Source organism: Acetobacter syzygii, assembly GCF_000964225.1.
Lineage (GTDB): Bacteria > Pseudomonadota > Alphaproteobacteria > Acetobacterales > Acetobacteraceae > Acetobacter > Acetobacter syzygii.
Genome location: NZ_BAMZ01000016.1, coordinates 1 through 83,529 on the forward strand (window position 1 = coordinate 1; position 83,529 = coordinate 83,529).

72 protein-coding genes and 2 tRNA genes are annotated in these 83,529 nt (G+C 50.1%); 46 read left to right on the forward strand and 28 right to left on the reverse strand.

The genetic code is table 11. The annotated features are described in order from the left end of the window. Positions 1 to 56: 56 nt before the first annotated feature. From Absy_RS07010 to Absy_RS07030, 5 genes are all read right to left on the reverse strand, one after another. Positions 57 to 992, reverse strand: coding sequence for a polyprenyl synthetase family protein (locus Absy_RS07010; protein ID WP_048854034.1), 936 nt, complete (start codon positions 990 to 992; stop codon positions 57 to 59). Between the two features lies 1 nt (position 993). Continuing rightward, on the reverse strand, positions 994 to 1,248 hold the full coding sequence (locus Absy_RS07015) for an exodeoxyribonuclease VII small subunit (protein ID WP_173957829.1): 255 nt from the start codon (positions 1,246 to 1,248) through the stop codon (positions 994 to 996). 92 nt (positions 1,249 to 1,340) lie between these two features. Continuing rightward, positions 1,341 to 1,568: a sulfurtransferase TusA family protein gene (locus tag Absy_RS07020; RefSeq protein ID WP_048854035.1), complete on the reverse strand. Its 228-nt coding sequence runs from the start codon at positions 1,566 to 1,568 to the stop codon at positions 1,341 to 1,343. A 52-nt stretch (positions 1,569 to 1,620) separates the two neighbouring features. Beyond that, positions 1,621 to 2,445 carry an RlmE family RNA methyltransferase gene (locus Absy_RS07025; protein ID WP_048854036.1) on the reverse strand — a complete coding sequence of 275 codons (825 nt, stop codon included), beginning with the start codon at positions 2,443 to 2,445 and terminating at the stop codon, positions 1,621 to 1,623. Then, positions 2,442 to 3,572 (reverse strand): Ppx/GppA phosphatase family protein, encoded by a 1,131-nt coding sequence (locus Absy_RS07030; protein ID WP_048854037.1) that lies wholly within the window; start codon positions 3,570 to 3,572, stop codon positions 2,442 to 2,444. Before Absy_RS07030 ends, Absy_RS07025 begins: the two co-directional genes overlap by 4 nt. Before the next feature lie 193 nt (positions 3,573 to 3,765). Here Absy_RS07030 and Absy_RS07035 point away from each other — a divergent pair. From Absy_RS07035 to Absy_RS07045, 3 genes are all read left to right on the forward strand, one after another. Further along, a tRNA-Gln gene (locus Absy_RS07035) sits at positions 3,766 to 3,839 on the forward strand. Between the two features lie 667 nt (positions 3,840 to 4,506). Next, positions 4,507 to 6,690 (forward strand): sensor domain-containing protein, encoded by a 2,184-nt coding sequence (locus Absy_RS07040; protein ID WP_048854038.1) that lies wholly within the window; start codon positions 4,507 to 4,509, stop codon positions 6,688 to 6,690. Between the two features lie 115 nt (positions 6,691 to 6,805). Then, positions 6,806 to 8,305: a globin-coupled sensor protein gene (locus Absy_RS07045; protein ID WP_052945721.1), complete on the forward strand. Its 1,500-nt coding sequence runs from the start codon at positions 6,806 to 6,808 to the stop codon at positions 8,303 to 8,305. 85 nt (positions 8,306 to 8,390) lie between these two features. Here the strand turns inward: Absy_RS07045 and Absy_RS07050 are convergent, their stop codons facing one another. Continuing rightward, positions 8,391 to 9,374 (reverse strand): hypothetical protein, encoded by a 984-nt coding sequence (locus tag Absy_RS07050; RefSeq protein WP_048854039.1) that lies wholly within the window; start codon positions 9,372 to 9,374, stop codon positions 8,391 to 8,393. 250 nt (positions 9,375 to 9,624) lie between these two features. Here Absy_RS07050 and aspT point away from each other — a divergent pair, with 250 nt between their 5' ends. From aspT to Absy_RS07090, 8 genes are all read left to right on the forward strand, one after another. Beyond that, the gene (gene aspT, locus Absy_RS07055) at positions 9,625 to 11,307 is read left to right on the forward strand and encodes an aspartate-alanine antiporter (protein WP_048854040.1); all 1,683 of its coding nucleotides are present in this window, start codon (positions 9,625 to 9,627) and stop codon (positions 11,305 to 11,307) included. A 35-nt stretch (positions 11,308 to 11,342) separates the two neighbouring features. After that, entirely contained in the window at positions 11,343 to 12,935 is a 1,593-nt protein-coding gene (locus Absy_RS07060; protein ID WP_048854041.1) for a bifunctional aspartate transaminase/aspartate 4-decarboxylase, read from the forward strand. Between the two features lie 71 nt (positions 12,936 to 13,006). Then, on the forward strand, positions 13,007 to 14,200 hold the full coding sequence (locus Absy_RS07065) for an asparaginase (RefSeq protein ID WP_245614769.1): 1,194 nt from the start codon (positions 13,007 to 13,009) through the stop codon (positions 14,198 to 14,200). 245 nt (positions 14,201 to 14,445) lie between these two features. Then, positions 14,446 to 17,499: a formate dehydrogenase-N subunit alpha gene (gene fdnG / locus Absy_RS07070; RefSeq protein WP_084596986.1), complete on the forward strand. Its 3,054-nt coding sequence runs from the start codon at positions 14,446 to 14,448 to the stop codon at positions 17,497 to 17,499. A 9-nt stretch (positions 17,500 to 17,508) separates the two neighbouring features. Next, complete coding sequence (gene fdxH / locus Absy_RS07075) at positions 17,509 to 18,447, forward strand: formate dehydrogenase subunit beta (RefSeq protein ID WP_048854042.1); 939 nt, start codon at positions 17,509 to 17,511, stop codon at positions 18,445 to 18,447. Then, positions 18,447 to 19,100, forward strand: a complete 654-nt coding sequence (locus tag Absy_RS07080) for a formate dehydrogenase subunit gamma (protein ID WP_048854043.1) — start codon at positions 18,447 to 18,449, stop codon at positions 19,098 to 19,100. The genes fdxH and Absy_RS07080 overlap by 1 nt, the downstream gene beginning before the upstream one ends. Next, a complete protein-coding gene (fdhE, locus tag Absy_RS07085) occupies positions 19,100 to 20,017 on the forward strand; it encodes a formate dehydrogenase accessory protein FdhE (RefSeq protein WP_048854044.1) in 918 nt (305 codons plus the stop codon). The genes Absy_RS07080 and fdhE overlap by 1 nt, the downstream gene beginning before the upstream one ends. Before the next feature lie 7 nt (positions 20,018 to 20,024). Continuing rightward, the gene (locus Absy_RS07090; RefSeq protein WP_048854045.1) at positions 20,025 to 21,290 is read left to right on the forward strand and encodes a molybdopterin molybdotransferase MoeA; all 1,266 of its coding nucleotides are present in this window, start codon (positions 20,025 to 20,027) and stop codon (positions 21,288 to 21,290) included. Here Absy_RS07090 and mobB read toward each other — a convergent pair. Then, a complete protein-coding gene (mobB, locus tag Absy_RS07095) occupies positions 21,272 to 21,811 on the reverse strand; it encodes a molybdopterin-guanine dinucleotide biosynthesis protein B (protein WP_048854046.1) in 540 nt (179 codons plus the stop codon). The two genes, Absy_RS07090 and mobB, sit on opposite strands and share 19 nt — an antisense overlap. Positions 21,812 to 21,900: 89 nt before the next feature. On the opposite strand from mobB, the gene mobA reads away from it, so the two are divergent. Next, entirely contained in the window at positions 21,901 to 22,530 is a 630-nt protein-coding gene (gene mobA / locus Absy_RS07100) for a molybdenum cofactor guanylyltransferase (RefSeq protein ID WP_048854047.1), read from the forward strand. Further along, entirely contained in the window at positions 22,520 to 23,416 is an 897-nt protein-coding gene (gene fdhD, locus Absy_RS07105) for a formate dehydrogenase accessory sulfurtransferase FdhD (protein WP_084596980.1), read from the forward strand. Before mobA ends, fdhD begins: the two co-directional genes overlap by 11 nt. On the opposite strand, the gene Absy_RS07110 is transcribed toward fdhD, so the two are convergent. The 4 genes from Absy_RS07110 to Absy_RS07125 all read right to left on the reverse strand — a co-directional run bounded on the left by Absy_RS07110 (position 23,403) and on the right by Absy_RS07125 (position 28,586). Then, on the reverse strand, positions 23,403 to 24,554 hold the full coding sequence (locus tag Absy_RS07110) for an SMP-30/gluconolactonase/LRE family protein (protein ID WP_048854104.1): 1,152 nt from the start codon (positions 24,552 to 24,554) through the stop codon (positions 23,403 to 23,405). The two genes, fdhD and Absy_RS07110, sit on opposite strands and share 14 nt — an antisense overlap. Positions 24,555 to 24,623: 69 nt before the next feature. Continuing rightward, positions 24,624 to 25,970, reverse strand: coding sequence for an amidohydrolase family protein (locus Absy_RS07115; RefSeq protein WP_371263711.1), 1,347 nt, complete (start codon positions 25,968 to 25,970; stop codon positions 24,624 to 24,626). A 34-nt stretch (positions 25,971 to 26,004) separates the two neighbouring features. After that, a complete protein-coding gene (locus Absy_RS07120; RefSeq protein WP_048854049.1) occupies positions 26,005 to 27,198 on the reverse strand; it encodes an MFS transporter in 1,194 nt (397 codons plus the stop codon). 179 nt (positions 27,199 to 27,377) lie between these two features. After that, positions 27,378 to 28,586 (reverse strand): cation:proton antiporter, encoded by a 1,209-nt coding sequence (locus tag Absy_RS07125; RefSeq protein ID WP_048854050.1) that lies wholly within the window; start codon positions 28,584 to 28,586, stop codon positions 27,378 to 27,380. Positions 28,587 to 28,790: 204 nt separating this feature from the next. Between Absy_RS07125 and hmpA the strand changes: the two genes are divergently transcribed. After that, positions 28,791 to 30,008 (forward strand): NO-inducible flavohemoprotein, encoded by a 1,218-nt coding sequence (gene hmpA, locus Absy_RS07130; protein WP_048854051.1) that lies wholly within the window; start codon positions 28,791 to 28,793, stop codon positions 30,006 to 30,008. Between the two features lie 277 nt (positions 30,009 to 30,285). After that, positions 30,286 to 30,519 (forward strand): hypothetical protein, encoded by a 234-nt coding sequence (locus Absy_RS07135; RefSeq protein ID WP_048854052.1) that lies wholly within the window; start codon positions 30,286 to 30,288, stop codon positions 30,517 to 30,519. An 82-nt stretch (positions 30,520 to 30,601) separates the two neighbouring features. Here Absy_RS07135 and Absy_RS07140 read toward each other — a convergent pair whose 3' ends face one another. Beyond that, a complete protein-coding gene (locus Absy_RS07140; protein WP_048854053.1) occupies positions 30,602 to 31,525 on the reverse strand; it encodes a LysR substrate-binding domain-containing protein in 924 nt (307 codons plus the stop codon). A gap of 124 nt (positions 31,526 to 31,649) precedes the next feature. Here Absy_RS07140 and Absy_RS07145 point away from each other — a divergent pair, with 124 nt between their 5' ends. The 9 genes from Absy_RS07145 (at position 31,650) to Absy_RS07185 (ending at position 40,428) form a co-directional block, all read left to right on the forward strand. Continuing rightward, positions 31,650 to 32,519, forward strand: coding sequence for a pirin family protein (locus tag Absy_RS07145; RefSeq protein ID WP_048854054.1), 870 nt, complete (start codon positions 31,650 to 31,652; stop codon positions 32,517 to 32,519). A gap of 52 nt (positions 32,520 to 32,571) precedes the next feature. Beyond that, positions 32,572 to 33,141, forward strand: coding sequence for an NADPH-dependent FMN reductase (locus Absy_RS07150; protein WP_048854055.1), 570 nt, complete (start codon positions 32,572 to 32,574; stop codon positions 33,139 to 33,141). A 228-nt stretch (positions 33,142 to 33,369) separates the two neighbouring features. Beyond that, the gene (locus tag Absy_RS07155; RefSeq protein WP_048854056.1) at positions 33,370 to 33,651 is read left to right on the forward strand and encodes a hypothetical protein; all 282 of its coding nucleotides are present in this window, start codon (positions 33,370 to 33,372) and stop codon (positions 33,649 to 33,651) included. Continuing rightward, entirely contained in the window at positions 33,648 to 35,093 is a 1,446-nt protein-coding gene (locus Absy_RS07160; RefSeq protein ID WP_084596982.1) for a PepSY-associated TM helix domain-containing protein, read from the forward strand. The genes Absy_RS07155 and Absy_RS07160 overlap by 4 nt, the downstream gene beginning before the upstream one ends. 398 nt (positions 35,094 to 35,491) lie before the next feature. Next, positions 35,492 to 35,767, forward strand: coding sequence for a metal-sensing transcriptional repressor (locus tag Absy_RS07165; RefSeq protein WP_048854059.1), 276 nt, complete (start codon positions 35,492 to 35,494; stop codon positions 35,765 to 35,767). Between the two features lie 16 nt (positions 35,768 to 35,783). Next, positions 35,784 to 36,893, forward strand: coding sequence for an S-(hydroxymethyl)glutathione dehydrogenase/class III alcohol dehydrogenase (locus tag Absy_RS07170; RefSeq protein ID WP_048854060.1), 1,110 nt, complete (start codon positions 35,784 to 35,786; stop codon positions 36,891 to 36,893). Between the two features lie 453 nt (positions 36,894 to 37,346). Then, positions 37,347 to 38,141: a L,D-transpeptidase gene (locus Absy_RS07175; protein WP_146802497.1), complete on the forward strand. Its 795-nt coding sequence runs from the start codon at positions 37,347 to 37,349 to the stop codon at positions 38,139 to 38,141. A 77-nt stretch (positions 38,142 to 38,218) separates the two neighbouring features. Further along, entirely contained in the window at positions 38,219 to 39,196 is a 978-nt protein-coding gene (locus Absy_RS07180) for a bifunctional enoyl-CoA hydratase/phosphate acetyltransferase (protein ID WP_048854061.1), read from the forward strand. Between the two features lie 26 nt (positions 39,197 to 39,222). Continuing rightward, positions 39,223 to 40,428: an acetate/propionate family kinase gene (locus tag Absy_RS07185; protein WP_048854062.1), complete on the forward strand. Its 1,206-nt coding sequence runs from the start codon at positions 39,223 to 39,225 to the stop codon at positions 40,426 to 40,428. Between the two features lie 6 nt (positions 40,429 to 40,434). Here Absy_RS07185 and Absy_RS07190 read toward each other — a convergent pair whose 3' ends face one another. Further along, the gene (locus tag Absy_RS07190; protein ID WP_052945723.1) at positions 40,435 to 41,403 is read right to left on the reverse strand and encodes a helix-turn-helix domain-containing protein; all 969 of its coding nucleotides are present in this window, start codon (positions 41,401 to 41,403) and stop codon (positions 40,435 to 40,437) included. A gap of 227 nt (positions 41,404 to 41,630) precedes the next feature. Here Absy_RS07190 and Absy_RS07195 point away from each other — a divergent pair, with 227 nt between their 5' ends. Genes Absy_RS07195 through Absy_RS07205 form a run of 3 tightly spaced genes read left to right on the forward strand, consistent with a single transcriptional unit; the run spans position 41,631 to position 44,779 of the window. Further along, a complete protein-coding gene (locus Absy_RS07195) occupies positions 41,631 to 42,596 on the forward strand; it encodes a thiamine pyrophosphate-dependent dehydrogenase E1 component subunit alpha (protein WP_048854065.1) in 966 nt (321 codons plus the stop codon). Between the two features lie 26 nt (positions 42,597 to 42,622). Further along, entirely contained in the window at positions 42,623 to 43,654 is a 1,032-nt protein-coding gene (locus Absy_RS07200; protein ID WP_048854066.1) for an alpha-ketoacid dehydrogenase subunit beta, read from the forward strand. Between the two features lie 3 nt (positions 43,655 to 43,657). Then, complete coding sequence (locus tag Absy_RS07205; protein ID WP_048854067.1) at positions 43,658 to 44,779, forward strand: acetoin dehydrogenase dihydrolipoyllysine-residue acetyltransferase subunit; 1,122 nt, start codon at positions 43,658 to 43,660, stop codon at positions 44,777 to 44,779. 64 nt (positions 44,780 to 44,843) lie between these two features. Here the strand turns inward: Absy_RS07205 and Absy_RS07210 are convergent, their stop codons facing one another. After that, entirely contained in the window at positions 44,844 to 46,175 is a 1,332-nt protein-coding gene (locus Absy_RS07210; RefSeq protein WP_048854068.1) for an Nramp family divalent metal transporter, read from the reverse strand. A gap of 280 nt (positions 46,176 to 46,455) precedes the next feature. Here Absy_RS07210 and Absy_RS07215 point away from each other — a divergent pair, with 280 nt between their 5' ends. Continuing rightward, positions 46,456 to 46,944, forward strand: a complete 489-nt coding sequence (locus Absy_RS07215; protein ID WP_048854069.1) for a peptide deformylase — start codon at positions 46,456 to 46,458, stop codon at positions 46,942 to 46,944. 45 nt (positions 46,945 to 46,989) lie between these two features. Here Absy_RS07215 and Absy_RS07220 read toward each other — a convergent pair whose 3' ends face one another. From Absy_RS07220 to Absy_RS07240, 5 genes are all read right to left on the reverse strand, one after another. Beyond that, on the reverse strand, positions 46,990 to 47,679 hold the full coding sequence (locus tag Absy_RS07220) for a Fe2+-dependent dioxygenase (RefSeq protein WP_048854070.1): 690 nt from the start codon (positions 47,677 to 47,679) through the stop codon (positions 46,990 to 46,992). A gap of 126 nt (positions 47,680 to 47,805) precedes the next feature. Next, positions 47,806 to 48,552 carry a tetratricopeptide repeat protein gene (locus tag Absy_RS07225; RefSeq protein ID WP_048854071.1) on the reverse strand — a complete coding sequence of 249 codons (747 nt, stop codon included), beginning with the start codon at positions 48,550 to 48,552 and terminating at the stop codon, positions 47,806 to 47,808. A 15-nt stretch (positions 48,553 to 48,567) separates the two neighbouring features. Beyond that, positions 48,568 to 50,949 carry a TonB-dependent receptor gene (locus Absy_RS07230; protein ID WP_048854072.1) on the reverse strand — a complete coding sequence of 794 codons (2,382 nt, stop codon included), beginning with the start codon at positions 50,947 to 50,949 and terminating at the stop codon, positions 48,568 to 48,570. A 282-nt stretch (positions 50,950 to 51,231) separates the two neighbouring features. Further along, positions 51,232 to 51,375: a hypothetical protein gene (locus tag Absy_RS07235; protein ID WP_158319844.1), complete on the reverse strand. Its 144-nt coding sequence runs from the start codon at positions 51,373 to 51,375 to the stop codon at positions 51,232 to 51,234. 103 nt (positions 51,376 to 51,478) lie between these two features. Further along, positions 51,479 to 51,552, reverse strand: a tRNA-Cys gene (locus tag Absy_RS07240). A 152-nt stretch (positions 51,553 to 51,704) separates the two neighbouring features. Between Absy_RS07240 and Absy_RS07245 the strand changes: the two genes are divergently transcribed. The 5 genes from Absy_RS07245 (at position 51,705) to msrA (ending at position 58,067) form a co-directional block, all read left to right on the forward strand. Next, a complete protein-coding gene (locus Absy_RS07245; protein WP_245614770.1) occupies positions 51,705 to 52,418 on the forward strand; it encodes a protein-L-isoaspartate O-methyltransferase family protein in 714 nt (237 codons plus the stop codon). A 127-nt stretch (positions 52,419 to 52,545) separates the two neighbouring features. Then, entirely contained in the window at positions 52,546 to 53,985 is a 1,440-nt protein-coding gene (locus Absy_RS07250; RefSeq protein WP_048854074.1) for a TolC family outer membrane protein, read from the forward strand. A gap of 30 nt (positions 53,986 to 54,015) precedes the next feature. Next, entirely contained in the window at positions 54,016 to 54,633 is a 618-nt protein-coding gene (locus tag Absy_RS07255) for a DUF2497 domain-containing protein (protein ID WP_048854075.1), read from the forward strand. A 131-nt stretch (positions 54,634 to 54,764) separates the two neighbouring features. Continuing rightward, positions 54,765 to 57,461 (forward strand): valine--tRNA ligase, encoded by a 2,697-nt coding sequence (locus Absy_RS07260; RefSeq protein ID WP_048854106.1) that lies wholly within the window; start codon positions 54,765 to 54,767, stop codon positions 57,459 to 57,461. Between the two features lie 66 nt (positions 57,462 to 57,527). Then, entirely contained in the window at positions 57,528 to 58,067 is a 540-nt protein-coding gene (gene msrA, locus Absy_RS07265; RefSeq protein ID WP_048854076.1) for a peptide-methionine (S)-S-oxide reductase MsrA, read from the forward strand. Here msrA and Absy_RS07270 read toward each other — a convergent pair whose 3' ends face one another. The 5 genes from Absy_RS07270 to Absy_RS07290 form a co-directional block, all read right to left on the reverse strand. After that, positions 58,068 to 59,423, reverse strand: a complete 1,356-nt coding sequence (locus Absy_RS07270; protein WP_048854077.1) for an ABC transporter ATP-binding protein — start codon at positions 59,421 to 59,423, stop codon at positions 58,068 to 58,070. It abuts the gene before it with no gap. A gap of 15 nt (positions 59,424 to 59,438) precedes the next feature. Continuing rightward, positions 59,439 to 61,097 (reverse strand): ABC transporter permease subunit, encoded by a 1,659-nt coding sequence (locus tag Absy_RS07275; protein ID WP_158319845.1) that lies wholly within the window; start codon positions 61,095 to 61,097, stop codon positions 59,439 to 59,441. A gap of 83 nt (positions 61,098 to 61,180) precedes the next feature. After that, a complete protein-coding gene (dut, locus tag Absy_RS07280; protein WP_048854079.1) occupies positions 61,181 to 61,660 on the reverse strand; it encodes a dUTP diphosphatase in 480 nt (159 codons plus the stop codon). A gap of 33 nt (positions 61,661 to 61,693) precedes the next feature. Next, positions 61,694 to 62,926, reverse strand: coding sequence for a bifunctional phosphopantothenoylcysteine decarboxylase/phosphopantothenate--cysteine ligase CoaBC (gene coaBC, locus Absy_RS07285; protein WP_048854080.1), 1,233 nt, complete (start codon positions 62,924 to 62,926; stop codon positions 61,694 to 61,696). A 6-nt stretch (positions 62,927 to 62,932) separates the two neighbouring features. Next, positions 62,933 to 63,715 (reverse strand): class I SAM-dependent methyltransferase, encoded by a 783-nt coding sequence (locus tag Absy_RS07290; RefSeq protein ID WP_048854081.1) that lies wholly within the window; start codon positions 63,713 to 63,715, stop codon positions 62,933 to 62,935. Positions 63,716 to 63,744: 29 nt separating this feature from the next. Here Absy_RS07290 and mutM point away from each other — a divergent pair, with 29 nt between their 5' ends. From mutM to gyrB, 6 genes are all read left to right on the forward strand, one after another. After that, the gene (gene mutM / locus Absy_RS07295; protein WP_048854082.1) at positions 63,745 to 64,584 is read left to right on the forward strand and encodes a bifunctional DNA-formamidopyrimidine glycosylase/DNA-(apurinic or apyrimidinic site) lyase; all 840 of its coding nucleotides are present in this window, start codon (positions 63,745 to 63,747) and stop codon (positions 64,582 to 64,584) included. A gap of 136 nt (positions 64,585 to 64,720) precedes the next feature. Next, positions 64,721 to 64,990, forward strand: coding sequence for a 30S ribosomal protein S20 (rpsT, locus tag Absy_RS07300; RefSeq protein ID WP_048854083.1), 270 nt, complete (start codon positions 64,721 to 64,723; stop codon positions 64,988 to 64,990). A 335-nt stretch (positions 64,991 to 65,325) separates the two neighbouring features. Further along, positions 65,326 to 66,762, forward strand: coding sequence for a chromosomal replication initiator protein DnaA (gene dnaA, locus Absy_RS07305; RefSeq protein WP_048854084.1), 1,437 nt, complete (start codon positions 65,326 to 65,328; stop codon positions 66,760 to 66,762). Positions 66,763 to 66,882: 120 nt separating this feature from the next. Then, positions 66,883 to 68,007 carry a DNA polymerase III subunit beta gene (gene dnaN, locus Absy_RS07310; protein ID WP_048854085.1) on the forward strand — a complete coding sequence of 375 codons (1,125 nt, stop codon included), beginning with the start codon at positions 66,883 to 66,885 and terminating at the stop codon, positions 68,005 to 68,007. Positions 68,008 to 68,075: 68 nt separating this feature from the next. Then, positions 68,076 to 69,188 (forward strand): DNA replication/repair protein RecF, encoded by a 1,113-nt coding sequence (gene recF, locus Absy_RS07315; protein ID WP_048854086.1) that lies wholly within the window; start codon positions 68,076 to 68,078, stop codon positions 69,186 to 69,188. A gap of 91 nt (positions 69,189 to 69,279) precedes the next feature. After that, positions 69,280 to 71,718: a DNA topoisomerase (ATP-hydrolyzing) subunit B gene (gene gyrB, locus Absy_RS07320; protein WP_048854087.1), complete on the forward strand. Its 2,439-nt coding sequence runs from the start codon at positions 69,280 to 69,282 to the stop codon at positions 71,716 to 71,718. An 87-nt stretch (positions 71,719 to 71,805) separates the two neighbouring features. Here gyrB and kdsA read toward each other — a convergent pair whose 3' ends face one another. The 4 genes from kdsA to tpiA form a co-directional block, all read right to left on the reverse strand. Further along, a complete protein-coding gene (kdsA, locus tag Absy_RS07325) occupies positions 71,806 to 72,642 on the reverse strand; it encodes a 3-deoxy-8-phosphooctulonate synthase (RefSeq protein ID WP_048854088.1) in 837 nt (278 codons plus the stop codon). Continuing rightward, positions 72,639 to 74,279: a CTP synthase gene (locus Absy_RS07330; protein WP_048854089.1), complete on the reverse strand. Its 1,641-nt coding sequence runs from the start codon at positions 74,277 to 74,279 to the stop codon at positions 72,639 to 72,641. Before Absy_RS07330 ends, kdsA begins: the two co-directional genes overlap by 4 nt. Positions 74,280 to 74,422: 143 nt before the next feature. Further along, positions 74,423 to 74,770, reverse strand: coding sequence for a preprotein translocase subunit SecG (gene secG, locus Absy_RS07335; protein WP_048854090.1), 348 nt, complete (start codon positions 74,768 to 74,770; stop codon positions 74,423 to 74,425). A gap of 26 nt (positions 74,771 to 74,796) precedes the next feature. Beyond that, positions 74,797 to 75,537: a triose-phosphate isomerase gene (gene tpiA, locus Absy_RS07340; protein WP_048854091.1), complete on the reverse strand. Its 741-nt coding sequence runs from the start codon at positions 75,535 to 75,537 to the stop codon at positions 74,797 to 74,799. A gap of 231 nt (positions 75,538 to 75,768) precedes the next feature. On the opposite strand from tpiA, the gene Absy_RS07345 reads away from it, so the two are divergent. From Absy_RS07345 to pdhA, 7 genes are all read left to right on the forward strand, one after another. After that, positions 75,769 to 77,685: a peptidylprolyl isomerase gene (locus Absy_RS07345; RefSeq protein WP_048854092.1), complete on the forward strand. Its 1,917-nt coding sequence runs from the start codon at positions 75,769 to 75,771 to the stop codon at positions 77,683 to 77,685. After that, complete coding sequence (gene trpE / locus Absy_RS07350) at positions 77,682 to 79,220, forward strand: anthranilate synthase component I (protein WP_048854093.1); 1,539 nt, start codon at positions 77,682 to 77,684, stop codon at positions 79,218 to 79,220. The genes Absy_RS07345 and trpE overlap by 4 nt, the downstream gene beginning before the upstream one ends. A gap of 57 nt (positions 79,221 to 79,277) precedes the next feature. After that, entirely contained in the window at positions 79,278 to 79,874 is a 597-nt protein-coding gene (locus tag Absy_RS07355) for an anthranilate synthase component II (protein WP_048854094.1), read from the forward strand. Next, positions 79,867 to 80,976: an anthranilate phosphoribosyltransferase gene (gene trpD / locus Absy_RS07360; protein WP_048854095.1), complete on the forward strand. Its 1,110-nt coding sequence runs from the start codon at positions 79,867 to 79,869 to the stop codon at positions 80,974 to 80,976. The genes Absy_RS07355 and trpD overlap by 8 nt, the downstream gene beginning before the upstream one ends. 17 nt (positions 80,977 to 80,993) lie before the next feature. Then, positions 80,994 to 81,860, forward strand: a complete 867-nt coding sequence (trpC, locus tag Absy_RS07365; protein WP_048854096.1) for an indole-3-glycerol phosphate synthase TrpC — start codon at positions 80,994 to 80,996, stop codon at positions 81,858 to 81,860. A 1-nt stretch (position 81,861) separates the two neighbouring features. After that, positions 81,862 to 82,338, forward strand: coding sequence for a cyclic pyranopterin monophosphate synthase MoaC (gene moaC, locus Absy_RS07370; RefSeq protein ID WP_048854097.1), 477 nt, complete (start codon positions 81,862 to 81,864; stop codon positions 82,336 to 82,338). 126 nt (positions 82,339 to 82,464) lie between these two features. After that, positions 82,465 to 83,475 (forward strand): pyruvate dehydrogenase (acetyl-transferring) E1 component subunit alpha, encoded by a 1,011-nt coding sequence (pdhA, locus tag Absy_RS07375; protein WP_048854098.1) that lies wholly within the window; start codon positions 82,465 to 82,467, stop codon positions 83,473 to 83,475. The last annotated feature ends 54 nt before the right edge of the window (positions 83,476 to 83,529 follow it).

Below are 83,529 nucleotides of genomic sequence, written 5' to 3' on the forward strand. Positions count from 1 at the left end.
CCGGAAAACGGCCAAGAGTGGGAATCGGGGACGGGGCGTTCTGATCAGCCATGACCTTAGTTTCTCCGTTCGATCACGTAGTAGGCAAGGTCACGCAGCCGATCGGCCTGGGCCCCAAATGGTGCGAGCTCTGCAATAGCCGCTTCCGTAACACGCGCAGCTTCATTACGTGCTCCGTCGATACCAAGAAGAGCGACAAAAGTAGATTTGCCAGATGCTTCATCTTTACCTGCGGTTTTACCCAGTTCTTCAGCTGTTGCTGTAGCATCCAGCACATCATCAGCAATCTGGAAAGCGGCACCGATATTAGCACCATATACCCTCAAACGCTTGCGAAGATCGGGAGAAGCCTGCCCCAGAATCGCCCCAGCTTCCGCTGAATAGCGAATGAGGCATCCTGTTTTCAGAGCGTGAAGATGGCGCACTTCATCAAGCGGCAAAGCACGTCCTTCACCTTCCATATCGATCATCTGTCCACCCACCATACCGGCAGCACCCGATGCGTCAGCAAAACTCTGGATCAGATCGATACGAACATCAGCGCTTGTGTGCGTCCGGGCATCAGCAAGGATTTCAAATGCCTTGGTTTGCAAAGCATCCCCTGCCAGAATGGCCGTGGCTTCATCAAACTGGCGATGCGTGGACGGTTGCCCACGGCGCAGGTCATCATCATCCATAGCGGGCAGGTCATCATGCACCAAAGAATAGGCGTGGAGCATCTCTACAGATGCAGCCACTCTGGCGGACTGTTCTTCTGGCACGCCAAATAAACTTGCCGCAGTAACAGCCAGATAACCACGCAAGCGCTTACCACCCCCCAAGGTCGCATAGCGCATGGCTTCTATCAGCCTTGCGTCTCCTCCCTTTGTAGGCGGAAGAAGCGCATCGATCGTCTGTTCGATCACACTTGCGCGTGCGCTCATATCCTGCTTGAGGAGCGCAGCATCTGCTGCGCGAATAATTGTGGTTTGTGTCGGCTCAGTCATCGACATCTCAGTCCATCGGTTTCATGTCCAACGACCCGTCGGACCGTTGCACGATCGCCTGCACGCGGGCTTCAGCTTCACTTAGCTTGGCCTCGCAATGCTGCCGCAAGGCCGCACCGCGTTCGTATGCCTTAATGGCATCTTCCAGCTTCATCTGACCACCTTCCAAACCACGCACAATTTTTTCCAACTCGGAAAGTGCGTCCTCAAAAGACAGCGAAGTGATGTTGTCCGGCATTGTGCGGGCGTCCCTATCCTTCATGAAGGGCAGCCCATAGCGCGAGAAGGTGCCGTCTGCCAAGCCTTGCATATGAATGACAGGCAGAATTCCAGCTATGATCGCAATTATACGACTTAGGAGCGTCGCTTGATCGTGAAGGAAAAAATACCATTTTCATCAGCAAAGGAGACCAGAGCATGGCCTGTTTCCCGACAGAAAACCTGAAAATCCGTAACTGAAGCACGGTCTGTAGCCAAAATACGCAAACGTGTGCCGCCGGGCAATTCCCGAAGTATACGGTTAGCTTTCAAGACGGGGAGGGGGCAACTCAGCCCCCGAACATCCAGAATAGTATCAGTCATGATCGGCTCAGCTCAACATCAAACATTAGGGGCAAGTGTTCATTCCAGCCAGCTATTCAGCTTCCTCGGAATATTGCTGATCTTTGATCGACCCTGCCGCCAATCTGCCAGACCTAAATCCGGTAGCCACAACATATAGTTCCGACGAATCCTTCCGGCTAGCAGGAGGCTTGGCGTGACGCACCATGGAAAAAGCCTGTTTGAGCGTATTAAGCATGGCTTTTTCTGATCCGCCCTGAAACACTTTTGCGACAAATCCACCACCTTCTGCCAAAATTTCAAAAGCAAAATGCAGGGCCTCATCGGTCAAACCAATAATGCGCAGATGGTCGGTGGGACCATGACCTGTGGTATTTGGTGCCATATCCGACACCACCAGATCAGCTTTACCGCCCAGCATGGAGGTAAGGGTGCTGGCCATATCCGGATCTGTAAAATCCCCTTCTATAATTTCCGCCCCTGGCACTGGATCAACTGGCAGCAAATCGACCCCAACAACCCGAGATGCTCCGCGCTTGACCAGAACCTGCGTCCAGCCTCCGGGGGCCGCCCCCAAATCCACCACGCGCATTCCGGGGCGGATAAGACCAAACTTGTCATCTAACTCAATCAGTTTAAAGGCCGCACGTGAACGCCAGCCCTGCTTGTGTGCAGCCTGCACGTATGGATCATTTAACTGGCGAGCGAGCCACTTCTGTTGAGCGGTGGTGCGACCGCGCGCTGTTCTGAGAGAAACTGTTTGCGTACGCATTCTTTGCGGAGCATCAGAATCATCTTTTGCTACCCGACCACCGGGGGTTGCACTACTTTTACGCGCGCGCCCCGGCACCCGCAGCGTGGAAGAATGACCGGATGAACGGGGTCTTTTGTCGCTCATGAACCTGTTGCCTGAATAAAACTTGGTGTGGAAAAAACCCGCCGCGCCGAATGCGAGCGCGCAGAACGGCGAGACGCATGAGAAGTTTGGCGGAGCATTCGGAGAATCATGCCATCTCGTAACCCACGATCAGCCACAATAATATCCTGCATCGGCCAAATATCATGAATAGCCTCAAAAATAGCACAGCCAGGAAGAACGAATGGCGCACGATCGGGACCGATACAGGGATGTGCTTCTATATTACCCAACCCCATATCCTGCAATTTACGCACTGCTAGCCGCGCACTACTCGCTGGCAAAAGCGAACCATCGACCGCAGCGCGAGCATATCGTGGGAGATCGAGAATAAGACTAGCAAGCGTTGTGACTGTTCCACTGGTGCCAATCAAACGCACCTGATCGCGCTTGATCTCGGACCGTATCCGGTGAACATTTTCAAATTCCAGCAAATAGTCCCGCGTATAAGCCACCATCTCACGGTAACGGGCAGGGGTCATATTATTGACCGGGCCAAACTGCTCCGCAAGGGTCACAACCCCCACGGGGAGACTAAGGTAGCCTATTAAAGATTCAGTCTGCGAGGAAGCATCGCTCCTTACCCATGCAATCTCGGTAGAGCCTCCGCCAATATCAAAGAGTAAAGCGCGCCCACGAGGCAGACCAAAACGATGATTGTGGATGAGGTTGGCGCAACTCTCAACAGCCAAACTGGCTTCCTCGCGGCCTGAAATAATGTGGATTTCAAACCCTGCTTCCGCCTGAGCGTGCTGAATGAAAGCTCGACCGTTTATCGCTCTACGGCAAGCCTCCGTTGCTACAGCGTGAAATACACCAACCTGCCGGCGCTCCAAACGCTCAGCACATATCAGCAAGGCTTCAACCGTGCGTTTCATGGCCGCATCGCTCAAACGACCAGAATGATGCAATCCCTCGCCAAGCCTGACAGTTCTTGTAAAACTATCTACAACCCTAAACCCGCCTGCCGTCTGTGCAGCAATCATCAATCGGCAGTTATTGGTACCCAGATCAAGAGCACCGAATAACTCGGCCTCACCGCCATATCCATGATGAGAAACATAACGCCTGCTGACCGAAGGGCCGGCCCAAGGGAGAGGATGATCCATCTGCCGGTCCTTTATGGAGCTAGGGTTGCACAAACACTCACTTATTTTGGGGACCACAAAGCTCTGGGACAAGATAAATCTGTATCAAAAACAAAATTCTTTTGCTTTATGGGGTTGCAAGCCCCCAAAGGCGGTGCTAGTAGAGCGTCACCGGCACAGAAGTGAGGTTTTGCACTTCAAAGCGTCGCCTTGCTGGGGGATAGTTTAGCGGTAGAACTACCGGCTCTGACCCGGTCAGCCCTGGTTCGAATCCAGGTCCCCCAGCCAAAACACTCTCATAAAACATTAAAAATGCACCTTATCAGGGTCCAGTCAAATCAGCGTTAGTAATGCCCGGCAAGTAAATTTCATTAATACGAAAGCGGAATATTTTTAATTGATTTTTTCGTGTAAATTACGCTTGTCATCCCTTCCCAATTAAAAAATCATACCGCTGGTTTTTATCTTTCGGTCATCGGATTTTTCTTAAAAACTCAATAAATTTCTATATTTTAAGCATGTAATAAATATAGTCTTATGCCAAGGCGCTTACGATCAATCAGATTATCAATAAAATACCACAATCTGGACTATTCCGATCGCCCATCACTGCGTGAAATTCTGTTAACAAATTCTCAATTTTCTTGAAATTCCCTTTAAAGTGTCCTTTGATGCTCCGCGTAGGCAAACACAAGGGTGATGAACTCATACCTGTTCTGCGTCCTGAGATGGATGCAGTTGTAGTAGGCCTAACCGCTGGTAAGGGTACATGAGTTTAAGGTTGTTATTATGCAGGATGACCATGCCTTCAATTGTTCAACACGAAGATAATGTTCGTGGGTTTGCACTTACAATACCCACTTATGACCAAAAAAATTATTTTGGTTGATATAAATCGCAATAATTTATCTTACCAAAACGCCAATGCATATTTCTGCACATTCAAGGCCTGACAATGCTTACATCTAAACCACCGATACGCCCAGATGACACGACTTTATATTTTGATATGCTTGAGCAGGCGGCAGATGGCGTTGTTATTATCAATCAATTTAACCATGTTGTTTTTTTCAACACTGCGGCAGAGCAATTATGGGGCTGTTCTTCGGCTGACGTAATTGGCAAAAATGTTAATTGCCTTGTTCCACTGGAGCAGCGCCCGCAGCACGATGGTTACATTAACCACAATCGGAACACAGGCGTTAATCGGATCGTTGGAACCTCGCGTGAGGTGGTTTTTACACGAACAAACGGTGATTATGTTGCCGCCGAAATGTCCATCTCTACTGCCATTATAGGCCCGGACAAACAACGTTACTATATGGCCTTCCTGAAGGGTGTTACCGAAGAAAGTCATCGCAGAAAAATTCTCGATCTCCAAAACCGTGTTTTCCATGAGCTATCCGGCGAAGCCTCTGAGCAGGATATTGCCGACATGCTTTGTGCGGAAGCCGAACAGCTTGTTCCCAATAGTGTTGCCGCACTTTTACAGGTAAATTCTGAACAAACTCTTGAAATTCTTTCGGGAGAAGGGCTTTCTCGTAGAAAAATTGCAATGCTTATGCGCATTACATTGAACGAGACCGATGTTGTCGCAATGTCCCTGGCACCGGAGGAGGCGCGTTCCATTGTCTGGAATACCGAATCTGGAAATGGATATGAAAGTGAATTTCTAGATTGCTGGGCTTCTGCCATTACAAACGGGGCTGGAGAGCTTATTGGGATTTTTGTCTTATATTCCCGCAATCGTGACAAAATAACCAATTGGCCGCAAAAAATTGTTCGCGGGTGTGTACCATCATGCGCGGCCATTATTGAGCGTGGCAAGACGCGCCAGCAATTAAGCAGACTTGATCGCTATGATGCCCTGACCGGTTTACTGAACCGAAATGCCGTCACAACGATTTTGCGAGATATGACTCTTCAGCCCACAAGCAACCCGTTTGCGCTGCTTGTTCTGGATGTTGATCTCTTTCAAGATATCAATAACCTTATGGGATACGATAAAGGGGATGCCCTTTTACAGACGATGGCTCAGCGTCTGACGGCTCAATGCCGTAGTAACTTCATTACGGGGCGGTTAGGCGGAGATGATTTTGTCGTCATCATCCCGAACGGCGATCATGAAATCGCAAACGCATTTGCTGACAGCCTGACGGCCGCAATGCGCGAACCTGTTGTGATTAATAATCAAGAGCTCATTATTTCGTTGAGCATTGGCATCAGCCTGTATCCTGATGATGGTCTTGAAATTGAGAACATCCTTAACCGTGCCGAAATGGCTATGCTGGAAGCCAAAAAGACGGCCCGCAAAAGCTTCCGACTTATGGGAAGCATTGTTAATGACGATGTAAGGGCACGCGTCATTATTGGTTCCGCTCTACGTAAAGCTTTGCAAGACTCAGAACTGGAACTGTTCTACCAGCCACAAATCAGCATTAAAAATAATATGCTTTATGGGGTGGAAGCGCTTTCTCGCTGGCACCACCCAACGTTAGGCACCATTCCACCTTCACGCTTCATTCCTATTGCAGAAGAAACCGCTCAGATTGAAGCCATTGGATTGTGGTCCTTGGAAAAAGCCTGTGCTCAGATTGTAGAATGGGACAAGATCGGTCTTTACGTTCCCATTGTTAGCGTTAACCTTTCTGCTGCACACTTTAGCAATCCAACCCTCACTGAGCAGATCGTCAATCTGCTCACACGTTACAACCTTTCGCCTAAACGCCTGACAATTGAAATTACGGAAGGCGGCATGATGCAACAGAATGTGGAGACCATGACCACATTGACTGCATTGCGCGAAATTGGTGTTGGTCTTTCGCTCGATGATTTTGGCACGGGCTTTTCGTCTCTATCTCGTATTTCTCATCTACCGTTAACAGAAATCAAGATAGACAGGAGCTTTATTATAAACTTTGAAAAAGATGTTAGCTCTTTGATTGTAACGGAAGCCGCCATCAATATTGGCAAAAGATTGGGTGTTCACGTTGTTACCGAAGGTGTGGAAGACACATTCCAAGAGACAAGGTTACGCTCAATGGGGTGCGATGTCATGCAGGGTTACCTGTTCGCTCGCCCCATGCCGCCAACTGATCTGTTGCAATGGGTTCAAACGAGGCCGTCTTTTGCATCGTGACGCAAAACATTAACCGGCACCCAAAACCAGTTTCTCTGAGTATTCCAAATTTTTTCTGAATAGAAGGGCATTTCTATTCAGAAAAAATATAAAAATGTAAAACCGGGAGTTCCAAATGAATAGCATTTCTACCGAAATAAGACACTCACAAAACCGTGCGCAGGATTTTGCTGATTTGGAATACCGGCGCAAATTTATGAACCTGACTGATGCTGACTGCGCCTCTATTCGCTTGATCAAAGACATTATTGATTGTGAATTACCCATTGCATTGGATGTATTTTACGAGCAGGTTCGCAAAACTCCCGAAACCAATCACTTTTTCTCTTCAGAGCCAAAAATTGCACATGCAAAACAGGCTCAGCAAAATCATTGGAAAAATATTTCGTCTGCTAATTTTGACCAGAACTATGCCGAAAAAGTACATACAATCGGTAGTGTCCACGCAAAAATTGGCTTAGAACCACGCTGGTATATTGGTGGTTATGCTATTGTTCTGGATCATCTTATCCATAGCATTGTCAATGAATGCACACCAAAACCCGGTTTATTTACAAAAAAACCCGCTATTTCCATGGAACAGATGGGCAATGCACTTGCCAGTTTGTGTAAGGCGGTCATGTTGGAAATGGATCTAACCATTTCCGTATATCTGGAAGAAGCCGAGAAAGCCCGCCAGAAATCACGCGATGAAGTCATTCAAAAAGAGCAAGCCTTTGTCGCTGATAGTTTTGGCATTATTCTGAGCGAAGTTGCTGAGCGCAATCTTTCCCAGAAAATGGATAAAGAATTGCCACCAGCATACATTCCAATGCGTGACAACCTCAACGGTGCAATCCAGTCCCTGCGTGAAACATTGGGTATTGTTAGCGACACGACTGAAACCATTGATATTACTGCTGATGAAATTAACAGCGCAGCACAAAACCTTGCTCACAGAACAGAGCAACAGGCTGTTTCTGTTGAAAAAACCGCTGCTGCTGTTGAAGAAATTACGGCAACAGTCACGTCAACTGCCGCGCGCGTTGCCGAAGCCAATACTTTTGTCAATGATTGTCAAAACATTACTGAACAGTTTGGCGTTATGATCAACCGCGCCACAGCAGCCATGTCTGAGATTGAACGTTCATCTGAAGCAATTAGTAAAATTACGAACGTTATGTCTAACATTGCCATTCAAACCAATCTTCTTGCCCTGAATACCGGTGTGGAGGCAGCACGCGCAGGTGAGGCAGGAAGTGGCTTCCGAGTTCTGGCGCAGGAAATTCGTGATCTAGCTAACCGCGCAGGCAATGCTTCCAAGGAAGTTAAAGAACTGGTCGAAACATCCCGTGGGCAAGTGCTATCGGGCGTTTCCATTATGGGCGAGGCGGGGCACGCTATTAGCACCATTATTTCCAGCGTGGCAGATATTGGTGATCACCTCAAAGCTATTGCTCAGGCAGCCTCCGAGCAGGCCACCGCTTTGCAGGAAGTAAACAATGCAGTGTCAACCATAGACCAAGGCACCCGACAGAATGCCGCTATGGTTGAAAAAACATCTGCTGCAAGCTCTGACATGGCACAACAGGCCCGCCAGCTAAAAGGACTACTTAACGAATTTACGTTGGAATAATTGATCACCCTGTGGCTGACATAAAAAACTTCCTTCCATCAATACGATGAGAAGGAGGTTTTTGATTAGATGTGTTTAAAAATACTTAATAGACCATATTCACTGCGAACTGCGGTGATACCTTTACGCCTGTATTATGGCCTGCATAATAAATTGCAGAACCAACAATAATACCCATACGAGATGTCCAGCTATACTCAACTGCTGGCGCAATCTGCCAATCTCCGCTGCTGGATGCAATGCGATTTATGCGCTTACCATGTGCATCAGAACCCCACACATGCGAACCATTTGCCCAATCCCTCGCAAGATCCATAGCCAGAACCCAAGACTGGTTTATTCCATACTCCAAAGAAAAACCGCTCTGCCCACTCATGCCTGGGCGACCCCGACCATGGAAGCCTGCAGCCGTTCCATAGCTGCTCATATCTTCTAATTGTGCAGATGTTAATGCCCGGCGGAACCATCCCCAAGTGCGCAAACGCAAGGCATGGTGGCCATTTACAACATATGTCGATTGCTCGGTAATAGCGACACGAAAAACATATGACCCGGTGCCATTACTATTTTGCTTGCTTTGTAATTTTTTATAATCTCCTGTTGGAAAATAGACACCAGCAAACAGATTGAACGCCGGAATATATTTTGCAGGATTAGGGTCAACAAAGCGCCAGACCATATCAACCGGAAAATCACCAAATTTTGGTCCAGACGAATGGCCGTGACCCTGCTCCCATCCATAATTTACAACTGTATGCGCCTGAATACTGATATGGTCTGTAATACCATATTTCCACATTGTTGAATTACTAAACGTTTGCTGGCGTGGGTGCTGTGGATGGCTCACACCATTGCTACCAAAGTAACCAATAGGTTGTGTGTAGCTATAATAAGGTTCAATACCCAAAAGACCGGCATGAGCTTCTGCCCCAGAAGGGGAAACCAGAGAACCAGTATACCATTGTCCATCCGCTGCGTGCACAAATTTGGGCGTTATAGAAAATAAAACTCCCGATATAATTAGAAAACTATGATTTATAGTCTTTTTTTTTGATTTTATATTGATCATAATTTTCTTTCATTAAACCCTAAAAATACACTCCCGTTAAGAGGAGAGGCTTATAACATTGGGATCCAAAAATTTCTATACACATCCAAATAAATATCATTGGATTATTTTATAATGAATTCGTAACAATACGAATTTGAAACTAATTGTTGTTTTTTATTTTAGCGCAATAAACGATTCACTTGACATAGCTGGTCATTATAACAAAACAGTAGGTTTTGAAAATCAGAAGAAGTGAAGTTCCTGCTGTATGGAAACAACGATTTTTGTTAAAACATTGCTCAATTCGTGCCCCGAAATCGCATTGTTTCTGGCTATTGCCATAGGTTATGGCATTGGAAAAATCCGTTTTGGTTCCTTCCAGCTTGGAGGGGTTGCCGGGTCATTGCTTGCCGCGGTTGCTATTAGCCAGATTGGTATTCACATTGATTCTGGCGTTAAAGCAGTTCTCTTCGCCCTCTTCATTTATGCCGTAGGCTTTCAGAGTGGTCCGCAGTTTTTTCGCTCTCTTGGACGGCAATCTATCCGGGAAGTGCTTATGGCTGTTGTTCTGGCCATAAGTGGCTTGCTAACAGTTGTTGCTGTAGCGCGCATTTTTTCTTTGGATAAGGGATTGGCAGCCGGTATTGCTGCTGGCGGTCTAACGCAGTCTGCGATTATTGGCACCGCCAGCTCTGCTCTGGAAAAGCTTGGCCTTCCTCTTGCGCAGGTACAGCAACTGCAAGGGAATGTTGCTGTCGGCTATGCCGTTACCTATATTTTTGGTTCGCTTGGCCCCATTATTCTCTGCGTCAACATTCTTCCGTGGCTAACCAAACGCAGTATTCGCGAGGATGCCCTAAAAGCTGAAGCGTCTCAGATGGGCGGCGTTCATATTTATGCTGAAGGCGAACAATCGGCTCTGCCTGAGTTTGTCGGACGCGTTTTTACGGTCTCTCATTCTGGCCAAAGTATTAATCAGATTGAGAATACTTCTGTCACCATAGAGCAGATCCGCCGTAATGGCAGCCCACTTAGTTTTACGCAGGAAACACAGCTTGCACAGGGCGACTTGGTGCTCCTTGTTGGGCACAGGGCAAACGTTATGGCAGCAGGGCAACTGCTTGGTCCCGAAGCCCATAATGCCGATGGTATGGACATTGTTATGGTCCAGCGGGATGTTTGCTTAAGTAACAAGACATTCGCAGGCAAAACAGTTGCCGAATGCGTGCAGCAGCTATCTCCCTCTACACGGCATGGTGTTTACCTGCTTGGCATTAACCGTGATGGCAAACCTTTGCCAATCAACGATTCACTCCAAGCAGTATTGGGGGACATCGTCTCTCTTTATGGCACCAGCAGCGACGTACAGCGCGTAGCAGCACAACTGGGACCAGTTCTTACAACAAGCGTTAAAACCGATCTGGTTTTTCATGGTTGCGGGCTGGTTCTGGGTTTGTTGATCGGTATGATCGTCATTCGTATGGGGGCGGTGCCTCTTACGTTAGGCAGTGGTGGAGGGGCTCTTTTATCTGGTCTTTTGTTTGGCTGGTACCAGAGCAAACATCGCACATCGGGCAATTTGCCTACGCCAGCCTCATCCCTTCTTGTTGATCTGGGATTATCTGGCTTTGTCGCTGTAACAGGGTTGCAAACCGGTCAACAGGCTGTCGCAACCATTATGGAGCATGGGGTTACCCTGTTCATGCTTGGTGTTGTTGTTACCCTGCTTCCCCTCATTGTGACCATGCTGTTTGGTCGGTACGTACTCCGTTACGACAATACCGCCATCTTTGCTGGTGCTCTGGCGGGTTCGCGCAGTGCCAATCCTGCCTTTGGGGAAGTGCTGAACAAGGCAGGCAACTCAGTTCCAACAACTCCATTTGCCATTACTTATGCCGTGGCAAATGTGCTGCTGACCCTGCTTGGGCCGCTGGTTGTTGCTTTTTCCTGACTTAATTTTTTGAACCACAAGAAAACGAGATAACAATGGCCATTGATTACGCAAAATTCAAAAACCTCAGTCCTTTTGAACTCAAGGACGAGCTCATTCGCTTGGCCTCAAGCCGCACAGATCGCACTATGCTGAATGCAGGCCGAGGCAACCCCAACTTTCTGGCAACCCTCCCGCGCTCTGCTTTTTTCCATTTAGGGCAATTTGCCGTAGCTGAATCCGAACTTTCCTTTTCCTACATGACGGCTGGCGTAGGCGGTCAGGCCCGCGTAGATGGGATTGAAGAACGGTTTGAGCGGTTCCTGTCCGAAAATCGTGATAAAAATGGCATCTTTTTTCTCGGGCGGGCATTAAGCTACGTGCGTGATCAGATGGGGCTTTCCGCATCGTCCTTTCTGCATGAAATGGTTGAGGGTATCCTCGGCTGCAACTACCCAACCCCACCGCGCATGTTGACCATGAGCGAGCAGATTGCTGGTCAGTATGTTCTGCGCGAAATGGTGGGCAGTGCCTTACCAGTTGAAAGCACGGATTTTTTTGCCACAGAAGGCGGCACAGCCGCCATGGCTTATATTTTCAACACCCTCAAACAAAACGGGTTGGTAAAAAAGGGAGATAAGGTTGCCATCGGGCTTCCAGTATTTTCTCCCTACATTGAAATCCCCCAGTTGGAAGAATACGGGCTAGAAGTTGTTTCCATCAATGCAGACCCGGAAATGAACTGGCAGTACCCAGCTGCTGAGCTGGAAAAGCTGAAAGATCCTGCTGTTAAAATTTTCTTCTGCGTTAATCCCAGTAACCCGCCATCTGTTAAAATGGATGATGCCTCTCTGGAATTGATTGCATCCATTGTTAAGAACGACCGTCCTGATCTGATGATTCTGACAGACGACGTCTATGGCACTTTTGCCGATGATTTCCGTTCTTTGTATGCTGCCTGTCCCGCCAATACCATTCTGGTCTATTCTTTCTCCAAATATTTTGGTGCGACTGGCTGGCGTTTGGGCGTTATTGGTGTCCACAAAGACAATATTATCGATGGATTACTACGGGCACTGCCCGACAGCGCACAAAAAGCACTTGAGCGCCGTTACTCCAGCCTGACAACCGATGCCAGCGCCCTTAAATTTATTGATCGCCTGGTTGCGGACAGCAGAGCTGTCGCGCTGAACCACACAGCCGGTCTATCTACACCACAACAAGTGCAGATGGTGCTTTTTGCCTTATTCGCTCTTATGGACGAAACCGGACATTACAAAGCATCTCTCAAAGCCGTCATTCGCCGTCGCGAAGCCGCCCTGTACCGTGAACTGGGGGTTAAACCTTCGGAAGATGCAAACGCGGTCGATTATTACACCCTGCTTGATCTGGAAACGATTTCGCGCGGACTTTACGGTAAAAAATTCGCCAAATGGATGCTCAAACGCGCCAGCACTGGAGAAATGCTGTTCCGTATAGCGGATGAAACCGGGATTGTTCTCCTCCCGGGTGAAGGTTTTGGTGTGCAAAAACCCACCGCTCGAGCTTCTTTGGCAAACCTGAGCGAATATCAGTATGCCGCAATCGGACGTTCACTGCGCAGCATGGCAGATGAATATTATAAAGAGTTTTTAAAAAGCGAAGCATAACGTTACAGGTAAAGACGGGAGATTTGAGCTATCTCCCGTCTTTATAAAAATATGCGTTTCTTCACTGATATATGGAAAAATTTTTATTCTACCATTTATACCAAACGGATGAAATTATGCGTATAAATCTATGTTTTAAACCATTTTTACAGATCAGCATAATGATCATTGTGATTTCTTTTCCATTTTATACTTTATCTGCAACACAAAACCCGTCAACCGATCCCATTACACATCTACCACGCATACTCGTACTTGCGACTGGTGGCACCATATCTGGCACAAAAAGTGCTCGTTCAGCTATTGGATACAATGCGGGAGGCGTAACAGGGCAAGAGCTAGCCGAGAGTGTGCCGGGACTGAACAAACTTGCCAAGTTTGATATAGAGCAGATCACCAACATCGGCTCGCAAGATATGAATGATGATGTGTGGATCCGCTTAGCAAAACGTATTCAATTCGCGTTTGATCAGCATCAGGCTGAGGGAGTGGTTATTACCCATGGCACGGACACAATGGAGGAAACCGCGTTTTTTCTGCAAAATGTCTTGCATACTCATAACCCGGTTGTCCTTACAGGCTCCATGCGCCCCAGCACTGCCATCAGCGCAGATGGACCAGCTAATTTGTATGAAGCGATAAAGGTTGCCGCCAGCCCCAATGCAAAAGACCGTGGGGTCATGATTGTGATGAACGACACAATCCATGGTGCTCGCTGGGCCAGCAAAACCAACACGACAGAAGTGCAGACTTTCCAGTCTGTTAATGCCTCTCCCGAAGGATATGTAGACCCAGCCTCCATCCGGTTTATAGCACCACCTTCCATATCCCGCCTCAATGAGCTGCAGATACCTGATCATGGTCCTTTTCCGCGTGTGGAAATTATTTATGGTCACAGCAACATGGATGCCGTGCAGATTGACGATGCCATACATCACGGGGCGCAAGGCATAATTTTAGCCGGTGTTGGAGATGGCAACACATCCCATACTGCTCTGGAGGGACTTGATCGCGCCGTCAAACAAGGCATCCTTGTTGTTCGCTCAACCCGCACAGGCTCAGGCTTTGTGAACCGAAATGTTGAGGTCTCAGACGATCTTCATGGTTTTATTGTTTCGTATGACCTCAACCCGCAAAAAGCCCGCATCCTGCTCCAGTTACTCATCGCTAACCACAAAACAACCCTGACAGATGTGCAGCAGGCATTTGAAGGCATGCCTGCTGTAGTCGCACACCCAAAACTTGAATCTGATCAGCCTAAGTAATCAGATAACATACCAACCGCAGTTATCTATATATTAAAAAATATAGATAACTGCGGTTACTCTTTTTAATTCCATCACTCTTTGTATTTACACGTGCATTTCTGCAACAGTTTATTCAATTCCTACAAAAATCATAAAAAAAATTGTTAAGATTTAAGGTCGTGTGATCCTGATCAATGATCAAAATAACGGAGCATATATACACATCCCGTATTACTGTTTCTTACAAAACCGGGATGGTTGAGATGGCTCTGGGCCGCAGGGAATTTTTAAAGAATGCCGGAACTTGCGTAGGAGGGGCCAGCGCTATTGCCCTTGGTTTTGCGCCGCCGCAGGCTTTTGCGCAGGAAACACGACAATACAAGCTGCTCAGAGCCAAAGAAACGCGCAACAATTGCACCTACTGTTCCGTAGGGTGCGGTTTGCTTATGTATTCTCTGGGTGATGGTGCAAAAAATGCCAAACCCAGCATTTTCCATATTGAAGGTGATCCAGACCATCCGGTCAGCCGCGGTTCTCTTTGCCCAAAAGGGGCCGGTCTGGTTGACTTTATTCACAGTGAAGGGCGTCTGCATTATCCCTCCTACCGCGCTCCGGGAAGCAAGGAATGGCAGCGAATTAGCTGGGAGGAAGCAACTGATCGCATAGCGCGTCTGTTAAAAGATGATCGTGACAAGAACTTCATAGAAAAAAACGAAAAAGGTGAGACCGTTAACCGCTGGCTTACCACAGGAATGCTTGCATCTTCCGCCGCCAGTAACGAGACGGGGCTGCTAGATTTTAAATTTGCACGCTCTATGGGCATTCTTGCACTGGATTGTCAGGCTCGCCTCTGCCATGGACCAACGGTTTCTGCTCTGGCACCGACCCTTGGCCGGGGAGCCATGACCAATAACTGGGTTGATATTAAAAATGCCAATGTCGTGCTGATAATGGGGGGAAATCCCGCAGAAGCACACCCGGTTGGCTTTAAATGGGTTATGGAAGCCAAAATCCGTAACGGTGCCAAAGTTATGGTGGTGGACCCACGATTTAACCGTAGTGCCGCAGTGGCCGATTTTTATGCGCCTATTCGGGCGGGATCAGATGGCGCTTTTTTGCTTGGCGTTATCAACTACCTGCTGACACACGATCAGATCCAGCATGAATACGTGAAGTCCTACACCAATGCACCCTTCGTCGTGCGAGAAGACTTTAGTTTTCATGATGGGTTATTCAGCGGATATGACCCTGACAAGCGGAGTTACGATAAAACATCCTGGGCGTATGAACGCGATGCGCAGGGTTATGCAGTCGTTGACCCCACACTCCAGAACCCGCGCTGCGTGATCAATCTTTTACGCCAACACGCTGCTCGCTATACGCCAGAAGTCGTTGCCCAGATCACAGGCACCCCCGAAAAAGACTTTCTACATGTATGCGAGACATTGGCAGCAACCAGCGTGCCTCACCTTACATCGACAATTCTGTTCGCACTAGGCTGGACCCACCACACCAATGGTACGCAGATCATCCGTACTGCGGCCATGATCCAGCTATTGCTGGGGAATGTTGGTATGGCAGGCGGGGGGTTAAACGCCCTGCGCGGGCACTCAAACATTCAGGGTTACACAGACCTTGGCTTGCTATCACTCCGTTTGCCGGGGTACATGAACCTTCCCAAAGACAGCCAGCAAACGCTGGATAGCTATATGCAGGCTGTTGTCCCTCCAGCCGATGAACCCGAGCAGGTTAATTACTGGCACAACACTCCCAAGTTTTTTGTCAGCTTGATGAAAACTCTCTGGGGGGAACATGCGACCCCCGCCAATAGCTGGGGTTATGACTGGTTGCCAAAATGGGATCGCAGCTACGATATGCTCGCCTATTTTGAGATGATGTATCAAGGCAAGGTCAACGGTTACATTGCGCAGGGCTTTAACCCGTTGGCTGCCATGCCAGACAAAAACCGTATGCGGGATGCGTTGTCCAAACTGCGGTTTTTGATCACCATGGATCCGCTGGATACGGAAACGTCCAATTTCTGGCAAAATGAAGGAACGTATAACGACGTTAAGCCGGAAGACATCCAGACAGAGGTCTTCCGTTTGCCAGCTTCCTGCTTTGCAGAAGAAAACGGCTCCATTGTCAATTCAGCCCGGTGGCTGCAATGGCATTTTGAGGGGGCTAGTCCGCCAGGTGAAGCGTGGAACGATGGGCACATTATTGGCACAATATTTACCAAACTCCGCGCTCTTTACGCAAAAGAAGGAGGTATTTGCCCAGATCCGGTGCTGAACATGCAGTGGAATTACAAAGAACCAGAAGATCCAACGCCTGAAGAAGTGGCCAAAGAAGCCAATGGCTACGCTTTGGCGGATATAACTGACGACAAAGGAAATATTGTGGTTCGCCGCGGGGAACTTCTGCCCGATTTTTCGGTCATGAAGGATGATGGCAGCACTGCCAGTTATTGCTGGATTTTTGCAGGGTCATGGACCGAAGCAGGGAACCAGATGGCCCGACGTGATAATACGGATACCGGGCTTGGCGCCACACCCGGATGGGCATGGGCGTGGCCTGCAAACCGCCGCATTCTGTATAACCGGGCATCGCTCGACGTGCAGGGGCGTCCATGGGATCCTAAGAGGCAAATTATCGCATGGGATGGACACCACTGGAGTGGTGCTGATGTACCGGATTACCCTGTAACATCCCCACCCAATAGTGGGATTGGGCCTTTTATTATGCATAGCGAAGGGGTGGGTCTGTTATTCGCAGGCGGCGATAAGCTGGTTGATGGGCCTTTCCCTGAACATTATGAACCCACCGAAACGCCCGTAGTAGCGTCTGCTTTGGGCAAAACTACGCTCAGGAACCCCGCTGCACGCTTTTTTGCGGATGAAAAACCTCGCATGGGTGGTCCTGAACAATATCCTTATGTTGCGACCACTTATTCGATTACAGAACTTTTCCGGCACTGGACCAAGCACTCCAGATTAAACGCCATTATGCAGCCAGAACAGTTTGTGGAAATTGGAGATAAACTGGCCGACAAACTAGGCATCCACGCCGGGGATATGGTGCGCGTATCCTCCCATCGCGGGTATATCGAGGCCAAAGCCGTTGTGACCAAAAGGCTCAAACGCCTGAATGTTATGGGTAAGGATCTCGATCAGGTGGGCGTACCTTGCCACTGGGGCTTTAAAGGAGCAACGCGCAAAGGCTACCTGGCGAACACGCTGACACCCGCCATTGGGGATGCCAACTCCCAAACGCCAGAATTTAAAGCTTTTCTTGTTAATGTAGAAAAAGTCTGAGGTGAACTGATGGGTATGCAATCACAAGACATTATCCGCCGGTCCGCCACTAATGGACTAACGCCATTACCACAGGCACGTAGTCATGAGCAGGAAGTTGCTAAACTGATTGACGTGTCCCTCTGCACAGGATGCAAAGGGTGTCAGGTTGCCTGTTCGGAATGGAACGATCTGCGTGATGATGTCGGGCATAATGTCGGGGTTTACGACAACCCGGCCAATCTTTCCCCTGAAACATGGACAGTCATCCGCTTTGATGAATATGAGGACGAAACCGGTAAGCTGGAATGGCTTTTGCGCAAGGAAGGTTGCATGCACTGCGCCGAACCCGGATGCCTGAAGGCATGCCCCAGCCCCGGTGCGATCTTGCAGTTTGCCAACGGTATTGTGGACTTTCAGTCCGAACAATGTATTGGCTGTGGCTATTGCATTGCGGGATGCCCGTTCGACGTTCCGCGTATCAGCAGCAAAGACAACCGTGCCTACAAATGCACACTCTGCGCAGATAGGGTGGCTGTTGGTCAGGAACCTGCCTGCGTAAAAACCTGCCCGACTGGTGCTATTTCCTTTGGTTCAAAAGCCGAAATGAAAGATCTTGCATCGTCCCGCATTGAGGAACTCAAGGGCAGGGGGCATGACGGTGCCGGACTTTACGACCCTCCTGGAGTTGGCGGCACCCACGTTATGTATGTTCTGACACACGCAGACCAACCCAGCCTGTACCATCGCTTGCCGGATAACCCACACATCAGCCCTGTTGTGCGGGGTTGGAAAGAGTGGCTTAAACCCGTTGGCGCATTAGGGTTTATTGCTACTTTGGCCGGCGCTTTTGTCCATTACATGGGAGTTGGCGCCAACACCACGGAAGAAGAACCTCCAGTAGATCTGCCCGCCAAAAAACTGGAAAACGCTGATCAGGATTCAGCTCAAAACGGGAGGGATGCATAATGGATAACAGCAATCTGGTCTTGCGCACCAAACTTATAGACCGCATGTTCCACTGGAGCATGGTATCCTGCTTTACACTTGTCGCACTTTCGGGACTTTCGTGGTTTTTTCCCAGCTTGAACTGGCTCGGTTATGTACTGGGGCCACCCCAGCTTGCCCGTGTTTTGCACCCATTTTTAGGCATCGCCGTTTTTGGGTTACTGATGTGTATGTTTGTGCGTTTTGTGCACCACAATCTGTTTGTGCGCACAGACCTGATCTGGTTCAAACATATTATTGATGTTCTACTGAACAAACACGGACAAAAACTCCAGATCGGCAAGTATAATGCAGGACAAAAAATTCTGTTCTGGGGCATTATGTCTCTTATCAGTTTGCTATTCGTCAGTGGATTAATGATCTGGCGCGCTTATTTTGCTGTTTTTTTCCCCATTACTGTTTTGCGTCTAGCTCTTCTGGCACACTCCGTTGCTGGTCTTGCCCTGATTCTGCTCGTTATCGGACATATATACATGGGTTTATGGGTCCGTGGTTCCATTGGAGGCATGATCAGCGGATACGTCTCCCGCACGTGGGCACGCCAACACCATGACCGTTGGTATGAGGAAGAAGTAGCCCCAACTAATCCCCTGCATTCTAAAAGGTCCGGCTAATGCACACTTGGTCTGATATTGTCCCACCAGACAAACGGACACCCGGCATTGTTGCGATCGATCCAGTTATTTTTCCCATACTGGATAAGCTTTATGAGCGTCGCATTAAAAGGCTAAACGCACAGGCTCATGCGTTAGGAGAAAATGGTGAATATTACCGTTTTCTCTCGCAAATAGTGCATTTTCAGCAACAAAACCTTGCCCTTTCACCGCTTCAACAAGATGAGATTACCGCCATTCACGCGGTAATCTCACGTGAGCAGTCCAATGAGCAGCTAGAAAACCGTCTTTTAGACATAACATGCTGGCAAACTGCTTATGCTAGGCTCATAACGCAGCTTGAAGCATTTTTACCCCAAGAAATGCTCCAACGCTTATCTGGCCTGTCAACTAAACCACAACATCTTGCGCGGCTCGTGGTCCATCTTTTACGCGCAGAGTATCAACTCGTTAATCCGGGTAGTGCTGTTGTTATTTGGGCAGCACTTTCCGCGTGTTGGGCGCAAGCTATTACGTCCCTGCAGAAAAATGCTGTTACACACCCGATCGCACAATCTGTTGTCTGCCCATGCTGTGGTGCGCCGCCTGTTGCCAGTCTGGTGCTGGATGGGGCCCGGGAAGGGCTCCGTTATTTACAATGTAGCCTGTGCGAGACCCGCTGGCATCGGGTCAGAGCCGTTTGCATCGCATGTGAAAAAACCAGTCAGATCGACCACTGGACGCTGGATGATACCAAGTCTGCCATACAGATTGAAACCTGCGGCGATTGCAAAAGTTACATTAAAACTTTCCGTCTGGATTATGATCCAACTTTGGAAGCAGTCGCGGATGATATAGGGAGTTTTACACTCGATAAAGTGGCGGAAGCAGAAGGCTTCTTGCGTATTGGCATAAACCCTTTCTCATTCCCGGCGTAATAGAACCATGGATTGTCTAGAGCATTCTTTTGATCCATCTTTAGTTGCGGAACAGAAAGCAATGCCAGAAATGGTCAGCTACGATCAGGCACAAGAACTTTTATCCGATCTGGCCAAAAAACTTTCCTTGCAAAATAAAGAAACTATCCCTCTGGCTCAGGCCTGTGGCCGTATTCTGGCGGAAGACCTGTTTGCCAATTCCCCACGCCCGGAAGCTGACATTTCTGCTATGGATGGGTATGCTTTCTGCTGTGCTGATATTACCATAACAGATAAACATACCGGCACCATTCCGCTGCAGGATTATATTGTTGCTGGAGACCAGCCTCTTCCACTCTGGAAAGGAACGGCCGCCACCATTCTAACAGGCGCACGTCTGCCTGCTGGCGCAGATTGTGTGATTGCTCGGGAACGGACACAACTCAAAGATGACCTGCTATCTCTTAATCTGGTCGATATAGCACCGGGCAAGAATATCCGGCGGTTAGGGGAAGAGTTTATCGCAGGAACTCACTTACTTAACGCCGGGCAAAAACTAGATTGGCGTCACCTTGTGCTACTGGCCAGCCAGAAAGTGCAAGAACTATCCGTTTATAAGCCGCTCACTGTTGGGATTATTGCCAATGGTGCAGAGTTTTCTCACTCTGCACAAGATTGTCGGACTGAGCTTAATACTCTTCTACTTGGCTCTATGCTGGAAAATTTGGGTATTCAAACCATTAACAGTGTTGTTCGTTCTGATAGTAAGCACGATTTAAAAAAAGCCATTTTGGATATGGTTGAACAGTCAGATATTCTCCTAACAACAGGTGGTATTTCTGTTGGGAAAACAGATCATGTTTTGCCTGTTCTAAAAAGCCTTGGTGCTAATGGTCTGTTTCGTCGTGTAAAAATTCGACCAGGCAAACCTTTTACTGTTATGCAGCTTGGCACAAAACCTGTTTTTTGTCTGCCTGGCAATACGGGAGCAGCAGCCATTTGCACTCAGTTTTTTATTATTCCGTTCTTACTGTCGGTTTTAACCAGAAAAACCCAATCTACGACTTCAGACACACTTTCTGGTATAAGCAATTTTTCCTTAATGCCACCAACAGATACAACTTGCTTTGTGCCTGTAACTCTTTTGCAAAAGGGGAATGACCGCGTGCTTTCCCTTGTGCCGTCGCAAGGAGCATCTGACATACTGTGTTTTTCCCAATCTGCGGGAATTTTACGTATTCCGGAAGGGCATCCCCTCAATGCAGGGGACTGGTGTCATGCAAGACCATTCTGATCTGTCCATAAAAATGCATGGGTTTGAATATGGTGTGCAATACCAGCCAGATCGTCAATGTGGAAAACAGGCTTCTGACTTATGTCATGGCAATATTCCAACGCATCTGTTGCAACAGACTGTATCCGCTCCATTTTTGTAAAAATGGCCTCTTTCCCTGTTATGGAGCGCCAAACTTCCATTGTGGCAGGTACTTCCGCATGGAAACCTTCTATCAAAATCAAATCTACTGGACGCATGGCTTTGATTAAGTCGTTTAAAACAGGAGGACTGGCGGCTTCATGCTGTAAAATCCAGCGCTGCGGAGTGGCCAACATAACTTCCACAGCACCATGCTGCCTGTGCAGGAAAGTATCTTTCCCCGGCTTATCCATATCGACACCATGATGAGTGTGTTTGATTGTGGAAACACAAAGACCCTGTTGACTAAAAAAGGGAATAAGCCGACTGATCAGATGCGTTTTGCCTGCTCCACTCCGACCAATGATCCCAAACACACGCTGCGCCCGATTATGCCCCATACAAAATAGCCCTAAAATATGAAACTCTTTGATTTATAAACACTCTCACTCACAATAAACAGCGTAAACGGGTAAAGGCACGGCTAATTATGCAGCATAAACACAAAGTGGCCGGGCTGGTTCTGGCGGGCGGGCAGGGAACACGGATGCACCACGCCGATAAAGCCTTTATAAATATCGGCAACCGTCCGTGTATCGACTGGGTTATAACCCGTCTTATGGAAGAATGTACTGATATTGCCATCAGCGCCAATGGTGATGCCAGTAGATTCAAAGCATGGAATTTTCCTGTAATCGCCGATACGGTACAAGGTGTAGGTCCACTCGCCGGGTTACTCCGCGGGTTGGAGTGGGCAGAAGCAAAAGGATTTGATTTGCTGGTGAGTGTACCGGTGGACACACCCTTTATTCCGGTCAATCTGGTTAGCAAACTACAGCCCGGCGCATCCTACGCAACTTATAACGGACAAAACCATCCTCTTGTTGCCTTATGGCCTGTTACACCTGCCCGGGCACTACTGGCTGCACAACTCGGTAATATAACGGATCAGAACAGAAAACAGAGCACTCGTGTCTGCACTCTAGCAGATGCACTCGGAGCAGATGCTGTTGATTTTTCAACCCTATCATCCAATGATCCATTTTTAAACATCAATACTCCCCAAGACCTGATTACTGTAAACACCTATTGGAGCAGGAATAAAAATAATGGAGAATAATAAGGAAATATTTCCCATTTCCACATCTTATCCAGCAAAACGAATGACATGGCATAATTCATCAGACAACACCCCCTGTATTAGCGAAGATACTTTAAATCTGGCTGAAGAAGTGCCCTTGGCCTTGGTCTATAACGGCCTTGATTATGCCGTAATGATGATTACCCCACATAATATTACTGATTTTGCAATCGGTTTTTCCTTGACTGAAGGCCTTGTTCAATCTCCTTCTGATATCAAGCTGCTCTCTGTTACCTCTGCGGCTGGTGGTTTACGCGCTGATATCCGTGTTGGTGCGGAAGCATTGCGTACAGTTCTGGCACGGACCCGCAGGCCCATAGCCGGTCGAACCGGTTGTGGAATCTGTGGTTCCGATATGGATAGCCTTCTCCAACGCGGCCAAAAGAGCATTACGGGATACACACCAGAATTTTCAGCTATTCGCTCTGCCGTAATGAACTTGCGGCAACACCAAACATTAAACGCAGGAATAGGAATGCTCCATGCGGCAGCATGGTGCACAGTAAATGGACAAATCACCTTCACGCGCGAAGATGTCGGCAGGCACAATGCGTTGGACAAACTTATTGGTTACGGCCTGAACAACAATTACGATTTCACAAACGGCTTTTGCTTATTAACCAGCCGTTGTTCCTACGAAATGGCAACCAAAGCTATTACTGCGGGTATGTCTGCGCTCGTCTCCCTTTCCGCACCGACAGCTCTGGCCCTGCGAACAGCGCAGCAAGCAGGTCTTGTTCTGGTCGCTCCAGTAAAATCAGACCATCTGTGTATTTTCTCGCCAACTACGCTAAATTCTGATCTGGCGACTTCCAATAATTCCGCACCCCAGCAAAATCAACATGCTCAAATTACGGAGCTGTAATTGGTATTTTAACAACAAGGAATGGAGGTTTGCGCATATCCTGCCCATCATGCAGGCGGGGAAGGCGGCTCCATTGCCCCATCACAACATACACTGCCTGCCGGTCAGCAAAAATGCCATCTGGCCATACAAACCGAGGATCAGACGCAACCATTTCATAAGTCCCATCCACATTACGGCGAAACACGGCATCATGGTCAGCGGCTGTTGTATAAATCCGGCCCCATGGGTCTGTTGTCAGGCCATCGGCCGCGCCCTTTTCCCCTTCATCTACGACAAACGTTGCAAGCTCTTGAGAATTCAGGGCAAAGTCCGCCAGCTTATCGGTTGGCAGGCTATACAGCCGACGGCTGGCTAATGGCGCATAATAAAGTCTGGAAGAATCAGGCGACAAGGTAATACCATCAGCACCACCTGCGGGGAACGTTGGGTGGTTGGGGTCATAACGCAAAACGCGGCCATCGAGTACAGTCTGGTACCCGGTATCTGGCATAACGGAACGCGTATTTTCCAGCACACGGCGCTGTTGCCCCGTGGCAATATCCAACACGACCAGAGCCGGATGCCCATCAAACGAGCTGTCAGTAATGTAAACCGTTCCTTTTTTGCCATGTGTCAGATCAATCCGTAGATCATTCATATGGCTCCCAGGTAACAAAGCATCCTTAAGCACAATATTGGCGATAATCCGCCCCGTTACAGGGTTGATCCCTACAACCTTTGCTCCTCCAGCAGGAATAGGGAGGCCTTTGATTTTACCGTCATCAATAATCCATAAATTCCCGCGTGTATCCGTTGTCATACCATGGGGGGAAACCAGTCTGGATTGCGGGGAGCCAACAGTGGAAGCTGCAAATGCTGTTGATGGAAAGGGTACGAGCTGACCATTTTTCCATTCTGCCAGAACTGGTCCTGGGTGGTCACCATCATGCTTGGGAAATGTAAGAAACAATCGCCCGTTAACAACAGCAATGCCTGACGGATCAGGGTCTGTTATGCTGGCAATAATCTGAACCGTTCCAATTTGGCCAAAGGCGGGGTCCTGATTACTGGTTATACGGGGTTCCGCTGCCTGCAGCCCCGTTGCTACTCCTCCCCATAAACAGGTTCCAAGCAAAAACGCTCTCAATACGTGCATTTTGTTCCCCCATTGGTTCATTAAAAACAGGTGCTGCGGGCGTTTTTTCACTCCAAGCAGGAATGAGCTTCAGGGGGCACTCCGTGGCTCCTGCACAGGTACGGGACCAGAAACAGCATTGCCATTCGCCCATGTTTCTACCACCTGGTCAGCATCTGCCATCGTCACAGCAGGATTACCGGCAACAACCAGCAGGTCTGCTCTTTTACCCGCCACAATAACGCCACGGTCCTGCAACCCCAGCAATTCAGCAGCGCTCTGTGTTGCAATTTGCAGCGCAGAAAGGGGAGGAATACCAGCCCGCACCATCAAAGCTAACTCGCGATGCTCAGCAACTCCCGGCACACGTAAAGGGGTTGCGCCACTATCTGTTCCAAAACCAACCTTGACCCCAGCTTTCCACAACGTTTGCAGGTTTTGTAAATTCATTGCTAAAGATGTACGGGCAAAATCCGCCTTGGCTCCATTGCTATTATTGCGTTGCCATGTTGGATTGTTGATCTGTTGTAATAATGGCGCGGATAAACCGGCTACTACAAATGGAGTTTTTACCCACGTAGGCTGCTCTGCCCATACCGTGGTTGCTTCATCCAATTGCAAAGTGGGTATATACCATATGCCGCGCTCTTTAAGGGTTTGAACCAAGGAAGACGGAACTGGCTTATCGCGCACTCCATGCGCCAGAATATCCACTCCAGCCGCAACAACATGCTCAGCATCATCAAGATCATGGATATGCGCGGCAACCCGTAAATGTTTTTTATGCGCCTCATCTACTACGGCAGCAATAATAGCCGGATCCATTTTTACAGGTAACGAATGGTCAAAGTCATCCACCCATATTTTGACCAAATCAGTGCCTTCTTCTGCCATTGTATCTACATTTTTCCGGGCATCTTCTGGCGTGCGAGGTCTAAAAAGCTGGTCGGGCGCAACATTCACTGGGGGAGCTCCGCGCGGAACACCAATACCCTGATCAACCCCGAACAGATCAGTTGGCAGCAGCCCCATGTGCGCATCCTTGCGCATGGGATCAAAAACGTGCGGAACATTGTTACCTAGAGCTGTCACAGTTGTCACACCATAGCGGCGGTACTGCGCAAGTTCGGGCAAAATGTTATCGACCGTATAAAATTGCGGACCAGTCACAACACCTTTTAACTGGCCAATATGGCTATGATCGGAAATAAGCCCCGGTAAAACAGTTTTCCCCGACCGATCCATAATCTTAGCATGTGCGGGCAATGCAACGTTTTTGCCTGTCGCTACGATAACCCCATCCTGCATAACTACGGTTCCGTCTTCTACGGGAGGAGCTCCCGTACCGTCTATGATCCGGATATGAGTCAACGCGACAGGCACAGTCTGTGCGCTTGCCAATGTTGGAATACCTAACAGAACGGTCGCTACAAACATTACTGGTTTCATTGTTGTCTCCATCATGCTGTTTTCAATCGACCAAGGCTCCAGCACGCTCGCGCCATGCCAGCCGGGCAGACATGACAAGACCACTAACCCCGGCAAGACTACCAACCAAAAACACGGATTCATCCCCAGCCCACTCAGCAAGGAGACCGGCGAAAGGACCTGTTGCGCCGTATGCAAGATCCTGAAAAGCCGCAAAACCCCCCATAGCTGTACCACGCATTTGAGGCGCAACACGCCGGACAACCTCCACCCCCATGGCAGGGAAAATCATGGAGCAGCCACACCCGGTCAAAAATGCCCCAGCGAGTGCCATATTCGCGCTGGTCGCCTGCCATAGTAACATCTGCCCACAGGTCTCCACCACCATGGAAATCCAAGCTACGCGCGCACCCCCTAATTGATCAGGGAGATGACTACATAAAATTCGTACCAGCACAAAAGCTGCGCCAAAAAACGTCAAACCCAGCGCCGCATGAGGCCAGTGCCTATGCAGGAACATAAGGGGCATAAACGCCCCAATAGCTGCAAAACCAATACCTTGAAAAAAAACGACCAATCCAAGATCTGAAATTTTGTGGAGAATACGCCCAACCGGCAATCTCTCCCCGCCATGCGGTGGCACAGCCACTACAGGAGCAGCCATGGTAAAACCAACTAATGGCGTGGCAATGCAGCCGAGTGCGACCAACACATAGCCACCATGGTCGTATAGCGTTAGCCCCACCGGGCTCCCTACGGCAAGCGAGCCATACATACCCATCCCAACAACGGACAAGACCCGACCAGAACGATTGTGCCCCATAAGGCCAATGCCCCAAGCCAGCATCCCCACAACAGCCAGACTTTCACCCAGGCCAAGGGTTAGACGCGCTATGAGCAGCATACAAAACGCAGCTACTGGGGTTGTCATCCAAGTGACAACTGCGGTTAGCAGCCCGCTAACTGTATACAGAGCCAACCCATACAGCATACACCGTTTGCCACCCTGATGATCCGCACAACGACCGGCAAAGCCGCGCGTTACAATGGTCGAAGCAAACGCAACACCAACAGCAAGTCCGGCAAGGGCATTGCCCATGTGCAACGAGGTTGCGACATATACCGAGGTTGTCGGCATAGACATGGCAACAGCAAGATAAGACAGGAAGAGGGCGACCGCGAGCCAAGCCAACCACTGTGGCGCCTTGTCCTGCTGTGCTGTGGGAATGCTGGGCATTATAAGGTACCAGCTCCTTTATTGATAATAGAGGCACACACAAGCTGCACCTTTAATCCCTGACAGGGATTGGACAACTCAGCCTGTTTGCCAAGGGTTATGCATATGACAATACTGTGATGGAAGCTTTAGCGGCAACGGGATATTCCACACCAGCACTGCCATGTAACGCATACATCCTATGCCTTGCGAGGAGCTAACAGCTTGAACAATGGCCCCGTTAAAGTTGTGGAGATAACGGCGAGAACCATCAAAGATGCAAAACCAAAGTCAGAAAGCATACCCTGACTGTGCAGAATGGTCGCAGCCACAATTTCCATCAGACCCTTGCATTGCAAAAGAGCCCCAACACCCAAAGCCTGCCGCGGTTTTAAACCTCCAGCAGGGGGGTAGATATAAACCGCTACAATTTTGGTTAAAATAGAAACCACAACCAAAGCCAGGGATGCCACAACCGACGGCCATGTCAGTGCATCACCATTGATATGCAAACCACTATGACCAAAGAACATCGGAGCCAGCCAGATCAGGGCAAATGTTCCAACCGCTTCCACCGGCAACCGCCGAACCCAGCTTGGAGGCATGATCGCACCTGCAAAATAAGCTCCGATCAACTCATGCAGACCAAGCTGCATACTGGCCCAGGACCCAGCGGCCAGGTAAACTGGTACAGCCAGCCAGATCACCCATAGTGGCGGATGGCGGAAATGCCTGGAAGCCCAATAACCAGCCGCTGCCAGCCCAACCAGCAGAAAAATGGCCAATACTTCCCAACCAGTCCAGCCATGTAAGGCCGCAGAGCCACGCGCAGCGAATTGAAGTGCCGCCAACCCAATCCACAAAGCAGCGTCGTCTACCACTGCCAATTTGAGTGCAAGTTGCCCCAAAGGTTTTTGATCCGCATCCAACTCCCGCACAACGCCGATCAGAACAGGTAAGGCGCTTACGGCAATACATAAACCAATGGAAGCTGCCGCCACCCACGGTTCTGCATCCGGTGCCTGCCACCCCTTGAGATGCAAAAAAACAGTGTAAGCCAAAAATGAACCAACCAAAAAGGGTAGCCCCAAAGCAACCGCAGCACCGCCAAAAAGACGGCCTATTGTTGGTTGAGGAAAGCTTTGACCTGTCGGCTCTCCTCCCGGGTGCTGCCACATTTCCAGCCCTGCAGTAAAAGCGAGAACAAGAACGGCAACCCACCCAATATTATTTCCATACACGGATGGAATACCCATTTCCTGCACAGGTATATGCCATACGGCTAAAGCTATACCAACAAGAATAGGCAACACAGCTATTGGCAACGCTTTTTGCATGAGTCGCCACAATACCCATGGGAAAAATACAAAAATCGTGGCGTCTGTCAGAAGCGCTGTCAACTTTACCATATTGCGTCCTTTTTATTGAAATTTATCCCTTATAACGGATTACAAGTATGATATGCAAGTTTTGCATGTCTGTGCATTATTTATTCGCAACACTCATGGCTTGGCTAGCATATAGCGCGTCCAGAATAAGGTGTATTTTATTGACATCTTATTGCGCCCCCCTTATTAAAGGTGCCTGTATTTTACATCTTTTGGACATCTCTGATGAGCACCATGCTAGACGACAAAACCCGGTCCATTGTTTCTGCCTGTGTTCCCGCTCTTGAAGCGCACGGGTTTAGTATAACGCAGGAAATGTATCGCCGACTTTTATCAAAGCCGGAAATCCGTGATTTATTTAACATGTCACACCAAAAAGATGGTGAGCAACCTAAAGCGCTGGCTCTGGCTGTTTTGGCTTATGCCAAAAATATCAATAATTTAGGCGCTCTTGGTGGCATGGTGGAACGCATTGCGGAAAAACATGTCGGACTGAATATTTTACCCGAACATTATCCTTTTGTGGGTGAAGCACTGCTTGGAGCCATTGCCCATGTGCTGGGAGACGCCGCCACACCCGAAATTATGGAAGCGTGGGGCAAAGCCTACTGGTTTTTAGCGGATGTGCTGATCGGAAGGGAAAAACAGATTTATCACGCTCATGCCTCCGCTCCGGGCGGATGGGTCGGCTGGCGCAGTTTCACTGTGCGTTCCATTACGGTTGAAAGCAGCACGGTCAAATCTTTTGAGCTCATTCCCTCCGACCGAAAACCCGTCATGCGGCATCAGCCAGGTCAATATCTCAGTCTCAAGCTGGACATTCCAAACCATGGCTCCCAGCGGCGTAATTATAGTATTTCCTCTGCTCCAGCAGATGATCATTATCGCCTCAGCATCCGCAAAGCAGAGGGCGGTGTTGTCTCATCATGGTTTCATGACACTCTAAAGGAAGGGGATGAACTTGTTGTTTCCGCTCCCGCGGGCGAGTTTGTTTATGATCCGGCACAAGAAACAAAAACCATGTTTATCAGTGCTGGCATCGGGCTGACGCCATTCGTCTCAGCCTTGGGATTAATTGAAGAAAAGCAAGCAAAGAACCCGATCCGTTTTGTACATGGCACACATGCAGCCGATACGCTGGCATTTGGAGCCTATTTGCAGGAACTCGCTACCCAGAATAACGTGCAAACGGATATTTTTTATAGCGCTGGCATCCCGGACCATGCAGCATCTTCCGCACATCTGGCACACCATGCGGGACGCATTACCCCAGAATGGCTGGCAACACAGATTGAGCCCAACACCGTTTATCGGCTCTGTGGACCTGACCAGTTTATGCTGGACATGATTAAAGCTCTAAAAACACAAGGCGTCCCTGCCACTCATATCCGCTATGAATTTTTTGGTTCTGCATCAGATGCGCAATTACTAGCAGCTGCATAAGTCCAACCATACGCACGATATTGTCGATACATCTGCGCTCCATTTTTACGGCATGGAGCGCAGATTTTATGAAATACACCTAAAATTTATTCCCATCAGCCCTGCCATATTATAAATAAATATAATAAATGGAAAATTTATAGGGTATTCCGCGTTAGCAATACGCTATTTGCCACATACGTAAAAAGTAATTAGATAGCATCCATCGCTCGGTTCCTTATGGGCGAGAGTCACAACAAGAAGACTACAGCCTGCGCATTCAGCAAGGACGTGGAATATGAGCAAAAATACAAAAGAATTTTTTGTGTGGGTTCTGGCATTTGTAATAGTTGGTGGAGTAATGTGGGGCGGGTCGATCCTTTTGCACAACTACAGACAAAAACAATGGGACCAGTTTGTGGTTGATAACCATTGCAAAATTACTGGAACCCAACCGTCAACCGGTTTTTTCTCGCCTGAACAAACTATCTATCAGTGCGATAATACAGGCATATACTATCGTAACAAGTAAACATCTTATACATTATCATAATCAACCACTCCATATATGAAATAACCATGCATTTTAACGCCATAATGGATGCTCCATACCATTATGGCGTTAAAAAAGAAGACGCTGCCAACTGCCTTTGTTGCGCACATTCCTCCACCATAAAATCGAGCAATGCCCTTACCGCTGGCATCAGGCCCTTTCTGGATGGAAAAACCGCATGCACAATACCCGCACGTGGCGTCCAATCAGGCAAAACGCGCGTAAGTCGCCCAGCCTCAACGTCCTTCCACACCATAATTGTGGGTAACTGTACAACCCCAACACCCATCAGGGCGGCTTCCCGCAAAACAGACATATCATCTGTTGCAAAACGGGGTTGATGGAAAACGGTGGCTATTTGCCCAATCTTGTTTTCCAGCACCCAGGCATGGTCATTGGGCGTTGTATGAAAATCCAGGCTTGGTAGCCCAGTCAAATCAGCGGGAGAGGGGAGGGGGTAAGGCAGCAATTCTGGGGCTGCAACCAGGCACTGTGTGCTGGTATCGAGAACCCGCATGACAAGATCTGATGCTTCAAGCGGAGGGAAGCGCACACGTACGGCAATATCCAACCCGTCTTGCAATATATCAACCCGACGATTTGTGCTTTCCAACTGCAAGGCGACAGAAGGATAACGCTTTACAAAACGTGCAAGAATTGCGCCGAACTGAAAGTTCAACAACGCAACAGGGCAACTCATTCGAATTGACCCACATGGTTCTGCCTGGAGTTGTGCAATCGATTGTTCCGCCAATTCGGCTTCAGCCAGCATGGCCTTACAATGCTTGTAAAACCGATGCCCTGCTTCGGTCACCGAAAAATGTCTGGAGGAACGCTGCAACAACCGTGTGTGCAACCGCGCTTCCAATAAAGCGATGCGTCTGCTTAGCAAAGACTTCTGAACTCCAAGCCCCCGTGCTGCTGACGAAAAGCCTCCATATTCTACAATCTGAACAAAGTAGTAAAAATCGTTAAGGTCTCTCATCGTCTCATTCATGGAACACAGTGTTTTATTTTTCCACCTGTATAGAACGCTACCTAAATCCTATCTTCAAGGTCAGCACTAAATGCAATGCGTCCCTTGTGTTCCAATATGAAGGAAAAGACACATGCAAAAAAAAATCCTTGGCCTTTACGGCAACGACCATGGTCATTGGGTAGGGAATGGTTTTCCTGTCCGCTCCTTGTTTTCCTATACCACGCTAGGCCAGCACCTCAGTCCTTTTTTGCTGCTTGATTATGCAGGGCCGCACCAGTTCCAACCCACAGACGAACGCCGTGGTGTTGGGGAACACCCTCATCGCGGGTTTGAGACCGTCACCATTGTTTACGATGGGGAAGTCGAACACCGCGATTCATCAGGCGGTGGAGGCACCATTGGACCGGGAGATGTACAGTGGATGACGGCCGGCAGCGGAATTGTACATCAGGAATTTCACTCCCCAGCCTATGCCCGAGCTGGAGGAGCCTTCAGAATGGTTCAGTTGTGGGTCAATCTTCCCGCCAAGGATAAACAAACACCTCCAGCCTACCAAACCCTGCTGGCCAGTACTATTCCCACACTTTCCCTACCGGATCATGCTGGATCTTTGCGGGTTATTGCTGGACGCTATACTAATATTGAAGGCCCCGCGCGCGTATTTTCTCCACTCAATGTATGGGATGTCAGCCTGAATGCGGGTGCATCTGTCTCTTTCACGTTACCAAAAGAGCATAATGCCGCCGTTGTCTCGCTTGAAGGTCGGTTAATCGTCAATGACACGCAGGAACTTGGAAGCGCCCAACTCGTTCTTCTTGACCAAGAGGGAACTAACGTCACTCTTCATGCACGAGCCAAAAGTAGTTTTCTGATCCTGACTGGAGCCCCCCTGAACGAACCTATTGAAGGGTATGGTCCGTTTGTCATGAATACTCGAGCTGAAATTAGGCAAGCCATAGAAGATTTTAACAACGGGAATTTTGGCAGCATTCCCGCTTAATGTTCCTCATATGTTCTTTCTGCGTCTATCCTACTCATAAGGAGATCAGAGCATGGCTATTCCCACAAACCTTTCTTTTGTTACCCTATTAGGGAGCCTACGCCGCAATTCCTATAATGCGGCCATTGCACAAAGCTTGCCTGAATTAGCCCCTGACGATGTTTCCATCACTCCCCTTGGAAGTATAGGGGATTTTCCTCATTATAATCAGGATTTACAGGACGAGGGTTTTCCCCCGACAGTCGTTGATATGGCTAAGCAGATTCAAGCTGCAGATGGCGTAATTATTGTAACGCCAGAGTATAATTACTCCATTCCCGGTGTTCTTAAAAATGCCATAGACTGGCTCTCCCGTGTAACGCCGCAACCTTTTTCTAAAAAACCTGTTGCCATTCAAACCGCATCTCCCGGCCTTATTGGCGGGGCAAGAGCGCAATACCATTTGCGCCAAAGCCTTGTTTTTCTCGACGCTTATGTTTTGAACAAACCTGAAGCCATGATTAGTCAGGTTCCCAGTAAGGTTGATTCTCTTACACTCAGCTTAACAGATGTAGGCACGCGTGAATTTCTTAGTCGCCAGATTAATGCTCTGGCAGAACTGGCCCGAACAATAGAAAAATGACTTTTTGTTTTTTATCTGCGCCAGACAAATAATTTTATGCGCTCGATTTGAACGCATAAGCCGGAAACATGAGCAGACAACCTTGAAGGTGAGAGTAATTCGCATTATGGCATAAGGGGAATGCTAGCCATCTGACATACGAAAGCGAGCAACCGTGCCTGCCGCCTCTCCCACCCACTCTTATATAAGCACCGCAATTTTGCAGGCATGGAATAGTCAAATTTTTTCATGCCTGCCATTGGCAACGGCATGATTGCTTTGCAAAATTATTCCCTGCGTCTTGTTGCAGCGCTATTGCTCTGGTTAGCTCTCGTGCTCTGGGGGTCCGCCATTGTTAATTACTTTCCGGCTCTTTCTGCCGTAACAACGCAAGCTTATAGGATTTTAGCCAGCGCCATTGCTCCTGTTGTGCTTGTTAGTGCATTTTGGGTGCATAACCCCCGTAACGCTTTGGGAACCGGCATAATATTGGTCCTGAGCGGAGGGATTGCATTGGCCATGCAACCATGACCCCTGCACGACGCGCCAGACTAGCATGGATGCATCGGTGGGCAGGCCTTGTAACAGGCTGGTTTGCGTTTGCTATTTTTTTTACAGGCACCCTTGCCTTGTTTGATACAGAACTAACGCGCTGGATGCAGCCGGAAACCGCAATAGTTCCTTATAATTCTCAACTTACGACACAAGCCCTAGAACGCGCGCAACAGCTTTTGTATGAGGCTGACAAAGCTGGGTCCTCTCCATCCTTCCTGCTGTTACCAGAACCACGTGACCCTACTTTACGTATTTTACATTACGATGGACACAAATTTGTAGGGCCAATTCTTGATCCCTCAACGGGAAAATCCATTATGGCCAGGAATACTGAAGGAGGCAGTTTTTTCTTCAATTTTCATTACACGCTGCGTATCCCATCACCGTGGGGTGAACGTGTGGTCGCAGGGATCGCTTTTACGTTTGCCGCAATTATGCTTTCGGGTATTTTATTACATCTCAAACGCCTGATGCCTGATTATTTTACTCTCAGACTACAGGCATCTCTGCCACGCTGCCTTTTAGATCTGCACGTCATTACTGGGAGTGCAATGCTCCCATTCCATATTATGATTGTCTGGACTGGCCTGCTTTTAACTGCGGAGAATGCCCTACCTGTCATACAGTCTTCCGCCACAGTACCAACAGTTCAGACCACAGTAACAACGGCTCCAGTGCACTGGAGCCCACATGCTTCTTTAGCGCTTATGATACAGAAAGCTCAAACATCCCTCGGTCGCCCCCCATCTTATGGGCTTTTTGATGATGAAAAAACAACAATATCAGCAATCAGGCACAATAGTCTGAATGCGAATGATAGCACAGTAGTATTTAATAGTCTGACAGGTCAATTTTTGATCAAAACTGCACCAGCATCCGATTTGGAAGATATTTATTATGTTATGAGTGGCCTTCATATTAGCCGCAGTATGGGGGTTTTATTACGATGGATTTGGTTTGTTGGAGGAACTGTATCGACTATTATGATCGCGAGCGGATTGGTGTACTATACTGCAAAACAAAAAAAACACACTCAACCGACTTTCTGCCTTGTCCAACGCCTTAATATTGCAGTGATGGGTGGACTTGTATGTTCCAGCTTAAGCCTGTTTGCCAGTAACCGGCTTTTACCCGCTCATTGGCAGGTTAGAAGTTCTGCCGAAATCTGGGTATTTTTTTCTGTTTGGGCGAGTTGTCTTTTGTTATGCCTGATTGCTCCTATACAAAAAAGCAGACAAATAATCACTTGGGCAATAGGGTTAGCGGGGTTCAGTCTCCCCCCTATTGACTTCATTGCAGTGCCTTTAGCCCAATGGGAAAGCACGCTTCATCTCACCATTGATGGTTTTTGCGCTTTGGCAGGTTTAATAGCAATGGGTTATATGTATTCTCTTCCGACCTCAAAACATCATGACTGATTCATTACTCCTGAAAATAGAAATTTTGAATTTCACAACATGCCTACTTTGGGCGTGTTGTCTCAGCAATATTTACAAAAAATTTCCGAAAAAAATTCAATACATAACAAAAAATTATAATACTTTTTTCAGGCTATTTGCAATTTTTATTTTTCTTTACACAGTAAAAATTCTTTCATTATCTTTTCATGCCCCTGAAATTTCTTTCTTCATTATGGCATTCTCTATTAACAGTATATTTATTTCTCTAATTTTTGGCTTATATGAACTCTTAAAATCTAAATTTCCAATCTAATCTTTCTGCATCATTCAGCGCACGACCACGCTTTCATAAAAAAATAGCCAAATGCAGGGCAATATACTATACTCCCCCATAGTACCAAAGGACGATGTACAGAATGCCTCACACCCCAGCAGATAAGAAAAAAGCACTCACACGTTTACGGCGCATTCGTGGGCAATGTGATGCACTTGAAAAAGCATTGGAAGCAGGGGCTGACTGTGGGCCAGTATTACAGCAGCTTGCGGCAATACGTGGTGCAGTCAATGGTCTTATGTCAGAAGTTATGGGGATGTACCTCCACGAAGAGTTTGGTTCTGCCCCCCAAATATCCTCAGCGCAACAGGCCAGTATTGATAATATTCTTTCGCTTATACGCACCTACCTCAAGTAAATAGAAGGGAATAATCATGAAATCTCGTGCAGCAGTTGCTTTCGCTCCTGGCGAGCCTCTGAAAATTGTTGAAATTGATGTTGCTCCTCCAAAAAAAGGGGAAGTGCTCGTTCATATTACTCATACAGGCGTTTGCCATACGGATGCCTTCACTCTTTCCGGCAGCGATCCTGAAGGGTTGTTTCCATGCGTATTGGGCCACGAGGGGGCCGGCGTTGTAGTGGAGGTTGGGGAAGGGGTGACATCCGTTGTACCCGGCGACCACGTTATTCCCCTTTACACAGCGGAATGCGGCAAATGTGAATTCTGCACATCAGGCAAAACCAACCTTTGTATAGCGGTGCGCGAAACACAGGGGAAAGGGGTTATGCCCGATGGAACAAGTCGCTTCTCCTATAATGGGCAACCACTCTACCATTACATGGGATGTTCAACCTTTAGCGAATACACTGTCGTGGCGGAAGTTTCCCTTGCCAAAATCAACCCTCATGCTGATCACGAGCATGTCTGTCTTCTAGGCTGTGGTGTAACAACCGGAATTGGCGCTGTACATAACACGGCCAAAGTACAAGCTGGCGATAGCGTTGCCGTTTTTGGCCTTGGTGGTATTGGGCTGGCCGTCATTCAGGGGGCACGCCAAGCCAAAGCTGGCCGCATTTTTGCCATTGATACCAACCCGGACAAATTTGAGCTTGCCACTGCAATGGGAGCAACTGACTGCATCAATCCTTCAGATTACGATAAACCAATTCAGCAGGTTATTCTGGACATCACCCGGTGGGGGGTAGATCACACCTTTGAGTGCATTGGCAATGTGAACGTTATGCGCGCGGCACTCGAATGCGCTCACCGGGGCTGGGGGCAATCTGTCGTTATTGGTGTGGCTGGGGCAGGGCAGGAAATCTCAACACGCCCCTTCCAGCTCGTAACCGGACGTACATGGAAAGGAACTGCATTCGGTGGTGTTAAAGGGCGGAGCCAACTGCCTGGCATGGTTGAAGATGCGATGAAGGGTGAAATTGATCTTAAACCTTTTGTAACCCACACCATGGGATTGGATGACATTAACCATGCATTTGAACTCATGCATGATGGAAAATCCATCCGTTCTGTTATCATATACTAAAATATAACCTATCCTATTGTTCCTACACTTACTCTCTCATTGCCAAGACAATGAGAGAGTATTTTTAATACTCTACAAAATTCTTGCCTTAGTAAATTGCTACATAATTAACTGCCTTGGATGTTCCGCTGATGAACAAGAAGTGCCATAAGTCATAATTACTCTTAACCGGCAGGGGAACGGAACCCGGTGTGTGCGGCAAGATACTCCATCTTCCTGATTATGTTTGGCTGTTTTTTTGCCACTCAGAACCTTCAGGCTGCACCATATCCCACCAGTTCGGACTTTGCTGACGAACTCTCCAAAACCATTCAGGGAACACCTCCTCAGGTTTTTTTTCCTAATGGAGATATCGGGGCACCTTTACGCTCCTCCCCCATAAAAGACCACAGGGTCGCCATCAGTTTGACTCGGCAGCCAGCACCAGCACCAGCACCAGCACCAGCACCAGAAATGGAGTTAGGTGACACGCAGATACAAGCGGAAATCGACCGTCTTCGGCTACTTTTTCACAAAAATGTACTTGTGTCGTTTACTCCAACAACAATGCAGAAAAGTGACTGGTTTACACTAGCGCGCCAACAAATCAGCCACTCCGGATACACTCTTCAGACACCCCAAACTGTAGTAATTGTTGACCGCAACCCTAAGGTGCAGCGTGCCTGCGTTGTAATTATTCAGCCAGATGAGAAACATTGGAGTATTATCGGCTGCACACGCATTTCCACAGGCACAATCGGTCGCAAGCATCACTACATCACGCCTGTCGGTATTTTTGCTAACACAGCAGATCGGCTAGGTTATCGCGCACAAGGCACCAAGAATGAGAATGGCATTATGGGCAATGGTGTCAAAGGGATGCGCGTCTGGGACTTTGGCTGGCAGGTTGCAGAAAAAGGATGGCTGGCAAGCCGAGAACAAGGCCCCATAAGGCTGGAAATGCACGCAACAGACCCTGTTTTTCTGGAGCGTCAACTCGGTCACATGGCTTCCGCTGGCTGTATTCGCATTCCGGCATCGTTAAACATTTTTATTGATCAAAACGGCCTTCTGGATGCCGAATATGAGCGCAAAGCGCTAACGGACAAACGTTTTCGGGCTTTACTACGCCCGGATAGAACACCTTCCATATTAGCCGGAACAGCCGTTATTGTTGTGGACAGCGCTGCGGCTCCCACAAAACCAGCGCATTATACTGCCTCACCCAATCTTGTATCTACCAAAATATCTTCTTCACCTATTCATTAAAAAACAACGCTACAAAAAAAATCGCTTTCCAAGCACGTCGTATAACTGGTGGAACACAAAAGCAGGTCAGACTTCATATGATGCAAACAACACCTCTTTTCCCCAGTATGAGCGCAACTCCTCCCAACCCCCACCAATGCTTTACGGATTTAATCAATCGTGCACGCGCATATACTCCAGCACCTTACGCAGTTGTCTGGCCCGGTGAAGACCACGCATTGCTTGGTCCACTGGATGCTGCACAGCAGGGGATTATTCAGCCAGTTTTACTAGGGGATGAGGATTGCATTCACAAAATTGCGGACAAAAACAGGATTGACCTGCAACCTTACCAGATCATTCATTCAAAAACTCCCGAAAGCGCTGCCCAAAAAGCCGTAGAGCTTGCAAGAACTGGTCATGTCCATGGCCTTATGAAAGGGAGTTTGCATACAGATGTGCTCATGCACGCCGTTGTTGCTCCAGAAAATGGCTTATGCACAGGTCGCCGTATAAGCCACGTTTTTCTGCTTGCTGTGCCCACTTACCAAAACTTACTTTTTGTAACGGATGCAGCCATCAACATTTTCCCTGATCTATCCACAAAACGGGACATTGTTCAAAATGCAATTGACCTACACATAGGCTTGGGCCTTGGGTCACCTAAAGTTGCTATTCTTTCGGCAGTGGAAGTCATTAACCCCAAAATTCCAAGCACATTAGATGCTGCCAGCCTATGTAAAATGGCCGAAAGAGGACAAATCACTGGAGGGACACTGGACGGCCCGCTGGGTATGGATAATGCCATTAACCCTGAAGCCGCCAGAATAAAAGGCATCGCTTCTCCCGTAGCAGGACAAGCGCAAATTCTGGTTACACCAGATCTAGAATCGGGGAATATGCTTGCTAAAAATCTTATTTTTATGGCGCAGGCCGATTCAGCAGGAATTGCAGTCGGTGCAAAAGTTCCCATAGTCCTGACCAGTAGGGCAGACAGCGTGCAAGCCCGCCTGGCTTCGGCAGCTATTGGGGCTTTATATGCCAGATATATGGTGCAACAGGCTGCTGCTTTTTAAGCTGCGCACTATGCGGAAAATCGTTCATGTCGAATGTAGTCATTGTTTTTAATGCTGGTTCTTCCAGCTTAAAGTTCACGATTTTTAAGATTGAAAAAAAATCAATCATCATCAAGCTCATTAAAGGTCGCATTGAATATGACAATGAGACTTTCCATTTTCTGGCATCCGACCATAATGATCAACTTATCACGCAAAACACTTTTTCTACGAAAAATAAAGACCCCCTAGAATATCTTTTTTCATGGTTATCTGAACATGAACAGGGAACCCATCATATTGTAGGCGTAGGGCATAGAATAGTTCATGGGGGGGCAGACTTTGTTGATCCAGTCCGCGTTACACCAGAATTACTGAAGCAGCTTGAATCCTTGACGCCATTTGCACCTCTACACCAGCCTCAAACTCTGGCTCCCGTCCATGCCATAACGAAATATAGACCTCAGCTGCCACAAATTGTGTGTTTTGATACAGCATTCCACCGTTCCATCCCCGACATTGCCCAACTCTTACCACTCCCCAGACGTTATGGAGAAAAGGGAGTACGCCGCTATGGCTTTCATGGTCTTTCTTATGATTTTTTATCTCAAAGGCTCCAGCTCATAGATCCGGAACTCGCAAATGGGCGGACTATTTTGGCACATTTGGGAAGCGGAGCAAGCCTGTGCGCTTTAAAACATGGGAAAAGTTTTGAAACAACAATGGGTTTTTCCACTCTGGATGGCCTTATGATGGGCAGCCGCTGCGGCATGATTGATCCGGGCGCGTTACTTTACATGATCAAGGAAGAAAATGCAGATTGGGAGACACTGGTCAACACACTCTACCACCAATCTGGTTTATTAGGTGTCTCAGGCATATCAACCGATATGAGAGTCCTGCGGGAACGCCTGATTACCGAGGCCGATCCAGCCATACGTAAACATATGCAGCAAGCACTCTCCCTCTCTGCTTACCGCATTGTGGAAGAGATCGGTGCACTTACAGCTGTTATGGAAGGCATAGACGGACTGGTTTTTACCGCTGGTATAGGTGAGCACGATGCTGAATTACGCCAAACAATCTGCCTTGCTCTGAGCTGGCTAGGATTAAAACTTGATACTGACGCTAACCAAAAAAATGCAGCCATTATTAGTTCTCCCAGCAGCACAATCCGTGTGCGCGTTGAGCCCACGCATGAAGAACTTATAATCTGCCAGAATGTTTTACCTTTTATCCAAAGTGCCCTTTAACCCACGTTATGAATCCACCTGACTGGAGGATGAAGGGGCAAGGTGGGCCAGCGCACCAATCTTGCGATAAAGAGTGGAACGGCTGATCCCTAACAAACGTGCAGCAGGGGCAATCTTCCCCTGCGCCATGGAAAGAGCAGCCTCTATAACTGTCCGCTCTGCCTCCTGAAAATCTGGAATCCCCGTTGTTCTGGCTCCCAGGTCAAAGCACACACTTGCGATTTCAGGATTATCTATCCCAAGCAGAGATCGTGCGGCATAGGTTGCACCGACCACAATCCGTTTATCATCCAGTGCGATCATAGGCAGCGATATGCCTTCGCCCTCTCCTAACAATACAACACTACGGTTGCGAAAAGCTTCCAAAAAACTTCGCCGTTCCAACCTGCGGGCGGCATCGACCAGTACTGCTTCCATCATCAAGGCGACATGGCCGGACGGATCTGCACGGATGGAGCTGGCATCCAACGCACCAGCAACCCGACCATCCGGACCATAAAATGGTACGGCCGAGCAGGTAAGGTAACGCAACCCCGTACACCAATGCTGGTCGCGGTGCACCGTAACGGGCACACCTTCAATAAGACAGGTACCAATTCCGTTGGTACCTGCCAGTGATTCCGCCCAGTTGGCACCAGGCCACAAATGCCAGCGACGGCACCCTTTCTCAAAAGGGGGAGCACCTCGCCGGGCCACCACAATACCCGCAGGGTCTGCAAGCAGCACATTATAATCCAGAGTGGATACAATGCCATGCAGCCGATCCAGTTCCGGGTCTGCTATTTTCATGGTTACGCCCATGCGTTCACGCGCCTGCCGCAATTCGGCAGAACACAATATATCCGTTGTCAGCGCACGATCTGTGGCAATACCATACTCTTCCGCACATCTGCGCCACGACCTTCTGACCATTGGTGGCAAAGTCGACCACACACCGGAAGACAAAGCGAGTGAGTTCATAGCGCTCTTACTCATACATCAAAAAATGTTGCTCCACGTGTATTACGTTTCGGATGTGCGACACTTCCCTGCTGGCGGCCTCAAATACGCGTGAGCGGAATTTTGCATTCCCTTTACCCCTCAAGCTATCGGCCCATAACTGCGTGTATACCCACTCCACATCATGTCCTGATCTGTGGAATGGGGCGGAATAATTCCGTTTTAGTTTCCAACCCATACGGCACAACAAACCGGGGGCAAACATGCAGATCGCACACGATATTCTTCTGCGTTCTTATCGTTCCATGCGCACAATCCGCGACTTTGAGGAACGGCTTCATGTCGAGTTCGCTACCGGAGAAATTCCGGGTTTTGTTCATCTCTACTGTGGTGAAGAGGCATCCGCCGTTGGTGTTTGTGCGCATCTGACAGACACAGACACCATTGCCAGCACGCACCGTGGTCATGGTCACTGTATTGCAAAAGGCGTGGGCGTAGATGGTATGATGGCCGAAATTTATGGCCGCAAAACAGGCGTTTGCCATGGCAAAGGGGGGTCTATGCATATTGCAGACCTATCCTTGGGCATGTTGGGAGCCAACGGCATTGTCGGAGGCGGTCCTCCCCTTATCTGCGGCGCGGCACTTTCACATAAAGTGCTGAACGATGGCGGTGTTGCTGTGGCGTTTTACGGTGACGGGGCATCCAATGAGGGCACAACACTGGAAAGCCTGAATCTGGCCATGGTCTGGCAACTCCCTGCCGTATTCGTTTGTGAAGACAACGGCTATGGTGAGGCTACAGGCGCATCCTACGCATGTGCAGGAACGCAAAAAGCCCGCGCTGCTGGGTTTGGTATGCCGTATTTTGATTGTGACGGCACTGATTTTTTTGCTGTTTACGAAGCGGCGGGAGCCGCCATAGCTCATGCGCGGGCAGGCAACGGCCCGGTTATGCTGCACGTTCAATTAGCCCGCTGGTATGGCCATTTTGAAGGTGATGCCATGACTTACCGCGCCAATGGTGAAGTTGCCAGCTTAAGAGCGGAGCATGATTGCCTTAAAAACTTTCGGCAACGTGTAACGGAAGTCAGCCTGCTGGAGCCATCCGCACTGGATGATATTGACGCCAGCGTAAAGGACGAAATTGACGCGGCCGTTACCGCTGCCAAGAACGCCCCATTACCCGAACCCGCAGATCTGGAAGCAGATGTTTACGTCTCTTACTAAATCCAAGCGTAAAATGGAGAGTCACTATGTCCAAAAAAAGCTTTCGGCAGGCTATTAACGAAGCTCTGCGGCAGGAAATGCAGCGTGATCCACGCGTTATTCTTATGGGCGAAGATATTGCGGGCGGGCAGGGTGGCACTGCCGGCGTGGTCGATGCATGGGGGGGCGTTCTGGGCGTAACCAAAGGGCTTTACACGGAATTTGGTGCCAACCGGGTATTTGATACGCCCATTTCCGAAGCGTCTTACATTGGTGCCGCCGTAGGTGCCGCCGCGACAGGTCTCAGACCTGTTGCAGAACTGATGTTTGTGGATTTTGTTGGCTGCTGTCTGGATCAGATCATGAATCAGGCTGCCAAGTTCCGCTACATGTTTGGTGGCAAAGCCCGCACTCCGCTGGTCATCAGAGCCATGTATGGCGCAGGCTTTAATGCCGCAGCACAGCATAGTCAGGCGCTTTACCCGCTCTTTACCCACATTCCGGGGCTTAAAGTTGTGGTTCCTTCAAGTCCCTATGAGGCAAAGGGCCTCCTGATCGAAGCCATACGAGACGATGACCCTGTGATCTTCCTTGAAAATAAAGTCATGTATGATGATGAGGAAGAAGTGCCGGATGAGCCATACTCCATTCCATTTGGTGAGGCCAACCTTACGCGGGAAGGAGATGATGTCACCATTGTTGCATTTGGCCGCATGGTCAACTTTGCCAATGAAGCAGCCGACAGGCTGGAAAAAGACGGCATAAGCTGCACGGTTGTTGACCCCCGCACGACCTCTCCATTGGATAGTGCGACCATACTGGAATGCGTGGAAGATACCGGGCGTCTGGTTATTGTGGACGAGTCCAGCCCACGCTGCAACATGGCAACAGATGTCGCTGCACTTGTGGCAGAACAAGCATTTGACGCCCTTAAAGCACCTATTCGTCAGGTGGTGCCACCACATACACCAGTTCCCTTCGCAACGGTGTTGGAAAAACTATACCTCCCTGATTCCGCCCGCATTGAATCCGCCGTGCGGTCCGTAATGGCCTACAAAAAAGCAAAGCAGGATGCCTGAACAATGACAGACCTTATTACCCCCATTACAATGCCCAAATTTGGTCTGGCCATGACCGAAGGAAAAATAACCAGTTGGAATGTCTCCCCCGGTGCCCAAATTGATGTCGGGCAGGAAATTGCAGATATAGAAACTACCAAGATCACCAATGGTTACGAAAGCCCAGCCACAGGCACATTGCGTCGTCAGGTCGCCACAGAAGGTGAAACTCTGCCCGTTGGTGCCTTGCTAGGTGTGCTGGCCGACCCCACGGTCAGTGATGCAGACCTTGACGCATTTATTGAAAAATTCCAGTCTGATTTTTCATCCGGCAGTGCTGATACCGCCCAGACTGACCACGCGGAACCCACTTTGGTCACTGTAGGCGAATTAACACTACGTGTTCAGGAAGCAGGGCAGGGGGAAGATACACCTCTTATCTTCATTCATGGTTTTGGTGGCGATTTAAGCAACTGGATGCTGAACCAGAACGATCTTGCTGGCAGCAGAAAAACTATTGCTTTTGATTTGCCTGGCCATGGAGGCTCCACCAAAACTGTGGGAGACGGCAAACCTGCCACGTTTGCTGCCACAACATCCGCTTTAATGGATAAGCTGGGCCTCGCTCAGGCTCACGTTGTTGGGCATTCGCTCGGGGGTGCCATTGCATTGGAGTTGCTCAAAACATTCCCACAAAAAGTCGCTTCACTCTCACTCATTGCCCCCGCAGGTTTGGGGCGAGCCATCAACATGGATTTTATTGATGGTTTTATCTCTGCGGATCGCCGCAAAACTCTGGAACCAGTTCTGCACTATCTGGTGCACGATAAAACACTTATCTCGCGTAGAATGGTTGAAGATATCATTCGTTTCAAACGTCTGGATGGTGCGCTTCAGAGCCTTCAAACTATTGCGACAAGCTGTTTTCCGGATGGCAAACAGGCAGATGATCTTAAACCAGTTCTGACAAGTTTTTCCGGCTCTGCGCAGATTATATGGGGCGCTGATGATGAAGTTTTATCCCCGACAGATGCAAAGGGCTTACCAGATAGCATAGAGGTTATCACTCTTGAACAAACAGGGCATATGCCACAATTGGAAAAAGCAGCAGAAGTAAATGCAGCAATTTCCAAAATTATAAAATAATAGACAAAAAAAGCCCGTGCTAAATTTTAAGATTTAGCACGGGCTTTTATTGAATAAGTAAAAATCAGAAAGCCAAGGTATCATACAATAGCTTAAAATTCAGAACAAGAATAACACCAGCAACAAGCCAAGAAAAAACCATAAGCGGGCGCGATATAACAAAAGGCCCCATAAGCTTACGGTTGGAAACAAATAGAACCAGAGGAATAACCGCAAAAGGTAACTGCATGGACAGCACAACCTGACTGGCCATTAAAAGCTGTCCAACGCTTGATGAACCGTAAATAGCCGTGGCAAAAACAACCGGTATGATCGCCAGACCACGGGTTAATAACCGCCTTGCCCAATGAGGCAGCCGGATATGAAGAAACCCTTCCATAATAATCTGTCCAGCCAGCGTGCCGGTAATGGTCGAGTTTGTGCCCGCAGCAAGGAGAGCTAGACCAAACAGCGTGGATGCAATGCCCATTCCCAACAGAGGGGAAAGCAAATGGTAGGCATCTTCTATTTCAGCTACATCCTGATGCCCGGTTGTATGGAATGCTGCGGCTGCCACGATTAAAATAGCGGCATTAATGAACAATGCCAGCATAAGAGCGATTGAACTATCCCACGTCGCCCAGCGGAGCGCATCCTTACGACCTTTTTCCGTTCTGTCGTAAGCGCGACTTTGCACAATGGATGAATGCAAATACAGATTATGCGGCATAACAGTAGCGCCAATAATACCTATGGCAATATAGAGCATCTGACTATTGGTCAGAATTTCAACTGATGGCTTTAATCCGGAAAGGATTGCCCCAAAAGGCGGAGCGGCGGCAACCAGTTGCACGCCAAAACAAAGAGCAATAATCGCTAAAAGACCAATAATAAACGATTCCAGATACCGAAAACCACGGTTCATAAGGAACAAAATCAGCACGGCATCAAGGCTGGAAATCAAAGCCCCAACAAGCAACGGAATATGAAACAGCAGTTGCAGCGCAACAGCCGTACCAATAACCTCCGCCAGATCGCAGGCAATAATTGCGAGTTCACACGCGACCCATAACAGAAAATTCACAGCAGGATGGAAACGCTGCCTACAGGCCTGAGCAAGGTCTAGCCCCGTTGCTATGCCCAATCTTGCGGAAAGGGCCTGTAGTAAAATTGCCATAAAATTGGACAATAAAATAACAGACAGAAGCGTATAACCAAACTGAGCCCCACCCTGCAAATCGGTCGCCCAGTTACCGGGATCCATATACCCGACCGACACCATATACCCCGGCCCGACATAGCTTAAAAAACGTCGCATCCAGTGGGTATTATCTTGCGGTACCCGAACACTCGCAAATGCTTCAGGCAAAGAGCGCCGGTCATGGACATGGTTGGGTTGAAATGCAGATGGTTGCATTATCTTTAGCACTCAAAATGGTTCGGGTTACGTAGAAAATTAAGAGATATAACCGCCAAAGACGGATAACCGCATGGGAATGAGTACTTTAATGGTCCTCATTCCTGAACTGTGGCAACAGATGCCCCAATGAGCAAGCCCCAATACGTTATTAAATTCCACAAAATGCTTCCAGACAATCAAAAGCACTTTATTGGCTTGCTTAGACATCTGCGATAAAAGTGAACCATACCGACTGGCAGAGCCATCCAGCACATATCGACCAACACAAAGATTACATATGACCGTACAGCCAATTATCTTTTTCCCTGACCAGCGTTTAAAGCAGATTTGTGCTCCCGTAATAGAGTTCGATAACGCTCTACGTACCCTCACCATAGATCTGCTGGATACGCTACGCGCAGCTCCCGGTATTGGCATTACTGCCCCCCATATTGGCATTAACCAGCGCGTGGTCCTGCTGGACCTACCTCAATCCAACATGCCAGAGATTTACATTAATCCGGAAATTACCTGGCTGTCAGATAACAAAAAGCAGAATGAAGAAGGAAGTATTTCCATGCCGGGTATTTCGGCTCCTGTCGAACGCTCAGTAACCATACGATTTTGCTACACGGATCTTTATGGCAAGGAGCACACAGAAGAAGCAGATGGATTACGCTCCATCTGCCTTCAGCATGAGATTGATCAGCTCAACGGCATATTCTGGATACAAAGATTATCTGCCCTGCGGCGGACCCGACTTCTGACACGCTACAAAAATATATAACTACCAATTTCAAATAAAGTCTTTAAAATAGACCTTCTGTATAATTTACAATACACACCATTGCCGCATCATATTATGGTAGATGTTAGTTAAAGATAGAACAGACGGGTCCATATCCCCCAATCTGTCACGTAAAGACATAACCTGCATATCAAGATCAAACAGTATCTGCCTTCTGCTTTCTTCCGCAATCATTGACTGAGACCAGAAAAAAGCTGCCAATCGGGAACCTCGCGTTACTGGCGCTACGTTATGCAAAACCGTGGTCGAATAAAGCACCATATCGCCAGCAGGTAACTTGATTGTCTGCTCATGACCATTGGAATGCATGGTCAACTCCCCACCATCATATTCATCTGGGTCTGAAAAGAAGAGTGTAGAAGAAACATCTGTACGGATCCGTGTGTGAATATCTCCCGCCCAAATTCCACGAATTGCATTATCTACATGAGCCCCAAAACTCATTCCATTTTCATATCGGTTAAACAACGGGGGGCTTACCCGGTATGGAAGAACTGCACTATTAAAAATAGTGTTCCGCCCTAATGCGCGTAGTACAATTTGCCCCAGTTCCTGACATTCTTTAGAATTTTGAGGAAGTTGCAGGTTATTTTTAACCTTTGCAGACTGTTGCCCCGCAGTTTCACGACCATCACCCCACTGAGCAGCCTTGAGTGTTGCCTGGCAATAGGTCAGTTCATCCTGCGTTAGTAAGCCTGGAATATGTACAAGCATGGTATTACCTTAAGGCTATTTCTATTTTATATGTATTATTGACTAATAAAAATTATAATCAAAAACCAAACCCCTAAAAACCTGTCAGAACAATAAAAATTTCAATATGTTCAAATCATACATTTGTCATTGCAATCGCTCTCTCACCGTCAATAACAAATTTCCAGCTTTTGGATGTTCGATTGTTGGTAAAGCTTGGCTCATCGCCATCAGAATATCTGGTGTTGCCTCTGGCAAAGCCCGCTCCCACCAGTCTAGCGCAGCCAGAAGGTGCCCTTGCTCTGCCAGAATGGTCGCATAATTATGGCAACCACGGTAATCACCACTCTCGGCCGAACGACGGTACCAATCTATGGCTGTTGCCGACTGCTTTTCCACAACCCAGCCTTCTTCATAAAAACGGGCCATAATGTTCATGGATTTAGCATGACCATTATGCGCACCCATCTGGAAAAACTGAAAAGCTCTGGGCAAGTCGCGCTCCACACCAATACCACGCATATAAAGAATGGCCAGATTATAACGCCCCCAGTCATCATCTGCTTCTGCTGCTTTTGCATAATGATGGACAGCCTGAGGCAAATTTTTATCAACACCCCAGCCAAAATAGTAACAACGACCAAGCATGTTATAGGCAGGACCATAACCTGTTTGCGCAGCAATGGAAAACCAGGTGAAAGCCTGTGCAGGGTCTGGGGGCATAAAAACGCTGTTAAGCAGAATTTTCCCCCACAAAACCTGTTCCAGAAGGTGACCATTGGCCGCCTTCTGGAAAATTGCCTGTACATGATCCGGCAATGAGACAGCGGCAGGACGTTTACTACGTTTTTTCCTGCCGATCACACGCCCCAAAAATGAAGTGTGCCTGCTCATGAACATACCGCTCTATTAGTAAGATGCCGCCAGATTGAACAGGAAGGCCCGGCCGATAGAGGGCGTAACACGGTTGGAAAACAGATTTCCGTAATTCAGGCGATTGGCAAGGTTGTAGCCATTCATGCTTACCTTCCAGTGATCGTCGAAGTGATGTGATACTACGGCATCAAATTCTACATTGGCAGGAACACGGGCTGTGTTTGCCGTGTCCAGGAACACACCTTCACGCCAGGTTACGCCACCGCCAACCAGCAGATTGTAGGCTTTTTTAGGAGCAATTTCATATGTGCTCCACACAGTTGCCTGATTGCGCGGCACATACTGCACCTGTTTGCCAATATCCTTGGCTGTACCGCCAGTCGTCAGGCTGTCGTAACGGGCATAAGTGGCGATTACGTTCCAGTTTTTCAGAATCTGGCCGGACACACTGAGTTCAATACCCTGGTTGCGCTGCGTATCGCCCGAAGAGCTGACGCTACCTGTGCTTGGGTCTGTAAGCAGCGAGTTCCCTTTTTCCAGACGGAAAATAGAAGCCGTAAAGCCAATCCGATCATGAAATGCCGAATATTTTGCACCAAGTTCATACAACTTGCTGCGTTCCGGAGCAAATTTCTGGTTTTTAGGTGTCAGAGGTTCAGAACTGTTCGCTACATACAGCCCCAATGGAGTCGTAGATTCCGCCCAGTTGAAATAGACCATGGCATGGTCATTAGGCGTATACATCAGGCTAACATTAGGGTTAAACGTATCCTGTTTTTGCCCTAAATGCGTATCTGCGGTTGAGGCATCGCCTCCGGTTGCATTGTAATGGCTGTTCCAGTGGTCCCAGCGGAACCCGGCCTTAACAGAGAACCATGGCACAAACCAGATCTGGTCGGACAGAAACGCCCCAACATCCGTTGCATCGCCCGTTTTCCATTCCTTCCTGCCTACACCATTGGGCATATTGGTCAGGTTGGACGCGCATTCACCCGCACCACAAAGAGCAAGCCCAGGCACATACATGGACGGATTAAGCAGGCTGGTTCCAGGCCGCGTGCTTGCATACGCATAGTTCCGGCGCCGGTCATAAAGATGTTCAATATCCACCCCACCAATGATCTGGTGCCTGATTTTACCTGTATTAAAATTGGCAACAGCAGAGGCAACATTCTGCACAGACCAGTCGTCTTGCTGGTATGGGTTGGGGCCACCCAAACCACCATTACGCGAAATCATGGCGCTTGCCGGATTGGATGAGAAAAAAGCATTGGTGCAGGCAGTGCCACAGGCTTCCTGCGATGCAGAATAATAACGGCTGTAAAGACCACCACGTGTGTCGTTATACACAGTGACGTATTTGTTAACCTCCCATTGCAAACGACCAGTCAACATATCTGTGGAGGTATTATCCTGATCATAAGTTGTGCCGTACCAGTTGTTACGGTTCACGCCATATTCAGTCACAGGTTTACCATACGCTGCACCAGGTTTGGTAACAACTGGCACACCGTAATCTGGAATTCGATTGTCGGTCTGATGGAAATATTCAATGGTATAGTTAACTTTTTTACCCAAACCAAAAATAATAGAGGGTGCAATACCCCAGCGGTGCGAGTAAATATAATCACGCCCGACCATATTATTTTCATTTCCCATTCCTGTCAGACGGACAGCAATGGTATCTGTAATTTTGTGGTTAACATCCAACGTGCCGCGATAATAAGCGCCACTCCCACCAGAAAAGCTGGCGTTAACATGGTTGCCAGCATACGGCGTTTTAGTCGTAATATTAATGGCGCCACCTGTCGTGCCATTACCAAACACCTGCGATGAAGGCCCTTTGATAACAGTTATATGGTCATAATCAAAACTGTCTCTCGTATAGACACCAAAATCCCGGAGACCGTTTTCATAAATATCGTTCTGTGCTGCAAAACCGCGGATCAGGAACTGGTCACCCGACATTCCTCCTTCACCTTCCCCCACAGAAGCCGTAATTCCGGGGACGTTCTTGAGCGCCTCATCCAGAGATTTCACATTCTGCTGCTGCATCAGAATCTGCGGCACAACGTTAATTGTCTGTGGGGTATGCAGCACGTCATCCTGCATTCGGCTAAACCCGATGGATGAACGCAAGGTGTTCATGGGGGAGGCAACAACGGTCCATTGCTCGACCTCGGTGCCATCTGCACGCTTTAGGGTTTCAGGCCCTTTCCCTTTGGCATTTGTCAAACTGGCTGCACCATCGTGTTCAGCCTGCTGCGTGTTGTTTTTTGCAGTATGGCTATGACTGGCAGGGTCCTGAGACTGCTGTGCATCATCAGCCAAAGCAGGCAGCACGTTCCAGCTCATGGCAAGACCAACAGCCAAAGGCACAGGGTTAAGGTGGTGGCGGATAGGAGATGAACCCATATTTGTACAGCCTGAAAATAATGATTATGATTCGCAACCGCACATATATGTAAATACGAATCATTATCAACATAGAAAGTGCGTGAGAGGTTCCATACTCACCCACAAAAAGGCGAGAAAGCCTCGGGGCCACTTAATTTTTTCCATAATCTGATTATTATATATACAAGAAACAAAAGTGTGATGAAAAAGACACTCTGCGTTGCAGATACAAATCAGCAGAGAAGTGACTTACTGTTATCCAATAGGACAAGGGCAGGGATCATGCTGATTTGTATTTTATTATATATAGATAAAATTAAGTAAAATAACCTGCACTTCAGATGTTTTTGTCAATCTGCAATCAGCCTGACTTGCAATAGCAGGAACCTGAAAGTGTTTTGGATTTGCTGCCGTAAGCCTTAGTCCAAGCACATCAGATGTCATGCCCCTATCTTCGTTCCATCATTTTGGAATATCGCAAGACATAAAAACATCATACATAGCCTCAACACGAGGGCTATCAGCATTTTTATTTTTTAAGAGGGGATGGAGGTCCGGGCGGGAATCGAACCCACATACGCGGATTTGCAGTCCGCTACATCACCATTCTGCCACCGGACCAACGGTGTAGGATGAGAGCCTTATGTCCTTTTCTTTCAAATTGGTCAAGACGTTGTGTTGTGCCAATTTCAAAACAGTATGCCAGACAGACTCTCGCACAGGATCAGTTCCATGCCGATTAAGCAGATGGTCAATCAGAAAGAGGACGCAACATGAACGCCCATGCGACCACCGCCACGCCTAAGGGACAACAGTCAATGGATGCAACCATGTACGCCGAAGCCCGCAATCTGATGGTAGATGACCAGCTTCGCCCCTCAGAAATTACTGATTCGCGCATTCTGGACACCATGCGCCATCTTCCGCGTGAGCTATGCGTTCGCCCTGATCTGCAAAATGCTGCTTATGCAGATACAAGTCTTCCTCTGGCCCAGGGGAGAGTTCTACCTCAACCCTTACTGACTGCGCGTCTTGTACAAGCCACGCCCCCCCATGCTCACGAGCGTGTTCTGGTTGTAGGGGCATCTACAGGTTATACGGCGGCTCTTTTTGCGCACCTTGACCTGCATGTTACAGCACTCGAATCGAACTCCTCACTCGCACAGGCTGGACAAACATTCTGCCAGACATACGCCCCAACTGTTGTCTGGCATCAAGCCCCCCTGAACAAAGGGGTTTTAGATTCGGCACCGTATGACCTGATTTATTTTGATGGTTGCGTTGCCGCACTTCCGGATTTTTGCAACGACCAACTCTCTGCCCAAGGCCGTGTGGTCGGCTTATTGCAACGGAACACTTCCTTGGCAGAGGCTTTTCTGGCCGTTAGGGAAGCAGGGTATTCCAAACCGTTCAGATTAACATTTCTGTTCGAAGCGCAAGCTCCGCTACTGCCGGATATCATCCCCGAATCTGCTTTTTCTTTTTAACTTCCGACCGGAAAAGCACCACAGCATTGCAGCAACCTGCAAACTATAAATTGGAATTTAATATCACATCGTGGCATTGAACGAGGCCGTGAGCACATTGCGATAACTTGCAAGCAGGAGCAGCCTCATGCGGCGTATTTGCGGAACCGGCCTGAGTCTGGCGGTCATACTCTGTGGAACAACCGCCTGGGCGCAAAAGTACGATGGCAGCGGCTCTCCCTCTTTTATTCCACACACATTGCAAGAAGCCCTTGCGGCAACGTACCTAACCAATCCAACCTTACAGGCTGCTCGCGCCACACTGCGTGCCACGGACGAAAACGTGCCTACCGCTCTTGCCGGGTGGCACCCCACAGTAACCGGGCAGGTTGGGCTATCTTACTATAATGGCATTAACGATTACGCTGGCGTGGGGCATCCGCGCACGCATCAATCCTTACGCCGGTATGACACTCCGGGCTACTCGGCTGGCGTTGCCATTAACCAGCCCATTTACAGCGGCGGGAAAACAACAGCAGCCACGCATGAAGCTGTTAATCAGGTCATGGCAGCCCGTGCCCACCTTATTTCGGTCGAACAGCAGGTGTTTAAGCAGGTTGTCAGCGCCTATGTGGGCGTCATTGAAGACGAACAACTCCTGCAATTAAACATTAACAATGAGCGGGTTCTGCAACAGCAGCTCCGCGCAACCAACGAACGATTCAGGGTAGGAGAGATCACGCGCACGGATGTCGCACAGGCTGAAGCAGCTTACGCCTCCGCACAGGCAGCCCGTCAGCAGTCTGAAGGTACCTTGCAAACCGCACAGGCAACTTACATGCAGGTTGTTGGCATGGCCCCGCCTCCTAACCTCATTCCCCCACAGCCGCTGATTCTACCTGTTAAAAACGAACAGACAGCCGCGGCACTGGCGGTTAAAAATAATCCCGATGTTATTCACGCACTTTTTACCGAAGCAGCTCATAAAGATTCCGTGGGCGTTGCCATGTCCGTCATCATGCCCAAAGTATCTGCAACAATGGGTTATCAACGGCAGGTCAATCAGGCCCTGAATAATCAGGTGAACGACAGCAAATATGCTGCGCTCAATTTCAATGTTCCCATCTATCAGGGCGGATCGGAGTATGCCGGGGTTCGGCAGGCCAAACAACTGGCGCAAGAAGCACACCGGGAGGTGGATATTCAACGGCGCTCCGCCGCGCAGGATGCCGTTTCCAACTGGCAGAAACTCGTCACTTACCAAGCATCAATCGCCAGCAATCGTATTGCAATCAAGGCTGGTACCGTAGCACTGGATGGTGTGGAGCGGCAGGCCATGGTTGGCACCAGCACAACGCTGTCCGTTCTGCAGCAACAGGAAACCCTTTTGCAGGCTCAGGTCGCTCTGGTGCAGAGCTTGAGCAACATGGTCATTGCCTCCTACAATGTGGCCGCTGCCATTGGACGCCTTACTGCAACCGATCTGAAACTGAATGTTCCCCTTTATGATGACAAAGCATACTATAACGCGGTAAAGGATCGACTATGGGGGTTGAACGATTATGCGCTCAACCAGCCGGGTCGATAATGTTAAGCCAGAAGTAGCAGGGATGTTTGTATGGTGTCGCCTCAGGACTCATCTGAAGAGACAGGTAAATCAGTAGCAGATACCCTGTCTTCCATTCGGCAGGTACTGCATGATGAGCACCTTTCGGCTACAGCAGCACATGCCCCGGAGCCACAGGATGATCAGGACGACGATGTGCTCGTCCTGTCCCCATCCATGATGGACACAGCACAGCCGGAAGAAAAAACCCCGGCTGTGCCCACAAATCCCACTGTTGCAGCCCGAACAGGCCGCAACACGGATCTTGTGCAACCGCGGGCTGTGGACCATGATGAAGTATTATCTGTAACGGATCTCAGGCAGATCGAACTCAACAAAAAGGCTGAACATACCATGTCTGGTCCATTGCCCATCCCTTTGAATGACGAAACGGTTTCCGATACCGCCAATTCATTTGCTGTTCTGCAGAAAAGCCTGCAAGAAAAATATCTTAGAGAACATGAGGAGAGAAAAGTGGCTGTCACGCATGAAGGGTCTCTGACGGTTGAAGACATCGTGCGCCAGGAAGTGCGCGTTTTCCTCAAAAAATGGCTTGATGCCCATCTGGCAAACATTGTCCAGACTGCTGTGCGCAAGGAAGTTGAACGCCTGACACAGCGCGGACTGTAAGGTTTTTCCTCTGCTGCTTCTGTCTCTGCTATATTGCAGGGAAGCAGAGGTACCCTGTGGTCTGTTAGTTGCTCTGCAAAGGCGGGGGCGAGATGCCTGCCGCCTTTTTTACGTGGTGTGGTTGGATAAATATGCTGAACAAGACTTTTGAGCCTGCACAAACAGAAAACCGGCTGTACGAATTGTGGGAAAGCAAAAAAGCTTTCTCTGCGCAGCCAGCAAGCGACAAAAAACCTTTTACAATCATGATCCCACCACCCAATGTTACCGGCACGCTCCATATGGGCCACGCGTTAACCATGACGTTGCAGGACACTCTGATCCGATGGAAAAGGATGCAGGGGTTTGATACGCTCTGGCAGCCCGGAACCGACCACGCAGGCATTGCCACACAAATGGTGGTCGAGCGCACACTCGCAGCAGAAGGCAATACCACTCGGCAGGAAATGGGGCGGGATGCCTTTATTGAACGTGTGTGGCAATGGAAAGAAGAATCCGGTGGAGGAATCACCCGCCAGCTCCGCCGCCTTGGCGCTTCGCTGGATTGGCCACGCGAGCGTTTTACCATGGACGAAGGGCTGTCTCGCGCTGTTAAGGAAGTTTTTGTCTCGCTCTACAAAGAGGGCCTGATCTACCGCGACAGACGCCTTGTAAACTGGGACCCAACATTCCGCTCCGCCATTTCCGATCTGGAAGTAGAAAGCAAAGATGTTGCGGGAAATCTCTGGTACATCCGCTATCCGGTTGAGGGCGATAACAGCGCCAGCATTACCGTTGCGACCACCAGACCGGAAACCATGCTGGGTGATACAGCGGTTGCTGTTCACCCAGAAGACGAACGCTACAAAAATCTGATTGGCAAATCCGTCCGCCTGCCATTAACTGGGCGCTTGATCCCCATTGTGGCGGATGAACACTCCGACCCGGAAAAAGGGACGGGAGCAGTTAAAATAACACCAGCGCATGACTTTAATGACTTTGAAGTCGGTCGCAGGCACCAGCTCCCCATGCTTAGCATTCTCGATGAACAGGCACGCATTGTGCTTGATGAAATCGAAGCCGAGTTAAACGCCATAAATGGTCTGGCAGACCCTGCATTTGTGCGCTCACTAGCCGGAGTATCTCGGGAAGAGGCGCGTAAGACCATTGTGGCCAAGCTGGAAGAAACCGGCTGGCTGGAAAAAATTGAACCTCACCGTCATCAGGTTCCACATGCAGAACGGGGTGGGGCCGTTATTGAACCACGCCTGACAACCCAGTGGTACTGCGATGCTGGCAAACTGGCCGGTCCCGCCATTGAGGCCATTACCTCTGGCCGTGCCAGCTTTATACCAAAGCAATGGGAAAACACGTTTTTTGCGTGGATGCGTGACATTCAGCCTTGGTGCATTTCCCGTCAGTTGTGGTGGGGGCACCGTATTCCCGCGTGGTATGGCCCAGACGGCCATGTTTTTGTTGCGCATGATGGGGAAGATGCACACAAGCAGGCCGAACTCCATTATGGCAAAACAGAAGCCCTTACCCAGGATGAAGATGTTCTGGATACATGGTTCTCATCTGCCCTATGGCCGTTCTCTACCCTCGGCTGGCCAGACAAAACGCCCGAACTCGACCGTTATTATCCAACAGACGTTCTGGTAACGGGTTTTGACATCATCTTCTTCTGGGTCGCCAGAATGATGATGATGGGGCAGCACTTCATGCACGATGTGCCATTCCGTAACATCTTCATCCACGGGCTGGTGCGTGACGAGCACGGACAAAAAATGTCCAAAAGTAAAGGCAATGGCATCGATCCGCTGGAGTTGATTGAAGATTACGGCGCCGATGCCATGCGCTTTACCATCTGCGCTCTTACCGGCATTGGGCGCGACGTAAAGCTGGGTCGCAAACGGGTTGAAGACTACCGTTCATTTATTACAAAGCTCTGGAATGCAGCACGCTTTTGCGAAATGAACGGAGTTAAGGCTCCTGTTGATTTTGACCCCAAACGGGTTCAATCACCATTAGGTCGCTGGATTATAGCCGAAGCCGCATCTGCCATCACGGAAGCAACCCGTGCACTGGAAGCTTATCGGTTTGATGAATATGCGCTCACCTGCTACCGTTTTGTCTGGAACCGTTTTTGCGATTGGTTCTTGGAATTTGCCAAACCTGTTTTTAACTCTCAAAATGATCAGGAAGCGGCCGAAATTCGGAACGTGGCAGGCTATGTGCTTGGTGTTATCCTGCGCTTGCTCCAACCTGTTGTACCCTTTGTAACAGACACGTTGTGGCACTCTTTTGGCTTTGGTGAAGAGGGCAGCCTGATCGCCGCAGACTGGCCAGAACCCATTCTTCCAGCCGGGGCAGAAGAAGCAGAAGCTGAGTGTGGCCAGATCATCCGCCTGATTACGGAAATCCGTACCGTACGGGCGGAAATGAATGTTCCTCCCTCCCAGACTGCGCCTATCCTGCTAAAAGACGCTACACCTCTTACACTGGAACGCATCCAGCGCTGGCAGGAAGCCATCAGCCGCATGGCTCGGGTGACGGAAATCAACTCGCTTACAGGTGATATCCCAACAGGATCTGCTCAAGCTGTAGTAGATGAAGCCACCGTCATTATCCCGCTTGAAGGATTGATTGATCTGGCTGTTGAGCGAGAACGCCTGAAAAAAGAATTGGCAAAAGCAGAAGACGAAGTCGCCAAGACCGAGAAAAAACTTGGGAATGAAAACTTTGTTAACCGCGCAAAGCCTGATGTTGTGCAGGAAATGCGCGACCGACTGGAAAATCAGCAGGGTGAATGCACGCGCCTGAAGGCAGCATTGACCCGCATAGCCTGATAATTTCTTACTCCCTCATCAGTTCCATGGCTGGTGGGGGAGGAAAACTGGGAAGGATTGGTGGATATGACAGAAACAGCGGTATTAGGTGGCGGTTGTTTCTGGTGTTTGGATGCCGTTTATCGCCAGATGCGCGGCATTATTTCCGTCACTACTGGCTACGCAGGGGGTAAGGTCGATCACCCGACTTACCAGCAGGTCTGCTCAGGACAGACCGGTCACGCAGAGGTGGTCCAACTTACATGGAATTCTGAAATTCTGGACTACCGGGAAATTCTGGAAAGTTTTTTTGTTCTGCATGATCCAACCACACTGAACAGGCAGGGGCATGATATTGGCACCCAATATCGTTCTGTCATTTTTTATACATCAGCCCAGCAACACACCGTTGCTAAAGAGGTATTACAAGCAGTAACAGATCATAATCTGTGGGAGGCCAAGCCTGTTACACAATTATGTCCACTCACGACTTTCTGGCCAGCTGAACCTGAGCATAACAATTATTATGCACAACATCCCAGTGCTGGATATTGCCAGGTTGTGATTGCCCCCAAGCTTGCCAAAGCCCGACAGACTCTCAGCCACCTTTTACTGCCTGCTGGCTGATTATTCGCGACTATCATCAGGCAGAAAAAAGCGGTCGCTTTCTTCATCATAATCAAACAGTTCGGCAAAGCGGGTCCAGCCAATAATAGTCTGGAGCGTCTGCCGCGCATAATCGGGGGACATGCTCGCCTCCAGCTCATCCCGGAAGCGCTCAGCTTTAACACTATGCGTTGGGCGTTCATCCAGTAGCGCACAAATCATTTTCACCAATGGTACATGATGCCGCAGAGCATGACCCATGATCGCCTTGCGTTCTTCCAGATCGCTCAAAACAAAATGAACGCCCTCATTGGTCAGAAGGATATCCCCATCCTCCAGCTCCGCCAGAGCAAGCAACTCCAAAGATTCCCCGAGCGGGAACAGATCATCAAGCTCAAGTTGTAGTTTTTCCGCCAACATAGGCAAATCAGCCCTTCCATTAAGGGGAGGGGCAGCCAAAGCCTCCAACATGCCAATCATCATAGTAATCGAGACTGGTACGAGCGCCCTGAATGCTGGTGCCATGGATGTCGCAGCCGTGGAACGGTGCATCAGATCCGCTTCGGAAATAATCGGAGCCCGTTGCGTCATCAAAGCATAAATATGATCGACCAGTTGCCGAAAAGCCGCATCCTCGCGGTTACGCGGATGAGGGAAGGGGACTGGCAGAACGTGAGCAATGCGACCCGGATTAGATGATGAAATAACAATCCGATCACACATCAACACCGCTTCTTCAATGTTGTGCGTTACAATTAATATGCTCTGTACGGACAGCTTGTTGTCTGACCATAATTCGATCAAATCAGTCCGCAGATTTTCGGCTGTCAGCACATCCAGAGCTGAGAACGGTTCATCCATCAGCAGAAGTGCCGGGTTAACAACCAAGGCCCGAGCAAGTCCAACACGTTGCTGCATTCCGCCAGAGAGTTCCTTGGGCCAGGCATTCTCATACCCACCCAAGCCAATCAGATCTATGGCGTTTTCCACCAAGGCATCACGTTCATTCGCTGGCGTTCCTTTTGCATCCAGTCCAAGAGCGACATTTTCTTCAATTGTCATCCATGGAAACAACGCAAAGGATTGAAACACAACAGCTACATCTTGCGTTGGGCCTTTAAGTGGTTCTCCTTTCCACAGAACTTCACCAGATGTCGGCGGCAGCAACCCGGCAATAATGCGCAGCAAGGTTGATTTGCCGGACCCAGACCGGCCCAAAAGACCAACAATTTCCCCCGCATGAATAGTCAGATTGACGTCATCCAGCACCTGTACATCTGCGGTACTGTCTTTGTGGTAGAATTGCCGGACATGCCGCAACTCCGCCAGAACAGTCTGATGCGACGCAGCGCGTCCGGATTGGGAGGGAAACACCATTACAGGTCAGTCCGTTCAATTCAGTTTCAGGCGGCGGGCAACATAATCAGATAAAGGACGCCACAAAAATACATTCAGCAGCATCATAAACAGGCACATAACGATTGCACCTAATGCAACAGCACTGACATTCCCTTGGGTCGCTGCATTCGCCATAAAGCTTCCAATGCCATTGACGCTTATAATCTGCGGCCCCCATTGCAACCATTCTGCTGCAATGGCAGCATTCCACGCGTTACTGGTCGCGGCAACCAGCCCTGCCAAATAATAGGGCAAAATACCCGGCAACAGAACCTTGCGCCACCAAAGCCCTCTTTTAACATTCAGGTTGCGTGCTGCCTCCAGCAGATCAGAAGGATAAGCCGCAGCCCCGGCTAACACTCCCAGTGCAATATACCATTGAGCCCCCAGCACAATGAGAGGAGATTGCCAGATAGGCGGCATGGAAGAACATGCAACAAACGCCATGGCCCAGAAGGGAAAAAGCAAATTAGCCGGGAACACCGCACAATATTGGATAAATCTTTCAACACGTCCCGTGTAGGAAGAGCGTAATCCCAGCCATACCCCAAGTGGTATCCAAACCAGAGAAACCAGCCCTACCATAAGCAGAATACGCAAGCCTGTTATTCCGCAAGAAAAAATAGCTGTGGAAATCATGGGCAAATCATGGAGTGCATAAAACCGTGGCCAAAGCAGCACACCAATCAATCCAAACAGCGCAATAGCCATAAAGCCCCTTATACGGGCATGCTTTGCGTCGACACCCTCATCCTCATTAAACTGAACATAACGTGCGCCCAGCGGCAGTCGGCTAAATTTACGTCCAATTCCTACGCAAAAAAGAATGCACAGACGAAAGACACGTGTACGGCGTAAAAGCTTGAGGAACCAAGGCTCCACAAGAGGTGCTTCGCCAGATTTTCCGGGTTGGAAGCGCACAGCCCATACAGATAGGGGACGAAACAAGAACTGATCAAAAAGAACAATAACGCCCAGCATGACCAGAAGTGCAACAAGCAATGCCGCCACATTTCTATCGCTCACGGCTTGTCGAACATATGACCCAAGACCAGCAAAAAGCCAGTTATGACCGTCAAGCACCACACTTTCTGCATACAAGGCGGCAAACCAGCTCCCCCCCATGGATAGCATGGTTTTCCGCACCAATGCTGGAATGGCAAACGGAACCTCCAATTGCCAGAACCGCTGCCAAGATGTGAGACCAAAGCAACAGGCAACGTCTTCCAGTTCTGCTGGCACGCCATAAAAACGCTGGCACATCACCTGCACCATCCCCCAGAACTGGCTACACCAAATGGTCAGGACAACAACAAACTCCGCGCCAACAGCCTGTGCGGGCATTTGATAATGCAGGAAAGGAATAACCAAAAAAGGAACAGCCAAAACCGGAAATGACTGCCCGACATCCATGAAGGGAAGGAGGCATCTGGCAGCCCAGCGGCTTCTGAAAATGAAACCTACGCACAACAAGGCGGACAAAAGGGACAACATAAGGCCAGCCAGCATGCGCCCTATGGTCTGCACCACATAATTGGGCAGATAAACCAGTTCCAACGGCAGCGCTGGAGCAAAACCCGTACCGCTGGCACCCAATGCAGGCAACCAGCTCACAGCAAATAGAATAGCAGAAAAAACTATAAACCCAGCCAACCATATTCCTTTACGGTTCCGGCATGGCGCAGGAAGCGAGGAACACAACTCCGGAGAAAAAGAAAATTCCTGCTTTCGGTCGTTCATGATGCTCCTGTTCCTGTACTGCCAAACCCTCCCGCACCACGCTCGGTTTTATCCAGATCATCACACTCAAGCCATGTCGCGCGGACAACTGGGGCAATCACAGCCTGTGCAATACGCATACCACGTTCGATAACAAAAGGTTCCTGACCTGCATTCATAACAATCACGCAAACTTCGCCACGATAATCTTCATCGATGGTACCCGGCGCATTTGGCAACACAATGCCATGCTTGAGTGCCAGCCCGGATCTGGGACGCACCTGCAATTCATAACCTTCGGGTAAAGCAATACTTAACCCTGTGGGCACAAGTGCTCTTTGTCCCGGTGCCAGGCTTACTGGAGCATCAACTGCTGCCAAAAGGTCCATTCCTGCGGCACCAGAGGTTGCATAGGCGGGAAGAGGCAGGTCCATTCCATGAGACAGCCGCCGAACCCTGATTGCTACGGTTCCAGTCTGTTGTTCAAAGGCGGACATGCACTACTCCTTAAGAATTAATAAATTTACGTATCACCGTTCTTCAGAAATCCAGACCGTTATACGTTCTACGATCTGTTTTGCCACGTCCGCTTTGCTCATTCTGGGCCACTGCTCAACATTGTCTGAGGTAATCAGCACGACCTGATTGTCCTGCCCCCCCATAACCCCTGTGTGAGGGCTGACATCGTTAGCCACAATCCAGTCACATCCCTTGCGCTCACGCTTGGCTTTGGCGTGATCAATTACATTTTCAGTTTCCGCAGCAAAGCCTATAACCAACTTGGGACGACCCGCGCTTTTGGTTGAAAGCTCGGCCAGAATGTCCGGATTAGGTACCAAGGTCAGAGGGGGCGCTACATCAGCTTCGCCTGTTTTTTTTATTTTTTGCCCAGCTTCATGTGCTGGTCGCCAGTCTGCCACAGCAGCCGTACAGACTGCCACGTCAAACTGTCCACTCTCCATAACAAGAGCGTACATCTCACGAGCAGTCTCACAGACCAGATACTTTACCCCCGCTGGTGGAGAAAGAGAGACTGGACCACTCACAAGCAATACATTCGCACCGGCATCAGCCAGAGCCGAAGCAATGGCAAACCCCTGCTGTCCGGACGATCTATTGGCAAGGTAACGCACAGGGTCCAGCGGTTCATGCGTTGGACCTGCAGTCACCAACACCCGGCACCCCGCCAAAGAACCTACCTCTGCTTGTTTTCGACGAAAAAACGCCAAGACAGCATCTTTAATATCAGATGGTTCCGGCATACGGCCGGGGCCAAACTCTCCACACGCCATGGGACCACTCACAGGCGGTAGAATATCCACGCCACGGGCAGCCAGAACAGTAACGCTGTTCTGCGTGGCAGGGTGCTCCCACATCCGTACATTCATAGCCGGGACAGCCATAACTGGCGCGCTGGTCGCCAATAGCAAGGCTCCGGCCAGATCATCTGCCATACCGTTCGCCATACGCGCCAGAAGATTGGCAGATGCAGGACAAACCAGCACAATATCCGCCCAGCGAGAGAGAGCGATATGCCCCATTTCCTGCTCAGCGGTGAGAGAAAACAGGTCCGTATGCACTGGTTGCCCACTCAGTGCCTGCAGCGTTAACGGGGTTACAAACTGGCGACCACCCTCGGTGAGAACGCAGCGAACCTGAACACCTTCTGCAAGCAGAAGTCGAACGAGTTCCGGTGCTTTGAAGGCCGCAATACTACCGCCAACAATCAGCAGAACCGAGCGGGAGGGAGAGGCTGCAGACATACCAGATCAGATGCGCCAACCAGAGTGAATCGCGGCAATCCCGCCAGAAAGGGATTGATAGCGCACATGAGACAAACCTGCCTCCCGGAACATATCCGCCAGAGTTTCCTGATCGGGGAACATACGAATGCTCTCGGCCAGATACTGGTAGCTATCCCGGTCCTTGGCAACCAGACCACCCATAGCAGGCAGAACCTTGAAGGACCACGCATCATAGATCGGCGCCAGTGCAGCAACCTGCACACGAGAGAATTCAAGGCACAAAAAGCGGCCACCTGGCTTGAGGACACGCCGCGCTTCGCGAATTACCGCCAGCTTGTCCGTGCAATTGCGCAATCCAAAAGCAATGGATACCCGATCCACGGACATATCACGCACAGGAATAGCCTCAGCATCCACTACGCAAAAAGACAGGTCAGACACCAGTCCGCGATTCAGTGCACGGTCTCGCCCGACCGAGAGCATACTGCGATTAATATCGGTCATAACAACGGGACCACCACCCGCCTTGAGCCAGCCGAAGGAAATATCCCCCGTGCCTCCAGCCAGATCCAGCAAGGTTAGTCCGGGCTGGGGACCAAGCTCCGTTACGAATATGCGTTTCCATATTCGATGGATTCCGAGCGACATGATATCATTCATCACGTCGTACTGTCCGGCCACGCTGTCGAACACGCCGCGGACGAGGTTTTTCTTTTCTTCCTTCCTGACGGAGCGGAAGCCAAAATCCGTTTCTTCCACTGGTACGTCAGAAGGAGCGGGGGAGGGCGCAAAAGAGTTGTCGGTCATGGGTTTCCTCTATACCCTGCTTTATAGCCATGCCGGAACTCCCCGAAGTAGAAACCGTGATGCGCGGTATGCAGATCGCCCTGCAGGATCGCACAATTATGCAAACCATCATCCGTCGCCATGACCTGAGATGGCGGATTCCTGCCGATTTTTCGAAGCAGGTTACGGGTGCCACAATCCAGAGTTTTTATCGGCGCGGAAAATATATTCTTATTCGCCTGTCCTGCGGACAATCGATTGTCCTGCATTTAGGCATGTCCGGACGTATCCTGCTCGATTCTCCAACCGCACCAGAACCCCACGAACACGTGGTCTTTGTAACGGACGACGGCAAACGCTGCGGTTACATTGATCCACGTCGTTTTGGTATGCTGGATCTGATCCCCACAGATAAAGAAGAAACATACCGCGCGTTCATCAATATGGGACCAGAACCGTTAGGCAACGGTTTTAACGCTCAAACACTGCTTGTCGCGGGCAAAGGGCGACGAATGCCCATAAAACCTTTTTTGCTGGACCAGCACGTTGTTGCCGGGCTGGGAAATATTTATGTGTGTGAGGCTCTGTTCAGGGCATCCATTTCCCCCACTATGCCAGCCAGCAATTTAACTCCGCGAGCCGCTGGCGTTCTGGTGCGGGCAATTCGTGCTGTTTTGCAGGAAGCCATTGCAGCGGGAGGATCCAGCCTTAAAGATTACGCACGCCCAGAGGGTGGTCTTGGCTACTTCCAACACGCATGGCAGGTTTATGGTAAAAAAAACCAGCCATGCCCAAAATGCCCCGGCACACCCACATGCGTGGGCGTGCAGCATATGACGCAGGCTGGACGCACCACTTTTTTCTGCCCTCTCCACCAGAAAAACGGGTAAAATTCGAGCGCTTGCCCCTGATCGTGCTTGACGGAAAGCACATGCGTGCATTACAGCACCGCTTACTCTTTGTGCAGACGGGCCTCGGCGCGTCGGCACCTTATTTTTTTCTTAGTGCTGGACAGAATAGAAACCCATGGCGAATATCGCTTCGGCGCGTAAGCGCATCCGGCAGACCGCGAAGCGGACTGCCCGTAACACGGCCCGCAAATCTCGTATGCGTACTTTCATCAAGAAAGTAGAAACCGCGATTGAATCCGGGGATCAGGCAGCCGCACGTGAAGCCCTGCGCATTGCACAGCCCGAAATCCAGCGCGCTGCAAGCAAAGGCGTTGCGCACCACAACACCGTTGCACGCAAGATCTCTCGCCTGTCTGCCCGTATCAAGGCACTGGCAACAGCATAAGAGAGCAATCTGGCAACCGTATTCGGTTGTTTTGTGATTGTTTGTGGCAAAGCCGAATCATCATGCCGATGGTTCGGCTTTGTTTTTTGTGCAAGCCCTGACTGCCTGCGCCCTGCTCTCTGCCTTATAACGCTTTTTTATTGCCCACAGGCATGACACTGCTTTATTCTGGCAGAATACCCCTTGAGTAAGCCTGACCAAGAAGCTATCCACGGTCCCGCCAAACAAGGTGTACACAGCAGAATAAATTCAGACCGGGAACCGATGCCAAAAGCAGCGGGCCTGCTGGTTTTTTGCGCATACTCATGCGCCTCTATGACCGCTCGGGAGCAAAAATGACAATCGGAGTGGACGATGACGAAAGCGCCTTTTCCCCACTGGAAAACAACAAAGGGCTTGCGGAATCGTGGCTGCGTATCTGTGGCCGCCTGAAAGGTGAGGTCGGAGAGGTTGAGTACCGTACCTGGCTTACCCAGATCGCCCTTGGTCCGATTGACGGTGACGAAATTACCCTTCTTTTGCCAACCCGTTTTTTGCGGGACTGGGTTCGTAGCCAGTACGGCGATCGCCTGAGCGAACTATGGCACAGTGAAATTCCGTCACTCCGCCGTGTTGAACTGCAGGTCGCAAGACCGGGTGATCCTGCCCCCCTTCAGGTCGCAGATGTAGCACCTGCGTCAGTGACTGCCGCACCGGCAACCGAAGACAGCACGGCAGGTACCAAACCTGTACCTGAAGTCCGGAGTGATCTTGTAACAGCACTGGATAGCCGCTTTACGTTTGAGACATTCGTTGTCGGCAAGCCAAACGAGTTTGCTTATGCCTGCGCACGTCGCGTCGCTGAAAAGCCTTCCAGTGTCGGGTTCAACCCGCTTTTCCTTTATGGTGGCGTTGGTTTGGGCAAAACCCACCTCATGCACGCCATCGGTGCGGAACTGGTCAGAAGTGGCAATGTTTCCGTTGCCTATATGTCGGCTGAAAAATTTATGTACCGCTTTATTGCGGCCATCCGCTCTCAGTCCACGATCGAATTCAAGGAACAGCTTCGCTCCGTAGATGTGCTGATGATCGATGATCTCCAGTTCCTGATCGGCAAGGACAATACGCAGGAAGAGTTTTTCCATACGTTTAACGCTCTGGTCGATGCTGGCCGCCAGATCGTAGTTTCTGCCGACAAGTCTCCTTCAGATCTTTCCGGACTGGAAGACAGGCTCCGCACACGTCTGGGCTGTGGGATGGTGGCCGATATTCACGCCACAACCTTTGAATTGCGCATTTCCATTCTGGAAGCCAAAGCGGCTGCTTCTGGTGTTGTCGTCCCAGGCAAAGTGCTGGAATTTCTGGCACACAAAATTACATCCAACGTGCGTGAGCTAGAAGGTGCGCTTAACCGCCTCATTGCACATGCCAACCTTTTTGGTCGCCCCGTTACGCTGGAAGCTACACAGGATGTGCTTCATGATATTCTCAAAGCACACGATCGGCGCGTAACCATTGAGGAAATCCAGAAAAAGGTGGCCGAACACTGGAATATCCGCCTGACAGACATGTCCTCCGCCCGGCGCGCCAGAAATGTCGCGCGTCCCCGGCAGGTTGCCATGTATCTTGCCAAGCAGTTAACCAGCCGTTCATTGCCCGAAATCGGTCGCAAATTTGGCAATCGTGACCACACGACCGTCATGCACGCCGTGCAGCGCGTAACAGAACTGATGGAACGGGATGCTGCTTTTGCAGAAGATGTGGAACTGATGCGTCGTATGCTGGAAAGCTGAAAAAACCAGCATATCCAAAAGGATTGACTGATAAGAACCACCTGTTAGTTTTAAAGTGGATAAGACGGGCGCGGTCTCCAGCAAGGAGTATCCGCCTTGCCGTGCAGGGAAGAGGGATCAATGAAATTTTCGGCAGAGCGCGCAACGCTCCTTAAAGCGTTGGCTCATATCCAGAGCGTGGCAGAAAAACGCAACACTATTCCCATTCTTGCCAACGTGCTTATGCAGGCCGCCAATGGGCAGTTGTGCCTGAAGGCGACCGATATGGAAATTGAGGTTGTAGAAACCATTTCCGCTACAGTGATGCGGGAAGGATCAACAACCGCACCAGCCTCCGTGCTGTACGAGATCGTGCGCAAACTGCCAGATGGGGTAGACGTCGAACTCGATCAGACGGACAGTGATGGCCAGTTACAACTGCGTGCCGGTCGTTATGCCACACGCCTGAATGTACTGAGTGTAGATGATTTTCCATCCATGGGAGCAGGGGAGTTTCCTCACCGTTTCCAGCTCAATGGCACTGTACTCCGCTCTCTTATTGACCGGACCCGGTTTGCCATTTCCACGGAAGAAACGCGCTATTACCTGAATGGTATTTATCTACACGTGGCCGATGTTGATGGTACGCCACTCCTACGAGCAGTCGCAACAGACGGACATCGCCTCGCACGTGTAGAAGCCGATATGCCAGTCGGTGCCGCTGGTATGCCGGGGGTTATTATTCCGCGCAAAACAGTGGCAGAACTACGTAAACTGGTCGATGAAGCCCCCGAAGACATTGCCGTTGCACTGTCCGAAACACGGATTCAGTTTACCGTTGGACCAATCACCCTGACCTCCAAACTGATCGATGGCACTTTTCCTGAATACGAACGCGTTATTCCTCGCAATAACACCCGTATTCTGCGCGTTGGTAAAAAAGACTTTTCCGATGCAGTGGCCCGTGTTGCAGCCATTAGTCAGGAACGCTCCCGACCGGTCAAACTTGTTCTTGAGCCTGGACTGCTTACTCTTTCCGCCAGCAGTGCCGAACAGGGAACAGCCACGGAAGAACTGGATGATAATCGCATTTCCTACGATGCTGAATCGTTAGAAATCGGCTTTCAGGCCCGTTATCTAAACGACATTACAGATCAGGTGGAAAAAGAAGTCGAGTTCTGCTTTGCAGACAGCGCATCTCCCACCATTGTACGCGATGTGGATACTCCATCAGCCCTGTATGTTCTCATGCCGATGCGCGTGTGAGCATAACATCACACCACCCTATTACCTCCCCTTTGTTTGCAAACAAGGGGGAGCGACCGACCTCTCGGTTGCAACTAACCAAACTCTCTCTTTATCACTTTCGTAATTACGAGCAGCTAACTCTCTATCCAGATTCTCCCATTGTCGTTCTGACCGGAGAAAATGGCAGTGGCAAAACCAACTTGCTAGAAGCCATCTCTCTCCTGACTCCAGGGCGCGGGTTGCGTGCTGCTCCTTTGAGCCATTTGGGCCAGAACGGAAGTACACAATGGGCTGTTGCCTCCCGCATTATGGTTGATGGGGACGGTATGGAGCTCGGCACAGGCCTACAAGCTGGTACGGAATCTCCACGTCGTATTTTTTTACTCAATGGCAAACCATTGCGTCACCAGAACGCGTGGGAAAATCCTCTCGCCGCCATATGGCTTACCCCTCAGATGGACCGCCTATTCAGCGAAAGTGCATCCGGCAGGCGTCGCTTTCTGGACCGGCTGGTTATGGCAGCATATCCCCATCATGCCCGTGAACTTGCCGCTTATGACCGTGCCATGAGCCAAAGGAACCGCTTGCTACAAACCCGTTCGCATGAACAGGTCTGGCTGGCCGGACTGGAATCTGCCATGGCGCGCCATGGTGTCTCTATCGCCGCAGCACGTAACGAAACAGCCCACCAGATAAACCTTTATGCCCAGCAGGGTATGGAAGCATTCCCTGCCGTGCAGATCAAACTGACCTGTGCGATTGCCGACCAGCTTGATAACCATGCTGCCCTGCAGGTGGAAGACTGGCTCAAACACCAACTGGCTACCTCACGCGCTTTAGACCGGGAAAAAGGACGCTCAAGCATAGGTGTGCATAAAAGTGATTTCCAACTGACTGATCTTAAAAAAAAATTACCGGCCGCTCTTGCCAGCACGGGCCAGCAAAAATCCCTGTTGATCGGACTCATTCTGGCCCATGCCAAACTAGTCAGGGATCACAGAGGCACAGCCCCCATACTGTTGCTGGACGAACCTCTGGTTCATCTGGACGAACAGCGCAGACATTCCTTGCAAAATATTTTGCTAAATTTTCAAAGCACTGTGCTCATAACAGGCACGGATTGTGCTCCATTCGCCCCACTACAGGGCCATGCGCAGTTTGCCACCCTCAAACACGGTGCTTTTTTGCCAAACATCTGACAAAAGCTGCCTTCCACGCTGGTCCCAAAGCCATGTGCGGAGTATAAGGAAGAATGGCTTCCATTCTTTTTTTGCGGAGTGCAGCATTCTTATGACAGACCTCTCTCAGCCTACGCCATCTGCTGGTACCGAAGAGTATGATGCCGCGTCTATCTCTGTGCTGAAGGGGCTTGATGCTGTCCGCAAACGGCCCGGAATGTACATCGGTGATACTGATGATGGTTCGGGCCTGCATCACATGGCATTCGAGATCATTGATAACGCGGTAGACGAGGCTCAGGCCGGTTTTGCAACGCGTTGTGTTCTCACCCTCAATGCAGACGGCAGCGTAACCGTACGCGACAATGGCCGCGGCATTCCAACAGACATGCACCACGAAGAAGGCATAAGTGCTGCCGAAGTGGTGCTGACCCGCCTCCATGCCGGGGGCAAGTTTAACCAGAACTCCTATAAGGTTTCTGGCGGCTTGCATGGCGTTGGGGCTGCCGTTGTCAACGCTCTTTCTGAATGGATGGAAGTGCGTATCTGGCGTAACGGTCTGGAGCACTGTATCCGCTTTAGCCACGGTGAGCGTGATGCCCCGCTGGAAGTCGTTGGCCCATCAGAAGAAGAATCTGGCACACAGGTTACCTTCAAACCAAGCCAGCAAACATTCCCGCGTATTGAATTTGACTTTGCCATTCTGGAACGCAGACTGCGTGAACTCGCTTTTCTGAACTCCGGTTTGGAGATTGTTCTGCGGGATGCACGCGCAACACCTGTCCGTGAAGAAAAATTTTATTACGAAGGCGGGCTTGAAGCTTTTGTAAACTGGCTGGATCGCTCACGCACCTCCCTCATCACTCCTCCTATTACCGGGAGTCTTGAAAATCCGGATAATGGAATCAAGGTCGAATTTGCGCTGAGCTGGAACGATAGCTTCCACGAGACCATGCTCTGCTTTACCAACAATATCCCTCAGCGCGATGGCGGGGCGCATTTGGCGGGTTTCCGTCAGGCACTTACCCGTGTTGTGGGCAAATACGCGGAAAGCATTGCCAAAAAAGATGCGCAATCCTTGCAGGGAGAGGATATGCGCGAAGGTCTGACCGCCGTTCTATCGGTTAAGGTGCCTGACCCTAAATTCTCGTCCCAGACTAAAGACAAGCTGGTTTCTTCCGAAGTGCAACCCGTGGTGCATACTGCCGCTGCGGATATTATTGCCCACTGGTTTGAAACTCACCCCAAAGAAGCCAAGATTGTCGTCTCCAAAGTGCTGGATGCTGCCTCCGCGCGTGAAGCGGCACGAAAAGCGCGGGAGCTCACCCGCCGTAAAGGCATTCTGGATGTTTCGTCCCTACCGGGCAAACTGGCGGACTGCCAGGCACGGGATCCCGCCAAAGCAGAACTGTTTATCGTGGAAGGTGACTCCGCAGGTGGAACAGCAAAGCAGGGCAGGGACAGGCGTTTTCAGGCTATTCTTCCCCTAAAAGGTAAGATTCTGAACGTAGAGCGCGCACGGTTTGACCGTATGCTCAGCTCGGCAGAAATTGGAACACTGATTACCGCCCTTGGAACAGGCATTGGCCGGGGTGAAGTTGATCAGGGTGGTTTTTCTATTGAAAAACTCCGTTACCACCGCATCGTCATTATGACCGACGCTGACGTGGACGGCTCGCACATCCGTACGCTTCTCCTCACATTCTTCTTCCGCCAGATGCCTGAGTTGATTGAGCGTGGTTATCTCTACATTGCTCAGCCGCCGCTTTATCGCGCAAAGCGCGGGAATGAAGAAACTTACCTGAAAGATGACGCTGCACTGGAGCAGTATCTGCTGGATAAAGCCCTCAACAATGCAAGCTTTATCTATGCAGATAGCCGGATTGTAAGCGGAACTGAATTGGAAGCAGATATTCCGTTCATTCGCCAGGCCACGCAGGCAATTTCGCGGATATCTACCCGTATTCCAACATGGATTGTGGAACAGGTTGCTCTTGCCGGTGCTCTAACGGCAGATCTGGACCTTCTCCAGCAGCGCATGCCAATACTCCAGCAGCGGTTGGATGCAGCCTCTCACGCAACTGAGCAGGGCTGGAAGGCCGCCGCAAGCGTGGATGGGGTGGAACTGGCACGTAACGTGCGTGGTGTTGGCGAAGTTTATCGTATTGACCCTGCCACATTGGCTGGAGCAGACGCACGCTGGTTGACCGCGCAACTCGCACGCTTGCAAAAAGACTTTGAAACAGGTGTTGTGTTAAAGTTCGAAACAGCAGAACACCAGTTGAATGGCCCATCCGATCTGTTTACCCGCCTTCTTGCGCAGGGTCGCCGAGGACTTGCCATCAATCGTTTCAAAGGTTTGGGTGAAATGAACGATGCACAGCTATGGGAAACTACTTTGGACCCAGCTATGCGCACCCTGTTGCAAGTCCGTGTAGGAGATGTTGAAGAAGCAGGGGATGTTTTTACAACCCTCATGGGGGATGTTGTTGAACCACGCCGCGACTTCATTGTTGGCAATGCCCTTAAGGTTGCCAATCTGGACGTGTAAACGCCCCCTCCATCTTATCAAAAAAGCCGCTCCAGAAACTCTGGAGCGGCTTTTTTGTTGTGTTTACAAAATAAAAAATAAAATGCGTTACTTACCCTTAATCAGATCATCAATTGCTCTGAACTGTTTAAGCAAAGCTGGAAGACTACGAATTGGCAGCATGTTAGGGCCATCGCTTGGTGCCTGATCCGGATTCTCATGTGTTTCGATAAACAATGCAGCTACACCAACAGCCAACGCCGCCCGCGAGAGAATGGGAGCAAACTCGCGCTGCCCACCACTAGCACCGCCTAAACCGCCCGGTTGCTGAACGGAGTGTGTTGCATCAAACACCACAGGGCATCCAGTCTGAGCCATAATGGGTAAGCCACGCATATCATTAATGAGCGTATTGTACCCAAAACTGGTGCCACGCTCGCATAGCATGACTCGCTGATTCCCTGTTGAAGCAATTTTTTTTGCAACGTGCTGCATATCCCACGGAGCCAGAAACTGCCCTTTTTTAACATTAATGGCAGCTCCTGTTTGCCCAGCAGCTAACAGCAGGTCAGTCTGCCTGCACAGGAAAGCAGGAATTTGCAATACATCCACTACCTCTGCAACGGGTGCGCATTGCTCTGCAGTATGCACATCCGTTAGCACAGGCAGATTATATATCTGGCGAATATCCGCCAGAATAGCGAGCCCGTCTTTTAAGCCCACGCCACGTGCACTGGATAGGCTTGTGCGATTAGCCTTGTCATAAGAACTTTTATAGATCAGCCCCACGCCTGCAGTCTGGCAGATTTCATTCAGCGCAGCAGCTGTTTCCAACGCGTGACTGGCGGACTCAATCTGGCATGGACCTGCAATTAACACAAAAGGCAGATCGTTACCTACCGACAGCCCACCAATTTCAATAGGTGCACCCACAGAAGGATTCATACCTGTTTTGCCTTGGCCTTATCAACAGCCGCTCCCACAAAACCTGCAAACAGGGGATGAGGAGCAAAGGGACGAGACTTAAGCTCGGGGTGGTACTGTACGGCAATGAACCATGGGTGATCGGTATATTCCACCACTTCTGGCAGAATACCGTCTGGCGAAAGTCCAGAAAAACGAAGCCCAGCTTTTTCCAGCTGATCTTTATAATGGATATTAACTTCATAACGATGACGGTGGCGTTCACGAATAGACGTTATTCCGTACACCTCTGCCGCACGGGAACCTTCCACCAATGTCGCCGGGTATGCGCCCAAACGCATGGTGCCACCCAGTTCGCCTCCTTCGCTACGACGCAAACGTTCGTTGCCACGCGCCCATTCAGTCATCAAACCAACAAGCGGTTCTGCCGTCCGACCGAATTCTGTGGATGATGCCTCACTCAATCCTGCCAGATTACGGGCACACTCGATAACGGCCATTTGCATACCAAAGCATATGCCAAGGAACGGTATGCCTTTTTCTCGTGCATAGCGGATAGCTTCAATTTTACCTTGCGATCCACGTTCGCCAAAACCACCGGGAACAAGAATAGCGTCCACACCACCAAGCTTTTCGTCCAGTGTGGCCGGATTTTTTTCAAACTGTTCTGAATCTATCCAATCCAGCGTAACTTTGACGCGGTGAGCAATACCACCATGCAACAAGGCTTCGTTCAGCGACTTGTAGCTGTCCAATAGCGCTGTGTATTTACCCACAACGGCAACACGCACTTCGCTTTTGGGGTGGCGCAACGCATCCACAATATTCTGCCAATTTGAAAGATCGGGCTCTTCAGCATAAGGCAGTCCAAAATAGCGCAGAACCTCCGTATCCATTCCTTCCGCATGGTAGGAAAGGGGGCAGGCGTAAATTGTGTCCACATCTCGTGCTGCAATCACGGCTTCAGGACGCACATTGCAAAAATTGGCAATCTTACGCCGTTCGGTCGGGGGGATCGGCCGGTCACAACGGCAAAGCAGAATTTGTGGTTGAATACCAACATTCTGCAATTCCTTGACTGAATGTTGGGTTGGTTTGGTTTTGAGTTCTCCCGCGGAAGGAATCCACGGCAATAACGTCAAATGGACCACCATAGTCTGGTCCATGCCAAGGTCATTGCGTAACTGACGAATGGATTCAAGGAAGGGGAGGCTCTCAATATCCCCAACAGTTCCACCAATTTCAACCAGCACAAAATCCAGATCGTCCGTGTTGGCGACCACAACGTCTTTAATCGCATCCGTGATATGGGGAATAACCTGAACCGTCCCGCCCAGATAATCGCCCCGACGCTCCCGGGCAATCACATCCGAGTAAATACGGCCGGTTGTAGCGTTATCTTCCTTGGTTGCATTAACGCCGGTAAAGCGTTCGTAATGCCCAAGATCAAGGTCTGTTTCCGCTCCGTCATCCGTTACAAACACCTCACCATGCTGGTAAGGGCTCATGGTGCCGGGGTCCACGTTCAGGTAGGGGTCCAGCTTGCGCAGACGGACTTTATAGCCACGCGCCTGCAAAAGCGCTGCGAGAGCGGCTGAAGCAATGCCCTTGCCAAGAGAGGACACCACACCACCAGTGATAAAGACAAAACGTGTCATGAGCAGAATTCCTACACGGACTGGAGCGGGTGGATAAAGATGAACAAACACAATCCTCCGCATGTATTGCTACATGCGGGGGACAAAGATTGATGGCCTTCCCTGTATATCAGACAGATATCAGAAAAGGATGTAACCATTTTTCAGGGCTTGGGTGCCGCTGGGGGAACCTGTGTGTTCTGGACAGCAGGAGGAGCCGATGCTGCAACCGGGGCAGTCTCAACCGGGGGTTGAGCCAGAATATCATGCCCTGCACCGGTAACGCCACCTTTGTAAAGCATGGCCAACAGGAGCGAGAGCAGCATAAACAAGCCTGCCAGAACAGCCGTTGTGCGAGTCAACAGGTTGGCTGTGCCACGACCGGACATAAAAGCCCCCATGCCCTGACTGCTACCAATACCAAGGCCACCACCTTCGCTCCGCTGAATCAGCACAACGCCAATAAGAGCAATGGTCACACAGAAATGCAGGATCAGCAGGGCTGTCGTCATGTCGGGTTCCAGATCAAAGCAACATGTCAGGCAGCGGATGCTGCGCTAACAATAGAAAGAAATGCGTCCGCCTTAAGGCTGGCACCACCAACCAGTGCCCCCGCGACTTCCGGAATAGAAAGAACGGAAACAGCATTCCCGGCGTTTACGGACCCTCCATACAGGATTTTGATAGCTTTTCCAGCCTCTCCAAACTGTCGGACCAGTTCTGCGCGCAAAAAAGCCATGGTTTGTGCAATCTGATCGGTCGTAGCAGCTAGGCCCGTACCAATCGCCCATATGGGTTCGTACGCAACAATACCGGCAAAACCATCAGGAAGCGAGCCCTTGATCTGCCAGCCCAGCACATCTTCATGCTCACCGCTCTCGCGCTGGTCTTCCGTCTCACCAATGCAGATAATGGGAGTAAGTCCGGCCTTGGTCGCAGCTACAGCTTTTTCACGCACGGTTTCATCAAGTTCACCATGCTCCTGCCGACGCTCGGAATGTCCCAAAATAACATAAGACACACCAAGCTCACTCAACATGGGGGCCGAGATGTCACCCGTATGCGCACCAGAAACATCCTTATGGCAATCCTGCGCCCCAAGACAGATGGGTGAAGATGCCAGAGCAGGTTGCACAAGAGCCAGTTGCGTAAAGGGTGGGCAGATAACCACATCCGGTGCGGACGCGGGCAAGCCATTCACCAGAGCCTCTACCAGTACCTGCGTATCCTGGCGTGTGCCATTCATTTTCCAGTTGCCGACAATAATCTGCCTGCTCATACCCTTCCTCCAGATCCTGTGCTGCCATGCGCGCCGTGCGACCACGATGGTGCGGTTGGTAACAGGCTAAACCATACACTCACACCATGGTGCAAGAGAGGCCCAATACCTTATTGCTGCTCTATAACGGTTATGTCTGGTCAAGTGGGGCACCTCCGCTTATGGTGCCGCCCCAAGATGTGCTGCCATACAGCATAAACCATTTATGACGAGCTGTGGATCCATAGGGTCATGATTTCCTACCTGCGCCGAGTACTTGTTGAATCGTGGCTGGGCCGCGTTGTTGCTATTGTTATTTTTCTGGCCTTTGTGGGCTGGGGCATTGGCGATGTGATCGGCTTTATGAGCGAAGAAACGGATGTTGTGGCCCGCGTTGGGCAGCACCGCATCCCCACGCGCGATCTGGCCATGGCCCTGCGTTCGGAAATGCCGACAATTACCCAGCAGATGGGAATCAAGGATCCGGCGACGATGTCCCCCATTATGCAGGGGCAGATAGCGCACCAGATTCTGCAACGGCTTATCGCACAGGCCGAACTGCTGGAAGCAGCCCGCCAACTCAAGATTATTGTGCCGGATTCCGCCATAAGGGAGGAGGTATTCTCCCTTCCTTATTTCAAAGGACCAACCGGACAATTTGATCGGAGTGTCTTCAACCAACGGCTAAGCGCGCAGGGGTTAAGCGAACAGCAGGTACTGGACATGATCCGAGACGACCTGACTGTACGCACACTGCTGCAACCCATGGCGCAGGGTGCCACCGTTTCGACCACTCTGCTTGATACGCTGGTTAATTACGGCGCCAAGACCAGACTTGTTGATCTGGTCAGCATTCCTGTTGCAGCACAACCTGCGCAGCCCGAACCGGACACAGCAACACTCCAGCGCTATTACGCCAACCACCCATGGCAGTTCAGCACCCCGGAGCTGCGCCATGCCCGTATTGTCGTGCTTTCCGCACAGACAGTGGCTGACACAATTACAATGGATGATGCGCAGCTCAAGCACGTTTATGAAGAGCAGAGCAGCCGTTATAATGTGCCCGAAACACGCGATATTCAGCTCATCACAGCCCCATCCGAAGCTGATGCCCTGAAAATTGCTGATACATGGAAAGAAAAGGGAGACTGGAAAGCCGCCCAAACCGTGGTCAAAGGGGCCGCAGCCGTAGAGATGCCGGGAGCGCGCCCTACCACAGTCCCATCTGATATTTTGAAGCAGGCTCTTTTCCAGGCTCCCCTTACGCAGGTTACAGGTCCCATTAAAACCGAAATGGGCTGGGCTGTTTTTCGCGTGACCAAAATCACGCCTGCACACAGCACATCGCTGGCAGATGCCAAGCCTGAAATTTTGCAACAGTACCGCGCAGCCATGGCACCTTCCGTGGTCACCGAGCGCCGTCGGCAGCTTCAGGATGCGATTGCAGGCAAAGGGCTTGATGCTATTCCAGACACGCTGGGTGCTGCAGCCATTTCTGGCTCACTGGATGCACAAGGCAACACAGCCGAGAAACAGCCCGCACCGATTCCAGCATCTGGCAAAGTGCGTGATGCCATTATCCATCAGGTGTTTACACAGAATACCGGCGACAACCCGAATCTGATCGAAGGCCCGGACAACACATGGTTTGCTGTGGCGGTTGATTCCATAACACCGGCCACTCCCCGGACGTTTGAACAGGCCAGAGCAGACGTTGTGGCCGCATGGCAAGCCGCGACACGGCACCATACGGCCGACCAGCAAGCAACAGCACTATTCCTTGCTGCCCGCCAAAAAGGCAGCATTACGGACCAGAATACCGCTGGCGTTCAGATCGTGCGTGATATTCCATTCTCCCTTGCCAAACCTAACAAGGCCCTTCCGCCAGAGGTTGTCAGTTACCTGTCGCATATGCAGGCAGGGCAAGCGGTTATGGCCGAAAATGCCGATACATTTTTTGTGGCTGTTGTGAGCAAGGTTTTTGTGCCCAATCCGCCAGCATCCGCAGATATGCTACAAAAATTGAAGAACAATCTTGCTCAGGCATATGGCGATGATCTGGCAGCCAGCTACGTACAGGCGCTCAACAAGCGGCTTCCACCGCACATTAACAATGCCGCCATTCAGGCGGCCTTGTCTGCGGCCGGATTTGGAGGACCTGCACAGTGAGTATGAAGGCCCACACCGCAGCATCCCCCGGCAAGCAGGCCTGCGCCGCAGCATGGCAAGAGGGAAGGGGAGTTATTATCTACTCCGTGGAGCCAGCCGATCTGCTGACTCCTGTTTCCGCCTACATGCGTCTGGCTCATCTGGATGGAAGTGCAGGCAAACACACCTTGCTGCTCGAAAGTGTGGAAGGTGGTGCTGCACGGGGCCGTTACTCCGTTATCGCACTTAAACCGGACCTTGTCTGGACCTGCCATAATGGCAAAGTCACCACAAGCTCATGCAAAAACGGGCATCTCACTGAAGCACAGGCTGACGCGGAAGCACCTTTGACAAGCCTGCGCGCCCTCATTCATGCCTCTCGCATGGATATTCCTGCCGAACTCCCCCCCATGATCGGTGGTCTGTTTGGTTATCTGGGATACGATATGGTGCGTCAGATGGAACATCTGCCCGATGCACCACCAGATGACCTTGACCTGCCCGAATCAATCCTCATGCGGCCCGGCCTGTTCGCTGTGTTTGATACAGTTACCGACGAACTGATTCTAGCAACCCCCATCCGCCCGACAGCAAACGACACAGCGGAAGATGCGTGGGAACGTGGGCAACAACTCCTCCAGCGTGCCAGAGCCTGCCTAAGTGGCGCACTCCCCCACACACCTGTTCCTGCTGATATTCCTGAGTTTACAGAACCCAGCTCAACTTTCAGCCACCAGGACTTCTGTGCATCTGTTACGCGCATTCAGGAATATATTGCTGCAGGCGATGCTTTTCAGGTTGTGCCAAGCCAACGTTTTTCAACGGCTTTCCCTCTTCCTTCCTTATCCTTATATCGTGCACTCCGGCGCATTAACCCCGCTCCATTCCTGTTCCATCTCGATTTCGGATCATTCTCCCTTGTAGGCTCATCGCCAGAAATTCTTGTTCGACTCAGGGATGGCAAAATGACCGTCCGTCCTCTGGCGGGCACGCGCCCCCGAGGCAAGACCCCGGACGAAGATCTGGCGTTAGAGAAAGACCTTCTGGCCGACCAGAAGGAAATTGCCGAACATCTCATGCTGATTGATCTGGGTCGTAACGATGTTGGCCGCGTAAGCATTCCGGGTTCCGTTAAGGTAACAGAGCGCTTTGTTATTGAGCGTTTCAGCCACGTCATGCATATTTCTTCCAACGTGGAAGGCGTGCTTAAACCCGAGCTGGAAGCACTGGATGCACTGGTTGCGGCATTCCCGGCTGGTACCCTGACAGGTGCCCCTAAAATCCGTGCCATGGAAATTATTGACGAAATAGAACGAACCCGCCGTGCAACCTATGCCGGGTGTATAGGTTATTTTGGCGCGGCTGGCGATATGGATACCTGCATTGGCCTGCGCATGGCTGTGGTTAAGGATGGAGCCATACATGTTCAGGCGGGCTGCGGCGTTGTGGCAGACAGTGTGCCTGAAGCAGAATATGAGGAAACCCAGCACAAGGCCCGTGCGGTCTTCCGCGCAGCAGAAGAGGCACTCATAATGGCACGGGCAGGGCAGGCGTAATTACGCCTTTCCGCAACGTCATTTGACCCGTGCGCACGAAAAGGTCATCATTCCAACATGATCCTACTGATCGATAATTATGACAGCTTTACCTTCAACCTCGTCCACTATCTTGGTGAACTGGGAGAAGAGTGTGACGTACGCCGCAATGACACGCTAAGCGTCGAAGACGCGCTGGCACTCGCACCAGATGCCATCGTGCTTTCTCCCGGCCCCTGCTCCCCCAATGAAGCTGGGATATGCTGCGACCTGATTGCTGCTGCTGCAGGTAACGTGCCTGTTTTTGGCGTATGCTTGGGTCATCAGTCCATCGGGCAGGTTTTCGGGGCCACCGTTGTGCGCTCTCCCACCCCCATGCATGGCAAGATCAGCCCTGTATTCCATAACGGAACAGATGTATTTGAAGGGCTGCCCAGCCCTTTTAACGCAACCCGTTACCACAGTCTGACCCTTGAACCCGCCAGCATTCCAGAAGAGCTGGAAGTCACAGCATGGACGGCTGATGGGGTCATTATGGGCGTACGGCATAAAACTTTTCCCATTTCGGGCGTACAGTTCCACCCAGAAAGCATTGCATCGGAACATGGACATGATCTGCTGCGCAACTTTCTGACCCACGCACGCACATGGAAGGCTGGATTAGTCCATGCCTGACCAGAACGCCACGGCTACAAGCGCGCAAAGCACCACGTTTTTTTCAACCATTCTGACAGCTCTTGCCGAACGCAAAACTTTGGACGCCAAGCAAGCCGAGGCCGCTTTTGGCAGCATTATGGATGGTAATGTTCCCCCGGAGCGTATTGCAGCTTTTCTTATGGCTTTGCGCGTGCGCGGCGAAACACGCGAGGAACTGTTGGGGGCCGTAACAGCCCTGCGGCAAAGAATGTATCCCGTTCCCCACGCCCCGGACAATACAATCGATGTATGTGGAACTGGAGGAGACAATTACGGGACACTGAATGTTTCCACCGCTGTTGCGTTCGTTCTTGCTGCTCTGGGGGTGCCTGTAGCCAAGCATGGCAACCGTGCCATTTCCTCCCGCTCCGGGGCATCGGATGTTCTGGCGGCCCTTGCTGTCCCGCTTTCTGCCAATGCGGACGCTCTTGCCGAACAGCTTGCCAAGCACCATGTAATTTTTATGGCGGCACCGCATCACCACCCCGCCATGCGCCATGCCGCAGGGGTCCGGAAGGCGCTGGCTCTGCCAACCCTTTTTAATCTTGTGGGGCCCATGGTTAATCCAGCCGGGGTCAAACGGCAGCTTATGGGTGTTTTTGCTACCGACTGGCTTAAACCCGTTACAGAGGTTTTAGCCTTGCTCGGGTCAGAATGTGTGTGGACTGTTTGTGGTCAACCGCAGGATGGCCATGGCGGAATAGACGAAATAACCCTTGCTGGTCCAACGCAGGCCGTTGCGCTGGAAAATGGACATATCCTGTCTTACCAGATAGAGCCGGATATGGCAGGCTTACCCTATGCTCCCGTATCGGCCATTCAAGGGGGGGATGCCCAACACAATGCACAGGCATTGGAAGCACTCCTCCGTGGCGCACATGGTGCATACCGTGATACTGTTGTGCTTAATGCGGCATTTGCGCTGCATGTTGCTGGCCAACAGACCATCTTGCGAAATGGCCGGATTGACCCGGTCGCTCTTAAGAACAGTGTGGCACTCGCCGCACGCTCACTCGACAATGGTACTGCTTTTGCAGTGCTGAATGGTTTACGTGCATTACCTTCCGATGCACACGCCTGAGACATGACAGGACAATCATGAACGATACCTCCTCCACGTCCACTGTAGCTGCCTCTGCCGTCACACCAGACTGCAAAGTTGACGAACTCCCAGATGTTCTCTCCCGCATCTGCGCACGGACACGGCTGGAAGTGGAACACCGGTCCACGCTGCACCCCCTGAAGGAAGTCATTGCCAAAGCGCAGGAAACCAAAGAAGCCCCGCGCGGTTTTGGCCGCGCCTTAAAGGAAAAAGCTGCCGACCGTGCCGTAGGTCTGATTGCCGAGATCAAAAAGGCATCTCCTTCTGCGGGTATTTTGCAAGAAACATACGATCCTGCACGTATTGCCCTTGCTTACGAACAGGCCGGAGCAGCCTGTATTTCCGTGCTAACGGAAAGTTCATGCTTTCATGGCACCAATGAGGATCTGGCGACTGCCCGCGCAGCCTGCTCGCTCCCCATCCTGCGCAAGGACTTTATTCTCGACCCATGGCAGGTCTATGAAAGCCGGATGATCGGTGCAGATTGTATTTTGCTGATCATGTCTATCCTGACTGATGAAATGGCATTAGAACTGGTTGACCATGCCAAGGGGTTGGACATGGATGTGCTGGTTGAAGTGCATGATGAGGATGAACTGAACAGAGCTTTGGCGCTGGATACTTTTCTGATCGGCATTAACAATCGCAATCTCAAAACCCTGACAACCGACATCAGCACGACAAGTCAGCTTGCTCCTCTTGTGCCCCCGGACCGGATTATCATTTCCGAAAGCGGGATTAAAACGCATGAGGAAATTGCCCAGCTTGCATCCATTGGTGTAACTGGCTTTTTGGTAGGTGAAACCCTGCTCCGCCAGCCAGACCCTGGGGTTGCGGCACGCACTTTGCTTGGACTGAAGTAATATGACCGGGCATTCCCTGACACATCTGGACGCATCCGGACATGCCCGGATGGTGGATGTTTCTGATAAAAATGAAACATTCCGCAAAGCCATTGCCGCAGCAGAGGTGCACATGCACCCACGCACTCTGGCACTGATCATGTCTGGTTCCATGCCCAAAGGGGATGTTCTGGCAACGGCGCGAATTGCAGGCATTATGGCCGCTAAAAAAACAGCGGATATTATTCCCCTGTGCCACCCATTGCGCCTGACATCCGTATCGGTCGAACTGGTACCTGTTGATGACAAAATAGAGATCACTGCGACTGTTACAACAAAAGACGCAACCGGCGTGGAAATGGAGGCGTTGACTGCCGTGTCTGTTGCAGCGCTGACACTTTATGACATGTGCAAAGCCGTTGATCGGGGTATGCGCATTGACAAGACCCGACTGCAACACAAAAGCGGTGGCAGATCAGGAGACTATAACGCCGACTAGCAAGATGCCCTGATCAGACGGCATTTTTATAGATAAACAGAATAGAATGCTCGGACCGACCAGTGCTCTGGCCGCCAAGACATTACGTTAAGACGCATTTACCTATGTATCGTAGAGGGTCCATACATGGAAACAACATCTGAGCAGGCCAGCGCAGTTGGTGGCAACGGCCCATCACTGACCCGCGAGCAGTTTCTGAGTGCTTATCACGATATGCTGCTGATCCGCCGGTTTGAAGAAAAAGCCGGACAGCTTTATGGCATGGGCCTGATCGGTGGGTTCTGCCACCTTTACATCGGGCAGGAAGCCGTTGTGGTGGGCATACAGATGTGCCTACGCGATGGAGATAAACTCATTACCTCCTACCGTGACCACGGCCAGATGCTGGTTGCAGGTATGACCCCACGCGGCGTAATGGCCGAACTTACCGGACGGGCAACCGGTTACTCCCACGGTAAGGGTGGCTCCATGCACATGTTCTCACGCGAGAAGAATTTTTATGGTGGACATGGTATTGTAGGCGCGCAGGTTGCCCTTGGTATTGGGCTGGCATTTGCCAACAAATACCGCGGCACGGACGAAGTGGCAGTTGCTTATTTTGGCGATGGAGCAGCCGGGCAGGGGCAGGTTTACGAAAGCTTTAATCTGGCTGCCCTGCATAAGCTTCCCTGCATTTTTGTAATCGAAAACAACAAATACGGCATGGGTACGGCAATTGAGCGGGCCTCTGCTTCGCACGATCTCTATAAAAACGGCGAACCCTGGGGCATTCCAGCCCTACAGGTAGATGGCATGGACGTTGCCGCCGTCCATGCTGCAGCCGCTACAGCCGTGGCCCATTGCCGTGCGGGTAAAGGCCCTTTTATTCTGGAAATGATGACTTACCGCTACCGCGGTCACTCCATGTCCGATCCGGCCAAATACCGTACACGTGAAGAAGTCGATCAGGTGCGCAAAACACGTGACCCGATTGAGCATGTTAAGCATATTCTCCTTGATGCCGGGGTTGAGGAAGCCACGTTAAAAGCTATGGAAGCCGAAATTAAAGCCGTCGTAAACGACTCAGCCGAATTCGCGCAGACCAGCCCGGAACCTGATCCTTCTGAACTTTATACGGACGTTGTGCTGGAGGCCTGAGTAATTATGGCGACTGAAATTTTAATGCCCGCCCTTTCTCCCACCATGACAGAA

Coding starts and splice junctions, on each gene's coding strand:
- Absy_RS07160 (WP_084596982.1), top strand. CDS start 33,648: ATGACCCCTGCACGACGCGCCAGACTAGCATGGATGCATCGGTGGGCA.
- Absy_RS07190 (WP_052945723.1), bottom strand. CDS start 41,403: ATGAGTAAGAGCGCTATGAACTCACTCGCTTTGTCTTCCGGTGTGTGG.
- kdsA (WP_048854088.1), bottom strand. CDS start 72,642: ATGAATCCTTCTGTGGGTGCACCTATTGAAATTGGTGGGCTGTCGGTA.
- gyrB (WP_048854087.1), top strand. CDS start 69,280: ATGACAGACCTCTCTCAGCCTACGCCATCTGCTGGTACCGAAGAGTAT.
- mobB (WP_048854046.1), bottom strand. CDS start 21,811: ATGGGGCATAATCGGGCGCAGCGTGTGTTTGGGATCATTGGTCGGAGT.
- Absy_RS07120 (WP_048854049.1), bottom strand. CDS start 27,198: ATGCCCAGCATTCCCACAGCACAGCAGGACAAGGCGCCACAGTGGTTG.
- aspT (WP_048854040.1), top strand. CDS start 9,625: ATGGAAACAACGATTTTTGTTAAAACATTGCTCAATTCGTGCCCCGAA.
- tpiA (WP_048854091.1), bottom strand. CDS start 75,537: ATGAGCAGGCAGATTATTGTCGGCAACTGGAAAATGAATGGCACACGC.
- Absy_RS07040 (WP_048854038.1), top strand. CDS start 4,507: ATGCTTACATCTAAACCACCGATACGCCCAGATGACACGACTTTATAT.
- Absy_RS07045 (WP_052945721.1), top strand. CDS start 6,806: ATGAATAGCATTTCTACCGAAATAAGACACTCACAAAACCGTGCGCAG.
- Absy_RS07205 (WP_048854067.1), top strand. CDS start 43,658: ATGACAGACCTTATTACCCCCATTACAATGCCCAAATTTGGTCTGGCC.
- moaC (WP_048854097.1), top strand. CDS start 81,862: ATGACCGGGCATTCCCTGACACATCTGGACGCATCCGGACATGCCCGG.
- Absy_RS07195 (WP_048854065.1), top strand. CDS start 41,631: ATGCAGATCGCACACGATATTCTTCTGCGTTCTTATCGTTCCATGCGC.
- Absy_RS07270 (WP_048854077.1), bottom strand. CDS start 59,423: ATGGTGTTTCCCTCCCAATCCGGACGCGCTGCGTCGCATCAGACTGTT.
- dnaN (WP_048854085.1), top strand. CDS start 66,883: ATGAAATTTTCGGCAGAGCGCGCAACGCTCCTTAAAGCGTTGGCTCAT.
- trpC (WP_048854096.1), top strand. CDS start 80,994: ATGAACGATACCTCCTCCACGTCCACTGTAGCTGCCTCTGCCGTCACA.
- Absy_RS07175 (WP_146802497.1), top strand. CDS start 37,347: ATGGAGTTAGGTGACACGCAGATACAAGCGGAAATCGACCGTCTTCGG.
- Absy_RS07030 (WP_048854037.1), bottom strand. CDS start 3,572: ATGGATCATCCTCTCCCTTGGGCCGGCCCTTCGGTCAGCAGGCGTTAT.
- Absy_RS07150 (WP_048854055.1), top strand. CDS start 32,572: ATGGCTATTCCCACAAACCTTTCTTTTGTTACCCTATTAGGGAGCCTA.
- Absy_RS07110 (WP_048854104.1), bottom strand. CDS start 24,554: ATGCACGTATTGAGAGCGTTTTTGCTTGGAACCTGTTTATGGGGAGGA.
- Absy_RS07015 (WP_173957829.1), bottom strand. CDS start 1,248: ATGAAGGATAGGGACGCCCGCACAATGCCGGACAACATCACTTCGCTG.
- Absy_RS07225 (WP_048854071.1), bottom strand. CDS start 48,552: ATGAGCAGGCACACTTCATTTTTGGGGCGTGTGATCGGCAGGAAAAAA.
- hmpA (WP_048854051.1), top strand. CDS start 28,791: ATGAGCACCATGCTAGACGACAAAACCCGGTCCATTGTTTCTGCCTGT.
- Absy_RS07215 (WP_048854069.1), top strand. CDS start 46,456: ATGACCGTACAGCCAATTATCTTTTTCCCTGACCAGCGTTTAAAGCAG.
- Absy_RS07080 (WP_048854043.1), top strand. CDS start 18,447: ATGGATAACAGCAATCTGGTCTTGCGCACCAAACTTATAGACCGCATG.
- fdxH (WP_048854042.1), top strand. CDS start 17,509: ATGGGTATGCAATCACAAGACATTATCCGCCGGTCCGCCACTAATGGA.
- coaBC (WP_048854080.1), bottom strand. CDS start 62,926: ATGTCTGCAGCCTCTCCCTCCCGCTCGGTTCTGCTGATTGTTGGCGGT.
- Absy_RS07050 (WP_048854039.1), bottom strand. CDS start 9,374: ATGATCAATATAAAATCAAAAAAAAAGACTATAAATCATAGTTTTCTA.
- Absy_RS07165 (WP_048854059.1), top strand. CDS start 35,492: ATGCCTCACACCCCAGCAGATAAGAAAAAAGCACTCACACGTTTACGG.
- Absy_RS07185 (WP_048854062.1), top strand. CDS start 39,223: ATGTCGAATGTAGTCATTGTTTTTAATGCTGGTTCTTCCAGCTTAAAG.
- Absy_RS07060 (WP_048854041.1), top strand. CDS start 11,343: ATGGCCATTGATTACGCAAAATTCAAAAACCTCAGTCCTTTTGAACTC.
- Absy_RS07025 (WP_048854036.1), bottom strand. CDS start 2,445: ATGAGCGACAAAAGACCCCGTTCATCCGGTCATTCTTCCACGCTGCGG.
- Absy_RS07180 (WP_048854061.1), top strand. CDS start 38,219: ATGATGCAAACAACACCTCTTTTCCCCAGTATGAGCGCAACTCCTCCC.
- Absy_RS07140 (WP_048854053.1), bottom strand. CDS start 31,525: ATGAGAGACCTTAACGATTTTTACTACTTTGTTCAGATTGTAGAATAT.
- Absy_RS07220 (WP_048854070.1), bottom strand. CDS start 47,679: ATGCTTGTACATATTCCAGGCTTACTAACGCAGGATGAACTGACCTAT.
- Absy_RS07250 (WP_048854074.1), top strand. CDS start 52,546: ATGCGGCGTATTTGCGGAACCGGCCTGAGTCTGGCGGTCATACTCTGT.
- dut (WP_048854079.1), bottom strand. CDS start 61,660: ATGTCCGCCTTTGAACAACAGACTGGAACCGTAGCAATCAGGGTTCGG.
- Absy_RS07155 (WP_048854056.1), top strand. CDS start 33,370: ATGCCTGCCATTGGCAACGGCATGATTGCTTTGCAAAATTATTCCCTG.
- Absy_RS07020 (WP_048854035.1), bottom strand. CDS start 1,568: ATGACTGATACTATTCTGGATGTTCGGGGGCTGAGTTGCCCCCTCCCC.
- fdhE (WP_048854044.1), top strand. CDS start 19,100: ATGCACACTTGGTCTGATATTGTCCCACCAGACAAACGGACACCCGGC.
- msrA (WP_048854076.1), top strand. CDS start 57,528: ATGACAGAAACAGCGGTATTAGGTGGCGGTTGTTTCTGGTGTTTGGAT.
- Absy_RS07115 (WP_371263711.1), bottom strand. CDS start 25,970: ATGTTTGTAGCGACCGTTCTGTTAGGTATTCCAACATTGGCAAGCGCA.
- fdhD (WP_084596980.1), top strand. CDS start 22,520: ATGGAGAATAATAAGGAAATATTTCCCATTTCCACATCTTATCCAGCA.
- rpsT (WP_048854083.1), top strand. CDS start 64,721: ATGGCGAATATCGCTTCGGCGCGTAAGCGCATCCGGCAGACCGCGAAG.
- Absy_RS07330 (WP_048854089.1), bottom strand. CDS start 74,279: ATGACACGTTTTGTCTTTATCACTGGTGGTGTGGTGTCCTCTCTTGGC.
- Absy_RS07200 (WP_048854066.1), top strand. CDS start 42,623: ATGTCCAAAAAAAGCTTTCGGCAGGCTATTAACGAAGCTCTGCGGCAG.
- Absy_RS07210 (WP_048854068.1), bottom strand. CDS start 46,175: ATGCAACCATCTGCATTTCAACCCAACCATGTCCATGACCGGCGCTCT.
- mobA (WP_048854047.1), top strand. CDS start 21,901: ATGCAGCATAAACACAAAGTGGCCGGGCTGGTTCTGGCGGGCGGGCAG.
- dnaA (WP_048854084.1), top strand. CDS start 65,326: ATGACAATCGGAGTGGACGATGACGAAAGCGCCTTTTCCCCACTGGAA.
- Absy_RS07065 (WP_245614769.1), top strand. CDS start 13,007: ATGGAAAAATTTTTATTCTACCATTTATACCAAACGGATGAAATTATG.
- Absy_RS07170 (WP_048854060.1), top strand. CDS start 35,784: ATGAAATCTCGTGCAGCAGTTGCTTTCGCTCCTGGCGAGCCTCTGAAA.
- Absy_RS07135 (WP_048854052.1), top strand. CDS start 30,286: ATGAGCAAAAATACAAAAGAATTTTTTGTGTGGGTTCTGGCATTTGTA.
- pdhA (WP_048854098.1), top strand. CDS start 82,465: ATGGAAACAACATCTGAGCAGGCCAGCGCAGTTGGTGGCAACGGCCCA.
- Absy_RS07290 (WP_048854081.1), bottom strand. CDS start 63,715: ATGACCGACAACTCTTTTGCGCCCTCCCCCGCTCCTTCTGACGTACCA.
- Absy_RS07255 (WP_048854075.1), top strand. CDS start 54,016: ATGGTGTCGCCTCAGGACTCATCTGAAGAGACAGGTAAATCAGTAGCA.
- Absy_RS07355 (WP_048854094.1), top strand. CDS start 79,278: ATGATCCTACTGATCGATAATTATGACAGCTTTACCTTCAACCTCGTC.
- Absy_RS07145 (WP_048854054.1), top strand. CDS start 31,650: ATGCAAAAAAAAATCCTTGGCCTTTACGGCAACGACCATGGTCATTGG.
- secG (WP_048854090.1), bottom strand. CDS start 74,770: ATGACGACAGCCCTGCTGATCCTGCATTTCTGTGTGACCATTGCTCTT.
- trpD (WP_048854095.1), top strand. CDS start 79,867: ATGCCTGACCAGAACGCCACGGCTACAAGCGCGCAAAGCACCACGTTT.
- Absy_RS07260 (WP_048854106.1), top strand. CDS start 54,765: ATGCTGAACAAGACTTTTGAGCCTGCACAAACAGAAAACCGGCTGTAC.
- mutM (WP_048854082.1), top strand. CDS start 63,745: ATGCCGGAACTCCCCGAAGTAGAAACCGTGATGCGCGGTATGCAGATC.
- Absy_RS07235 (WP_158319844.1), bottom strand. CDS start 51,375: ATGACATCTGATGTGCTTGGACTAAGGCTTACGGCAGCAAATCCAAAA.
- Absy_RS07125 (WP_048854050.1), bottom strand. CDS start 28,586: ATGGTAAAGTTGACAGCGCTTCTGACAGACGCCACGATTTTTGTATTT.
- Absy_RS07010 (WP_048854034.1), bottom strand. CDS start 992: ATGTCGATGACTGAGCCGACACAAACCACAATTATTCGCGCAGCAGAT.
- Absy_RS07345 (WP_048854092.1), top strand. CDS start 75,769: ATGATTTCCTACCTGCGCCGAGTACTTGTTGAATCGTGGCTGGGCCGC.
- Absy_RS07090 (WP_048854045.1), top strand. CDS start 20,025: ATGGATTGTCTAGAGCATTCTTTTGATCCATCTTTAGTTGCGGAACAG.
- Absy_RS07245 (WP_245614770.1), top strand. CDS start 51,705: ATGAACGCCCATGCGACCACCGCCACGCCTAAGGGACAACAGTCAATG.
- fdnG (WP_084596986.1), top strand. CDS start 14,446: ATGGCTCTGGGCCGCAGGGAATTTTTAAAGAATGCCGGAACTTGCGTA.
- Absy_RS07230 (WP_048854072.1), bottom strand. CDS start 50,949: ATGGGTTCATCTCCTATCCGCCACCACCTTAACCCTGTGCCTTTGGCT.